Origin of the sequence: Butyricicoccus sp. OF27-2pH9A, assembly GCF_027693185.1 — a bacterium.
GTDB lineage: Bacteria > Bacillota > Clostridia > Oscillospirales > Butyricicoccaceae > Agathobaculum > Agathobaculum butyriciproducens.
Window position 1 is genome coordinate 287239 of record NZ_JAQEXK010000001.1, and the last position, 115343, is coordinate 402581.

Below are 115343 nucleotides of genomic sequence, written 5' to 3' on the forward strand. Positions count from 1 at the left end.
CCGCCATGCGGTCGGCCATGTCGTAGATGTACTCGGTCACTTCGATGTTTGGGTGTTCATCAAAGTCGGCGCCTTGCTCCTTCGCCATTCTGGGCAGCCACTCACAGGCCGCCGCACCGGTTGCGTGAACATGGTGATAGGGCACGCCGTTTTTACATTCGAGCGCCAGCTCACCGGCCATGTGCTCGTTCATGTACTTTGCACCCATCGAGCCCCAGAAGGAGACGACCAGTTGGTCATCATCGGTCAGACCGAACTTCTCGCGTGCCTTTGCGCGGTCCGCCGCCAGAATCTCACCGCGCACCGGCGCACCGGTCAGAATGATCTTATCTCCGCCGCCGAGCAGCTCCTTTGCCTGTTCAAAGCAGACGAGCACGCGGTCCGCGTCCTTTGCGAGCATCTGCGTTACCTTGCCGGGCAGCGCATTGACCTCGAGCAGCACAGTCGGAATGCCGAGCTGCTGTGCCGCGCGCACCACCGCGAACGACGCATAGCCGCCGCAGCCGATCACACAGTCCGGCTTGGCCTGCTTCAGCAGCTTTTTCGCCTTGCTGACTGCCGAGACAGCCAGCTTTGCCGCCTTCAGATTGTGCAGAATGCCCTTCGGGCTCATCGAGCGCGACATGCCGATGATCTCGATGGTGTCCAGCGGGTATCCCTCACGCGGGACCAGCTTATTTTCAATGCCGCGTGCCGAACCGGCAAAACGCACCGTCGTCTGCGGCTGCTTTTTTTCAAAATAGCGTGCAATGGCAAGACCCGGTGTAACGTGACCGCCCGTGCCGCCTCCCGTGATGTACAGTTTCAAAACTGAGTTCCCCTCTCCTGTTTGTTACTTTTCAAATGCAAGGTAGGATCACATGGTCCGGCAAAGCCTGTTTACCGGATCATGTGGTACTGCCTGACAGCAATATCACAGTCATCGAGGCTGTTTGTATGCTGCAAACAGCCTCGATTTGCATAAGGCAACACCGCACAATTAAAGCAGCGGCTTCTTGCACAGGCTCCGGTCGCGCTGCCGCGGCGCTTTGCGAAAATTATGCGGTATTGCCATAACTTAATCCTGATTTCTTCCGTCAATCCGCATATACCGCGATATATTGAGCAGGATGCCCATCTCGCCGAGCTGCAGCAGCAACGCGGTGCCGCCATAGCTGAAAAACGGCAGAGCCGCGCCGGTTACCGGCATGATGCCGGTGACAACGAACAGGTTCATCAGCGTCTGGATCGCCAGCTTGGCGGTGATGCCGGTCGCCAGAAGACTGCCGAATTTATCCGGTGCATAGCGCGCCACACGGAATCCGCGGTAAATAAGGTACGCGAACAGCAGAATGACCAGCAGAGCGCCGATCAGACCCATCTCCTCGCACCAGGTGGCGAAGATGAAGTCATTATGCGGCTCCGGCAGGTACAGCTGCTTCTGCAGGCCGTTGCCGAGTCCGCGACCGAGCAGGCCGCCCGAGCCGATGGCAATCTGGCTCATCGAGCCTTGCAGACCTTTGTTCGCCATATCCGAAAACGGATTGAGCCAGACTTCAAAACGGTCTCGTACATGCTTAAACGCAACATAGAATGCCGCAACTACGCCTGCACCCAGTCCCAGAATCGGCGCAAAGTACCACAGGCGCATGCCGCCTGCCAGCAGGATGATAATGCCGATGCCGCAGATGATGATCATCGCCGAGGTATGTGGCTCCAGGTACAGCAGACCGATGTACAGCGCCAGCAGCAGACCGTACGGCTGCACCATGGTCTTGACGCTGCGCACGCTCTTCGGGTCATGCGCTACCCAGTAGGAAAAGCAGATGATGACGGTCAGCTTTGCGATCTCAGACGGCTGAAAGCCGAACAGCCAGCGTTGTGCATTATTAACCGTTGTACCGATGCCCGGTATCACAACCAGAACCAGCAGCGCGACCGATATCCACATGATGATGTTGTGAATGCCCGCGTACATGCGGTACGGAATCTTGGAAAGAACGATCATCGCCGCAAGACCGATCGCGGCGAAAATGCCCTGACGCATGATAAAGTATGTCGCGCTGCCCTTGTAGAACATCGCGTTGGTATAGCTTGCCGAGAACAGCGCGATCAGACCGGTGATCAGCAGCAGCAGCACCGAGAAGAACACACCGGTATCCCAGATATGCGCCTTCATGCTGCGCATGCGTCTGCGCTTCGGCTTTGCGGTGCCGGTATGGTAACGCTCCTTCGGCACCGGCTCCCGCGAAGGACGCGCCGGTTTGCCGCTCGGCGCATTCCGCGGCATGGGACGGCGCGATGCCGGCCGGTACTGCGGATTCGTCTTTCCAGTTGTCGAAGCCATAGGGTTACCTCCGAATTACGAATTAAAACAGCGGTGCGAGTGCCACATGGTAGGCCAGCAGGCACAGCACAACCGTGATGCCGGTGAATACCAGCACGATTTTCTTCTCGCACCAGCCGCACATTTCAAAGTGGTGGTGGATCGGCGCCATCTTGAACAGACGCTTGCCGTGGGTCGCCTTGAAGTAGGTGACCTGCAGGATAACAGACAGCGTTTCGATGATGTAGATCAGGCCGACCAGCAGCAGGATGAGCGGCATTTCACACGCAAATGCCAGACCGGCAACCGCACCGCCGAGGAACAGCGAGCCGGTATCGCCCATGAACACCTTGGCCGGATTGAAGTTATAGCGCAGGAAGCCCAGCAGCGCACCCGCGAGTGCCGCCGAGAAGATCACAACGCCCATGTCTCCGCGACGGAAGCCGACGAACACGAAGAAGATGGCAACCGGAAGTGTAACGCTTGCCGCCAGACCGTCGATGCCGTCGGTCAGATTGACGGCGTTGTCCGCGCCGACGATAACGAAGGCCGCGAACACGATGTACAGCGGCCACGGCCAGCTGAACGAAATGCCCGTGAACGGAATCCACAGCTGCGGCAGACCGCTCGACCCCAGGAACAGCACGAGCACAAACACGCCGGCAACCAGAATCTGGAGCACCAGCTTCTGCTTCGGGGTCAGACCCGCATTTTCCTTTTTCTTGATCTTAGCGTAGTCATCGACCAGACCGACCGCACCGTAGGCCACGGCAAGGCCGAGCACCGCAAGCGACGAGACCGAAATCTCACCCATCACGATATTGCCGATAATGACTGCCGCCGCAATACCGATAATGAACATAAAGCCGCCCATTGTCGGGATATTCTGTTTGTTCATGTGCCATTTCGGTCCGATTTCGAGAATCTTCTGACCGAATTTCATTTTTCGCAGATAATTGATGACCGCCGGACCGATAGCCAGCGTAATCACCAGTGCGATCGCGAAAACAAGCACAGCCTGTTTCATGCTTCAACTTCCTCCCCTAAAAACATTGCAAGTGCGCGTTCCATGCGCATGCCGCGGCTGCCCTTGAACAGCAGCGCGTCTCCTTTTTTCGCGTCCTCGCGCAGTGCCGCGACAAGCGCGGTCTGGTCGTCGAACGCATACGCATGCTCCATGCCCTTCTCCCTGGCACCGGCTACCATGGCCGCTGCATCCGGACCGTAGGCGTACAGGGCGTCCGCGTACTGCGCCGCCGCACGACCGGCACGGCGATGACCTTCCTCGGCGTAATCGCCAAGCTCGAGCATCGAGCCGAGAACCGCAAACCGGCGGCCGTCCCCGGCCATGCCGCCAAGCACGGACAGCGTAGCCTCCATCGCATCCGGACTTGCGTTGTAGCAGTCCGCGTAGATTTGGTAGCCATCCTGCTCATAGATGTTCTGGCGCATGCCGCTCGCCTGATAGCTGACAAGTCCCTGCGCGATCAGCTCGGGTGTTTCACCGAGCAGCAGACCGACGGCTGCCGCCGCCAGTGCATTGAGCACGTTATGCTTGCCCGGAATACTCAGCTTCGCGGTGAATTTCTCTCCGACCGGCAGGTGCGCCGCGGCAAGACCGTTATTTACTATATCAAATGTACCGTCGCTGTGCAAGTCCGCAGTAAGGTCGCAGGCGGAATTTTCGATGCCATAAGTTACCACCCTGCAGCCGAGGCTCTCGCGTTTGTCCCACAGAAGCGGCTCATCGCCGCAGAGAACAGCCGTGCCGCCCTCCTGCAGACCCTCGAGAATCTCCAGCTTGGCCTTGCAGATGCCCTCACGCGAGCCGAGGAACTCGATATGCGAGGTGCCGATATTGGTGATAACCGCCAGATTCGGTCTGGCAGCCGCCGTCATGCGGGAAAGCTCACCGAAATGGTTCATGCCCATCTCGGCTACCAGCACTTCAGTATCCCTGGTCATACGCATGAGCGTCAGCGGCAGACCGATCTCATTGTTCAGGTTGCCTTCTGTCTTCTGTGCGCGGAAGCCCTGCGAGAGAACGGCATACAGCAGCTCCTTGGTGGTGGTCTTGCCGACCGAGCCGGTCACGCCGACGACCTTGCCGCCGCACATCATGCGGTAGCCGCCCGCGAGGTCAAGCAGCGCCTGCGAGGTGTTCTCAACGTACAGCGCCGGCACCGGATACTCCTCATTCTCGCGGTGGCTCATCACGGCGGCCGCGCCGTTCTCGATCGCCTTGCCGATGAAATCGTGCGCGTCAAACCGCTCGCCCTTGATCGGCAGGAACAGCGCCTCCGGCGGAATCTGCCGCGAATCGGTCGTGACCGCCGTCAGAGCCGCCTCGCCTCTCGCTTCGCCCTTTGTCCATTCCGCCGCCTGCGCTAATGTAAATCGTTCCATGCCGTTTCCCCCAGTTTTCTTCCCATTTTACTTCTTTGTCCATTCAGGCGTATGGGCGCACAGTGTGCGCCCGTCTGCCGCTCTTACTTATTGAAAAAATCCGCTACGATCTCGCGTTCATCCATGTGGTGCTTCACATGGTTTACTTCCTGATAGGTCTCATGTCCCTTGCCCATCAGCACGATGATATCGTCCTTCTGTGCGTGTGCAAGTGCCCAGTGGATCGCCTCCGGACGATCGACAATGACCTGCATCGGCGTATCCGAATCCTTCATGCCCTCGAGAATATCATCGATGATGGCCTTCGGCTCCTCGGTGCGCGGATTATCGCTCGTTACAACGCAGAAATCCGCGAGATCCGCTGCAATTTTACCCATCTTCGGGCGCTTGGTGCGGTCGCGGTCGCCGCCGCAGCCGAACAGAGCAACGACACGGCCCTTTGCAAAGCCGCGAACGGCCTTGAGCACGTTCTCCACGCCGTCCGGCGAGTGTGCGTAGTCGATGAGCACGGTGTAATCCGTATCGGTCGGCACGACCTCAACACGGCCCTTGACGCCGGTTGCAGTTGCCATGGACTTCGCCGTATCCGCAAGCGGCATGCCGAGCTGCAGCACGATACCGAGCGCGGTCAGTGCATTCTCGACCGAGAAATGACCCGGAATCGGCAGCTTGACGTCTGCCTTTTCGCCCTGATACTGTGCGGTGAACTCCACGCCGTCCGCGTGCAGCTGCAGGTCGGTCGCTTCGAGATCGGCCTCCGGCTTGCCGCAGGAGAACGTCATGCACGGGCACTTTGCGTCCGCGAGCATCTTCTCCGCCGCAGCATCATCCAGATTGATAACGCCCTTCTTGCTGATGGAAAACAGCAGCGCCTTTGCCTTGCGGTACTCCTCCATGGTCTTGTGGAAATCGAGGTGATCCTGCGTCAGATTGGTGAACGCGCCTACCGCAAACGGAATGCCGTGCACGCGGTCAAGCACCAGGGAGTGCGAGGAAACCTCCATGATCACATGCGTGCAGCCTGCGTCTCTCATGCGGGCAAACAGCGCGTGCAGCTCGTAGGATTCCGGCGTGGTGCGCTCGGTCTCGATCACTTCATCACCGATGAGGTTCTGGTTGGTGCCGATCAGACCCACCTTGTGGCCTGTGTCCTCAAGCATGTGCTTGACGAGGTAGGTCGTGGTGGTCTTGCCGTTGGTGCCGGTCACACCGAGCATGACCATGCTCTCTGCCGGATGACCGAAGCGGTTTGCCGCAATCTCAGCCAGCGCGATACGGGAATTCTCCACAACGACTGCGGGGACGCCCTCCGGCGCCTCCTCGCAGACAACGGCTGCCGCGCCCTGCTCCATCGCCTTGGCGATGTACTTGTGGCCGTCGGTCGCGTAGCCGCGGATGGCTACAAACAGGTCGCCCGGCTGTACCGCGCGGGAGTCGTAACGCACTTCCTTGATCTCGATATCCTGTGCGGCAGTGCTGTTTTTCACTTCTACATCCTTCAAAAGTTCCTGTAATTTCATAATTTCCTCCTATCGGTCGTTGACCGTCGTTGTATCGGAAAATTCTACCGTGACAACCGCACCGAGGCTTACCTTGGTACCGGCCTCCGGACTCTGCTTGGTCGCGGTAGTATCGCCTGTGATCTGCGCGGACGAAACACCCTTCTGCTTGAGGTACAGACCGTACTCCTCCAGCGTATCGCGGCACTCATCCGGCAACATGCCGGACAGATCGGGCACTTCAACGGCCTCAGTCGGCTTTTCCTCGCCCATGTAGACGATAACCTTGCCGCTGGCCGCAATGCGCATGCCTGCACTCGGCACCTGATCGGTGACGGTATCGCCGTCGCCCTTGATGATGCAGTCAAAGCCTGCGTCGGACAGCGTGGAAATCGCATCGTCGCGCGTCTTGCCGGATACACTCGGCACGGTCAGCTCGCGGCGGTCGCTCTCGCTGTCGTCATAGACCGGCGTAATGCCGATATACGGCAGCACATCCTCCATGATGCGGCCGACGACCGGCGCGGCGATCGCGCCGCCGCCATGCGTTGCGGATTCCGGCAGGTCGTTGATGGCGACCAGAACCGCGATCTGCGGGTCGTCCATCGGCGCTACGCCGATGAAGGAGGCCGTGTAGCGGTCCTCGGTATCGAGCACCTTGCCGTCACTGTCGTATTCAGGCAGAATCTCGGAGGTCGCAGTCTTGCCGCCGACGCGGTAGCCGGGCACATACGCGTTCTTGCCGGTGCCGTTTGCGACAACCTGCTCCATCGCCTCGCGCATGTAAGCGGAGGTATCCTCGGAAATGACCTGTCGGACCACCTCGGTCTCGTTCGTAGACTTGACCGAGCCGTCTCCGCTCAGCACTTCCTTGACGACGTACGGCTTTTTCAGCTTGCCATCGTCCACGATCGCGCAGACCATGTTCAGCATCTGAATCGGCGTTACCGTGAAGCGCTGACCGAACGATGCGGTTGCCAGTGCGACTTCGTTCCAGTCACTGGCAACATCCAGTTTATGGAACTGACCCTTGCCCTCACCCGGCAGGTCGATGCCGGTCGGCTCGGTCAGGCCGAACGCCTTGTAAAAGTTATAAAACCGATCCATGCCGACGCTCTGGGCAATCTGCATCATCGCTACGTTGCAGGAATTCATCAAGGCTTCGGTCAGCGTCTGCATGCCGTGGCCGCTTGTGTTTGCACACTTGATCTCCCAGTTCTCCACCTGCAGGGAGCCGCCGCAGTAGTAGGTGTCCTCGGCATGGGTCGCACCCAGATCATACGCGGTGGAGACCGTCATCAGCTTGAAGGTGGAGCCCGGCTCGTAGTTATCCGCGATAACCGGATTGCGCCACGTTTTCATCAGGATATTGACGCGGGCGCTGCCCAGCTCATCCACCAGATCAGAATTGTCATGAATCGCCTCCGGCAGATTGTCCAGACCGCCCTTCTCATACCAGGCATCCGGAATTTCGACCTTTACGTTCTCTTCCTTGAGGATTTTCGCAACATTTTCCTTGAGTTCGTTGATATACTTGTCGCTCGTCAGCTTGTAGGCATCGTTCGGATCAAAGTCCGGCAGGTTCGCCATGGCGAGCACCTCACCGGTCTTGACGTCCATGACGATGCCGGAAACGCCGTCTCGCGCCTCCGGATTGTCGGCAAGTGCGGTCTCGAGGTGCTTTTCCAGATAGTTCTGGATATCGCTGTCGATGGTCAGCACAAGAGAGTTGCCGTCGGTCGCCGGAATATACTGCTGGGTTTCCGGCATAATGTCCTTGTTCTGCTGGTTCTGCACGCGCACCAGACGGCCCGCCGTGCCAGAAAGCTCGTCGTTATACTCGGATTCCAGGCCGTACGCGCCGTTGTTGTCGCTGCCGACGTATCCCAGAACCGCAGACAGGAAGGCGCCGTGCTGATAGTACCGCTTGGTATCCGGCTCAGAGTAGACGCCGGTGCAGTCTGCCGCTTCGAGCTTCTCATCCAGTTCCTTGGATACGTCCTTATCGACCTTCTGCGCGATAATTTCGTACTGCGAGTTCGTCTTCCGGAGCTTCTCCATCACGGTATCGTAATCCACATCCAGCGTTTCGGACAGGATGGTCGCAAGCGTCTGCTGCTGACTTTCCGCCGTGATGCCCTTCTTGACCTTGCTCTCGTCCACAACGGCCTTCGGATCGACCGTAATGCGCTCTACGGCGGCGGATTCAGCCAGAACCTGCATGTTCGCGTCGTAGATCTTGCCGCGGTTGGGCGTGATGAACGTGTCGCGCGTCTGCAGCGCTGTCGCCTGCTGCACATAGAAATCGTGATTGAATACCTGCATATACAGCAGCCGCACGCCTACCAGCCCGAAACCGATCAGTGCAAACAGCACGGTCAGTCCGCGGATACGCGTGCGCATTTGATGGTTGGGTCCCTTAACTGCCATTTAGTCAGCCTCCATATTGTTCCTGAAAAAGCGTAAGGAGTCAGAAGTTATCCACCTCTCACTCCCCTGTACGCATTGTATTCAACTGCTTATCGGATATATTCCACAAGTGCGGAAAAGCGCGCTGCCAGTGCGCTCCACAGACCGTGCAGCGTCATGCTGTCGTCTGCAACGGTGACAAGATCCGGATTGGTCAGCTCCACATATTCGATCTGCGAATTGTCCATCTTGACCATTCCGAGCGTGTCCGTGGCGTACTGCTCTACCTCATCCATGTTCATGCTGTTCATCTGCTTGGTCGTCAGAGAAACATTCTCCGACTGCAGCTCGCTGAGCAGGTCGCTCTGCTCACTCGCTTCCGCGGTAAGCTGGGTCAGCTGCATCTGGCAGAACAGGATAAACGCCGCCGTGATCGCCACCAGAAAAATGCACGGATACACGCCCTGCATCACAGCAGGCTTGCGGCGGTGCTTCTTTTTCTTGACCGGCGCTGCCGCTACCTGCAGATGGCGTTTCGGCTGTACCTCACGCTGCGCAGGAACCTGATCTTCATATTTTCTTGCCGCGTTGTTCCTGCCAGAAGCCATCTTGCGCTTTCCTTTCTTTTGAATTTGCTTTTTCGGTTTAGATTTTTTCACAAACCCGGAGCTTCGCGCTTCGGGCGCGCGGATTCTCCTCAATTTCCCTTTCATCCGGCAGGATCGGCTTGCGCGGCGTCAGCCGAACCTTCGGCTTTTTGCCGCAGATGCATACCGGAAAGTCCTTCGGACAGGTGCAGCCCTGTGCCGCCTGCTGAAAAGCCGCCTTGACGATGCGGTCCTCCAGGCTGTGGAATGTGATGACCGCCAGTCTGCCACCCGGATTGAGACAGTCGATGGCTTTTTCCATTGCTTCCCGCACCGCGCCCAGCTCATCGTTTACCGCAATGCGGATCGCCTGAAAGCTGCGCTTCGCCGGATGCTGCTTTTCCCGCAGCGCTTTCGCGGGCATGGCGCCCTTGATCACACGGACAAGCTCCAACGTGGTCTCAATCGGCTTGTCTGCGCGTTCGCGCTCGATCGCCGCTGCGATCAGCGGTGCGTAGCGCTCCTCGCCGTACTCAAACAGAATGCGGCGGATCTCCTCGCGGCTCCAGCCGTTTACCACATCATACGCGGTCAGCTTCTGCTGCCGATCCATGCGCATATCGAGCGGCGCATCCTGCATATAGGAAAAACCGCGCTCGGCATGGTCCAGCTGCGGAGAGGAAACGCCGAGGTCGAACAGAATGCCGTCCGCACCTGCAAGTCCCTGCCCTTCGAGCACCTTGTCGATATCGCGGAAGTCGCTCTTGACCGGTGTGACACGCTGCCACACATCCTTGAGGCGGTCCTTCGCGTTTTCGAGTGCTTCGTCATCTCTGTCAATGCAAATCAAACGACCGGTATCATGCAAACGCTCCGCAATGCGGAGCGAGTGACCGGCGCCGCCGGTCGTGGCGTCCACATAAACGCCGTCCGGCTTAATCTGCAGAGCCTCAAGGCAAGGCTCAAGCAAAATGGATACATGATGAAATTCCATAGTTCCCTGCCCTTTTGTTAAAAATCAATATCTTCTACGTCCGCGGCAACAACTTCCGCGTCGATCTCGTCATTGTAAGCGCGCCACTTGTCGCTGTTCCAGATTTCCGCGTGGTCGAGCTGACCGATCACGGTAACATCCTTCTGCAGCTCCGCAAAGGTACGCAGATTTGCGGGAATGAGGATGCGGCCCTGTGCGTCGAGCTGTGCATCGAACGCATTGGCGAAGTAGTAGCGCTTGACGCGTCTTGCCTTTTCGCCGTTGCCGAGCGTGCGGATCTTGTCCTCCAGACGCTTCCATTCCGCTTCCGGATAGACGGACAGACAGCCATCGAGGCCCTTGGTGACCGTGAAGTGCTCGCCGAGCTCCTCGCGCAGCTTGGCCGGCATTGCCAGACGACCCTTAGCGTCTATGGAATGCTTGTATTCGCCCTTCACTCATTCACACCTGCCCTTCCGCTTTGGTGGAATTTGTGACACTTTACCCCACAACTCTCCACCTTGATTTTATTATAGCGGTACGGAGAATAGATTGCAAGATATTTTTTGCATTATTGCACGAAAAATTCGGGCGTTTTTCTTGCAAATTTTATAGTTTTCGCAATTTTTACGAACAGTTGTTCGATTGTGTTCGTATGCGGTGTTTTCCTGCATTTTACTGCGAAGTGGAGAGTTATCCCAAAGCTTATCCACAGAGTGTGTATTTTTGTGCAATCTCAGCCGGACATTTTTCAGGTTGGTGGCACAAAGTGGGTGTGAGGTTCTCTTTTTCGGTGCCGGTGGTGAGGAGTGGGTGATGGCGTGGTGCAGACAAAGTGACGGTCGTTGTCAAATAGAATTCGCAGGTGCCGTCCGCAACAACGCGTAAGCGAATTGTGCGGCACTGTCATGCCGCACCCAACGTAGAGTTGCCGATATGTGTAGCAGTACGCTGTCTGTGAACTGCAAATTTTTCACGAAAGGCACGCAACGGTAACCCAACTGCCGTTCCTCTATTTCGCAGCGGTCGCCGCTCTCTGGTTTGCGCCAGACTCTCTTAGGAAAGGGGTGATTCACAAGAGGGTGGAAACCTTGGTGTCTACCCTCTTGTGCGCCCGCCGCGCAGGCAAGAACCGTTCGCCTATCCGGCGAAAAACTCCCGCCCGTTAGGGCGAACCCACTCACACAGTTCGTATGCCCGGTCAGCCGGTGCCGAGAAGGGCTGCGCAGAATTCCCGTTGTGCCGGTACCGCAAAGAACACGAAAAAGCAGCCACCCGAAGGTGACTGCCTGCATTTCGGTTTTACTTTGCGATGCTCTTGAAGCGCTGGCGTGCCTTGCGGACCTCCTCCAGACCGAGAGCCACTGCCTCCTCGGTACGCTTGAGGGTATCCTCGCAGTACTCATTTGCCACGCGGCGCAGCTCACGAGCCTGAATCTCGGCGTTGCCCTGTACTTCCTTGGCCTTGCGGCGTGCCGCTACGACGATCTCGGTCTCGGAGACCATCTGACGTGCATCCTCCTCAGCCTGACGGCGGATCGCCTCAGCCTCGCGCTTGCCGGATGCCAGCATCTCACTGCGCTTTGCAACAATTTCCTGTGCCTGCTGCAGATCGTTCGGCAGAGCCTCACGCAGCTCGTCCAGCATATCCAGCATGTGGTCACGCTCTACGATGCACTTCTCGCCTGCCAGCGGAATGCCCTTTGCGTCCTGCACCATATCATACATGCGGTTAATGAGTTCCTCTAAAGTTGCCATTTTACTCTCCCTTTCTAATTCGGCGCACAATGTCCTGCATAATCCCCTCGGGAACAAAATCGGCGACACCGCCGCCGTGTACCGCAATATCCTTCACGATCGAGGAAGAGAGGTACATATATTCCGCACTTGTCATCAAAAACACGGTATCCAGCTCAGGATTGAGCTTGCGGTTGGCAAGTGCCATTTGGAATTCGTATTCAAAATCCGAAACCGCACGCAGACCCTTTACGATGACGCATGCGTTTTTCTGCTTGGCGTAGTCTGCCAGCAGGCCGCCGAAGGATTCCACCTCGACGTTCGGCAGGTCAGCCGTTGTCCGCTTTAAGAATCCCACACGTTCCTCGGCGGAAAAAGCGGGTTTTTTGTTCTGGTTGTGCATTACCGCAACGATCAGCCGGTCAAACATGACCGACGCACGGCGGATGATATCCAGATGTCCCAGTGTAACAGGGTCAAAGCTGCCCGGATAAATCGCAATTTTCATTTATTTCATTCCGTTTCGCCACTCTGCCGCTGCAGAATGGTAATCATGGTAGCGCCGTAGCGGCGTTCCCGCACGACTGCGAAGCCGTGGGAGAATCTGTCCTCTACTGCACTTTCGCATATTATTATACCATTTACAGAGAGAATGTCAAACGTTTCTATCTGTTTCAGCGCATTTTCTAAGATCACGCCGCCGTACGGAGGATCCAGAAAGATCACGTCGTACCGTTCCCTGCCTGCTTTGGAAACAAATTCCGCTGCCTCCGTGCGGTGGAGCGCCGCCTTATCCTTCACACGCGCACTTTCGACGTTTTTGCTCACGATGCCGTAAGCTGCCTTGTTGTGCTCGACAAAATCGCAGTGAGCAGCGCCGCGCGAAAGCGCCTCAATGCCAAGCTGACCGGTGCCCGCAAACAGGTCGAGCACCTCGGCACCGCGCACATGATCCTGTATCAGATTGAATACGTTTTCTTTTACCCGATCGGTGGTCGGGCGGGTGTTCATGCCGGGCACGGGCTGCAATCTACAGCCCCGCGCAGTTCCGGATACAACTCTCATGGTAGCCTCCTGCTGAAATCTAACTGTTTGAAAATTAAGAATTAGTAGTTAGTAATTAGTAATTACCATATGATTTTATCTCTGCCGGGCGCACACTGTGTGCCCCTGCGATAAAGCCATAGGCTCAATACTGCCCGGCAGGGGTGAGCAGTGCTCGCTCACCACCAAGTCAAACCGTAACGCTAATAATTACTAATTACTCATTATGAAAAAATTCGTATACGCTCTGCGCGGCATTCCTCGGCAGAATTCTCGCCAGCTCCTGCTCGGACGCCTGCTTGATATTCTCAATGCTGCCGAAGTGCTTGAGCAGGTCGGTTCTGCGCTTATCGCCCACGCCGGGGATTTTATCCAGTGTGGAGCCGCGCACCTTTTTGCCGCCCAGCTTGCGGTTATACTCGATGGCGAACCGGTGGACCTCCTCCTGCATGCGGCCGATGAGCGCAAACAGCGCCGGAGTCGCCGAGATGCCGAACTCACGGCCGTCCGGCGCAACGAGGGCACGGGTACGGTGGCGGTCGTCCTTGACCATGCCGAAGCACGGAACCGACAGCCCGAACGAGTCGAGCACCTCCTTGCAGACGTGCACATGACCCAGACCGCCGTCGATCATGAACGCGTTCGGCAGCGGCGCAAACTTCTCGTCGCCGTCCACATAGCGCTGCACGCGGCGCGTGAGCATTTCGCGCATGGAGGCGTAGTCGTCCTGTCCGTTGGCGGCACACGCAATCTTAAACTTGCGGTAATCGCTCTTTTTCGGCTGACCCTCGACAAACACGATCATCGAGCCGACCGTATCCTGTCCGGCGAAGTTGGAAATGTCGTAGGCTTCCAGCCGAAGCGGCAATGCCGCCATTCCGGTGACATTCTGCAGCAGTTCAAGCGATTTATGCCGTCTCTCAGACTGCTTCTCTCTGCGTTCGATCTCCTCAAAGGCGTTTTTCTCCGCGAGGCGGGTCAGCACCCGGCGTTCGCCGCGCTGCGGCACGGCCAGCTCAACCTTGCGCTCTGCGATGGATGAAAGGTACTCGCCCACGGCGTCCTGCTCCTCGATTTCATGCGAGAGCAAAACGGTTTTCGCCACTGCATTGCGCTGCGCGTAATACTGCTTGATGAACGAGGAAAGCACCTCGGCAGGGTCGCTCTCGGTGACGTGGAAGAACGTGTATTCCTTATCCTGCAGCGTGCCGACGCTGTAATGCAGCACGCAGACGCACGCGCGGGTCTGTCCCTGCACAAAGGCGATAACGTCCAGCTCTGCGAACGCACCGGCAACCACATGCTGCTTGGTGCCCAGCTTCTGGATGGCACGCAGGCGGTCACGCAGGACGGCGGCACGCTCAAACTGCAGTTCCTCGGCGGCTTCGTTCATCTTCTCGGTGAGTTCACGCTCGAGCTTTTTTGCGTCGCCCTCGAACAGCGAGATCGCCTGTTCGATCAGCGCGTGATACTCCTCCGGACTGACCTTGCCGGTGCACGGCGCGCAGCAGCGGCCGAGGTGCAGATTCAGGCACGGACGGTCCTTGCCGATGTCCCGCGGAAAGGAACGCGCACAGCTTTTGAGGTGCAGTGCTTCACCGATCGTATCAATCGCTCGTCTTGCCGCACCGCGGCCCATGTACGGACCGAAGTACCGCGCTCCGTCATGTGCAGGCTTGGAGACAATTTTGAAATCCGGGTAGGGCAGCGTGGTGTCCAGCCGCACATAGGGATAGCCTTTGTCGTCCTTGAGCAGAATGTTATACTTGGGCTTGTACTTCTTTATCATCGAGTTCTCGAGCACGAGCGCTTCAAACTCGCTGTCCGTGACGATGATATCGAAGTCGTCGATATGGCTGACCAGCTGGCGCGTCTTGGCGTTCAGCCGTTCGGGCGGCTGGAAGTAGTTGGACACGCGGTTCTTCAGCAGCTTGGCCTTGCCGACGTAAATCACCTTGCCGGTCTTATCCTTGTGCATGTAAACGCCAGGCTGCATGGGCAGCTTGCGCACGCGCTCCTTCAGCTGTTCTCTTGTCATGCGAACTGCCCTCCTTCCCTCAATCGTCATTTGCAAAAATAAAAGCGCCGATCAAAACAACCGGCGCTTTTCCCTCAGGACGCGATAACTTAGTCAGTAAAATTGGATGTGATAAGCTCAACCAGTGCGGAAACAGCCTCTTCCTCATCCGGGCCATCAGCGATCAGGTTGATGGTAGTGCCCTTGGTGATACCCAGGGACAGAATGCCGAGCAGGCTCTTTGCGTTTACGCGGCGCTCTTCCTTCTCTACCAGGATGGTAGACTTGAACTCATTTGCCTTCTGAATGAAAAAAGTTGCCGGGCGGGCATATAAGCCTACCTGATTGGTAACCTGTACCTCTTTTGAATACATATCTGCATCGCTCCTATTTCTTCAAATCCGTTGTATATAGTCTATCGCTTTTTTGCATTTTCGTCAAGGACTATTTCCAGATGTGCCCTTTGCTTTTTAAATGAATTTTTCAAAAAACGTACTGATTTATAGGGCATTATGCCCTATTCGCCGGTTTCCGATTCCTAAAACAGGTATTTTTAGGGCAATACCACATAATTCATTAAAAGAAATCTATGCGTAAACTGTGCAGGATTGCCTCAGCGCAATTCGACGATCGTTACGCCCTGCTCTCCTTCGCCGTAAACACCGCTGCGGACGCTCTTGACGCGCTTGTTTTTCCGCAGATGCTGCTGCACAGCCGTGCGGAGCACGCCGGTTCCCTTGCCGTGGATGACCGTGACAGACGGCAGTCCGGCCATGATGGCGCGCGACAGGAAGTTGTCCACCTCAAAGAGAGCCTCCTCGGCGCTCATACCGCGCACATCGACTTCGCTTTCCGCCGAGCGGATGTTAAGTTCGCGTCTCGGCGCATCTCTTCTCGGCTGCGGCTTGGGCTTAGGCGCGTTCTTCTTCTCCTCCACGAGGCGCAGCTCGTTCTCCTTGACCGTCATCTTCATCGGACCGGCCTGCACCTGCACGCTGCCGTCCCTATCCGCCGGAGCGAGCACGGTCGCAATGACGCCGCCGACGTTGAGCAGGCGCACACGGTCGCCCTTCTGCACCGAACGAACCTCGTCAGCCTCGACAACGCGCTTCTGAATACCGCGGCGCTGTTCGTTCTCGGTCTGGGTGATGACACCGCGCAGCGCCGCCTTGGCTGCCGCAAGGTTCTGGTCGGCGTTCTTCTTCTGTGCCTTCTTTTTGAGCGTTTCCAGCTCGTCAAACACGGTTTCCGCCGTCATGCGGGCATTTTTGAGGATGTTGTCTGCCTGTCCGCGGGCGCTCTCCATCATCTTGTCCACACGATCCTCGGCGGCATCGCGCTCGGCACGCATCTTGTCGCGCTCGGACTGCGCGGCAGAGCGCATGCGCTGCGCTTCTTCCTTCATCTGCTCGACACGGCGGCGTTCGCGCTCAAGCTCCGCCAGAACGTCCTCAAAACGGGCGTCCTCAGTGGAGACCTGCTCCTTCGCCCGCTCGATGATGGTCGGCTGCAGACCCAGACGAGCCGCAATCGCGAACGCATTCGACTTGCCCGGAATACCGGTCAGCAAACGGTAGGTCGGCTGCAGGGATTTGACGTCAAACTCGCAGGAGGCGTTCTCTACACCGTCCGTGGTCAGCGCAAAGGTTTTCAGCTCGGCGTAGTGCGTGGTCGCGGCAACGCACGCGCCCATCTGGCGGGCATAGCCGATGACGGCAACCGCCAGTGCCGCGCCCTCGACCGGGTCGGTACCGGCACCCAATTCGTCGAACAGCACGAGGTCGCCCTGCCCGCAGCAGTCCATGATGGACACGATGGTCTTCATGTGCGCAGAGAACGTGGACAGGCTCTGCTCGATGCTCTGCTCGTCACCGATATCGGCGTAAACATGCTCAAACAGGCCGATTTCCGACTGTTCGTTCGCCGGGATATGCAGGCCGCTTGCCGCCATGAGCGACAGCAGGCCGAGCGTTTTGAGCGAAACCGTCTTGCCGCCGGTGTTCGGGCCGGTGACGACGAGCGTGTCGTAATCATAGCCGATGGCGATGTCAATCGGCACCGCCTTGTCCTTATCCAGCAGCGGATGACGCGCACGGAGCAGCTTGCAGCGGCTGCCGTCCTCGACCAGTACGGGCGCACAGGCGTTCATGTCGAACGACAGCTTGGCACGCGCAAAGATAAAGTCCAGCGTGGTCAGCGCATCGTAGTCCTGCTCGATGGCGCCCTTGTACATGGACACGCGCGACGACAGTTCCGCGAGAATGCGCTCGATCTCGTTTTCCTCGCGGCCCTCGAGCACCTTAATCTGGTTGTTGATTTCCACGACCTGCTGCGGCTCGACGAACACGGTTGCACCAGTGGACGAGGTATCGTGCACCAGACCGGGCACATCGCCGCGGTGCTCCACCTTGACCGGCACAACGAAGCGACCGTTTCTCTGGGTGATGATATTCTCCTGCAGGTACTTGGAGCGCTCGCCCGAGATCATGCGGTTGAGCGTTTCGCGCACCTTGCCGGACACGCGGCGCAGTTCTCGGCGGATGCTCAGCAGCTCGGGAGACGCGCCGTCTGCGATCTCCTCCTCGGAGATGATGGCGGTCGTGATAGATTCCTCCAGATCACGGTTGCCGGAGAGCAGACCGAAAATCGGCGTGAGCGTGGTCTTGGTTTCGTGCTCGGCATCGTACAGCAGAGCACGGCGCGCGGTCTGCAGCAGACTTGCCACCGCCAGCAGCTCGCGCGGGTTGAGCGTGCCGCCGCGATCCGCGCGGGACAGGATCGCGCCTACCTCTCGGATGCCGCCAAAGGCAGGACTGCCCTGACGAACCATCAGGTCCTTCGCGTCCGTGGTCTGCTGCAGCCACAGCTCGGCCTGCTCGTGGTCGTCCAGCGGACGAAGTGCACGGCATTTCTCCTTTGCCGCCTGGGATGCCGCCTGTCCGGCCAGTTTTTCCAGTATTTCGTAGTATTCCAGTGTTTTAAGGGATTTTTCGCCTAATTTGTTCATTTCAAACTCCCGTAAAATCTTCTTGTTATTTATTTGCTTTCGCAGGGTGCGCCGAGGTCGTCGCACCCTGCGATATAGCTGTGCATTATCTTATAACTGCGTTTACCCCATCCAAACCAGCACCGCCATGACCGCCAGCGACACGATGACAAGCACCATATTGCCGCGCCAGATGCGCAGCAGTGCTGCACCGGTCTCGCCGCTTTCCTCGGCAACGTACTGCCACTGCTTGCTTCGCATCCAGGTTCTTCCGAACACGATAAAGCCGAACTCGGCGGCAATGCGCTGATAGTCCTCATTCGGCAGATTGGCCCTGCAGTCGTTCAGGAAGCACCGTCCCAGCCACAGCATATATCCGATGGCGCACAGTACACCAAGCGGCAGCACGAGCATCTTTGCGCTCGGTATGAGCCAGAACAAGGCGATCACACAGACGTCTGTAAGAATCAGGTTTTTGGTTACCTTCCACATAGAAACTGCTTTGCGATCCATACCGCTGCTCCTTTCTCGGGATAGGTTTGCATATCTGATGATAGATCGTGCAGGCTCATCACTTCTACACTCTTTTACACAGTTATTTTATCGGCACCTGTAGCGATTGATAAAACTGCAGACTTTCGAACCCGCGTCCGAGGTGGTACTTGACATATTCCTCCGCCATATTGCAGAACTGCTCTCTGGCGGGTCCGTTGAGCGCGAACGCATAGACCTTGTTCGGCTCGGCTGTCAGCACATGAAGCATCGCCCGCAGGGTACTGTCCACAAGCTGTGCATAACCGCCGACTCTCCCCGCGCACTTTGCGTCCGCGGCTGTGCCCGCCCGAACGGAAAAGCACACCGGCGGGTTCTCTATCACCTCGCCGCACACGCCGCACGAGGTTAAATCCGGTGCGTAGCCGCTCTCGGCCATAATGCGCCACTCGAACGCCGCCTTGACAAGCTCCGGGTCGCGTTTGCCGCCCTCGAGTGCGTATAGCGCGTACAGCAGCAGACGGCACAAGGCCGGATTGTCAAAATCCGGCACAGTCAGAGCGGTTGTCAGCTCGTTTAAGTAGCACGACAGCGCGTACTTCTCAATATCGCCTGCCAGCGCGAAGAATGAGTGCACAAGGTCGGCGTCTCTTAACGTGTACCTGCCGCCTCTGTCCGACAGAATGAACTCCGAGTAGCACAGCTGCCGTGCCGCCGGATTCTGCTTTTTGCCGCGCCGCGCGTTCTTGCACAGGATTTCAATCCTGCGGCCGTCCTCGGTCAATGCGGTCAGATAGCGGTCAAAGTCACCGAAATCCACCTCGCGCAGACCGAGTGCCCGCAGCTTGACCTCGGCCATTTACTGATCCTCGTAGCCGAAGTTGCGCATCTGGTACTGGTTGTTGCGCCAGCCCTCCTTGACCTTGACCCACAGCTCAAGGAATACCTTGGCATCCAGCATGCGCTCGATGTCCGCGCGCGCCTGCTGGCCGATTTCTTTCAGCATCGCGCCGCGCTTGCCGATGATAATGCCCTTGTGGCTGGCCTTCTCGCAGTAGATCACCGCGTTAATCTCCACCAGACCGTCCTCGCGCTCGTTCCAGCGCTCAATGCCGACGGCTACACCGTGCGGAACCTCGCGGTCAAGCAGGCGCAGCATCTTCTCGCGGATAATTTCAGCGACAAGCTGACGCTCCGGCTGATCGGATACCATGTCCTCCGGGAACAGCTGCGGGCCCTCGATGGCATACTTGTCGATTTCGGTGAGCAGCTCCTCTACGCCCTCGCCGGTGCGTGCCGAGATAGGCACAACCGCGTCGAACTCATGTGCTGCCGCGTAGGTCGCAATGACGGCCAGCAGTTCTTCCTTCTTGACGGTGTCGATCTTATTGATGACGAGGATCGCCGGCATGTGATGCTGCTTGATCTGTGCGATCAGGGTTTCCTCGGCGGGACCGATGTTCGGGATCGGCTCTACCACCAGAACGGCAACGTCCACCTCGGAAACCGTGTCCGTCACCACCTTGCACATGTAGTCGCCCAGACGCGAGCGCGGCTTGTGCAGACCCGGCGTGTCCAGCAGAACATACTGCGTTTCACCGCGGCTGAGTACGCCCATGATGCGCGTGCGCGTCGTCTGCGGCTTGCTGGATACGATGGCCACCTTCTGACCGACCAGCTTGTTTGTCAGCGTGGATTTGCCCACGTTCGGCCGTCCTACAACGGATACGACCGCAGTTTTGGTAATCTTGCTCATTATTTATCTCCAGTACAGTAATTGAGAATTGAGAATGGAAAATTGAAAATGTCGCAATCCTTGCGCGAGTTCCGTCCGCGCTGCGACGAGCTATTCTTGCGCGAGTTCCGTCCGCGCTGCGACGAGCTATTCTTGCGCGAGTTCCGTCCGCGCTGCGACGAGCTATCCTTGTGCGAATTCTCCATTATTATTGAATTCTTCCAAAGTGGAACACGAACCAGACAGCAATCGGCACGGTGACCACAACCGCCATGCCGAGCCACAGCCTATACCACAAGAATTTGATGGCTGCCGCAAGCACGCCGTTTCCGATAAAGATACACGCGCCGACCGCGACGCACGCTGCCGCGCACACAAACACGCCTGCCGCCGCGATATCCTTCGCGTTGCGTACCATGCCGTCATACCCGCTCGCCTGCTTGTCGCACAGGCGCTCGATGGCGGTATTCAACAGCTCCGCGCCCATAGTAAGGCCGAAGCAGATACACAGGATGGCCGCTTCGGTCATGCTCACACCGCCGAACACGCCGAACAGGATGACGTAGAACGCCGCCGTCATGTGCACGCGGAAGTTGCGCTCGTCATGGATACACAGCCGCAGGCCGCGGAAAGCGTGCAAAAAGCTCTCGCTCAGTTTTCGGATATTCTTTTTCATGGCTCAGTCCCGCGTCAGTCCGAGGAACGCAAGGTTGTCCTCTTCCTTGCTGCGCATCAGGCGGGTGTCCTCGTCATTGCGCTCGTGGTCGTAGCCGAGCAGGTGCAGCACGGAATGCGTGGTCAGGTAGCCGCACTCTCTTGCAGGCGAGTGCCCGAACTGCTCCGCCTGCTCGCAGGCGCGCGTGTAGCACAGGATCATATCACCGAGCATGACACAGCCGGAGTCCGGTTCGGCCTCCAGCTCCTCCTGCGGCTCGCCGTTGAGGAACTCGTACATCGGGAACGAAAGAACGTCGGTCACGGCGTCCTTATTTCGGTATTCGGCGTTCATTTCGCGGATGGCGTCGGCATCGACAACGGTAACGTCGATTTCGGCGTCAAAGTCCACCTGCTCACTCTTCAGCACACGCTCCGCGCAGGTGCGGATCAGCTCACGCACGCTGTTTTCGTCTGCTACCTCGGTCTCAAAGCCAATATTGATCTGATGATTCATCATTTTCCCTCCTTGCGGCGGGTCGGAAGGCGCTTTCCTGCCGGTTTTGCGGCAGGCTTGCCCTTGCCCTTTTTGTTTTCGTACTCTGCATACGCCTTGACGATGCGCTGCACCAGCTCATGGCGCACAACGTCCTTTTCGGTCAGGAAGCACTGGGCGATGCCCTCTACGCCGTCCAGCACGCGCAGCGCCTCGCGCAGACCGGACTGCTTGCCGTCCGGCAGGTCGATCTGGGTAATATCGCCCGTAATGACTGCCTTGGAGCCGAAGCCCAGTCGGGTGAGGAACATTTTCATCTGCTCGGGCGTGGTGTTCTGCGCCTCATCGAGAATGATGAAGCTGTCGTCGAGCGTGCGTCCGCGCATATACGCGAGCGGGGCAACCTCGATGGAGCCGCGCTCCTGATACTTGGTGAAGTTTTCCGCACCGAGCATGTCAAACAGACCGTCGTACAGCGGGCGCAGATACGGGTCTACCTTGCTCTGCAGGTCGCCGGGCAGAAAGCCCAGCTTCTCGCCCGCCTCGACCGCCGGACGGGTCAGGATGATGCGGGAGACCTGCTTGTCCCGAAAGGCCGCAACCGCCGCCGCAACCGCAAGATAGGTCTTGCCGGTACCGGCAGGGCCAACGCCCATGACGATGGTGTTCTTGCGGATGGCCTCCATGTATTTCTTCTGGCCGAGCGTTTTCGCCTTGACCGGCTTGCCCTTTGCTGTGATGCACAGCACATCGCGGCTCATCGTGTGGACCTCGCTCTCGCGGCCGTCCTTCGCCAGACCGATGACGTACTGCACGGTCTGTGTGCCGATGGATTCTCCTCGGCCTGCCATCGCCAGCAGCGCCGTAATCGCGCGTGCAGCGATGGACACGCCTTCGTCCTCGCCGGTGATTTTCAGCTCGGCTCCGCGGCTGATGACCGAGACGTTCAGTTCCCGCTCGATCTGCTTGATGTTTTCGTCAAATGCACCGAATACTGCCATCAGCAGTTCGGTTTGTTCGATTTGCATTACCTGTTCTATGGTTACACCCTCTTATGTTTAATTAGTAATTAGGAATTATTGTTTGATATAGCTCTGCTCTAAGTCGCAGCCCCGGCGGTCATCATATCCGCACTCCTTACAGAAGAAGTGTAGGTAAGTGTGGGTAAGTGTGGGTGGTATGCTAAAATTATTTGTATATACCTACACTTCCCTACGCTTCCCCACACTTATTTAACCGGTATATCTTTACCGTAGGGCGGGGCGCACCCCAGTGCGGCTTCTCTTGCCCTTACCCCGCCGTGTAACAACTAACACCACGTTTACAACAACGGTTATAATGCGCCCACGCAACGTAAAATCACATATTTTTCCGATTATGAATCCAGAAACCCACCGCAAAACACAGCCACACCACCGAAACCGCCAGCGGCAGAAGCATTGCGGCAAATGCGGAAGCCATGAAATTCGTCACGCCGAAAAACGGCACGAGGAACACACTAAACGGCAGCAGCACCGAATTTGCCGGAAGGATATCCACCGTCATAAGCAAACCGGCTGCCGCACCAATCGCAATCAGCGCCGATGCAATCGTCAGCAGACACATTGCGGTATTGTGTTTCCGCCATGCGCACACCAGTAGCGATATCAGCACGATAAACACCGCGCTGACGCAGAATTTGCCTGCACTCGCGGAACCGCCGTGAAGCCAGTCCGAGCCGTTTACGGCAAATGCTGCTGCGGTGCTCAGTCCTGCGAGAATCGTCGCGGGTTTACGGTTCATAGGCGTCTCCTTTTCTGTCTCTACGGCACCTGCTCCATCTCCGCATTTTCCTCCGGAACGGTACTGTCATCCACGGCCTCGGTGCCGATCTGCTCCTCGGCGTGGACGGTGAGGTACAGCACTGCCGCGCCGTTCTGCTCGGTGAGCGTTTCGCTGTGGCTCGTCACCATGCCGTCGATATCCGCGGCGGTCTCGCCCAGTGCGCGCGAGAGCATATCCACCCGCACGTCCTCGGCGGTGCGCGTCGTCGGCTCCCGCTCGTAGAATGTATACGTTTGTGTGACCAGCGCCACCGGCAGCACCACGCTGTCCGACAGCCAAAAATGTCTGGTCGTTATTATTTTATCACAAGTACCCCCTGCAATTCCACTGCCAATATAGAAATTTAACCGTTTATTTCCCATCACCAGTGCATATTGATGACGAATTTTACCCGTATACCGCTTTCTCTGCTCGGTGAGCGGCCGCGCTGCCCGAACCGTATGCGTGGTGTACGCCTGTACGGTGCCGTGCGCATGCGCTGTGCGGTACTTTCCGCCTTCGCGTGTCGGCTCCACCAGACCGCTGATGAGCGTATCACCGGTCTGCACGGCATCTCCTGCCTGCACCATTGGCTGTCCCTCGAGCGCACGCACCTGCGTTACCACACCGTCCCGCGTGGCCACCACCTTGGTGACCGCGTGCTCGTCCAGTACCTCCGGCGGGTCGGTACTGCCGTAGGCGACCACGGTCAGGCTGTTGCCCCGCAGATTGAGCGAAAAAAACGTGATATTCGGCTGCAGCTGCATCATCTTCCACCGTATCTGACGGGTGTTCAGCTTCTTGATGGGCATGCCGATATGCACCCCCATTTCGCTCAGCTGCTGCATGACAGCCATCTCATCTATCGCCGGTGCGATCTCGGTCTGTATCGCCCATACATGCGTGCCGAGCAGCCAGCACAGCGCCGCGGCGAATACGGCTCCGCCCCAGAGCGCCGTACGCGGACGCAGACGCGCCGCAAGGAACGGCAGACCGCGTTTCCGGAGAATATGCACGCGGCATCCCGTGCGTCCCATGTGCCGCCTGAGCGTTCGGAAATCCCGGATGGACAGGGTTGCGTGCAGCTCATTCCATGCCGTGCGGTCCATCTGCCGCAGCGTGATACCCTGCGCCGCGCACAGGTTGAGAAACCGCGTCAGGCTTGCGCCTGTCACGCGCACGCGCACCTGCCCGCAAGCCAGCAGCCACAGCCGCCCGATCATTCGCGCTCCTCCTTCCTCACTCGGTCGTAATGTATTCCACCGACGAGATCACGCCGATCACCGCCAGTTCGTCCATGGAAAGCGCCGTCAGCTCCAGGTCTGCACCCAGAATGCGTACCTCGCACCCGCGGCATCTGACGCGCAGGATGCTGTCGTCGTATTCCTGTATGCCGCAGTGGTTCTCCACGATCACCCGGCTGTCTCCGAGGATTTCCACGCGCGGGCGGTTTGGGTGGAGGTCCTCCATGAGTTCGGCGTATAAGTTATCTTTCAGCATATCGCGCCACCTTCATATCGCATTTTACCTTCTCCGTAGGGCAGGTATAACGGTATATGTTATGTATCAGCGTACTGAAACTTTCCTGCTTCTCATACACTGTTCCGAGGTGACGCTATGAAGCTGTTCTTATCGCTGGCTCTTTTTGCCGCGTTTTTGCTTTGCCCGACTGCCTGCGCGGATGGTGTCCGCGAGGGGCTTTCTTTAGCCGCAGCGCAGGCTTTACCGGCTTTATTTCCGTTTTTCGTTGTCAGCGGACTGCTTGTCCGCTGTGATACCGCGCGGCTGTCGCCGCTGCTGGCGAAGCCGCTTGCCCGCTTATACGGCCTGCCGCCCGAGGCTGCGCCTGCTCTGGTGCTCGGACTCATCGGCGGGTATCCGGTCGGCGCCGCGACCGCGTGTGCGCTGCTCTCCGAGGGTGTGCTATCCCGCGAAGCGGCAGAGCGCGTGAACCGCTTCTGCAACTGCGCCAGTCCTGGCTTCTGCATCGGACTGGTAGGGCTCGGCGTGTTCGGCTCTGCGCAGGCAGGCGCGATGCTGTACGGGATACATATCGTTTCGGCACTGATCGTCGGATTGTTTTTCGCGCGTACCCCGTTATCTGCCTTGTCGCAGCGTATCCATAACCGGAACCGCACCTCATTCCCCTCGATTTTCTGCGCGTCCGTACAGCAGGCAGCATCCACGGCGCTGACGGTAACAGCATTTCTGACCATGTTTTCCATCCTGCTGCGGCTGCTTTCGCCGGTTTTTGCACTTTTTCCATACGGAAACGTACTGGACGGCATGATCGAGCTGACTAACGGCTTAGACGAGCTGGCCGTGCTGCCGCTGCCGCGCAGAGCGCGGCTGACGCTTGCGTCCTTCCTGCTGGGATTTGGCGGACTGGCTGTGCAGTTTCAGGTGCGCGCCCTCGCGGAAGCACACGATTTGCCGGTTCACGGCCTGTTTGCCGCAAAGCTGCTGCACGGTACGCTCGCAGCTGTGCTGACGGCTTTCCTGTTTTCCCTCTCGCCTGCCGTGCTGACGGTTTCCTCACCGGAGCTGACACCGATATCGGTACGGTTCCGGTATACGCTTGCTGTGCTGTTCGTTTCTGCTTTGTATCCAATTTGGGGGTGGAAAAAGCGCAGGAAATGATATATAATATTTTATATACGTCCTGTATTGACCGACACCACTCGACAGGACACTTTTACCACTGATTTTAACCGATTGGAGTGACCCTACGCATGAGGCTCAAAAAGCTGCTGCGAAAAAATATAGAACCGCGCTGTACCTACTGCGCGCACGGCTCTCCGCTGGCGGACGGCGAACGCATTGCCTGCCGCAAACGCGGTGTGGTAAACGGCACCGATCACTGCCGTTCCTTCCGCTACGATCCGCTGCGGCGCACCCCGCCCAAGCCGGCGGTTCTGCGCGGGCACTTCACCGATGCCGATTTTTCTTTAGGAGATACCGATGAAGAGCAATAATTTCAAAAACCGTCTTACCGCACTGGCGCTGTGCTTTACGCTGCTGCTCGGTGCGGCGCCGATCACCCGCGCCTATGCCGTAAATGACGAGAGCGATACCTCATCGAGCCAGTCGGATTCCGACAGCTCGGACACCTCGTCCACCGATTCGGGCAGCAAGGATTCCAAGGACACCAAGGACATGACCGCCGACAATGACAAGGATGTTATCGCAGCGGCAAGCGAAGCGCCGGCCGTAACGGCTACCGCCGCCCTGCTCATCAGCCCGGATTCCGACATGGTGCTGTATGAGAAAAATGCGGACAAAAAGCGTTATCCGGCGTCCACGACCAAAATTATGACCGCGCTGCTGACGCTTGAGAATGTCAAGGATCTGAACGAGACCGTCACGGCCGAACAGGGCGACTTCACCAAGGTTACAGCAGACAGCTCGAACGCAGACATCAAGGTCGGTGAGACCGTGCGCGTCATCGACCTGCTGTATGCGCTTATGCTGCCCTCCGCAAACGAGGCGGCGTACATGCTCGCGCGCCATGTCGGCGGCACGAGCGAGCACTTTGTGGACATGATGAACACCCGCGCTGAGGAGCTTGGCTGCACCGGAACGCATTTCTGCAACCCATGCGGCCTGCACGAAGAAGATCACTACACCACCGCCCGTGATCTGTACCTCATTGCCCGCGAGGCCATGAAGAACGACACGTTCACCAACATTATCGACACCGTGCAGTACCGCATGCCCAAGACCAACATGCACGAGGAACGCATCATCTTCACCACCAACCAGCTCATCTTCAGCTCGTTCAACCCGTGGTCATACCCGTACAACAAGGGCATCAAAACCGGACACACCTCGCAGGCGGGCAACTGCTTTGTCGGCTACGCGGAGTACGGCGATGCCAAGCTGTATTCGGTCGTGCTCGGCAGTGCCGCCTCGTCCAAGGAGTACCCGACGGTAGCGGCCAGCTTCACGGATACCAAATCGCTGTATCAGTGGGGCTTCACCCATTTTAAGACCAAGACCGTTGCGAAAAAGGGTGACACGCTCGCCCATGTCAAGGTAGACCTGTCCACGCAGACCGATCAGCTGGTGCTGACCGCAAAAAACGATCTGGTGGCGCTGCTCCCTGCCGATGTAGAGACCGATTCGCTGGAAGCGACACCCAATCTGCCGGAAGCCGTTGACGCGCCCATCAAGGCCGGTGATGTGGTCGGCAGCATGACATACAGCTACAACGGCACGTCCTACGGCACGGTCGAACTGGTCGCGCTCAGCGATGTGGAAATGAGCCGCGTACTCTATTACTCGGACAAGCTGAGCCATTTCTTCCAGAGCACCGTGTTCAAAATCGTGCTGATCGCAGCCGCAATCTTCATCGTGCTGTACATTCTGTTCAACATCACATTCGGCGGAATCCGGCGCCGCCGTCGCCGCAAGGCGATGCGCAAGCGCTACGATAACGATGATTATCCGCGCAGACACCGCCGATAAACAATCGCATACCGGCGGTTCAGCGAACTGCAAATACAGAGGCGGACCCATGTGTCCGCCTTTCATCTTACCCCCCCCAAAAAATCATACGTCAAAAGGAGCCTTTTCCCATGCAAATCATCGCAGACCTGCATACCCACACCAATGTAACTGATCATGCATTCAGCACGCTCACCGAAATGGTGCAGGCGGCCGAGGACCGCGGTCTTGCGGCTATCGCCATCACCAACCACGGCCCCACCAATCCGGACGGCCCGCACGAGTGGCATTTCTCCAACCTGGACCTTATCCCGCGCAAGATTGGCAAGGTAACGGTCATTCGCGGCATTGAATTCGACATCACCGCTCCGGCAGGCGGCATCAACGTCATTTCCAACAAGAGTCTCAAGCCCGTTGAGTTTGCGCTCGCATCCTTCCACGAATGCATGTTCCCGCCGGTGGACAGCAGCGTGCACACGGCGGCGCTCGAGGCCATCCTGTACAACCCGTATGTCAACGCGTTCGGCCACCTCGGCAACTCCAACTTCCCGTTCGACCACGAGTATATCATCAGCCGCTGCAACGACCACGGCAAGATTGTCGAGATCAACAACGCGTCTCTGTCCATCCGTAAGGGCAGCCATGACAACTGCATGGACATCGCCCGCCTGTGCATGAAATATGAGGTGCCTATCTCGGTGGACAGCGACAGCCATATCTGCTACCGCGTCGGTCATGTGGAGGGCGCACTGGAAATGCTCGAGGAAATTGGTTTCCCGGAGGAGCTGATCATCAACAGCAGTGTGGAGCGGCTGAACAACTATTTCAAGGGCCGCGGCCTGCATCTGTTCGACGAGGAGGATTTGCTGTGAGAATCGGTATTGATCTGGGCGGCACGACCGTCAAGGCGGCGCTCTGCACCGAGGACGGCACGCTGCTGTGCAAGGACAGCCTTCCGACCCGGACCGGCAACGCAGCCGGCCTGAAAGCAGATATGAAAACGCTGGCGCTCTCGCTGTGCAGGGCGCACAGCTGTGCGGTAGAGGACGTAACGGCGATCGGCATCGGCGTGCCCGGCTCGTTTGACAAGAAAACCTGCACCCTGCGGTTCGGCACCAATCTGGGTCTGAATAACGTCAGCTTTGCGGATGCGTTTTTGCCTGAGTTCGGCTGTCCGGTGCATCTGGATAACGACGCAAACTGCGCCGTGCTCGGCGAAGCGACTGCCGGTGCGGCCAAGGGCACGCGCAACATGCTGATGGTAACGCTCGGCACCGGCGTTGGCGGCGGCATTATCATTAACGGCCAGCTGTATACCGGCTGCAACGGCATTGCCGGTGAGATTGGGCACATGGTTATCCGAAAGGACGGCGAGCCGTGCAACTGCGGACGGCGCGGCTGTCTGGAGGCGTACTGCTCGGCGGCTTCGCTCGTGCGGTTTGCCGAGCGTGCGCTCGAGGACGGACGAAAGAGCGTGCTTGCCGTACACAAGGGGCAGCTGAACGCCAAGCAGATCTGCGACGCGGTGGACGCAGGAGATGCGCTCGCGCAGGAGCTGTTTGACGAATACTGCGGCAATCTGGCGAACGGTCTGGCGAGCTTTGTCAACCTGTTTCAGCCGGAGCGCATCGTGCTCGGCGGCGGACTGGCGGGCTACGGCGAAAAGCTGCTCGAGCCGCTGCGGCGGCTCACCTTCCCGCAGACCTTCCGCGGTGAGGACCGAAATACCGAGATCGTCTGTGCGTCGCTCGGCAATGACGCAGGTCTGGTGGGCGCAGCGATGCTTGTAGAGTAATCGCTTGCGAAGCGAACGAATCTTGCCTGCCCGGCAGGGGCACAAGAGGGTAGACACCAAGGTTTCCACCCTCTTGTGAATCACCCCTTTCCCTTTGGGATAGTCTGGCGAAAATCGGAGAGCGGCGACCGCTTCGAAAAGAAGAACGGCAGAGGATTTTTCTATTCGCAAGGACGGACCTATTGAGGTCCGTCCTTTTCTTTTACCTATTCGCAGTTCAGTTACCTTACTGCTACACATATGAGTTACTCTACGCAGGCGCGGCATGACAGTGCCGCGCAACTCGTTGGTCTGGTGACTACGGACGGCACCTGCGAATTTACCGATTGGTACCATCTACCCCGTAGAGGAGCACAGTGTGCTCCCACGCAATGGTAAACCGTCACGTCAATTTTCCATTCTCCATGATTCAACCGCATAGAAAAAGGGCTGACCCGACGGGTCAGCCCTTTTCTCTGTCCTGCTGTTTTGTCTGCCGTTACTTGATGATATTTTCGCACCAGCGCTGCATGATCGCTGCGATCTCGGCACGGGTGGCGGTGCCGGTCGGTGCCAGACGGCCGCCATTCTTACCGTTCAGCACGCCTGCGCCGACTGCCCACTGCAGAGCCGGAATCGCGTACTCACTGGCCTGCTGAACATCCACATAGCTGAGAATATTGGTATTCTCACCCACGCTTACGTCGATACCCTTGCTCTGGGCGTAGCGATACAGGATCGCTGCCGCCTGCTCGCGGGTGACGGCGGCATTCGGTCGGAAGGTACCGTCTGCATAGCCGGTTACGACCTTATTGGACGCTGCCCAGCCGACTGCCTCGGCATACCATGCGTCAGCCTGCACATCCGAGAAGTTCGCTGCTGTGCCCTTCGGCTTGCCTTCCAGGTTATACAGGATCTGCACGAGCATACCGCGCGTCAGGTTGGCATTCGGTGCAAATGCACGGCTCGATACGCCGTTCATCATTTTATGCGCGAGCACATAATCAACGGACAGATGATACCACTTTGCAGTATCTACATCCGTAAACGGTGCGGACGGACAATCCCTGCCGCCATCGCACGGCTGGTCTGCGGTGGTCTTGAAGCCCACGCTGACCTTAGCCGACGGCATCTTAAAGGTGTATTTGCCGCTGCCGAGGTCGGTCAGCGCAACGGACTTGCCGTTTGCGTCCGTGACAGTCAGCGTACCTTCTTCGGACGCAGTCAGCGTTACAGTGTCACCTGCGGCCGCCTTGGTCTTATCCGCCTTGACGATATTCGCCAGTGCGGACGGGATCACAACATCGTAGGTGGTCGGGGCAACGGCTCCGCCGCCGCCACCACCGCCGCCGCCCGTCGTCGGCGCGGTATACTTCGTCCAGCTTACGCCGAATGGAGACAGTCTGGTTACATGGAACCGCAGGCCATCGATCTCCTTAGTATGGTCAACCTTCTCGATCGTGCCCTCGGAGCCGGTCTTGGTCAGCATATGGACGATCTGGAAGGTATCCTTGCTGTCCGTACCGTTCGGATACGGCAGAACAACGTCTACACCGTCCGCCGGGAAGTTGTTTTCGTTTACCGGAATCCACTTGCCGCTGTCATAGTATTTAAGCGCGATGTCGTAGAACGCCACGCCATCCTTCCTGCCGGTCAGTTCCGCTGTCAGCTTTGCCTGAATCTTTTCGACCGTATCCAGTTCCGGAATATTTTTGAATTTCTCCGGAACGGTCAGACTGCCGATGATTACCTGATGCGCTTCTACGCTCATATCCGGCACTGCCGTTACGTTCTTGATCGTGACGGTGTAACTGCCGTTTGCGTTCTTCCTGGCTTCCACTGCGTCACAGCCGTGCAGCGTTGCATGTTCGACAAGTTTGCCGTTGATGCAGTCGTAGCCGTTGATGACCAGCTTGCTGATTACCGTGTAGTCGCTTGCCAGACCGACTGTGAATGTCAGATCGCCGTTCTTGCGGATTTCGCTCGTCGGCTGCGTATCATTCGGCACGCGCTTCACATCGGAGACCTTCCAGCCGATGCCGCCGGTCGGGATAGCGAAGCCTGCGTAGTCCACAAACTTGACGGCTACATCGGTCTTGCCGGTCAGGCTCGGGATCACCAGCTCGTTAGAGATGTTATTCTGATCTACACCGTTTACCGTCCACTGTGCGACCATCTGCTTGTTTCGTCCGTTTTCTACGGCAGGCGTTGCCGTGAATACGACCCTGCTGCCGCGGGTAACACTTGCCGGACTGTTCTTCTGCGGCGTAATGGCCTTGCCGTTTGCCGCTGCAGCAACCGTTGTACCGATATCTGCACCCTGAACATCCAAGGTTACATCGTAGTTGATCGCGCCGTCAAATACGGCCTTGACTGTGGTATTTCTGCGAATTTCCGTCAGTGCCAGCGTATTGCCGGAGGCAGCCTGTGCAGTACCACCGTTAACCGACCATTCCTTGAGATAGTAGCTATTGCTGCTCGGCACTGCCGTAACGGTCGTGCTGCCGCCGCGCTTGACGCTTGCCGGTTCTGCCGACGCCGTGCCGCTGCCCTCACTCGTTACCGTAATGGTGTATGTCGGGCGCTCAATCAGCGTTGCGGAAACCTCAGTCTTTGCGGTTACATTCTTGACCGTATAAGTGAGCGGTGCATCTGCCGTATCGGTCATCTCAGCGACTGTCGAGCCGTTCACCTGCCATGCCTGCACCATATCGTCTGTATTCTCCGGCGTTACGGTGAAGGTTACGTCCGAACCGGAGGAAACATAGCCGTCCGTGATCGTCTTGCCGTTTGCAGTGATGGCGATATTGCCGTTTCTGCCGTTCGGCACGGCGCTGACCGGAACCATTGCCTTGAAGGTGACTGCAACCGTGCTGTTTTCGGTTACGTTCAAGGTGTAGGTGCTGCTGCTGTTGGCAACCGAATGACCGTTTACCGTCCACTCGTCAATCTCGTAACCCTCATCGGGTTCTGCAGTGAAGGCAACCTTAGTGCCGCCGTTGACCTGTGTGTCGCTCTCAACGGAAGCCGTCAGTTTGCCGTTTGCCGGCTGGCTGTACGTTACTTTGTACTCGCCTGCGCTGAACTGTGCTTCAACATGATATGCCGTTACGTTCGGCTTCGTGAGACAGCCGTTCTCAACCGTCCAAGTCAGCGTATTGCCGCTGCCCTGTACAGCCTCGCCGTTTACCGTCCAGCCGGTCACGGTCTGACCTGCCGGTGGATTTGCGGTAAAGGTGAGCTGCTCGCCGCCGCGTGCGGTTGTGCGGTTCTGTCCGTTTACGGTGACGTTATCGCCTGTGGTGATGTCATACTCAACCTGCCGGAACTTCGGTGCAATGTAAATCGAGTTTACACTGGTCTTATTCGGATAGGTATAAGTTTTGCCTGTGCTCGCGCTGTCATCACGCACATTATTGACGTACCAGCCTTCGATTTCGTAACCAGGCTTTACCTCTGCCGTGAACTTGATCGGCACACCTGCCGCAATATTCGCGCCGGTAGCCGCATCACCGAGGATAGACGTTTCATTCGCCTCTGCCGCGCTGATATAGCCGCCTTCGCTGTTCTCGTCCGTCGGACCGAAGGTGATGCCGGTCACCAGCTTGACAAAGCGGACCTGAACCGTCGTTTCATCCTGCAGATTGTACAGCGTCTTGCTCGTTGCGGTATCCGCCGTGGTCGTACCGTTGATGGTCCAGTCCTGTACGCGGTAGCCTACGTTCGGCACCGCCGTGATCGTGATATTCGAGTCGCGGTAGAAGCTGTGGTGCGTGCCTGCTTCGAGGTTCTTCCGCTCGTATGCGAGCATACCCTTGCGAGTGATTTCTGCGGAAACCGTGCCGCCGTATCCCTCGTCACCGAGCGAATCAACGGACAGGGTGAAGTCGTACTGCGGGATCTCGGCTGCCGTAACAACGACGGTCTGATCTGCAGTAATTGGACCGGTCAGCTTGTAAAGCTGCTTCTCCTCCGGCTTCTGCTCAATCCCGCTCGTGATTGCATTGCCGTTCACCGTCCATGCGGTCAGTTCGTAGCCGAAATGCGGCGCCGCGAGGAATTCCAGCATCGGCGTGTGCATGAATACAAAGCTGCCGCTGTTCAGTGAACCGTTCTGCGCGGTAATATCCGCATATGTGCCGGAGAACACGATAACCGGTTCCTTGCCGAACACAGCCGTCACTGCGGTATCCGCCGTGATATTCTTTACGGTCTCCGTGCGAGTACCCGACTGATAGGTATTCTGAGAATCATAATCAAACGTCTTGCCGCCAACGGTAAGGCGCTTAACGTAGCAGCCTTCCTCCGGCTTCGCCGTGATGGTAATCGCGCTGTCATAATCGACGTGCGTGTTGGTACTGTCCTTTGTGATGGATACCTCGTTCACGCGCGTGCCCTTGACTGTAACCGCGCCGTTCTCAGCAGCAGCCACCGTCACCTGCGGCTTCTCCGCGATATGCGCGATAACCTCAGTGGGCGTTTCCAGACTTGCGATGGAGGCCTTTGCCGAATCCTTTGCATCCGCTTCCGCACCAGTCCATTTAGAAACGTAGTAATTCTCGTTTACCGCAGCAGCAAACTCAATCGTCGAATAATTGCCGACCGTACTGCCGCTGGTAATCGCATTGCCGTTTTGGATCTTTGCGGTAACGGAAGCGATGCCTGCGTCTGCGTTTATCGGGTCACCCTTTGCATCCACTGCCTTGAAGGTCAGCGTTACCTCCTGCGCCGCATTGATCACAGCCGTAACCGTATGCGCTGCAGTGATATTGCGCAGTGTAAACTGCTTCTGCGTACCCGAATTTGCGGCTTCCTTACCATCCACCTTCCACGTCTTGACCGTGTAGTTGCTTCCCAGATTTTCCAGTGCAAACGTTACTGCCGCACCGTCCGGAACCGCATTCAGATCTGCCGCTGTGCCGTCTGCCAGCTTCGCCGAGGTCTGCACGGACGGCAAAAAAGTGTTGCCGGTTTCCGACTCGATGTTGAAGGTGAGCTTATGCTTGCCTGCGCTGCTGAATTCTACCTTTACATTGCGATCCTTCTGCACATTTTCCAGTGTCAGCGTGGACTCACGGTACAAATCGGTCGTACCCGGCCAGCAATACGGCTTGTCGTCCACCATCCAGCGTGCTACCGACATACCGGTGATCGGCGCAGCCGTGAACGTCACATTTGCGCCTTCCGCAATCTTCTGTCCGGTCGTGACTGCACCGCCGTCCTTTAGTGCTGCGGTCAGCTCACCGCCTTGGCCGCTGCTGAAGATAATCGTGTGCGAATCACTGCTGAAGGCTACTTCTACGTCCAGCTTTTCCGTCAGCGCCGCTACCGTCAGTCGTTCGCCGACCTTTTTGCCGTTCGACAGAATATCCGTCACCTTGTACTTTGTATTACCGGTAATGGACTGACCGTTGACCTTCCATTCCTTTACAAGGAAACCGTCGTTGCTCTTGGCATCAAACATCAGCTTGGTGTTCTTAGCGATGTTCTTACCGCTTTCAAACTTCTGGTCGAGGTCGCCGCTTTTGTAGCTTGCACTGAGTGAGCCGCCTTCACCGGCGTGATAGGTTACGCTCAGGGTATCTTGCTTGACAACCAGCATGCGCTTGGTCAGATTCAGCTCGTACTTCTCGAGCAGCGACTTCACAGCCGGGTCCTCACCGTTGACCGCAATCGTTACCTCAAAGCGGCCGCTGACGTTCTTTCGATTGCCCTTGTCATCATACAGCGCACATGCGGCTGTAATTGCCGACGGCAGGGTGTCACCCGACTCCAGAGCATCCGACTTAACCTCAAATGCGCTCTTGCTGTCCGGTGCCTCGGTCGAAGTGTGAGTGTCGTTATCCTTATCCCAGGTAACATACAGCTCCAGCGGCTTGCGCTTTACTGTAATGGTCGTGGACGCCAGCTTGGTGCGCTTGGAAGTATCACTATCATCCTGATATGCCGTAATGATATAGGTTCCCGCCTTCTCCGGTCGGAAAGTGCTGCCGGTGATAGCCGTTTCCGGACTCTCACTCTGACCGGACTGACGCCATGTGTAGGTGATATTTCCCTGAACCTCTGTTTTGCTGCCTGCGGTAACATTGTTTCCGTTTTTCGTTACAGTCTGCTGCTGCACGGTCAGATCAATCGGCGTACCGTATACGCTCGTAATCTTGTTTTCGTTGCCAACAGTGCTTTTAAGCGTGTAAACGGTCTCCGTTGTGCTGGTATCGTCGTCCTTTACGCTCTGCACGCCTGCCAGATAATATACCGTCTCACTTGTCAAGCCGCCGGTTGCGGTGGTTGTGATGGCATACAGACCGGCTGTCGGTGCGGTCCACGTTTTGCTGTCTGTGCCATTGCTGTTTGTTCTGCCGACAATCGTGCTGACCGTGCCGTCCGACGTGTTCGTAATCGTCAGCGTGTACTCCACATTACCGAGTGCTGAGCCGTTCTTTTCCGCCGTTTTCGTTGTCAGGGTCAGTGCCGTACCGGAACCCGGCGTAGAGGTCGTAACATTATTGTAAAACGTAGTTTCCTCTGTTACCAGTGTGAACGAAGGATTCGTATATTCGCCCAGCTTCGTCTGCTGTGTGCAGGTCAGCTCGATCAGTTCATAGCTGTTATTTGCCTTCGTCAGAAGCTGATAATACTTGACGGTATAGGTGTCCTCTGCGGCACTACTGTTTTCATCCTTGGTCGTCTTATCCATCGTGCTGAGGATATAGCTCTCCGTCACGGTATCCATACCGTGAATCAGGTACTGCTCGCCGTTCCGGTACTTGCTTTCGTCGTATTCCGCGGCTGTCGGTACATACGTTGTACTGTCCAGCGTAAACGCTTTTGCTTTTGCGTTTTCGTTTTCGTTTTTGTCTATCACCACGGTTTCCGGCGTAATTGTGCTCGGCACTGCTGCGTCTGCATCACCTTTCTTCCACTGATAGGTGGTATTCATGGTGAGTTTCTCACCTGCGGTATACGTCTCGCCATTCTTTGTTACGGCGTAGTATACGGTCGATACCAAACCGTCATCTTCCTTCTTTTCACCGATGCCGACATATTTTTCCGCTTGACCGTTTACCTTGTAAACATTCAGCGTCAAGTTGCCGACTTTCACGGTGCACGGAACGGTTGTCTGTACGGATTCTGTCGTGGTTTTAACCGTGTTGAAATTGCTCTGACCGATATACGGGGTATCCTGAGTGCCGCTGCCCTTCAAGGTATCGGGTACCGTACCGGATACCGTCAAATCGGCGGTTGCCTGCGGTGTACCAACCGTCAGCGTTGCCGCATCACTGTAGAACGAAATCGGCGTTCTTGCACCGTCATAACATGTTACCACGCAGCGGTACATCGCACCGTTCAGGTCACTCGTTACCGACTTTACAGTATAGCTGTCCCTAGTTGCCCCTGCAATATTGCCCCACTTTTTGCCCGGCAGACGCTGCTGCCACTGATATCTCGTGCTGCTGTACTCAGCAGGTACAGAAGCCAGTACCTCGAAGGTTGCCGAGCCGTTCATCTGAACGGTTGCGTTATGCGGTCCGTTGATGTTCGGACGGCTCTTATCATTTGCCAGAGTTGTACCGGCAATAATCTCGCTTTCAACCGATTCTTCCTGACTGGTGTAATATCCCGAGGTAATCGCATACTGATACTTCGTATTAGGTGCAAGATCCTTCAGCGTGTACTCATACTGACCACTCGAAGATTCAGCCGCATCCACAGTATCGATCAATACGAACGGTTCTTCCTTATTATCTTCAAGATAGCGGTAAATCTTGTAATACTCTGCCGGACGGTCGCCGGATTCCCACGACAGCACCATGCTGTTGGTGGTCTGCTCACTCAGCGACAGATCCTGCGCCGGAGACGGCGGTGCCGTCACATTGCTGACAACATAGCCCAGTACCGGTACTTCATCGCCGTTGAACGGTACCGTCCATGTGCCGAAGCTCCAGTCAAAGTTATAGCGCGAATCACCGCCGCCGGTAACAGCGCCCAGCTTGGTAATCGTCTCAGTGTTTACCTTTTCGGTTCCGGCGCTTGCTCCCCAGTGATAGCCGCCGCCAGCCTTGAAGCCGCCAACTACACCATACATCTGCACCGAACCCTCATAGGAGTACTCAAAGTTTACGCCGCTGCTGGTTGCAGCCGTAAAACTCTGCAGCTGTGTACCCGAATCTTTGTAATGACCAACTTTACCGGATTGCTCCGAATGTTTACCGCTCGGCAGACTGGAACGATACGTATTCGGCTGACCAGACGTGCCCAGATGCAGGTTGCTGCCAATCTGCTGCATACCCTCGTACGCCGAAGCAGCCTTATTATAAGTATCTACCGAAACCATGTTCATCGAAGGATTACCCGGAACCGCCAGCGTCATAGAACTGGTCAGCTTCGGCGAATTGCCCTTCTTTGTGTCATCCGGATACTTCACCTGATACTCGTAATATGTCATCGGTGTTGCATACATGAGCACCATATTGTCGTTCGTATCATTAGAATACTCGACCGTTATTTCCTTGCTTGTAGATTTTGTTGCACCAACAGTAAAAGTATGACTGGTATTAAATTCAACACCGCCGCCGGTCTCAATCAGCGGTGCAACATATTCAAAGCCCGCCATGATATCAAAACCAAACGAACCGGATGCCGTTACTGCTACAGTATTATCCTTACTGTATCCGATTCCGGTCTGCGAGTTTCCGATATCGCCGTCATTCACCTCCGCAAAATGCGGCGACGCCTCCAGAATCGCCATTACCTTCGGGTCGGTATAGCCGGTGCTGACGCTTTGGATCTTCGCGAGCATGGCATCGTTGTTCACATCTGCCGTTGTAAGCGCCAGATTGCAGTTGCTCTTGTCATAGTATGTCCAGTCATCCTCCCAGCGCGTGAACGTGCTGCCAGTCGAGCCTTTGTAAAGCTGACCAATCTTCAAAAACTGCTTGTCGAAGGTCTCCTGCTTGCGGTACTCAACGTAGTATACCTGTTCCATGCCCTGCTTGTTGCCGTCAAAATTGCCGACGGCATAGTCCAGAATACCGCTGTTGTTAATGAGTCGGCCGCCCAGCCAGCGGTCATGGCCCTTATCCGAGCCTTCCAGGATAGACAGCTGACTGCCGTTCGCCGTGCCGACTTTATACATACTGCCGGAAATGAACAGATATTCCTGGGTGTTCACGCCGTCCGCTGCAACAGCCGCTACTGCGATCGGATTCTGCACATCGTCACCCTTGGTGCCGGTATTGGTAAAGCCGTTGGTGACAACTTCGGTTGCCTTGAATTTCGGTGTCCACGAATTATCCTTCGTGCTGTACTGATAGCTGTATGCCAGCAGCTTGCTCTTATTAAAGTCGCAGTCCCGATAATTATCATTCTGATCGTAGTAGCCTACCGCAACAACTTCCGGCGGCATACTGCCGATCGGCTTATCGCTGACATAACCGATGGTTACGCCTGCAAAACGGGCACGGCCTTTTGCATCGCCATTGCTGTTCAGCAGTGTTTGCTTCGTCATCTGCGACCATTTATTGCTGTTGTTATAGTCGTAGACCGTCAGATAAGACTTTTCAAAGTTGGTATATGTTTTACCATCCAGCTCGTATTCGCTCTTTTTCAGATCGTTGACGTTGACCGTCATTGCCAGCTCGTCGATACCGTCCATATCCACGTCGCCGACTTCCATATCAACGCTCAGATGCGCACGCAGCTCGTTATCGCCGTTGCCGTCGTGGTACAGCATGGCCTTCAGCGCGTCTCGGCCGCCGTCGATGACGTCACCGAGGTTAATTACGCGACCCTTGTCAGTCAGTGTGTCGCCGCTGAACGTATACTCCTTAATGCTGTCTACAGTAGCCGTATCCTCGTTGTTGCCCGGCGTGTAGACCATCAGGGTGTCCTTGCCGTCGCCGTCAAAGTCGCCCGCGGTCAGACACAGCATAGCGCGGGTCTGGTAGAATTTCAGTTTCTTGATGTATTCACTGTCGTTTCCATCACCAATCTGGACAACGTCCGATACTCTGCGGTCCTTGTTCGTCACATACAGGCGAAGCCGTGCCGAACTTTTATCAAATACCAGATTCGCAATGTACTCGTCCTTGCCTGTGCCGTTCGGATCAAACGCCACAGTCGCAATACGCTCGGCATTGCCGACATCGGTCGAGTTGCTCCACCGGAATGTGGACATCTGTCCACCCTTGCCGTTGACTGCACCCTCGTATGTCGTCTGGAACTCATCCGAGTCCACACCGGCTACAACCAGCTCGTGGTTCTGGAACAGCGGAACCCATCCCAGCGTGCCGTATGGGTTATTACGAAGTGTGGCTTTGTCTGTTATGCCCGTTTTTTCTTCCGTGGGCAGACCAAAGCCGTCTTTTGCTGCTGCAGTATCCGCTGCCGCCGCCTGCGACAGCACGATCTGCGGCAGCAGACCTGCCAGCATACTGCATATCAGCAGCAAACTGCAAATTCGTTTTTTCATTTTTCTTCCTCCTTGCCTTATGAAATAAACGGTTTCCACGGCTTTCCCCTTGCTTTACTGCGGAGCACCGTCCGAGGATACAGGTATTTCACCCTACTTTCAGTATAAAGGCAAAAAGACAGCGGACGGCGAAGGTATCAAATTTGTTACCTTCGCCGTCCGCTGTTCAATTATTGCTCCTCGAGCCGATAGCCACTGCTGCGGTACGAATTGACCGTGACCCTCGCATCCTCTCCGCCGAGCTTCTGCTTAAGCCGCGAGATCGTCATGCGCACGGCATGCGGGTCGTCTCCCATCGGCTGCTGCCAGACCGCCTCGTACAGCTCCTGCGCGCTGACGCTGCGGTTCGGGTGCCGCGCCAGATACAGCAGCGCCGCAAACTCCTTCTGCGTCAGATTCAGGTCGGTCTCTCCGATGTACGCGCGTCCGCTCAGCAGATTCATCCGCAGCGGGCCAAGCCGTACTGCGCGTTCCTTCGGGTGCGCCGCACGCAGACGCGCTTCCACGCGGGCCATGAACACCTCCAGATCATACGGCTTTGTCAGATAATCGTCTCCGCCTGCGGTCAGTCCCTTGACGATATCCTCGTTTTCGCCCATAGCGGTCAGGAACAGGATCGGCACGTCATATTCCTGCTTGATCTCGCGGCACAGCGCCACGCCGTCGCCGTCCGGCAGAAGAATATCCAGCACGATCAAGTCCACCGCGTGAAAGCACAGCAGCTCCCGGCACTTGTGCGCGGTTTCTGCCTGCAGGGTGCGGTAACCGCGCATGTGCAATGCCGCGTCGTTGATCGCCATGATGTGCGGATTGTCCTCGACCAGCAAAATCAGTTTATCTTCCACAATCGTTCTCTCCTTGTGTTTTGAGCGGCTTTTTCGGCAGTTCGAGCCGGAACACCGTGCCGTCTGCATCGGTATGCTCCACCTCGAGCGAGCCGTGGTGAATCTTCATCGCGTCCGCGCAGATCGTCAGACCGATACCGCTGCCGCCATCGCCGCTGCAGCCCTTCTCAAAAATATGCGGCAGCAGGTCGGGCGCAATGCCGCTGCCGGTGTCGCTCACGCGCAGGCACACCCGCTCGCCCTCGTCCGTAATGCGGTAGGCGATCACGCCGTTCTCTGTGTGGCGATTGGCATTGACCGTCAGGTTGATGAGCACCTGCAGCAGCATTTCCGGATTGCCCCAGAGCACAATACCGTCTCCGCTGTCGCTTTCCAACCGGTTGTGCTTTTTTTCCAGCATGGGACGGCATACATCCGCCGCACCGGACAGCAGCTGCGCCGCGTCAATGACGCCCATCTCAATATCGGGTGAACCGCCGTTGGCGAGATCGATCAGCCGCGATACGAGCGCAGAAAGCCGCTGCGCTTCGGACGAAATGGTCTGCATGTGTTCATGCGCGCTCGCGCCGACCGCTCCGGTGCCAAGCTGCCAGTCGGTCAGCTGCGCGTAGCCGCTCATAACCGTGAGCGGCGTTTTCAGTTCGTGCGCCATCTGGTGCAGAAATTCGCTTTTCAGCCGGTTGAGCTGGGTCAGCACCTCGCGCTGACGGCGGCTCTCGGACAGCTCCTGTTCCCGGCGGTTGATCTTCAGGCTGATGGCTCCCGCAATCAGGAACACGAACACCAGCAGATACGGCGGCGCTGCTCCGTGGCGCGTGATGGTCGTCACGATGCGGCCAAATACCGCCTCGTACACGTTCGAGCCGAACAGCAGCAGATAGCCGAGCAGAACAAGCACATCGTCCCATTCAAACCGCCGGATACGCCAGAACCGCCGAATCAGCTGTACAACCAGATACAGGAAAAACGGTATCGAGAGATAGTACCCGATTTTACTCAGCGGTGCGATATCCTGCGTCGGCAGGATAAAATGCGCCGCCGCCAGCACAGCATACAGCGCCGTATAGCACCGCACAACGATTGGCTTCGCCAGTTTTTCGTACAGGCTTTGCAGCAAAAGCAGCAGAAAACACGGCTGCAGCGTAATCATCAGCACCAGAAACCGATATGCGACTGCCCAGTTGTAGTTTGCAGGCAGCAGATGCAGCACATAGAAATTCTGGTCGCGCAGACCGAGCAGCACACAGATGACCGCGAGGAAAACATACTTGCTCTCGCCCTGAAAGACCGCAAACAGCAGAAAATACATGCCGAACAGGCACAGCGAACCGCCAAGCACCAGTGAATACAGATTCCGGCTTCGGCGCATGCGGTCGATGTTCTCCGCGGTGGACAGGTGCATCTGCGTCAGACCGCCGCCTTCGCGGTGCACGAAATTCGCGTACTGGCAGACCACCTCGACCGTGCCATCCTCGCCGGTGTAAATCGGTATGAGCATATAGTCGATGCGCGGCTCAGACTCCGCCGCAGACGCCCCCACCTTACCGATTTCGAGCACTTCACTGCCGTTTACCAGCACACGCGTGCTGTAATCGAATGAGTAGCCGCCGAGTGTCAGGTATTGTTTCGGCTGCGCGTGTATTTTCAGCCGGTATGAGCCGTATGGAATGGATTCATTGCGTTCTCCCGGTTGGGCAGTGTTCAGCTCTGCGCCGCTGCCGAGTACCTCAGGATAGAACGCCCATTCACCGTCTATCTCATATACCGCCGACGAAAAGTCCGCTGATGTTGCATCCAGTACGCCGTTCTGCGCTTCCATTGCGCTGAAATCGCCCGATCGGTTGGAAAACAGCAGCATCAGCAGCACAAAAACCAGCAGGATAGCCGCCGTTATCGATATATAGCGCATTCGTTTGTTCTTCATGGGCAGCTCCCCCTTCAAATCTCATTATAGGAGAAATCTTCAGTTTCTGCAAGATAGGAGTTAGGAGTGAGGAAGCAGGCGTTTTTTAGAGAGGAGAGAGGGTAGAGAATATCAGATAAAGCGTATTCATACAGGTATATTCGCAGATGCCATCCATAACAACACGCAATCGAGTTGTGCAACACTGTTAGCCCCCTTGAAACCTTCTCTTGCCCTTCGGGCAATTCACCTTGTGCCGCGCCTGCGGAGATGAAACCGCCTGTGTAACAGCAAAGTATCTGGCACTGCGTAGAGGTAAAGAAATGGGAGCACACTGTGCTCCCCTACGATAGAAAAAATCCTCTGCCGTTCCCCTTTTTCGCAGCGGTCGCCGCTCTCTGATTTTCGCCATGCCCTCTTGTGCCCCTGCCGGGTAAGCAAGTTTCGTTCGCTTCGCAAGCGTCAAACACCCATTCCTAACCGGTTAAGCAAAGAAAAACCGGCCGCTCACGCAGCCGGTTTCAATTTCACAAAATGCAGGGAATGTTATTCCTTGTTCAGCGCCTCCAGACGAGCCTTATTCGCTGCGATAACCTTTTCCTGTACCGGAACCGGTGCCTCATCGTAGCGCTCGAACTGGGAAACAAACGAGCCTCTGCCCTGCGTCATGGAGCGCAGCTTGATCGCGTAATCGCCAAGCTCTGCCATCGGGCACTCGGCTACGATTTCCTGCTTGCCGCCGTCGAGCGGATTCATGCCCATGATGCGGCCGCGGCGCTTGTTCAGATCGCCGATAACATCGCCCATGTAGGAATCCGGGATAACGACCTTGAGCGAGCATACCGGCTCGAGCAGTACCGGATTTGCCTCCGGGATACCGGCCTTGTATGCCAGACGTGCTGCCATCTTGAAGGACAGCTCGTTGGAGTCTACATCGTGGTAGGAGCCATCGAGCAGGGTTGCACGCAGGCCAACCATCGGGTAGCCGGCCAGAACGCCATGCTCCATCGCCTCGCGGATGCCCTTGTCAACTGCCGGATGGAAGTTCTTCGGCACGGAACCGCCGAAAATCTTCTCCTGGAACAGATAATCACCCTCGGCATACGGTGCAAATTCCATCTTAACGTGGCCGTACTGACCATGACCGCCGGACTGCTTCTTATGCTTGCCTTCTACCGTAACAGCCTTGCGGATCTTCTCGCGGTACGGAACGATCGGATCGGTCAGCGTAACCTCTACGCCAAACTTATCCTTCAGCTTGGAGCACAGAACGTCCAGATGAATATCGCCGGCACCGGAGATCAGATGCTGCTTAGTTTCCGGGTTAAACTCGGTATCGAAGGACGGATCCTCGTCACGCAGACGAGCAAGGCCGGTGGAGATCTTCTCCTCAACGCCCTTTACCTTAGGCGCGATTGCCTGCGTGTAGCACGGCGGCGCAATCTCGATCGACTCAAGCTCAACCTTGCGAACGCTCATCGAAAGCGTATCGCCGGTCTTGGTGGTAACCAGCTTGGAAACGGCACCGATGTCACCGCAGCCAATCACCGGAACCTCGGTTGTCTTTTTGCCGCATACGGTGAAGATGTGACCCATCTTCTCGTTTGCATCGGCACGCTTGTTGACCAGCGTCATATCCTGCTTAACCTCGCCGGACATAACCTTAAAGTAGGAGAAGCGGCCGTACTGGTCAGCGACCGTCTTAAATACAAATGCACAGGCAGAGCCGTTCGGGGTGCAGTTGATCTCGATCAGCTCGCCCTTTTCGTCCTCGCAGATCTCAACCGGCTTTTCGTCGGGAGACGGCATGTAGTCCGCAATGCCCTTAAGCAGTGCGTAGGAGCCGATACCGGTTGCAGCAGTGCCGCAGAATACCGGCGCGAGAACCAGATCCTTCACACCCTGACGGATGCCGGCGATCAGTTCTTCATCCGAGAACTCCTCACCTGCGAAGTAACGCTCCATCAGGTCCTCAGACAGCTCGGCGATGTTCTCGCACAGTGCTGCACGGTGCTGGTCGACACGGTCCTTCATATTGTCCGGGATCGGGATCTCGACACGCTTGTTGCCTTCCATGCGGTACGCCTTGCGGATAACGCAGTCCACAATACCAACGGTATCGCGGTTGCCTTCAAAAATCGGGACAACGATCGGCGCTACCGATACGCCGAACTGCTTCTGCAGCTTGTGCAGAGAGTTATAGTAATCCGAGTTTTCCTCGTCGATCTTGGAGATGTAGAACATACGCGGCATTGCGTGCTCCTCACAGTGAGCCCAAGCCTTTTCGGTGCCGACGCCCGGACCGGACTTGCCGGTTGCGACGATCAGCGCGGACTCCGCAACGCGCAGTGCGCACTGCACTTCACTTTCAAAATCAAAGAAACCCGGGGTATCGAGCAGATTGATCTTGCAGCCGTTCCACTCTACCGGCGCTACAGCCGTGGAAATGGAAAACCTGCGCTTGATCTCTTCGGGATCAAAGTCACAAACCGTGTTGCCGTCCGCGATCTTGCCAACGCGGTCGGTTACACCGGCGATATTGAGCAGGCTCTCGACCAGCGAGGTCTTGCCGTCGCCGCCGTGACCCATCAGACATACATTACGGATCTTGTTAACCGGATAATTCGCCATAGTTTATATTACACTCCCCTGCCCTAACCTGTTATCGTGCCCTGCCGGCACGTTATACTCCTGGGCGCTTTGTTTCGCGGGAGCGATCCTCTCTTTGTGGGATCGTTTCCCTTCTTCGTTATTATACACCACATAAGCCAGGTATGCAAGCTGTTTTTTGTGCAATTTTCATGTAGCATTTTTCACAACTCCGTCGAATAACAGCGGCGGCCACTTAGTGTACGTTTCGCACACATTCTGATAAAAAATCCGAATTTTCCTTTGTTTTTTGCATTTCCGAAAGATTTTCAGCGAAATCACTTGCTTTTGTTTATTTCTTACAAATAAAATGATATAATTTTAGTGCTACTTCACAAAGGAAGAAAAAAACACCCTTCGCACAATCTGACAAAGGGAAGCCTGTGACGGCATTTTGCACAGCTGGCCGTTCCGCCGATCTCAGGCAATATTCTGCCGCAGTTTTACAACACGATAGACGCATCTCCGGCGGTCAAGCATTTTTGCGGTATCTCGAATATCGCAGTAACTGAGAATGGAGAATTAACATAATGGTTTCATTCTCCATCCTCAATTCTCCGTTTTCCATAAAAAAGCCGCTTACCTGTCGGTAAGCGGCTTTGGGCTTCTTTAGTTCAGAAAATCCTTCAGCTTCTTGGAGCGCGACGGATGACGCAGCTTACGCAGCGCCTTTGCCTCGATCTGGCGGATACGCTCACGCGTTACGTTGAACTCCTTGCCGACTTCCTCAAGGGTGCGGGTATGACCGTCCTCGATGCCGAAGCGCAGGCGCAGAACCTTTTCCTCACGCGGCGTCAGAGTTTTGAGCACCTCGACGAGCTGCTCCTTGAGCAGCATAAAGGAGGCCGCCTCTGCCGGTTCCGGCGCGTCGTCGTCCGGGATGAAGTCGCCGAGGTGAGAATCCTCCTCCTCGCCGATCGGCGTCTCGAGCGATACCGGCTCCTGCGCGATCTTCAGGATGTCGCGCACACGGTCAACCGGCATGTTCATCTCCTTAGCGATCTCCTCCGGACTGGGATCGTGGCCCAGCTCCTGCAGCAGCTGACGGGATACGCGGATGACCTTGTTGATGGTTTCAACCATGTGTACCGGAATACGGATCGTACGCGCCTGATCCGCAATCGCACGGGTGATCGCCTGACGGATCCACCACGTTGCGTAGGTAGAGAACTTAAAGCCCTTGGTGCTGTCGAACTTCTCAACCGCCTTGATCAGACCGAGGTTGCCCTCCTGGATCAGATCAAGGAACAGCATGCCGCGGCCGACATAGCGCTTTGCAATGGAGACAACCAGTCGCAGGTTCGCCTCAGCCAGACGCTTCTTGGCACGGTCACCGAGCTTGATATCCTTCTCAAGCTGTGCGCGCTCCTCCGCCGGAATGGCATCGCCTTCGTTTGCGATGCGCTCTGCGGCCTCGTTGCCCTTCTGCATGCGCTCTGCGAGCGTTACCTCCTCCTCAGGAGACAGCAGATCGACCTTGCCGATCTCCTTCAGATACATACGGACCGGATCGTCAATGGCGAACGTTTCAGCCATGGCAGAGGTATCGACCAGTTCTTCCTCCGGAACCTCTTCCACTTCCTCCGGCTCAAAGGAGTCGTCATCGTCACCGATGACCTTCTCCAGCACACCGTTCGTCTCGACCTCGATGCCCATGGTCTCGAGCGTCTCGTACACCTTGTCGATGTCCTCGCTCGACAGCTCCAAATGGCTCAGTGCATCCGAGATCTCCTTGAGGGTCAGTCGGCCGTTCTTCTTGCCAAGCGCGAGCAGGTCGCGCAGGATCTGCTGCTGTGCTGCCTGCTGCTCCTGTGCGTTTGCGGCTGCATTTGCGTTTGCTTTCGTCATATCGTTTGTCCTCCCGCGTTTTGTTTTTTGATGCGTCCGAATGTAAGCAGCGGGTCCTCTCCCGCCTGCGTAATGGTTCCATCCTTGACGCGCTGCATTCGTATGGTGTTTATGTATTCCTGCAGTTCCCCTCGATGCTCTCCGGCCGGAATGCTGGGTTCGAGTATCGCGGACAGCAGGCTCATTTCGTTAGGCTCCAGCCATCCCTCAAAGGACAGCACATCGACCATCTGGTTGTTTCGGTTCAACTCGAGCACGCGCTCGTATATCTTACGCAGCACCGGTGCAGAAAACCACGCCGACTGCAAGTCTTTTTCGGCAACGGCAATCAATTTCTGGTCTGAGAACAGAAGTCTAAGCACGTTCTCCTCAGCCTTTGCGGATTTCATGTCGGTATACGCCAGCGACCTGTCCTTCGGCTGCGCCAGTCCGACCGGAGAGCGTATCTCACGCCGTTCGGCAGCCTTTCGCCGCTTGCGCTGGATGCCGAGTTCGCGCCGAACCTCAACGTTCATGGCTTCGGCGGTCACGCCTGCCATCTTGGCGGCACGTCCGGCGTAGACCTCACGTTCGATGGTGCTCTCGATGCCGGCGAGCATCCGCGCTGCATCTCTGAGGAACAGCACGCGTGCTTCATCGTCCTCAAGGTCGTACTTCGCGGCAATCTGCTCAATGCGGAACGCGTTGTGATCCTCACTGCGTTCAATCAGATTGCGGAACGCATCCGCGCCGCGTGCCTTGATGAATTCATCCGGGTCCTTGGCCCCCGGAATACGCAGCACCTTGACCTGCAGATCGCATTTTTTCAGGATGTCGATCGCGCGCTGTGCCGCCGCCTGACCGGCTCCGTCCGCGTCATACGAGATGACAATGCGGTCGGTATGACGCGCGATAATGCGCGCCTGCTCCTCGGTCAGCGAGGTGCCAAGCGATGCAACCGCAGAATCAAATCCCGCCTGATGCAGCGCGATGACATCCATATAGCCCTCGGCTAAGATAAAATAATCGTTCTTCGTGCTTTTTGACAGGTTGAGCGCAAACAGATTGCGGCTCTTGTGGAAGATCGGCGTTTCCGGCGAGTTCAGGTACTTCGGCTTGGAATCATCCAGCACACGGCCGCCGAATGCGATCACATGGCCGCGCACGTCGATGATCGGGAACATGACACGGTTGCGGAACCGGTCGTAAATATGTCCCTTTTCGCTGCGGCTGACCAGACCGGCGTCCATGAGTTCCTCGCGCGTGTATCCTTTGGCCGTCATCGCGTCGATGAGCGCGTGGAAGGAATCCGGTGCATAACCCAGTCCGAAACGGTTCATCGTCCTTCGGGACAGACCTCGGTTGATAAAATACTGCTGTGCGGTTCGGTTTTCCGGCCGCCAGAGTGTGTCATAATAATAGCGTCCGGCGTCCCTGCAGAGCGCGTACAGACGCTCTCTGTGGCGCGCCGCTTTGCGCTCGGCTTCACCCTGTTCGGGTATCTGCATGCCCGCCCGCTCGGCGAGATAGCGTACCGCGTCCGGGAAGGTCAGACCTTCCGCCTTCATAATAAAGGTGATGACACCGCCGCCTGCGCCGCAGCCGAAGCAGTGAAAGATCTGCTTGTCCGGAGAGACCGAAAACGAACCGGTTTTCTCGTTGTGGAAGGGGCACAGACCGAAATAGTTCGCGCCGCTCTTTTTCAGCTGCACATATTGCGAAACGATCTCTACAATGTCGTTCCGCGCGGACAGCTCGTCCAGAAATATACGGTCAAACGGCATTTCGTGCCCCTCCTTCCCTATTTATCGAACGAAAACGAATATATGATACCCATTTTCGTTAATCCTCAATCTTATTCCAGCTTTTCGGAATAAACAAATTCTTATAAACCGCTATCGAGTAGCGGTCGGTCATGCCTGCAACATAGTCGCACGCAATCCGCTCGAGCGCCTCCCCTCGGGCCTGCAGCACGAAGTAATCGTCCGGCAGCTCGTCAGGATGCTCGATAAAATATTCGTACAAACTGCGCAGCATGGATTTTGCGCGTTTTTCCTCACGCTGTGCGGCCGTGCCGTGGTACACATGATCGAACATGAACTGCCGCAGCTCCATCATGTCCTCGTGCATCTGCTCGTCCATGCCGATCTCCAGATACCGCTGACCGTACTCGATCATCGCCGTCACCAGTGTATCAATACGCTTGCCGTGCGTCCCACCCAGGCGTTTTCTCAAATGCTGCGGAATATCGCTCTCGCGGATAATGCCCGCGCGTACCGCATCGTCAATATCGTGGTTGATATAGGCAATGCGATCGGCAAAGTGGATAATGCGGCCTTCCGGCGTACTCGCCTTGCGCCTGCCGGTATGGCAGACAATGCCGTTGCGCACCTCACGCGTGAGATTCAAATCCTCGAGCACATCCACCACGCGCAGACTCTGCTCGTTGTGCCGAAAACCGAACGGACAAACCTCATCGAGTGCCGCCTCTCCGGCGTGACCGAACGGCGTGTGCCCGAGATCATGTCCGAGCGCAATCGCTTCGGTCAAATCCTCGTTGAGTCCGAGCGCCCGCGCGATGGTCCGCGCAATCTGCGCAACCTCGAGCGTATGCGTCAGCCGAGCACGGTAGTGGTCGCCCTCCGGCGAGATAAATACCTGCGTCTTGTTGCCCAGCCGCCGGAACGCCTTCGAGTGGATAATGCGGTCGCGGTCGCGCTGAAAGCAGGTGCGGTACGGACACGGTTCCATCGGGCGCAGCCTGCCTGCGGAGCTGTCCGCAAAGGTCGCCCACGGCTCAAGCACCGCGTGCTCGCGCTGTTCGTTCTGCTCTCGAATGGTCATATGTACCGCCTCCTCAGCCTCGGAGAATCCGTCACATAATAGTTATACGAAACGAAATCTGAAAATCCTCTTTTTTTCACAAAAATTTTTTCAGAATTTTGTGAGCCTTGCAAGCCGATATTTACTTGACACGCCGACCCATGAATCGGGTCTCCATGACCTCGGCGTAGACCTGCCCTGCCGTGGCTTCGGCGAGCGCCTGATTGAGCTTGTCCTCATGACCGGCGGGCAGCGTCACGGTCAGCGTTACATCCGCGCCGTAGTCGGTCTCCTCGACCGCACAGTCGTGGTCCGGCAGCAGGTGCAGAATAATCTCGTACAGATTGTACGGGCACGCGATGAGCGCCACCGTATACAGGCTCATTCTCTGCACACCGGCCGCCGCGACAGCCACCTGCGCGCCCTGCGTGTACGCGCGGACCAGTCCGCCCGTGCCGAGCAGAATACCGCCGAAATAGCGCGTGACAACGCAAACGCAGTCGGTCAGGTTCTCGTGGCGCAGCACCTCGAGGATTGGCATGCCTGCCGTGCCCTGCGGTTCTCCGTCATCCGAGTAGCGCATCACATTGCCTTCACGGAGAATGTAGGCGTAGCAGTTGTGTGTCGCGTCCCAGTAGGTCTCGCGCATTTCCTTTATCTTCGCTACCGCCTCCTCGGCGGTTTCAACATGCCACAGCCGTCCGGTGAACTTGGAGCGTTTTTCTTCAAATTTGTCCTCGCCGTAGCTGGCGAAAGGCACAAAGTAATCTTTTTCCATCAGCAAATCCTTAAATAATTAGGAATTAGTAATTACTCATTACCCATAATGTATGTCGAAACTCTGCCGTAGGTCTTATCATCCACAACCGCCTCAACAATCGTGCCTTCTGCGGCATAGTCGGTCGAGTCGATCTGCGCTTCACGGTGCAGCATATCGAGCACGGCGCCGTCGCTGTACGGAATGCACAGCTTTACCTTATGCTTGCCCTTGCCGAGCGCCTTTTCGATGGCAGTCAGCAGGTCGTCAATGCCCTCTCCACTCTTTGCGGAAATCTTCACACCCTCATCCGGTCGAATGAACGGAATGACGTCCGGGTCGCACTTATCCGCCTTGTTATACACCATCACGCGCGGAATATCCTGTGCGCCGAGCTGTGCCACAACCTTATCCACAGTCTGTGCATGAATCTGCCAGTTTTCATCCGAAACGTCCACAACGTGCAGCAGCAGATCGGCATACGCCAGTTCCTCGAGCGTTGCCTTGAACGCCGATACGAGATGATGCGGCAGCTTGCGAATAAAGCCTACGGTATCGGACAGGAGGATTTCCTGCGTATCCGAAATGCGTTTTTTACGCGTAGTCGGGTCGAGTGTATCGAACAGACGGTCGTTCGCCTCGATGCCCGCGCCGGTCAGCGTATTCAGCAGCGTGGACTTGCCCGCGTTCGTGTAGCCGACAATGGCAACCAGTGGCAGCTCGGCCTTTTTGCGCTGGCGGCGCTGCACAGAACGCACCTGCCGCACCTGCTCCAGATCACGGCGCAGCTTGTCGATGCGGCTGCGGATGTGACGGCGGTCGCTCTCCAGCTTGCTCTCACCGGGTCCGCGCGTGCCGATGCCGCCGCCGAGACGGCTCATCGCCTTGCCCATGCCCGCCAGACGCGGCAGAATGTACTGGTACTGCGCCAGCTCGACCTGCAGCTTGCCCTCGCCGGTGCGCGCACGCTGCGCGAAAATATCGAGGATGAGCGCCGAGCGGTCGAGTACCGTGCGGCCGGTCAGTTCCTCCAGATTGCTCATCTGCGACGGCGACAGCTCATTGTCGAACAGGATCAGACTTGCGTCGTTCATCTCGGCAAGCTGCTTGACCTCTTCCGCCTTGCCCTCACCGATAAACGTGCGGGCATCCGGTGCCGGACGGCGCTGCAGCGTCATCGCAACGGCCTCCGCACCGGCAGTCTCCGCCAGCGCGCGCAGCTCGTCCATCGTGCGCTCGTCCGCATCCTGATCGGTGTTGAAGCTCGGACACGACAGACCGACCAGAACCGCCCGTTCGATCTGCTTTTCTTCTGTTTGATTGGTAAACGGCATGGAAAATTCCTCCTTGCTGTTAAATTGTCCTCTATATTTATTACACCCAAACGCAAAACCGTACAAGACTTGATTTTCCGTCCGATTTGCGGTAATATGAAGGTAGACAAAGTGAATATTTTTCCGTCACGACCAGTCGTGGCGGATTTTTGTTATATAGAAAATGCCCTATCGTTGTAAGTCGGCGCACCCTGCGGTAACATTCGTTATCAAATAAAACTCGCAGGCGCCGTCCATAGCCACCAGACCAACGAGTTGCGCGGCACAGATATGCCGCGCCTGCGCAGAGTAAACCGTCTGTGTAGCAGTATGGTATCCGAGAACTGCGAATCGGTCGAGTAATGGACGCGCAATGCGCGCCCCTACAGACGGGTAACCCGACTGCCGTTCCCCTATTTCGGAGCGGTCGCCGGTCTCTGGTCTGCGCCAAGCTAAGAAACAAAGGGAAACGGGAGTTAAGAGGGTAGAAACCGCAGGTGTCTACCCTCTTGCCCACCGCCGTGGGTACGGCGACTCTCCTGCCGTCCGCAGACGGCAACTCTCCGCTGAGGTTCAGCGAAAAACTTTCCGCCCGGACAGGATGAACCGCCTGTACCGCAAACACCCTTCCGCAATCTGAAAACGGATAACGAAAAAGCCACCGAAAACACGTTTCGATGGCTTTTCACATTACTTGTCCAGATTGAAACGCTTCTTGAAGCGATCAACACGTCCGCCGGTGTCTACCAGCTTCTGCTTACCCGTGAAGAAGGGGTGGCACTTGGAGCAAACGTCAACGACGATGTTCTCCTTGGTGGAGCCGGTCTCAATGACATTGCCGCAGGCACAGCGGATCGTGGTCTGCTTGTAGTCGGGATGGATGCCCTGTTTCATGTTGTTTCACCTCTTTCCACGGATATGTTTACATATCTCCAACAGTCGTAAAATTATCTTACCACATGTTTTCCGAAAATGCAAGCATTATTTTTCATAAATCAGATTTTCTTCTTTCCAGCCCTCGAGCACGGGAATCATGGAAGCGGCAAGATGCTTTGCGCCTGCCAGATCGTGCAGCAGATAATTACCGCACTCAATGCGGCTCGCACCCGGAATCTCGCCCTCGTAAGCGGCGATAAACGCCATGCTCTCCTGCACGAGCGCAATCGCGTCCGACGGCTTCATATCGCGCACAAGGAAGTAGAAGCCGGTCTGACAGCCCATCGGACCGCAGTAGATGATCTGATCGGCAAACTTCGAGTTGCGCGCATACGTTGCAAACAGGTGTTCAAACGTGTGACCCGCCGCAGGCTGGATGTAAGTACCCGCATTCGGGTACACCATTCTGATATCATAGGTGGTGATGTCGCCGTCGATACGCGAGGTATACATACCCGGCTTCAGTTTATCATGGTTTACTTCAAAGCTGGCAATTCGTTTCATGCCTTTGCCTCCTTTTCTATATCAAGGAACCGCAGTTCCGAGCGGTATTCGCGCCAGAGCAGAATATACGAGATAAAGAATGCTGCGATTTCTGCAATCGGGAATGCATACCATACCGCATTCAGGCCAAACTGCTGACCCAGCAGCCATGCCGCCGGAAGGATAACGACCAGCTGACGGCAGACAGACACGATCAGGCTGTTCATGCCGCGTGCGGTTGCCTGAAACATTGTGGAATTAATGATACCGAACGCTGCACCGAGGAAGGACAGGCTGATGGTCTTGAGCGCCGGAACGCCGACCTCAATCATCTCCTGTGCTGCCGCTGCATCAGACTTGTCCACAAACAGCATAAGCATCTGCTCGGGCAGCAGCTGGAACAGCACCAGACCAAGCGCCATAATGACGACAGCCGCCGTCAGCGTGATCTTGTATGCCCCCATCAGACGCTTGCGGTTGCGTGCGCCGTAGTTGTAGCCCATAACCGGCAGCGCACCCTGATTGAGTCCGAATACCGGCATAAAGACGAAGGTCTGCAGCTTGAAATACACACCGAGTACGTTGACCGCCGTCTGCGAGAAGGCAATCAAAATGCCGTTCATGCCCGCCGTCATAACGGAAACGACACTCTGCATGACAATACCCGGCAGGCCGACACGGTAAATGTCCTTGATCGTCTGTCCGCGCCACTTGAACTCGCGCATGTTGACATTCAGCACCTTCTGTTGACGGAACACACCCCAAAGACCGAGCGCCATACCGAATATCTGGCCGATAACGGTCGCGAGCGCCGCACCGCGGATGCCCATCTCCGGGAACGGACCGATACCGAAGATCATCAGCGGGTCAAGGATGATGTTGATGATCGCACCGGTCAGACCCTGACACATCGGGATGATCATGTTGCCGCCGGACTGCTGGATCTTCTCGCACATCATCGAGATCATAACAAAAATACTCATGCCGACCGCAAGGTGCGAATACTGGATAGCGTAAGCCGAAACCGCCTCGCTCGCACCGAATGCGCCGACGAATACACCCGAAAATCCCCAGCCGAGGATGAAGAATGCGATGCCGCCAACAACCGCCAGCGCAACACCGTGCTCTGCCGCCGAGTCCGCGTGCTTCTGGCGCTTTTCACCCAGACGGCGCGCAATGAGTGAGTTTACGCCCACGCCTGTGCCGACACCGATCGCCACGACCAGCATCTGCAGCGGATATACGAGCGAAACCGCCGCCAGCGCATCCTGCGAATACTTGGCCACGAAGATACTGTCCACGATATTGTACAGCGCGTTGATGATCATGGAGATCATCGCCGGCAGTGCCATCGAAAAGATCAGCGGACCCATTTGGGCGGTTCCCATTTTATTCTGTTGTTCCAAAAATTTCAGCCTCCCAACGTAAAAGGAAGCCGCGTTAGGATTTCTAACGCAGCTCCATACTCTCTTTCCTATATATAATAGGATATGATGCGTTATATTGCAAGTGTTTTTTACAGTTTATCCGCAAGTTCGGCAAAGGAATGCTCGACGAACACATCGCTCACCTGCCGGAGCGTGTCTTCGCCCTCCGCGTAGGCGGGCTCTGCCATACCGCAGAGCGCAAAACCGGCTTTTTTCGCCGTTACGCCCGCATACGGCGCATCCTCAAACACCATGCACTCGCCTGCTGTCAGACTGAGACGCTTTGCGGCTTCGAGATAGATGTCCGGCTCGTACTTGGGCACGCCTACGTCCTCGATGGTGAGCATGAACTCGAAATATTTCATCATGTCGCGGTCGATGAGCGCCTTCTCCGCGTGGCGGCGTGCCGTCAGCGTAGCGATGGCCATTTTGATGCCGCGTGCGCGCAGACCTTCGAGAAAATCGATCACGCCGTCCTTCGGCCGGGCAATCGTCTCGTAGCGCGAGGTAATCATCTCGTCCATGCCGTCGAGCATCTGCTGCTGGGTCAGCGGCAGGTTCGGATAGCGTTTCAGAAAATACTCCGCGACCTGCGGCTGGGAAAAGCCCTCGCATACCGCGTAGTCCGCGTCTGTGATGTGAACGTCGAACTGCGCAAGGTAGCGCTGTGTCAGTCGTTTCCAGACCGGCATGGAGTCCAAAAGCGTGCCGTCCATGTCGAAAATTGCACCTTTGAAATTCTGCATTGGTTTTGTTCCTTTCGAGAACGTATATCGTAGGGCGTGACGACCTCGGCACGCCGCTTTTTCAGCAACTGCACATGATTTACACGGCGCGCCGAGTCGTCGCGCCCTACGGATGGTTGGTTATTTGGTTTTTCGGTCGATATATCTCGGCTGGAGCTTGGAATAGATGATCTTCTGCTCACTGTACAGGCCGTAGTAGCCGGAGAGCATGTACGCGATGGCGATGACCAGTGCAAACAGCGCAAGGCTCTGACCGCCGAACAGCTCATACGCCAGCAGGATGGATGTAAGCGGCGAATTTGTCACGCCGCAGAACACGGCCGTCATACCGAGACCGGCCGCAAAGGACGGCGCCAGACCGAAAAATCCGCCGTAGGCGGCGCCGAAGGTCGCGCCGATGAACAGCACGGGCACGATCTCACCGCCTTTATAGCCGACACCGATGGTAATCGCCGTCAGCACCAGCTTGAGGAAAAACGCCTCGTATGCCGCGTGACCGGCAATCGCGTGTTCAATGACCTGCATGCCTGCACCGTTGTAGTCGCGCGTGCCGAGCAGCAGGCTGATGAGCACCACGACCGCGCCGCCAACCGCAATGCAGGCGTACTGGTTCGGCAGAAAATGCTTGAACAGATGACCGATTTTATGGAAGATGACGCACACGAGCGCACTCAGTCCGGCGCAGACCATGCCGAACGCCACCAGCTTTACAATGAGCAGCACATCCGTATTTTCCGGCACACCGGAGAGCGTAAACGCGGTCGTGCCGCCGCCAAGCTGCAGCGCTACCTGATGCGCGATCACGCTCGCGAGGATGGACGGAAACAGCGCCGCGTAGTACATCACGCCCACGCTGATAACCTCCATTGCGAACACGCTCGCCGCAAGCGGTGTGCCGAACAGTGCCGAAAAGCACGCCGCCATACCGCACATGGTAATGGTGCGGGAATCCTTGTCGTCCAGGTGCATCAGATGTCCGATATTGCCCGAAATCGCACCGCCGAGCTGCAACGCCGCACCTTCTCGTCCGGCAGAGCCGCCGCACAGGTGGGTCAGCACCGAGGTGATAAAGATGCTCGGAGCAAGCCGCAGCCGCACCGGATGATCCTGCCGCACCGAGGTCAGGATGAAGTTGGTGCCGCGTTCAAGCGGCATATCCATTTTACTGTACCAGAGCGCGATAAACAGACCGACCAGCGGCAGAAAATACAGCGTCCAGCTGTATTCCTGACGGGTTTCGGTCGCCCATTCGAGGGCGTGCTCAAACGCCGCGCCGACTGCGCCCACCACCACGCCGATAATGACTGCAAACAGGCACCACCGCGCAAACGCGCTGATATTGCGCCGCACGCGGTACCACGAACCGTACAGCCGCCGCAGCAGACGGCGTCCCGGCTTATTATTCTGAGGCATAGCGCCCCTCCCCCTTCATGCAATCTCATTTCCGATAAGAATTGCCCCGCAGAGATAACCTGTGGGGCAATTTGTGAGTAAACTATGCTTATTTGCTCGTAGATGCGGTTTCCTTGAGCACAACATCGTGTGCGCCGCCCTCGACGATCGAGGTTGCGGATACCAGCGTGATCTTTGCCTTCTTCTGGAACTCCGGAATGGACAGAGAGCCGCAGTTGCACATGGTGGAACGGACCTTGCTCAGGGTCAGACCGAGGTTGTCCTTCAGCGAGCCTGCGTACGGAACGTAGGAGTCAACGCCTTCCTCGAAGGACAGCTTCTTGTCGCCGCCCATGTCGTAGCGCTGCCAGTTGCGGGCACGAGCAGAGCCCTCGCCCCAGTATTCCTTCATGTAGCTGCCATTGATGTTGACCTTGTTCGTCGGGGACTCGTCAAAACGAGAGAAGTAGCGGCCGAGCATGAGGAAGTCAGCGCCCATAGCCAGCGCCAGCGTGCAGTGATAATCGTGAACGATACCGCCGTCCGAGCAGATCGGAATGTAGATGCCGGTCTCCTCGAAATACTCGTCACGAGCGGCTGCAACCTCGATCAGAGCGGTAGCCTGACCGCGGCCGATGCCCTTCTGCTCACGAGTGATGCAGATGGAGCCGCCGCCGATGCCGACCTTGATGAAGTCCGCGCCGGCCTCAGCAAGGAAGCGGAAACCCTCGCGGTCAACAACGTTGCCCGCGCCGACCTTTACACTGTCGCCGTACTTTGCGCGTACCCAGGACAGAGTGCGGCTCTGCCACTCGGAGAAACCCTCGGAGGAGTCGATGCAGAGAACATCTGCGCCGGCCTCAACCAGTGCCGGAACACGCTCTGCGTAGTCGCGGGTGTTGATGCCTGCGCCGACCACATAACGCTTGTGCTCATCGAGCAGCTCAAGAGAGTTTGCCTTGTGGCTGTCGTAGTCCTTGCGGAATACCATATAAACCAGATGCTGCTTGTCGTCTACCAGCGGCAGAGAATTCAGCTTGTTGTCCCAGATGATGTCATTTGCAATCTTGAGGCTGGTATCTGCCGGAGCGGTGATCAGCTTGTCAAACGGCGTCATGAACTCCTCAACCTTAACGCTGCGCTCCATGCGGGAAACACGGTAGTCGCGGCTGGTGACAATACCGAGCAGCTTGCCGTTCGCGGTGCCGTCATCGGTAACAGCCATGGTGGAGTGACCGGTGCGCTCCTTCAGCTTGAGGACTTCCTCAAGGGTGGTGTCCGGCTTTACGTTGGAGTCGGATACGATGAAGCCTGCCTTGTAGCTCTTTACGCGGGAAACCATGGCAGCCTCACTCTCGATCGACTGCGAACCGAAGATAAAGGAGATGCCGCCCTCCTGCGCCAGTGCGATCGCCATACGATCATCCGATACCGCCTGCATGATTGCGGAAACCATCGGAATGTTGGCATACAGCGCGGATTCCTCGCCCTTTTTATACTTAACGATTGGTGTGCGCAGGCTTACGTTCGCCGGCATGCACTCCGCAGAGGAATACCCCGGTACCAGCAGATATTCGTTAAAGGTATGCGAAGGTTCACTGAAATAATACGCCATTTCGTCGTTCTCCTTTTCTCCAAATAGGTCGTTTTTGATAGTTAAGTTTATTATATCCTTTTTGCCCTGTAAAGTAAAGCGGGCATATGACGGTTTTTCACGATTTTTGCCGCATGCGTGTTATGCAATCCGTGCAAACGGCTGTCGCGAAACCAGCCTCTGACAGATAGAAAAATCCGCAGACGTTCCCGTCTGCGGATTTTTCATTTGGAAATGAGGAATGAATGATGGTGGCATATTGAGGTTCTGCGGAGCCGTCCGGTATTTTTCCGGTGCCCCTTTGCTTTTGTTGTACTCAATTTACCATCGTGCGGCCGCAATGTCAATGCGTGCAAATGAATCTTAACACACTCTTAACTGCTGTGCGGTCGAATGCCGTCAGGTCTCGTCGAGCGACACCCATTCGGTATCGCCGGTGTGGAAAAAGTACAGCACACACGCGCGGACCGGTCTGCCGTAAATCTCATGCACGGCACGCGCGTAGGCGGCCAGCTGCGGACGGTACTGCTCGGCTCTCTCGTCCGCACCGCCCTTCTTGATGCGGTCGGTCTTGAAATCAAGGATAACAAAGCCGTCCCTGGTTTCGATCAGGCAGTCGATAACACCCTGCAGGAGCACGTTTTCCTCGGGTGCGTCCGCCGCAACCGGAAAATACGCTTGCGCCGGAACAAGCACGGAGAACTTGAACTCACGCCGCACCTTGTTTTCCGCCATAAAGGTTTTGTACAGGTCGGAGGCGAAAAACCGTTCGATCTTGCGTTTATCCACAGCATGCGCCTGTTCTGTGGACAAAATCTTCTTTTCCGCCAGACGATTCAGCTCGTTTTCCACGCCGTTTGACGCACAGGCGGCGTCAAAGTCGCAGAACTGCATGAACAGGTGGTGCGCTGTGCCGATCTCGGCAGGCGTCAGCTTTTTTTCTCCCTGCTCGAACAGCGGTGCGCGCAGCTGCACTTCTTTCCGCGGCGGCGGTGTCTGCTCGGCGGCCTCGTCTGCTCGGTAGCCGCGGCCTACACCGGTGGCGGTCAGCTTGCTCGGCAGCTCCGCGAGGTAGGCATGCGGGTAGTCGAGGTGCGTCTGCACGGTGCAGTCGCCGGTCTCCCTGTCCTCGAAACGCAGGATTTCAGTTTCCTGCGGCTGCAGGTCGCTCGGATAATACACCTTGAGCATAAACGCATCATTGTCCGTGCCGTGCTCGGGCACCTCCGGCGCATACTCCTCGCGGAAGGCACGAGCACACGGATGCCGCAGCAGCGGTGTCAGAATCCACGCAAGCGGCGTGCGCGCCGCGCCCATGGCGTACTGCGGCAGGTCATCGAGCGATGCCAGCAGCGACCATTTTTTCAGCGAATTCCGCAGACTGCCGGTGGCTGCCGTCAGAATCAGTTTTTCCTTTGCACGCGTCATCGCTACATATAATACGCGCAGCTCTTCGGAAATCATTTCGCGGCGCATCTGCACCGAGACTGCAATGCGCTCGGCTGTGTCGTACTGCACACCGCGGTCACGGTCGCGGCACTTACTGCCGAAGCCGAGGTTCTGGTGCACGAGCACCGGCTCCTTGAGGTCGCTGTCGTTGAACTGCTTGGCGCAGTCCGCCACGATAACGACCGGAAATTCCAGTCCTTTGGACTTGTGGATGGACAGAATGCGAACCGCACCGCCGGTGGCCTCGGCACCGACCGTCTGGAAATCCTCGCCCTGCTCGAGCATGCCGCGCAGCAGGCGCACAAAGTCAAACAGGCCGCGGAAGCCCTGTCCCTCAAACGAGCGCGCCCGCTCGAAGAACGTCAGCAGGTTGCTCTGGCGCTGTGCGCCGTTCGGCAGAGCGCCGTACAGGCCGAGCGCGCCGGTCTGGTCGTAAATCTCCCACAGCAGGCGGTACACCGGCTGATCGCACGCAAAGGTGCGCAGAAAGTCCAGCCGCTGCAGGAAGGTTTCCACCTTGGGAAAATCCGTTCTCGCCTGCAGCAGCGCGTCATAATAGCTGATCTTGCGGTCCACAAGGCGAATATCCGCCAGTTCCTGCTCGGTGAATCCGAACAGCGGCGAACGCATCACGCCGATAAGGTCAACATCCTGCCGCGGGTTGTCAATGACGCTGAGCAGCGACACCATCGTGCCGACTTCGGCAGTCTCCAGCAGGCCGCCGCGCTGCTCGGCGCTGGCTGTTACGCCGATTCGCTCCAGCTCCGCAATGTAGGTCGGCGCCTTGCTTCTGGGCGAGCGCAGCAGGATTACGATGTCGCCCGGCGTGACCGGACGCAGCTTTCCGGTCTGCTTATCCATCACCGGAAAGCCTTCGTCGAGCAGCGCACGAATCCGCTTCGCGGCAAGCCGTGCTTCGAGTTCGGTCTTATCCGGCGCATCATCGTCCTCGCCGAGTCCGTCCGCATCCACGAGCAGGACTTCGGTCTTGTACCGCTCGTTTCCGGCCTCCGGATAGTAGTCCGCACCGAGGTGCAGCGCCTCCTTGTCCGTGTACACGAGATCGCCCACGGTCTCGCCCATGACGGCGGCAAACAGATAGTTGCACGCATCCAGCACGGCCGCTCGTGAACGGAAATTCTGCCCGAGCACGACACGGCGCGGCTGCCCGTCAGCGGCGTCCGCCACCTCACCGAAGCTGCGGTATTTCTCAAGGAAAATGGACGGGTCAGCCAGTCGAAAGCCGTAAATGCTCTGCTTGACGTCACCGACCATGAACAGGTTGGTCTCGTTTCTGGAGAGTGCACGGAAGATGGCATCCTGCACGGCGTTGGTGTCCTGATACTCGTCCACCGCAATTTCGGTGAACTGCTCGGACATGGTTTTCGCCAGTGCGGACGGCTTGCCGTCTGTATACAGCAGACGCACGGCAAAGTGCTCCAAATCGTTGAAATCCGCAGCATTTCTTGCACGTTTCGCTGCCGTAAAGGCATCGTCGAAGGCGTTTACCATGTCAATGAGCGCGAACAGCGCGGGGGCTGTCAGGCCGCGGTCGTACTCCGCTTCCTCTGCGGTGACGGTCAGCCATTTCTCCCGAATGTTATTGGCAACGCCCTTCCACTCCTCGCGCATGGCCTTGATCTGCTCGAGGAACGCCTTGTCCTCAAATTTCCTCGCGGCCTTCAGTCGGTCAAACGAGATCGACCGGGCAGCCTTCACGCAGTCGTCCCAGTTGCCGTTATACAGCGCATCGAGCAGACGCTCGGCCTGATTTAAGTCGCTCGTCAGCGCGGGCAGATAGTTGTCCGCCAGCTCATCAATGCCGGTCAATTCATCCACAGCCATGTGCAGAAATGCCGCACCGTGCTGTGCCGCCGACTTCGCCTGCTCGCGCAGAACACGGCCGTGCGGCGTGTCCATGCCGCGCGTGTACAATCCGGCGCGCACATCCTCGAGGAACGCCCGCGGATCAGGATGCGCCTGAATCTTCTCGTAGGTGCCGAGAATGACCTCGCCCAGCTTTTGGTCGTCGCGCCCCGCCGTCAGCAGATCACAGAGCGCAAAAAACTTCTCATCCGCCTGCTCGTAGGCCGTGTCAAGCACTTCTTCGAGCACCTCGGCGCGAAGCAGCTTGCCCTCGTTTTCGTCCATCAGGCGAAAGTCGGGTGCGATACCGAGCACCGCCGCCTGCTCGCGCGCGAGCGACAGACACAGCGCGTGCACGGTCGTGATTTTCGCGCGGTGCACGAGGAACAGCTGCCGCCGCAGACGGGTATCCCGCGGGTTTGCGGCTACGGCCGCACCGAGGGCCGCACCGATTCGCTCACGCATTTCGGCTGCCGCCGCGTTGGTAAACGTAACCAGCAGCAGGCGGTCGATATCGACCGGATCATTCTCGTCCGTCAGCCGACGAAGTACGCGCTCGGTCAGTACGGCGGTCTTGCCCGAGCCGGCTGCCGCCGAAACCAGCAGTGCGCCGCCGCGGTCGTCAATCGCGGTCTGCTGATCAGGTGTCCACTTCGGCATTGTCGTTCCCTCCTAACTGCTCCCAGAATTCCTTGTCCTTGATGTTTTTCAGCCAGCGCACCTTGTCTCCGGCGGTCTCATCGAACCGGCAGGCTGCCCGGAAATCGCACCATTCGCAGTAGCTGCGGTCGGTCTTGCGCGGGTCGGCTTCAATGCTGCCGTTTCGCAGAGCCTGTCCCATTTCGAGCAGCTTTTTCTGCGTATAGCGTGCCAGTCTGCCGAATTTCGCCAGATCAGCTACCGCAGACTTGGCGGCAAGCGTCGGCTCGTCCTCGCCCTTCCTTGTCTTGATAGAGACCGGAATAAACCGTCCGTCACCTTCCAGACCGTGCTCCATCGCCTCGAGCAGCGACATATCGTCGCTCAGCAGACCCGAACGCCGCAGCGCCTTGTCGCGCAGGATGCGCAGCCCGTCCTCGTCCGTGTCGCGCGCCGCATCCGGCAGCTCATCGCGTACCGGAACATACAGCACGCCTGCCGGTACGATTTCGTTCAGCTCGGCGGTCAGGCGGGCACGATAGCGGTCCAGACCCTCCTGCTGCAGCGTGTATAGATAGATGATAAGCTGCATGTTGAGTCCGTACCAGATGTCGGACAGCGAAAATGACTTTTTGCCGCTTTTGTAGTCCATAACGCGCAGATAGAGACGACCGTTTTTGATGTAGCCGTCCACGCGGTCCACCTTGCCGGAGAGTGAAACCGACACATCGCCGTCCTCGCACTGCACGGGCGGCAGGTCGCCGCTGCGCGAGAAGTCCAGCTCATAGTCAATCGGCGCAAAGTCGGATACGCGCAGTTCTTCGATCACGTTGTCGAGGATCTGCTCCACGGCGCGCACCAGTCGGCGGAACAGGTATTGGAAGCGCGCGGTTTTATTCTCCAGGCCGCCAAGCTCCTCCGCGACATACTGCCGTACCGCTTCACGGCAGGCTTTCCGCACGGTCGGCTGATCGGCATGGGCGGCGCCGCCCTCGCACTTTCCAAGGGTATCCAGCGCATGCTCGAGCACATAGTGGATGAACGTGCCGGTCGAGAGCGCATCAAACTTCGCCACGCGGCGCGGCTTGGCCTTCAAACCATACTGTATAAAGAATGCAAACCGGCAGGAATAGAACGTATCCACACGCGAAGCGGTCAGATTGAGGCTTTTTCCGTACAATCCGTCAATCGTGTGCGGACTGCTCAGCGGTCCTCTGCCGCGCCGCTGCGCCTGCGCGTTTTTGACTCGCTCATCATCCTTATAGTAGTCATAGGCAGCCCGCACGGCGGCTGTCCGGTCGCCCGAAAGATACGCACACGCAAGTTCGACCGCCGGTCGTTCCGCCTGCAGGCGGTCGCGCACGGTCTCCGTCCGGTGGGTGGAAAACGGCACATCCGGCAGCAGCTCCCGCACTGTGTTCACGAAGTAGGACGGCCGCGTTTCACCGCCGCCTGCGTCGATAGTGTGATACGTCAGCAGCAGCTCGTCTGTCGGGCACGCGAGTGCCCGATAGAGCGTTTCCTGCTCCATCAGCAGGCGTTCCTCGCCGTAGGCTTTGAGTTCCACGCCGAGCGCATCCATTTTGTCGCGGTCCATGTCACTCAGCAGCGAAGTCGAGGACGGGGTTTTCGGTATCAGGCCGTCGTTAACGCCCAGCAGGATGACATATTTCGCATTTTCCGTACACGCACGCTCGATGTTGCCGCAGGTCACGCGGTCGAGCGAAACCGGAATCGTACCCACATCATACTCGCCGAGCACCAGCCGGAACAGCTGCGCGAAACGGTCGAGCGTCAGCGGCATATCCCCGCACACCCACGCGAACTGCTCCATCGCAGAAACCAGGATTTCCCACAGCTGGCGGTACTCGTCGGCCAGCTGCAGACGGCCCGCCTGCTCGTGTCCAGCGGCGCGGTCGGTCATTCGCTGCGGCGCGTCTACCGCGAGAAGGAATGCATAGAGCGCACGCACGCAGTCACCTGCAGGCTGCTCACCTGCAAGTGCCTCGCGCAGTGCGGAGAACGGCGCGATTGCCCGTTTGCGGAGTGTGTTCAGTTCGGCAAGCTGCGTCTTCGCGTTCTCGTCGATGGGCAGACCATAGCCGTCCGGATGCTCGGTCCACTCGCGTTCCCATGCTCCGCCGCGGATGTTCCAGGTGAGCACATAATTCTCTAATTTGTCAATTTCGTCCCAATCCAAGCCCGCAAGTCCGGTCTTGAGACAGGAGAACAGATCTTCATATCGGAAGTGATTTCGCACCGCTTCCAGTGCATTCGTAACCAGCGCCATCGGCGGACGAGACAGCAGATCCGGCTTTTCCGCGAGGAACACCGGAATGTCGTACCGCGCCATCGCCATTGCGAGAAACGCGCTGTACGGCTCGATATCGCGTGCCGCAACCACAAAATCGCGGCAGCGCGCGCCTTCGTCCCGCACCTTGCGCCGAATGTAAGCCGCTGCGTGCTCACACTCGTCAAACGGTGAAGCCGCCTCGTACAAACGAACGCCGTCCGCACTCTCCTGTGGGGTGCGCACCGGCAGCAGGCTTTCGCGCTCGAGCGCAGCCAGTCCCGCCGGTCGGGCCACCTTGCTTTCGCCCAGTTCGATGCGCTCGACCGTCTGGTTATGATGCTTTGCCATTCGGGTTAATTTCTGCACTGTTTTACAGCCGGTAAGGAAAATCTCCGGGTAATCCGTATCGCAGGTTACCGCCGCAGAGAGCGGCACACCCGCTGCCAGCATGGCATCAACCACTGCACTTTCCTGCACGGTAAAGCCGAGAAATCCATCCAGATAGACCGCTGCGCCGTCCAGCGTGTGACTTTCTGCCAGACGGTCGCGCAGATGTGTCAGACGGTCTCTCGGGTCGGGCAGGGACTCCTCGCACAAACGCTCATAAGCTGTTAAAATCTGTGCAAGATCGGACAATTTTTCTGCAAGTACCGCGTCCTCACTCTCCTCGGCAGCCGCAAACAGCGTCTCCGGCGCGATGGCGCACGTTTTACATTCATCGATGAGCCGCAGCGCCTCCTGCAGCAGCTCCGGCTTGTCTGCCAAACCCTTCCACGCACTCAGCCCGCCCTGCACACGGCGTGCCGCCTCCTGCAAGGTCAAAAGCTGACCTGCCGGCGTCAGCATCTGCTGTGCCAGTCCGCCGACTTCAGAGAACACACGGTCAGCCAATCGTGAGAACGTCAGCACCTCGGCCGTGCGTGCGCCGTGGTTGTGCGTGGCTGCGGCAAGCCGCCGCTCCATCAGGTGCGAGTTCAGCTCGGGCACGAGCAGAATCTGCCGTCCCTCTCCCTTTTCACTCAGCGCCGCGATCTCCCGCAGGATGGCCGTTGTCTTGCCGCTCCCCGCTCGTCCGGTCCAGATCCGCATGGCACACTCTCCTTTCATTTCATAGCTATTTGATTATAGCACAACCGGAGCAAATTGAAAATTGGTAATGGAAAACGGAAAATTATCAATAACAACCGTATGGTCATTTTATATTTTTTGTGCGTTATCAGCGTATTTTCCAGTCTTTTTCGAACTTTTACGGCGTTTTGTTTGCATTCACATATTCTGTAAAATTATTTTTTCAAAAAACTCTTGCATTTTTCCCCGCTTGGGACTATACTTTCCTCAGGCGGAACAATAAAGGCTCTGCCCCGCAAAACCAAATATTTGATTCTTCAGGGCAGGGTGCAATTCCCTACCGGCGGTACAGCCCGCGAGCGGATGCCATTCGGCGGAAGCATGATTCGGTGAAATTCCGAGGCCGACAGTATAGTCTGGATAAAAGAAGAATGCGCGGAAAGATTTTCCGTTGTTTGCTGTTCTGAAATGCCGATTCGGTGTTTCAGACTTTTTATTTTCACAATGCTTTTTTCAGCGTCCCGAAGATTCTGTCTTTGGGACGTTTTTTTTGGCTGTCGCCAAACTATCGTGAAATTTTCTACAGAATTATTATATCAGGTGATTCTATGCAGGAGCAAAAACAGGAATATATGCGTCAGGCGTTGGCGCTGGCCCAGCGCGGAGCCGGTCACGTCAATCCGAATCCGATGGTCGGCTGCGTCATCGTCAAGGACGGAAAAATCATCGGTGAAGGCTGGCACGAGCACATCGGTGGCCTGCATGCCGAGCGCAACGCGTTCGCGCACTGCACCGAGGACTGCACAGGCGCAGACCTGTACGTCACGCTCGAGCCGTGCTGCCACTGGGGACGCACGCCGCCGTGCACAGACGCAGTCATCGAGCACAAGATCGGCCGCGTGTTCGTCGGCTGCCTCGACCCGAACCCGCTGGTAGCCGGCAAAGGCGCACAGATCCTGCGCGACGCAGGCATTGAAGTCGAGACCGGCGTGTGCGAGGACGAATGCCGCCGCGTGAATGAAGTTTTCTTTCACTACATCACGCACAAGACGCCGTTTGTGACGCTCAAGTACGCGATGACGCTGGACGGCAAAATTGCCGCACACACCGGCGACAGCCGCTGGGTTACCGGCGAGACCGCCCGCCGTCATGTGCACGAAACGCGCAACCGGCTGCCCGCCATCATGGTCGGCATCGGCACCGTGCTTGAGGACGATCCGCTGCTCACCTGCCGCATTGACGGCGGGCGCGATCCGATCCGCATAATCTGCGACAGCCGTGCACGCACGCCGATCGACAGCAGAATCGTACAGACGGCGAACAAAATCCCGACCTATATCGCGGCCGTCGGTCGAAATGAGCGCACTGCTGAACTGGAACGGCACGGTGTACACATTCTCGAATGCAAAACGAAAGACGAGCGTGTAGACCTTGCCGACCTGATGCGCCAGCTCGGCGCACTCGGCATCGACGGCATATTGCTTGAAGGCGGCTCGGCACTTGCGTTCTCCGCGCTGCAGGCCGGTGTGGTGCACCGCGTGCAGGCGTACATCGCCCCGAAAATCATCGGCGGTGCAGACGCAAAAAGTCCGGTCGGAGGTCTGGGATTTGACAAGATGGTGCAGGCGCTTCCGCTGAAGGACGTGACCTGCACGCCGATGGGCGAAGATTTCCTGCTTGAAGGGAGATTGTAATGTTTACTGGACTTATCGAAGAAATCGGTACGGTGCGGCGCATCGAGCGCGGCGCAAGGGGCGCTCGGCTGACGATTGCGGCGGATACCGTGCTCGAAAATACCAAAATCGGTGACAGCATTGCCACGAACGGCGTATGCCTGACCGTGGTCGCGCTGACGGACGACAGCTTCAGCGCCGACGTGATGGCGGAGAGCCTGCGGCGTTCCGCGCTCGGCAGTCTGCAGAGCGGCTCGCCGGTCAATCTGGAGCGCGCGATGCCTGCCGACGGACGGTTCGGCGGTCATATCGTATCCGGCCACATCGACGGCACCGGCTCGGTTCTCTCGCAGCGGCGCGAGGACAACGCCGTGTGGGTGACGATCAAAACACCGGCTCCCCTGCTCCGGTACATCGTCGAAAAAGGCTCGATCGCCATTGATGGCGTCAGCCTTACCGTGGCGGCTGTGACGGACACCGACTTTTCGGTCTCCATCATCCCGCACACCGGCGCACAGACCATTCTGCTCGGCAAAAAGCCGGGCGAGCCGGTCAACCTCGAATGCGATGTGATCGGCAAATACGTTGAAAAAATGCTGACACCACACAAATCCAGCGGTATTACGATGGATTTTCTTGCACAACACGGATTTTAACGGAGGTTTTCTTTTATGGAATATCAGTTCAATACAGTTGAAGAAGCGCTCGAAGAGCTTCGCGCCGGACACCTCATCCTCACCATCGACGACCCGGACCGCGAGAACGAAGGCGACCTCATCTGCGCGGCACAGTTTGCCACGACCGAGAACGTCAACTTCATGGCGACCCATGCCAAGGGCCTGATCTGCACGCCGATGAGTGAGCAGGTTGCACTCCGTCTCGGTCTCGAGCAGATGGTAAAGGTCAACACCGACAACCACCACACCGCATTCACGGTTTCCATCGACCATGTGGACACCACGACCGGCATTTCCGCTGAGGAACGCGGCTTTACCTGCCGCAAATGCGCGGATATCCACACCAAGCCGGAGGAACTCCGCCGTCCGGGACACGTTTTCCCGCTTGTTGCACGCCGCGGCGGTGTGCTGACCCGCAACGGCCACACCGAGGCGACTGTCGATCTGTGCCGTCTGGCCGGACTCGAGCAGTGCGGTCTGTGCTGTGAGATCATGCGCGATGACGGCACGATGATGCGCACGCCCGAGCTGATGGAGAAGGCCAAGGAATGGGGTCTCAAGATCATCACCATCAAGGACCTGCAGGACTACTGCCGCCGTCATGATAAGCACGTTGTCCGTGAAGCCTGTGCGAAAATGCCCACCCGTTTCGGTGAGTTCCGCATCTACGGCTACGTCAACGACCTGACCGGCGAGCACCATGTTGCGCTCGTCAAGGGCGAGATCGGCGATGGCAAGAACCTGCTCTGCCGCGTACACTCCGAGTGTCTGACCGGCGATGTGTTCGGTTCCCGCCGGTGCGACTGCGGTCAGCAGCTTGCGGCAGCCATGCAGCAGATCGACAAGGAGGGCCGCGGCGTGCTGCTCTATATGCGCCAGGAAGGCCGCGGCATCGGTCTGATCAACAAGCTGAAGGCGTATGAGCTGCAGGAAAAGGGCTTCGATACCGTCGAGGCAAACGTAAAGCTCGGCTTTGCGCCCGACCTGCGTGAATACTGGATCGGCGCTCAGATTCTGCAGGACCTCGGCGCAAAGGAGCTGCGCCTGCTGACCAATAATCCGGAGAAGATTTACGGTCTGGACGGCTTCGGCGTAGAGATCGCCGAGCGCGTGCCGATTGAGATTGCACCGCAGAAGGACGACGCATTCTACCTCAGAACCAAGAAGATTAAGATGGGACACCTCTTTAGTGAAACATTGTAATCAATCTATCCCGCAGGGCGGGATGACCTCACCTCGCCCTGCAATATATCTGTTCACCATATTGAAAGGAAGATTTTAAGATGAAGGTACTCGAAGGCAAGTTAGTAGCAACCAAGGGCAAGTTTGCAATCGTTGGTGCACGTTTCAACGAATTTATCGTTTCCAAGCTGATCTCCGGCGCGGAGGACACGCTGGTACGTCACGGTGTGGACACAGATGACATCACGCTCGTATGGGTTCCGGGTGCATTTGAGATTCCGCTGGCGGCGCAGAAGCTGGCGCAGAGCGGCAAGTATGATGCAGTTATATGCCTCGGCGCGGTTATCCGCGGCTCGACCAGCCACTACGACCTCGTGTGCAACGAGGCTGCCAAGGGCATTGCACAGGTCAACCTGCAGACCGGTGTGCCGGTGACCTTCGGCGTGGTTACCACCGAGAACATCGAGCAGGCCATCGAGCGCGCAGGCACCAAGGCCGGCAACAAGGGCGCCGATGCAGCGATTGCCGCTCTCGAGCTGGCAAACCTGCTGCCGCAGCTCTAAAATTGTGCAGAAAAATGCTCTCTGATGATTCAGAGAGCATTTTTATTTACCATCCTCAATTCTCCATTTTCCTCCTGCAGACGAAAAACCACCCGAGAAAATCCCGGGTGGTTTTCTTTATTCTACCGAGCTTTCTCCGCCCATGAGCGCGGTCAGCTTCTCAATCCGCTCCAACGGGAACGGTGGGAACGCCACCGGCTTCATGGCGATGGACATCAGCTTCATCGGGTTATCATCCGCCGCTGCGCGGTTAGAGTGCAGTACACCGCGCCTGCGGGCACGACCGGACGGCCGCACACCCTGCAGGTGAAGCTGTCGTCGCAGGCATGCGTTTTGTAATAACCCTTTTGATATTGCTTGCGTTTATTCTCCCGATTCATGGGAATTCCTCCTGAAAAGTCGATATTTTCGTCCTTTGGGGAGGTGGTTTACGGATTCCTGTACAGCCGACCTCCCGGTCAGCGCACAAGCTCCAGTTTACCGAATTTGTTCAAAAAGCAATGTTCCTTTAATTATTTATCCTTGAGTGCGTCCTTTACCTTATCCCAGAAGCTCTTGCGCTTTACCTGATTCTCGTCTGTGGACGTTTCCTCGAACTCGCGCAGCAGCTTTTTCTGCTTTTCGGACAGGTTCTTCGGCACCTCGATGTTTACCCGGACATACTGGTCGCCGCGACCGCGGCCGTTGACATTCTGAATGCCCTTGCCGCGCATGCGGAACGTCGTGCCGGTCTGCGTGCCTTCCGGAATCTTGTACTCGATGCGGCCGTCGATGGTCGGCACCTGCAGCGTATCGCCGAGTGCGGCCTGTGCGAACGAAATCGGAATATCGACATGTACATCCGAGCCGTTGCGGGTAAAGATCGGATGCGGACGGATGGCAACCGTTACGAACAGATCGCCTGCGGGACCGCCGTTCACGCCTGCATTGCCCTGACCGCGCTGCTGGATGGACTGACCATCGTCGATACCTGCCGGAATGTTGACCTTGAACTTGCGGGTCTTGCGGACACGGCCCTGACCGCCGCACTTCGGACACGGCTTCTTGATGATCTTGCCGGTGCCGCGGCAGTTCGGGCAGGCACCCTGCGTCTGGAACATGCCGAGCGGCGTGCGCTGGGTCTGCGTAACAACGCCGGTGCCGCGGCAGTTCGGACAGGTCTCCGCCGTGGTGCCCTTTGCGGCACCTGTGCCGCCGCAGTCATCACAGGATTCGATGCGCTCGACCGTGATCTCCTTCTCACAGCCGAATGCGGCTTCCTCGAAGGACAGGATCACCGTCTGACGGATGGATTCGCCGCGCTGCGGTGCATTGCGGCGCGAAGACCGTCCGCCGCCAAAGCCGCCGCCGAAGAACGAACCGAACAGGTCGCCCAGATCGCCCATGTCAAAGCCGCCGCCGTAGCCGCCCGCACCGGCGCCGCCGCCGTAGCTCGGGTCAACGCCGGCAAAGCCGAACTGGTCGTACTTGGCGCGCTTCTCCTTGTCAGAAAGCACCTCATACGCCTCATTCACTTCCTTGAACTTATCCGCAGCCTCCGGATTATCCTTGTTGAGGTCCGGGTGGTACTTGCGCGCCAGCTTGCGGTATGCCTTTTTCAGCTCATCATCACTTGCGCCCTTCTGTACGCCGAGCACTTCATAATAATCTCTTTTATCAGCCATAAAAAATCATCCTATACACAGGGATAGGCGCACCAAAGTGCGCCTCTCCATTAGAGTGGAGTGTGGAGAGTGAAGAGTGAGGAGTTTTTCTCTCCACTCTTCACTCTTCTATCTTCACTCTTGCTTATTACTTATTGTCGTCGTCCTTAACCTCGGTGAAGTCAGCGTCTACAAAGTCGCCCTGCTGACCGCCCTGTGCGCCTGCACCCTGAGCGCCGCCCATGTTCGGGTCGCCCTGCGGTGCCTGCTGCTGATAGATCTTGCCGGCCAGATCGGAGAACTTCTTGGACAGGCCCTCGGTTGCAGCCTTGATCATATCGGTATCGGTGCCCTTGAGCGCTTCCTTAACCTTTTCGATCTCAGCCTGAACGCCTGCCTTCTCATCTGCGGACAGCTTGTCGCCCAGATCGGTCAGTGCCTTCTCGGACTGGAATACCAGCTGCTCAGCGTTGTTGCGAACCTCAACTGCTTCCTTGTTCTTCTTATCCTGCTCAGCGTACTGCTCAGCCTCGTGCATTGCCTTGTCGATCTCGTCCTGAGACAGATTGGTGGATGCAGTGATAGTGATCTTCTGCTCCTTGCCGGTGCCGAGGTCCTTAGCGGATACGTTTACGATGCCGTTTGCGTCGATATCGAAGGTAACCTCGATCTGAGGAATGCCGCGCGGTGCCGGAGCGATGCCGTCGAGGGTGAAACGGCCGAGGGTCTTGTTACCTGCAGCCATCTCGCGCTCGCCCTGCAGAACGTGAATCTCAACGGACGGCTGGTTGTCAGCTGCGGTGGAGAAGATCTGGCTCTTCTTGGTCGGGATGGTGGTGTTGCGGTCGATCAGCTTGGTGCATACGCCGCCGAGGGTCTCAATACCGAGGGACAGCGGAGTTACGTCGAGCAGCAGCACGTCCTTGACCTCGCCGCCGAGAACGCCGCCCTGAATGGATGCGCCGATTGCTACGCACTCGTCCGGGTTGATGCCCTTGAAGCCTTCCTTGCCGGTGATACCCTTAACAGCCTCCTGTACAGCCGGGATACGGGTGGAACCGCCAACCAGCAGGACCTTGGACAGATCGGAAGCGGACAGACCAGCGTCGCTCATAGCCTGACGAACCGGACCCATGGTGCGCTCAACGAGGTCTGCGGTCAGCTCATTGAACTTTGCACGGGTCAGGGTCAGCTCGAGGTGCTTCGGACCGGTAGCGTCAGCCGTGATGTACGGCTGGTTGATGGAGGTCTGGCTCATGCCGGACAGCTCGATCTTCGCCTTCTCAGCAGCTTCCTTCAGGCGCTGCATAGCCATACGGTCGTTCGACAGGTCAATGCCGTTGGACTTCTTGAACTCGTCAACCATCCAGTCGATGATGCGCTGGTCGAAGTCATCACCGCCGAGGTGGGTATCACCTGCGGTGGACAGAACCTCCAGAACGCCCTCGCCGATGTCCAGAACGGATACATCGAACGTACCGCCGCCGAGGTCGTATACCATGATCTTCTGCTCGGATTCCTTATCTACGCCGTAAGCCAGTGCAGCAGCGGTCGGCTCGTTGATGATACGCAGAACTTCCAGACCTGCGATCTTGCCAGCATCCTTGGTAGCCTGACGCTGCGAGTCGGAGAAGTAAGCCGGAACGGTGATAACCGCCTGATTTACCGGCTGGCCGAGGTATGCTTCTGCGTCAGCCTTCAGCTTCTGCAGGATCATAGCGGAAATCTCCTGCGGGGAGTACGGCTTGCCGTCGATGTTTACGCGGTAGTCGGTGCCCATGTGGCGCTTGATGGAAATAATGGTGCGGTCTGCGTTGGTTACAGCCTGGCGCTTAGCGACCTGACCGATCATACGCTCGCCGTCCTTAGAAAATGCAACAACAGACGGAGTGGTGCGCGCACCCTCAGCGTTAGGGATGACTACGGCTTCGCCGCCCTCCATAACAGATACACAAGAGTTCGTCGTACCAAGGTCAATACCAATGATCTTACCCATAATAAATACACTCCTTAAATGATAGGATTTTGTTTACTTTAATTAGTAGTTAGTAATCAGTTTGCAACCTTCACCATCGCATGGCGAATAACCTTATCGCCAATCTGGAAGCCCTGCTGGAAGGTTTCTGCGATGACATTCTCACCGAGTTTTTCATCCTCAACGTGCATAACCGCGTTGTGGAAGTTCGGATCGAATGCGGTGCCTGCAGCAGCGTCAATGACGGTGACGTTAATGCCCTTGAGGCTTTCGGTCAGCTGCGTCATGGTCAGCTCGACACCCTTTTTATATTCGGTGTCGGCGGTCTCTGCCTTGAGCGCCCGCTCGAGGTTATCGTAGGTCGGCAGCAGTGCGGTTACGGCGCGGCTGACGGCATCGGTGTACGCCTGCTCGCGCTCACGCTGGCTGCGCTTGCGGAAATTATCGTATTCCGCCGCCATGCGGAGATAACGATCGTTCAGGTCGTTATACTTGGCTTCCCAGTCCGTCGCGGGCTTTGCTTCAGCCTTGGCGGTCTCCTCTGTAGGAGCCTCGGTCTTTACCTGCTCCTGCTCTTCCGCCTCCGGCTTTGTCTTTTTGCTCATGTCGTTTTGTGCCTCCGTTTACAGGAAATCAGTGATTTCCGTCTTTTTCATCTAAAAATGTCTCGGCGATCAGTTTGTTCAGCCCTTTTGCGAAGCGGCTGAGCTGTGCGGACAGCTTGGCGTAATCCATGCGGGTCGGGCCCACGATGCCGATCGCGCCCTGACCGATCTTGCCGATATCGTATTTTGCGTAGATCGCCGAGGTTTCACTCAGCGGGTTTTCGCCGTTTTCCGGTCCGATGAAGAACTGGATGCCGTCGATCTTGCGGGTGGCCGGCAGCAGGTGCTTGCGGTCGTCCTCCATGTAATCGAGCAGCGTCTGCGCCTTTTTCGTATCGCGGTACTCCGGAAAACGCAGCAGCTTGCTGGCACCGTCGAGGTAAACCTTCTGGTCGCTCAGCTCGGTGATCAGCTCTGCGATGTACTCGGCTACCGGAGCGAGCAGCGCGGTCAATCCCGCGGCGCGGCGCACAATGTCGAATCGCTCGGCGGTGATGCTCGAGAGCGGCAGTCCGGTCAGCGTCTGGTTGAGCACATAGGTGAGCAGCTCGGCCTCATCCTTGGAGACCTCAGCCACCGTGCGGACCATTTTGTTCTTGACCGTGCCCGAATCCGTAACTACTACGATTACGAAATTCATCTTATCGACTGCGATGATCTCAAACTGCCGGATGGCGATCTGCGTCATGGCCGGTGTGATAGCAACCGACGCGTAATTCGTCAGACTGGTGAGCAGCTTGCCGGCCTCCTGAATGAGGTGGTCAAGCTCCCGTACCTTGGTAAGCACGCTGTTCTGCAGTGCGTTTCCGTCCTCCGCATTGTCGGCCGGACGCTCCATCAGTTCATCCACATACAGTCGATAGCCCTGCGGTGAGGGGATTCGTCCCGCAGAGGTGTGCGGCTTTTCGAGATAGCCCATGTCCTCCAGCTCACTCATCTCATTGCGGATGGTGGCGGACGAGAACGGCAGCTCGTGTCCCTCGGTCAATGCCTTGGAGCCGACCGGCTCAGCCGTGCGGATGTAATCGCCGATAATGGCTTTGAGTATTTGCTTTTTACGTTCCGAAAGCTCCACCGAAGCAGACTCCTTTCTTTCGGTTGTTAGCACTCCATCTCCCTGAGTGCTAAACTTAATTTACCACCACATACGGGCAAAGTCAAGTGCTGTTTGTGAACAATTTATGAAATGATCATCGGAATTTTATCACACCCGCCTGCCGAGTGCTGAAATGCCAGTTTTCACCGTATAAAAAACGCTCTGATTTGGTCGTTTTTCCTTGCGTTCGCGTCCACGCAGTGATAGAATTAGTATGAGAGAGAGACAGGCAATCGTTCGATTGCCGTAGAGAGAAAATCCGCTCTATAAAAAGGAGAAAAAACATGAAGGAAATCAAAGTTGGCATCGTCGGTTTGGGCCGTCTCGGTTCGGTACACGCGCAGAATCTCGCGTTCAAGATTCCCGGCTGCAAGCTGGTCGCTGCCTGCTCGCTCGAGCAGAAGGAGCTGGACTGGGCGAAGGACTACCTCAAGGTAGAGTACACCACCACGGACTACAAGAAAATGGTTGACGAGGCAGACATCGAAGCTGTCGTTATCGTCTCCTCCTCTCCGGAGCACTGCTGGATGATCGAGTACGCGCTCGACGCAGGCAAGCACGTTTTCACCGACAAGCCGCTCGGCTGCTCGCTTGAGGAGTGCAAGCGCGCTGAGGCTGCTGTTGAACGTCACCCGGACAAGATCTTCTTCCTTGGCTTTATGCGCCGCTACGATCCGTCCTATGCGGATGCAAAGGCACAGATCAACGCAGGCCGCATCGGCAAGCCGTATCTGGTAAAGGCTACCGGCCTTGACCCGGAAGCTCTGGTCGAGAGCTGCATCAAGTTCTCCAAGACCTCGGGCGGCATCTTCATCGACGCGGCTTCGCACGACATTGACCTGATGCGCTGGTTCCTCGGCGGTGAGGTTACCGAGGTTTACGCCGCAGGCACCAACTTTAAGCACCCCGAGTTTGCCGAGAACGGTGACACCGAGACCGGCATGGCAATGCTCAAGTTTGACAATGGCACGGTCGCTTTCCTGCACGTTGGCCGTACTGCGCCGCACGGTTACCACACCGAGACCGAAATCGTCGGCACCGAAGCGCATATCCGCGTAGCCGGTGTACCGTGGAAGGACCGTGTAATGGTTTACGATCAGTACGGTGCCCGTCAGGAGATCGTCGAGAACTTCCCGCAGCGTTTCGCAGAGGCGTACCTGCTCGAAATGGTGGACTTCATCGACTGCATCCAGAAGGACCGCAAGCCCGAGCTGACCGTTTACGACGGCACCAAGGCAACCCTCGTTACCTACGCGATTACGGATTCGTTCCACTCCGGTAAGCCGGTTCAGGTACAGTATTAATATATTGTAAAATCGCACAAAAGCAGAGCCGAAAGGCTCTGCTTTTTCTTGCATATTTTCATCTTCTCTGCTATTATAATGGCAAGGAGGTAGAGATTATGAACAACAACATTCCCATTGCCCGCTGGCTTTCCATGTTCTGGCTGTGCAGCGCCGTTTCACTGGTGCTTGGACAACTCGGCGGCTCCGTCACTTTGAACGGTACAAACGGTGCAGTGCTCACCGTTACCGGCATTCTCGGTATATTCTGCACCCTCGTGCAGTTTTATCCGTTTTACCGGTTCAGCCGCGTGTCCGAGCGCCTGCAGCGTGCGTTCACAGCCACTGTGCTCAGCGTGGCGGCAACCGTTGTCGGCCTGCTGGCCATGACGCTCGTTCCGAGCGACACGCCGCCGTATACACCCAGCACGTTTTATCTGCTGTTCAGCCTGATCGCACTTGCCGGTGTGATCGCATCCTATGTCTCGCAGTTCTGGCTGTACACCGGACTGGACGATGTCTGTACAGAGCGCGGCTACGACTTTCCGCCCAAGCGTATTCGCTGGTGCTTTTATCTTTCCCTTATCAACATTTTGCTGCGCATGCTGCCAACTTCCATTCCGATTTTTCTCTCGCAGATTGCCAGCCTTGTGCTGCTTGCCCTGTTTATCCGTGCCGCATATCAAGCGGAAAAGCTGACCGTATAACCCAATATAAAAGAAAAAGGACCGTCCAAACGGTCCTTTTTCTTTTATATGAGAGATTATTTGTAGAGAGCAGGTTTATCCATCATCTCGATCGGCAGGAACTGATTCGTGCCGCGGGAACGGTTGAGCGTGTCTGCTGCGACGCAGGCAGCATAGCCGTCCCATGCGGACGGGCCATCCGGCTCACCCTTCTCCGCAAGGGTCTTGACCCAATGGGTCAGCTCAATGTCATAGGCTTCAATAAAGCGGTCCTTCCAGTCGGTCAGGATCGGGAACGAACGGGTTGCGTTCGAGCGCTTGACAACCGCATACGGATCAGGCAGGTTGACTGTGCCCTTCTCGCAGACGACCTGACACTGGATGTCGTAACCGTAAGCGTCCGCAACCTGAACCTCTACGTCAATGCGAGCACCGGACTGGGTTTCCAGCAGCACGATCTGCGGGTTGTCGTAACCCTTGGTAGAGCACGCGGACTGGCGCACCTTGAGCACCTGACCGCTCTTATACTCATCGCCGAGCAGCCAGCGGCATATGTCCAGCTCATGGATTGCAACGTTGGAAACGCCCATCTCGGTCTGGAAGCCGTCCGGCTGAGACACGTTGCGGTGGCACGCGTGAATCATCAGCGGCGCACCCAGCTCACCGGAGTCAATGATGCGCTTCATCTCGGCGTAGCCGCGGTCATAGTGGCGCATAAAGCCGACCTGTACCAAACGCTTGCCGTGTGCGGTCTCGGCCGCGATGATTTTCTCGCAGTCGGCGGCACTCTGTGCCAGCGGCTTCTCGCAGAACACCTGCTTGCCCGCTTTAAGAGCCTCGAGCACATAGCCTGCGTGGCTCGGGTCGGACGAGGTGATAACGACCGCCTGCACCTCCGGTGCTGCGATCAGCTCCTCGCCGGTCTTGTATGCCTTCATGCCTTCATACTGCGCTGCAATCTTAATCGCAGCTTCTTCAAAATAGTCTGCACAGGCAACAACCTGACAGCCCGGAACAATGTCCGTCAGGCGTCGAATGTGATCGCGGCCAATTGCGCCGCAGCCAATAACACCAATATTCAGCATGCTGATCCTCTCCTTTTAACAGCAAGAATAATCACTTAAAATCTCGTTAATACTCGCGGATTCCCGCGTTTTTTCACACTTTTTTCTTCATTACATACATTGTACCGCAATCCCGCCGTCACGGTCAACCATCCTACCAAAACATTGGTAGCCTGCCTAAAAAAGCACCGCAAATTTATGGCAAAATGAAGGCTCAAAAGCAGATGACAGTGCATTTTTGATTGTGCACTGTGCGTAGTTATACTTGACGTCAGCGCTGCTCTCCCCTATACTTTGAAGTAGAAAAGGAGAATGTGTCAATGGCAGTTACCATACAAAAAATCGCAGAGCTGTCCGGTGTGTCGCGCGGCACGGTGGACCGTGTGCTGCACGGACGCCCCAACGTCAATCCAATGATACGCGAAAAAGTTGTCCGTGCCGCAGAAAAACTCGGCTATCAGCCTCCAGTGCCGCTGAAATCGGCAGATTGCAGGCAAGCGGCTATTCTCATTCCGCAATGGACGGACGGGCACTTCAACCGGCAGATCGTCAGCGGCATTCGCAAGGCGCTGCGCTATATCGCCGATCCGGCGTTTATACTGACCGAGCAGCCGCTGCGCACCATGACCATGCAGGAGCTGCTCCGCGCGATGGACGAACAGATTCGTTCCGGCGTGGACGGACTCATCATCCGTGCCGAGAATACGCCGGAGGTCCGCGCCGCCATCGAGCAGGCAGTGCAGAACGGCGTGACCGTCATCACCTATGATGCCGATGTGCCGCACAGCGGCCGTCTGTGCCACGCCGGACAGGATCTTGTCCGCGCAGGCGCTATCGCCGCCGGTGTCATGGCGCGGCTCATCCGGCCGCCCGAGCACGTTCTCATTGTCACCGGCAACCTGCGTATGGAGGCCCACAAAGGCCGCGTGGACGGCTTTTGCCGCCGTCTGCTCGAGCTGGGTTTCTCCGAAGATGCCTACCGCGTGATCGAAACCAACGAAATGCCTGAACTCACCGGTGAACTCGTCGCGCAGGCGCTTCAGGCCGACAGCCGCCTGCACGCCGTCTATATGGCCTGCCAGCCGCTCTCCGGCTGCATCGCGGGCATCCGAAAAGCGCGGCGCACCACCCGTCCGCATATCGTCTGCAACGACCTCACGCCCACCGCGAAGCGGTATCTGCGCGAGGGAACGGTGGATTTCGTGATCGGTCAGTCATTCTCGCAGGAGTCGTTCCACGCGGTGTTGGCGATGTATCAAATGCTGCTGCGCGGCGTGAAGCCGAAGCGTGAGCTGTATTATACCGATCTGCGGTTGATCACGCAGGAAATGCTGTAGAGGGAGATTTCATTATCATGGTGCAAATCGGATAAACGGCGGGTGAGGGCACCTCGCCCTATGAATATACAATAAAGATGATACCAATGAGGATAAAATTCGCAGCGGAGATGAAACCGTATGTGCAGCAGTAATTTATCTGATACTGCGAATATGCCGTAGGGGAGCACACTGTGCTCCCCTACGGCATAAAAAATTCTCTGCCGTTCCCTATCCCCGCCCGGAAAGGGCGCAGCACTCTCTGCAAACTTCGTGCCGAATAAATCAATCCAAATTCACGCAAAAAAAGAGCCGCTTTACAGCGACTCTTTTTTGTTTGATATGCGCGGACTGATTACTTAGCAGCCAAACGGCGAGCCTTAGCAGCCATGCGCTCACGAGTAACGTCGAGCAGTACGGCGCCGATGATAACCAGGCCGAGTACGAGGTTCTGTACTGCCGAAGAAACGGACAGCAGGGAGAAGCCGTTACGCAGAACAGCGATGATCAGCGCGCCGAGCATGGTACCAACCATGGTGCCCTTGCCGCCCATGAAGGATGCGCCGCCGATGATGCAGGCTGCGATTGCGTCGGTATCGTACGGCTGAATAGCGTTAACGCCGTTGCAGATACCGGAACGACCGATGGATACGATACCAGCCAGAGCTGCCATGAAACCGGACAGGGTGTAGCAGAAGGTCAGCACGTTAGCGGAGTTGATACCGGACAGACGAGCTGCTTCCGGGTTGCCGCCTACACAGTAGATGGAACGGCCCAGAGCGGTCTTGGTGAGCAGGATGTGCATGATGATGTAGATAACGATTACTACGATGAAGGATACCGGGAAGCCGCCAAAGGTCTTGGAGCCCAGCCACATAACTGCATCGTTACCGGAGAAGGATACCATCTGAGAGTTGGTGATGATCAGCGCACCGCCCCACAGTACGTTCTTCATACCGAGGGTAGATACGAACGGATGCGGCAGGTGCAGACGGGTAAGAAGCATACCGTTGATCCAACCGATCAAGGTGCCGCCAACGATGGCAACAACCAGCAGCAGAACCGGGTTGTTCATGCCCTTGTTAACCAGCATACCGGCAAGGCAGGCAGCGAACGTTGCGTTCGCACCTACGGACAGGTCGATGCCGGCGGTGATCAGGCAGAGCAGCATACCGGTGGATACCAGTGCATTGAACGAGGTCTGCTTGAGAACAGACATCATGTTGGAATACTTAAAGAAGTTCGGCGAAGCGATCGCCAGAACTACACAAAGGATTACCAGTGCGCCAAAAGTACCAGCATAAGACATCAAACTGCTGGATTTCTTCGATTTAGTCATCTAATTTACCTCCCCAAGCTGCCTTCATAAGGTCTTCCTGATTGAAATGTTCGCTGTCACGGTCTACTTCGGCCATTACTTCGCCGCCGCGCATTACGATTACGCGATCGGACATGCCGAGGATCTCAGGCATTTCCGAAGATACCATGATAACGCACTTGCCCTGCTTGACAAGGCTGTTCATTACATTGTACACCTCGACCTTTGCGCCGACGTCGATACCACGGGTCGGTTCGTCAAAGATAAAGATCTCTGCATCCGTGTTGACCCACTTGCCGATTACGACCTTCTGCTGGTTACCACCGGACAGCTGGCCTACGATCTCGTCGATCGACGGGGTCTTGATGCGCAGCGACGCAATGTTCTGCTCGCCTGCCTCGAGAATCTTCTTTTCGTTGAGGAACAAGCCCGAAGAGAAGCCCTTCATGTTAGCAAGAATCAGGTTGGTGCGAATGGTCTGAGCCAGTACCAGACCCTGTCCCTTACGGTCCTCGGTGAGGAACGCGATGCCATGCTTGATAGCCTGACGCGGAGACTTAATCGATACTTCCTTGCCCTTGATCTTGATCTTGCCGCTGTCGATCGGATCTGCGCCGAAAATCGCGCGCATAATCTCGGTACGGCCAGCGCCGACCAGACCTGCAAAGCCCAGAATCTGTCCGCCGTATGCCTTGAAGGATACATTGTTCAGGACGCCTGCCTCAACAACGCTGTCAACCTCAAGCATCGGCTCCTTGGACTTGGTGCCGAATTCCTTCGGGAACTGGTTGTCCAGCGAACGACCTACCATTGCGGTGATCAGGGAGTCATTATCCCACTGATCGATCGGCTTGGTTGCGATGAACTCACCGTCACGGATAACCTCAACGCGGTCGCACAGCTCGAACAGCTCCTCCAGCTTATGGGATACAAAGACGATGCCGATGCCGCGTGCCTTCAGTTCACGGCACGTCTTCATCAGCTGCTCAACCTCTTTCTCGCCCAGAGAGGAGGTCGGCTCGTCCATAATAATCATTTTTGCGTTGATCAGAACCGCCTTTGCGATCTCGATCATCTGCTGTACGCCCATACCAAAGTTACCTGCCGGCTTGGTCGGATCTACGTCCTGACCGAGCGAAGCCATAACTTCCTTTGCCTTTTTGTGCATGGTCGGGTAATCCAGCAGAGTACCCTTTTTAATCCACTTGTTGATGAAAATGTTGTCAGTAATGCTCAGCAGCTTCTCAATATTAAGCTCCTGATATACGCACGCGATGCCAGCCGCTGCCGAATCGTTCGGGTCCTTAAAATGCTGCTCGACGCCGTCTACGAAAATCTGACCCTCATCTGCCTGATGTACACCAGTCAGCACCTTGATCAGCGTAGATTTACCTGCGCCGTTCTCACCGATCAGGCCGAGGATCTCGCCCGGCTTGACGGAAAGCTGCATGTTTTTCAGAGCCACTACGCCCGGAAAACGCTTGGTCGCGTTTTTCAGTTCTACTACGTATTCACTCATTTGCATATCACCTTTTCTTCTCCGAGATGAAGTGCGGGACAAAGTAAACTGTTCTCGGTTCAGTTTCCTAAGGAAAAGCCTGCCTAGTGCAAGCTCTTTACCATTTCTTGTCCGCGGGAGCATGTTTGAAAAGAGAACCCCTGCAGAGATTAAAATCGAGCAGGGGTTTCTTCTCGTTCACTTAAATGCTGGAACTAATGGAAAACCACAAGCGTGTGGGATGGATTGCTTAGCCGATGTAGCCCTTCAGGGTATCCAGACGCTCCTGAGCGTTATCCTTGTTGACAACGGAGCAACCGGAGTCGATGAACTTCTCCAGCTTCTCACCGTTAACAGCCTTTACAGCAGCCTCAACTGCCTTGTAGCCCATGTCGTATGCTTCCTGAGCAACGGACATGGTCTCCTCGCCAGACAGGATAGCGTTGCAAGCGGACTGGATGCCGTCGAAACCAACGAAGATGGTCTTCTCGTAAGCAGCGTTGCCCTTTGCAGCACGAGCAGCAGCCATAGCCATATCGTCGTTGTTGCAGACGATGATAGCGACGCCTTTCGGATGGTTCTGCATGATTGCTTCCATCGAGGTAGCAGCCTTATCAGCAACAGCGTCAGCGTACTGGATCTCGTCCTTCAGGAACTCGCCACCAGCCTCGGTAACGCCCTTCTCATAACCGGTCAGACGAGCGGTAGCAGTGCCGTCGCCCTGTACACCGGAAATTGCGATTGCCTGAACCTTATCCCAGCCAGCAGCCTTAGCAGCCTCAACAGCAGCCTTGCCGCCCATTGCAGCAGCATCCTCGTTGCCGGTGCCTACGAAGGACAGAACCTCAGGTGCGTCGATGTTGGTATCAACAGCAACGATCGGTGCGGTCTGGCCAGCGATCAGGGTCTTAACGAGGTCAGCCTGCAGCGGAGCGATAACGAATGCATCGTATGCGCCGGAGTTCAGGTCGGTCTCGATCATATTCTGCTGCTCGTCGTAAGCGGTCTCGGAGGTAGCGCCCTTAACCTCAACCTTTACGTCCGGGTTGTCCTTGGAGTAAGCCTCAGCGCCAGCCTTAACGTAGCTCCAGTACTCGGAAGCAGTCGTCTTCAGGATAACGTCAACAGAGCAGCCGGAACCGCTCTGCGCCTTATCGCCGCCGGTCTTGTCGTCCGTAGACGGGGTGGAAGAACCGCCGCCGCAAGCTGCAAGGCTTGCAACCATAGCACCGGTCATCAGCATAGCAAGTAATCTCTTCTTCATGATAAAACCTCTCTCCTTTTTCGTGCGGAGCGGGCGGGTTTCTCTGCCCTGCCGTTCCGCCTGTCGGTCCCCGCCTTGTGCGGGACTTAGGAACGCTCCAACGTTCTGGTAATATTTTAATGCAATCTTACTGGTTTGACAAGCCTTTCTTGTCATTTTTGTTGGAAGTGGTTAGTTCGACACCATCTTCCTTGTGCAGATTAACAGCTTTCCGCTTTGCCGTTCGAAAAACCCGTTATGTGCATTGTGCATTTTTGCAGTTTTTACGGCAATTTTCCCATAAATTCACGGTAAAATGCAGGCGGATTTGGGCATATTTTGGATAGATGTCTTGCACGAAAAGGTTACAATGTGGTAAAATTACAGTACACCGAATAAAAAGTCACCGCACCATACAAGAGAGAAGGAATGTGAAAATGAAGCTTGCTATCAAAACCTGCACGCTGGATATGCCCTATGAGCAGATGCTCGACTTCTGCGTGGAGCAGAAAATTGCCGCTATTGAAATCGGCACCGGCAACTGGTCGGGTGCGCCGCACTGTGACCTCGACCTTCTGGTAAGCGACAAGACCGCCCGCGAAAAATGGTATGACGCCATGCGTAAAAAGGGGCTGGAGCTGTGCGCGCTCAACTGCTCGGGCAACCCGCTCGCGTATGAAAAGGACATGGATGTAACCAAGAAAACCTTCGAGCTGGCGCATCAGCTCGGAGTAAAGAAGATCGTTATGATGAGCGGTCTGCCGGTCGGCTGCGAGGGCGATAAAACGCCGGTGTGGATCACGACCTCGTGGCCGCCCGAGACGCAGGACATTCTGGATTACCAGTGGAATCAGGTTGCGATTCCCGCATGGAAAAACCTTGTTAAGCTGGCGGAGGATTGCGGAATCGAGCGAATTGCGCTCGAAAACCACGGTATGCAGCTGGTTTACAACCCGGAAACGCTGCTCCGTCTGCGTGAGGCTGTCGGTCCGATGATCGGCATGAACCTCGATCCGTCCCACCTGTTCTGGATGGGTGGCGATCCGATCGAAGCGGCCCGCGTGCTCGGTGAGCACGGCGCGATTTACCATATTCACGGCAAGGATTCGCGGCCGGAGCGCCGCTACTGGCAGCCGAACGGCATGCTGGATACCAAGCCGATCGACGCATTTGCCCGCCGCTCGTGGAACTATGTTGCCGTCGGCGCGGGACACGATGCCAAGTGGTGGAAGGAGTTTTTCTCGGTTGTCCGCATGTCGGGCTACAACGAGGAGATTTCCCTTGAAATGGAAGATTTGACACTCTCCATGCTCGACGGCCATCTCGCCAGTCTGCAGGTGCTGCGCGAAGCGCTCAATATTAATTAAATCTTATATCTATAATAACAGGTGCTGTAATTTACGCTTACAGCACCTGCTTTCTTTATTATATTAAGTCTTAGCGTTCCTTAAGAGAAATATAAGGCTCCGTAGGCTGCACGCAGCGGTACGCCGGACGGATGATCTTATCCGTGTTGATCAGCTCTTCCAAGCGGTGGGCGCTCCAGCCGACGATACGCGCCATCGCGAACACCGGCGTGTACAATTCCGGCGGCAAACCCAGCATGGAATACACAAAACCTGAGTAAAAATCAACATTTGCGGACACACCCTTATAGATGTGGCGTTCCTGCGCGATAACCCGAGGCGCCACCTCCTCGACCATGGTGTACAGCGCGAAATCCGCATCTCTGCCCTTCTCGTGCGCCAGCTGACCGACGAAGGATTTGAATACCTGCGCACGCGGGTCCGAGATCGAGTACACAGCGTGGCCCATGCCGTAGATGAGTCCCTTCTGGTCAAATGCCTCACGGCGCAGCAGCTTGACAAGATAGTCCGCGACTGCCTGCTCATCCGTGGTGTCCGACACGTTTTTCTTCATATCCTCGAACATCTGCACGACCTTGTAGTTCGCTCCGCCGTGCTTCGGGCCTTTCAGTGAACCGAGCGCCGCAGAAATAGCCGAATAGGTATCCGTGCCGGAGGACGTGACAACGTGTGTTGTGAACGACGAGTTGTTGCCGCCGCCGTGCTCCATGTGCAGCACAAGCGCCAGATCGAGCACGCTGGCCTCGAGCGGCGTGTACTGCATATCCGGGCGCAGCATGCGCAGGAAGTTGGACGCAGTAGACAGACTGTCCGACGGGTAGTGAATGTACATACTGCCGCCGCACTCGTAGTGATTGTATGCGTGATAGGAATACACAGCCAGCATCGGAAAGACCGAAATCAGCATCAGGCACTGCCGCAGCACGTTCGGCAGGCTGATATCATCCGCGTTGCTGTCGTAGGATGCCAGCGTGAGCACACTGCGCGACAGGCTGTTCATCATATCATGCGTCGGCGCCTTCATGATAACATCGCGCGTGAAATTGGTCGGCAGCGTGCGTCCCTGTGCCAGCAGAGCCTTGAAATCGCCCAGGCTCTTGGCATCCGGCAGCTCACCGAACAGCAGCAGATAGGCAACCTCCTCATACCCCTTGCGGCCGTCGCGGATAAAGCCCTGCACCAGATCCTGAATGCGAATGCCGCGGTAGTACAGCTCACCCTCACAGGGCACGATTTCGCCGCCTTTCTCCTTGCGGGAGATAATGTCCGAAATGTTGGTCAGACCGGCCAGTACGCCCTGTCCATTGATGTCGCGCAGACCGCGCTTGACATCGTACTTGCGGTACAGCGCCGGATCAATGCGGCTGTTCGAGCGGCAGAGCGCCGCCAGCGCTTCCACGCGCGGCGTGACCTGTAAAATATCGTGTTCCGGTGTCATGATGATTCCTCCCTTTTACTGCATTGTGTGATATATTTATTGTATCAGAATCCACTCGCGTTTACATGACATTTTTTGCACAGTTCCGTTAACAATTCGTGAATTTTTTCGCACATTCCAGCAGTTACACAGGATATGCCCACCAATTTGATAAATTTATGCACAAAAAGGCACAATGAGTTTCTCATTGTGCCTCAGCTTGTCTAAAAAGCAATATTCGATTTTTATGCTTCGTGCGGCAGCACGCATTCAATCGAATTTGCTTTGCAAATTCATAAATTCCGGGAGCATGTATCTCGGAATTTATACAAGGGAAGAAAAAATGTGTCCGTAGGACGCGGTTTTTCTTCGAGATTCGCTCGAAAGCGTGGTTTCGAGCGAGAGGCTGTTCGGAAAACGAAGTTTTTCGACAGCCTCAGGCACAATGAGTTTCTCATTGTGCCTTTTGGGACTCTGCAATTTTTGTTTAGCGGATAACCATACGGATCAGCGGATAAAGTTCATCATCGTGCGCGGATGGCTTTCCGGCGGCTCGATTCCGGCCTTGTCGATCACCTTGAGCATCCATGCGATATTGCGGCCCAGCTTTTCGATGACTTCAACGCCCTCGATATCCTGCACAGCCTCGCCCTTGTCTGCGCCGTGTACGGCGTTCCAGTAGTCCGAGGTGACAAGCACCATCTCCATGGTGTTGATCGTGCCGAGCAGCTGCTGGTAGGTCTCCATGCCGCCCGAACGGCGCAGCGTACACAGCGCCGCACCGACCTTGTGCTTCAGCTGATTATCGCCGCAGCCTGCCGCCAGAATCAGACGGTCGAGCACACACTTCATACCGCCCGCAATGCCGCCGTGGTACACCGGAGACGCGAGCACAATGCCGTCCGCCTCAATGCACTTGGCGATGATTTCATTTACACCGTCGTCGTCCTGCACGCAGCGCAGCGTGCCGTTGTCCAGGCAGTGATAGCACGCCATGCACGGATGCACCTTCGCCCCCGGCTGACATACCTCAAACTCGATGCCCTCCTGCTCGAGCACCTTGCCGAGCACCTCGAGCATCTGCGCACAGTTGCCGCCCTTGCGCGGCGAGCCGTTGATTGCTACAACTTTCATATCCTTTTCCTCCGTGTTTTCTCTATTTTCAGTGCGCGTCCGCACCGTTTTAAGGCAATACCACATAATTGAACAAGAGCGATTTACGAGTAAATTTTGTGTTCTGAATAGGCGTGGTTTTGCGGTAATGCTTTGTGCATTACCGTGAAGTCACAACGACGTCAGAGCGCAAAATTTCCGTAAAGCGCCGCAGCTTTAATTGTGTGGTGTTGCCGCATTTACAAATGCTTCTGATTTTCCAATCGATACAGGCGCATGACCACCAGCGTATGATTCAGCTGCGGACCCATCAGCAGGATCATGCTGACGATATACAGCCACAGCATCAGTACGATAATCGCCGCCAGAGAGCCGTACAGCACGGAATACCGCGCCATATTGTCCACATAGAACGAAAATCCAAGCGAGACCAGAATCCATGCTACCAGTGAAAACAGTGCACCCGGCCACACCTCGCGGAACCTAAGGTGCAGATTGGGCACAACCTTGTTGAACAGCATGAGAAACACGAAAATAAACGCGATCATCACCCAGAAGCTGGCATCATGCAGTCCGTCCATCACAGCCGGCGGCACCGGCAGATATTTCGGTACAACGCGGATGATGGTTCGTCCGGCGACGACAAGCACAAAGCTGCACACAACCGAAACAAGAAAGCCCGCCGTAATACCGAACGAAATGAGCACGTCCTTGACCATGCCGCGCGAGATTTCAACGTGGTAAATATCGTTGACCGTGCGCATCATTGAGCGCACCGCACGGGACAGGAAATACAGCGTCAGACCCAGACCGACGATCATCGGACTGAACGACGGCGTGCTGGTCAACTGCTGAATATAGCCGCCTATGAGCTGTTGCAGGCTTTTCGGCAGCATTTCCAGCACCGGCTGCATCCCCTCGATTGACAGGTCAAGCTGTGCGAGCATGGAGTTGACAAACATCAGCAGCGGGAACATGGAAAACAGCAGAAAATACGAAAGCTCTGCCGCAGACTGCGGAATGCCGTCATCAAAAAAGCGGTAAACCATGCGCTTGATCAGATATAGCCATCGGTTTTGACCGTTCATTGCGTCCCTCCCCTGTGTCGGTAGATTTTGCTGTACTTATCATATCAGCTTTTTATCAAATTTACAACTTGCGTTTTGGCTTCATCTATTGTATACTGATAAAAATAGAACATTTGTTCTGATTGGAGGGTGTGTCATGGCGGATCTGCGTCCGGTGACCTGCTGTTTTTCCGGCTACCGAATTGAAAAAATGCCGTTTCGGAACGAGGACTGTCCCGCTGCGCTCGAGTTGTTTACCGCACTCGATGCTGCGGTCGCGGAGGCCGCCGCTGACGGCTGTACACGTTTTCTCTCCGGCATGTCCACCGGCTTTGACCTGTGGGCCGCTGAGGCCGTCCTGCGCGCGCGTGTGGCGCTCCCGGTGCAGCTGTTGTGCGCCGTACCGTTCGACGGACAGGCCGATCGGTTTCCGCTCGAGTGGAAACGCCGGTTCAACCGCTGTCTGCTCGCCGCAGATAAGGTGTATGCGCTCTCGCGGAGCTATCACGCCGGGTGCTTTGCCGCACGCAACCGGTTCATGGTGGATGCATCGTCAAGGCTCATCTGTTACTATGATGGACGGTCGGGCGGTACCGCACAGACCGTGCATATGGCTGAGCAGAGCGGACTGAAAATTGTAAATCTCGCGGACGGACAGATGTCGCTGCTGTGAAAAGGACTGACCGATGGGTCAGTCCTTTTTGTTTTCTGTCAGCGATTACATAATTAAAAATAGCGAATTGAGGACGGAAAATTAGCGTGACGGTATGCCGTAATGCCATGCACGTTAAACCATCTGCAGACGCACAAAACATTATACCGTTACGTTAATTCTCAATTCTCCATTTCCAATTCTCAATTATTACAGATTTCATCCAGCTGATTGAGAATCTCACTGCCGTTTTTCAAATCATGTACCCAGCCGTTGCCGTTGTACACAAAATTCAGTTCACCAATGTCAAGGAAGGTCGGCGTATCGTTATACACCGCAATGATTTCGTAACTGACCTTATCCATCGAGAAGCTATGCTGCGAACGCGGAACACGTTTGGCCTGCACCTGTGTCAGCGCTTCGCGCAGAGCCGTTTGATTGACCTGCTCGGTCAGTTCGGTCATATCCGCGCCATTGACGCGCCAGATACGCACGTTCCAGAAGCCGTCCATATCCGGCATAGGTGCATACGGAATAAGCCAAATCACCGCTCCGACGCAAACCAGCACGCCCGCCAATACAAATGCGATTCGTTTTTTCATGCCGATCCCTCCCTTTTATTGTTCATCAAGCAGCGCGAGGAGTTTCTCGCCGCCGGACAGCTTATGTACCCACGGTGACATACTTTCTGTGACCTCATACGCATAGCTCGGTTCACCGAGGCTAAAACATACGGTTTTACCGCCGTATACCACCTGAATCTGATAGCAGTCTTCGCTGATGCCACGATGATAACTCGGCAGACGGCGCGCTCTGATTTGCGGCAGCAGTTCGCATACGGCGTTCGTATCGACCTGCCCGGTGATGTCCTCAGCCGTATCTCCCGCATGAACATGGAGTACCAGCACGTCCACAATCTCTGCTGTATCCGGCATTGGCGTGTACGGTACAAGCCAAACCGCTGCTCCCACACAAATCAGCACACTTATCAATGCAAATACTATCCTTCGTTTCATCGCTATCCCTCCCCTTTGTTGTAATAGCTGTCCGCCAGCAACGTGAGCAATTCCTCACCGCCGGACACCTTGTGCATCCACAGCGTAGGACGCAATATACCGTCATACACATAATCCGGTCCACCCGGTTCGCCGAGATTGATACACATAGTTTTATCCCAGTATTTCACCTCAACGACAAAACTGCCTTCCTGTATCCCCTCAAGCCGCAGACTCGGTATACGGCGTGCCCGAATATGCGTAAGCAGTTCGCGTACGGTATCTGTATCAACCCGCTCGGTGAAATCATCAGCGTATTCTCCCCTGTCAAGCTGATACACCCGCATTTCCGTGATATTCACCGTATCCGGTATCGGCGAATACGGCACAAGCCAATATGCCCATCCAAAAATCAGAATACCTGCAATAACAGCTATAATCTTCCGTTTCATACGCTTTCCCTCCCCACTGAAAAAGCAAAATCCGCCGACATGATTGAATTTTCACGTCGGCGGATCCCTTACTTATGCAATTATGTGTGTGCTGAAATTACTTCAGGCCAGCGGTGATGATCGCCATCTGGTAAACCTCGTCAGCGTTGCAGCCGCGGGACAGATCGTTGATCGGCGCATTCAGACCCTGCAGAATCGGGCCGTAAGCAGCGTAGCCGCCCAGACGCTGAGCGATCTTGTAGCCGATATTGCCGGCCTCGATAGACGGGAAGATAAAGGTGTTGGCCTGACCAGCGACCGGAGAGCCCTTGCACTTGGTAGCAGCAACGACCGGAGATACAGCAGCATCAAACTGCAGCTCGCCGTCGATCGCCAGCTCCGGGTTCATCTCCTTAGCGTACTCGGTAGCCTCGCGGGACAGAGCAACCGTGCCGCCCTTGCCGGAGCCCTTGGTGGAGAAGGACAGAACAGCAACCTTCGGGTCGATGCCGAAAGCCTTAGCGGTGTTTGCGGTCTCGATTGCAACCTCAGCCAGCTTCTGGCTGCCCTTCAGGGTTACGTTGCCTTCCTTGTCGACAGAATCCGGATAGTCGATGTTGATCGCGCAGTCGCCCATAGCCAGCTTCTCCTCTACGCCGTCCTTCTCGCGGACCAGAATAAAGCAGGAGCTTACGAGGTGTGCGCCCGGCTTGGTCTTGATCAGCTGCAGAGCCGGACGAACGGTGTCAGCGGTGGAGTAGGTAGCGCCGCCGAGCAGAGCGTCAGCCTTGCCCATCTTAACGAGCATGGTGCCGAAGTAGTTGCCCTTGGACAGTGCAGCGCGGCAGTCTTCCTCGCTCATCTTGCCCTTGCGGAGCTCTACCATCTTAGCTACCATAGCGTCCATCTCCGGGTAGGTAGCCGGATCGATGATCTCCATGCCCTCGATATCGAAGCCGCCCTTTGCAGCAGCAGCCTTTACCTCGTCAACATTGCCGACCAGGATGGAATCCATCAGGCCGTCCTTCTTCAGGCGTGCAGCCGCTTCGAGGATACGAGCGTCCGGGCCTTCGGTGAATACGATCTTGCGCTTGTCAGCCTTGAGTGCTGCAATCAGATTTTCAAACATATTGCATTCTCCTTCGTTTTCAGTCGTCTGTGTGCAGTATGACACCGCAAACAGGCATTCTCTTGAATTTATTATACACCCGTTCCCCCTATTCCCACAAGAGGGAATTTCTGATGGACGCAAAACGCTTTCTCGGTTCCATATCACAAGGCGAACGTGAAATTTGTCGAACCTCCGGCCCATGCAAAATATTTCGTCGGTATATTTGAACGGAACCGCGGGGAAAATCCAGATAGTATCCTCATAGTGACGACCAACAGGAGGGAATTTTATGCAGACAAAAGTTGAGATCTGCGGTGTGAATACATCGGGACTGCCGGTGCTCTCCGCAAAAAAGACGGACGAGCTTTTGAAAAAATCCGCTGCCGGAGACAAGCAGGCACGCGATGAGCTGATTCGCGGCAATCTGCGGCTGGTGCTCAGCGTTGTTCAGCGGTTTCAGGGGCGCGGCGAATCGCCGGACGACCTGTTTCAGGTCGGGTGCATCGGCCTGATGAAAGCCATCGACAATTTTAATACCGAACTCGGCGTGCGCTTCTCCACCTACGCCGTACCGATGATCATCGGCGAAATCCGCCGCTACCTGCGCGACAACAGTGCCATGCGGGTCTCGCGCAGCCTGCGCGACACGGCGTACCGCGCTCTGCAGGCCAAGGAGGCGTTCATCCGCGAGCACCAGCGCGAGCCGGACATCGTGGAACTGGCCAAGCTGATGGACGTGCCGAAAGAGGAGGTCGTGTTCGCGCTCGACGCCATACTCGACCCGGTATCGCTGTTCGAGCCGGTGTTCCACGACGGCACGGACACGGTCTGCGTGATGGACCAGGTCGGTGACACCAAAAACACGGACGACAACTGGCTGGCCGGTATTGCTCTGCGGGATGCCATGCGCAGCCTGAACGACCGCGAGCGCCGTATCATCCGGCTGCGGTTCTTCGAGGGACGCACCCAGATGGAGGTGGCACGCGAAATACACCTTTCGCCAAACAAAAGGAAGGAAGGTTCCGGTCCTTTTCTTACTATATAATAGGAGCGGCAGAAAACACGAGGATAGCATATCAAAATGGTATGAGGATTTCCCTTTTACCTATACTGCATACGCTGAATGCACTCAATCGATTGTGCCAGCTGACGGAATCGCTCTGAGAAGAATTTTTTGTATGCCGTACAGTAAATATTCTGCCCAATCACGCCGTTCGGCAGGATATCTCGGTCACGGCGGCAGCCGTTGCGGCATAAACCGAACCACTGACAGGTCTTGCACTCCTCCGGTACGGCAAGCGACTGCCGAACGAATCTTTTTGCAGTCTCGCTGTTCTGCATATCAGCCAGACCAGTTTCTCCGATGTTTCCCAGCCGCCATTCATCCAACACATAAAAATCACAAGGATACACACCGCCGTCGCCCTCCACAACGAACTGCACCGAGCAGCAGCCTGCCATATTACAGGCTTCCGGCCGCTCCCCCAGAAGGATGGACAGCCAGTTGTCCAGATGGCGGATGCTGATATACTCGCCGTGCCGAAGGTCGTCGAACCACAGGTCGAACAGCCGTACAAGGAAATCACCGTAACCGTCTGCGGTCAGCGTATAGCATGGCTCACCATCTGCCCGATCAAACGGATCGATGCACGGAATAAACTGCAGCCATCTGAAATTCTGTTTACGGTAAAACCGGTACAACTTTTCGACCGAACGTGCATTCTGTCCGGTTACGACACACAGAATATTAAACGCAACATTGTGTTTTTTCAGCAGCCGCACAGATTTCATAACTCGATTGAACGTATCCTTTCCCTGTACATCTGTGCGATTGCGGTTATGCAGCTCTGGCGGTCCGTCCAACGACACCCCCACCAGAAAATGATTTTCCGCAAAAAACGCGGCCCATTCCTCATCAATCGTGTATCCGTTGGTCTGTATGGCATTACGAATTTCCACACCCGGTTTGGCATACTGCTTTTGCAGTACCACCACCTGACGGTAAAAGTCCAGGCCTGCAAGCGTTGGCTCACCGCCTTGGAATGCAAAGGAGCAGATATGCTCGGCATATTCCATGCCCGCCTGTATCACCTTTTCGATTGATTCGATTGAAAGCATTCCCTCGAACTCCTGCTCCCGGTGTGCCGCAACGTCCTTGTAAAAGCAATACTGGCACGCCATGTTGCATGCAGACGATGCAGGCTTGATCAGAATATTGATCGGCGGCATAATCACCCCTCCTCAGCTTTTATTTTAACAGAAAACGATAAATATTGCACGCGCTGAGCACCATCACCAGCAGCATGGAGCCTTCAAACAGCAGGGTTGCCTGCCGGTCGCTCAGACGTTTGTTGATGCGTCCTCCGGCTTCACTGCCCAGTACGCCGCACAGCACCATACCGCACAGCAGAATAATAGATAATGTCGGAATACTGCCTGTCACCGCCGTGGTAATGATGCCGACGCTCTGGCTGATCAGAATGATGTACAGGCTGTTCTGTGCCGCCACCTTGGTCGGCATAGAGAAAAAGAAGAACAACACCGCCATATTAAACGGTCCGCCGCCAATACCGAGAAAGGTGCCCAGCATGCCCAATCCCAGTCCAATCAACACGCAGACCGCCGGATTACGCACTTGAAGCATGGTTAATCGGTCCTTGCGGATGGTATAGAGCAGCGTGGCAAACGTCGCGGTACACAACAGCGCCGCCTGTATACCGCCTGCGGTATCCGCATTTGCAAACAGACCGGCCACAGCAGAAAACAGCTGTTTTCCTGCCATACCGCCAACAGCCGCACCGATTGCCAACGGTGTTGAAATCGACAGATCAATCTGCGACTCGTGCTGCACCATCGATTTGCCAACCGACCAGCACGTCATGCCAAGAACCGTACACCCAGACAGAAAATTGATTTCTGTCACCTGCATAATACCGAGCGCATCCAGTGCAGGCTTGATGATCACGCCTCCGCCCATACCGCATATTTTACCGATGATACAAGCGCCGAACGCTACCAGAAAACAAATAATCTGCACCTGATCACACCCTTAGTCCTTCGCCGTCTGACGATTTTCCGCACAGGCAGTTGTCCACGTTTTCTGCGCCGGCGGATAATGATCCACCATGTACGACAGCCTACGGCGCGCCTGTTCGATCTGCTCTCGATAAGTTTCATCTGCAATGCGGTTTTCACGCTCCTGCGGATCGCGTTTCAGGTCGTAGAATTCCTCGTACGGCATCTCATCCAGCTTATAGCCGAGATATTTGATGTACTTGCTGTTCTCCGTGATGATGGTCTGCCACGCATTGCTTCGGCAGCCGTCTGCGCCGCGCCAATATGGTGTTGAAGTGATGGAAACGCCGTCGATACGCTCCTCGGTAAAGTCGCTTTCGCTAAAGCAAAAATCACGGATGCGCTCTTGTTCCCCGCGCAGCACCGGCAGCAGTGAACGGCTCGGAATAATGTTGTTATACGCCGGCCAGCTTCTGCTGAGCACCCGCTGTGTATCCAATCCTGCATAATCGAGTACAGTTGCTGCAATGTCGGAAATTTCAACCGGTGCGGTGTTTTCACCAACAGGTTCTGCACCCGGCAGACGCATTGCCAACGGAATACCAACCGACTGCTTCCACGGCACACCCTTCTGAATCATGAAGTGATCGCCCAGCATATCACCATGATCCGAGGTAAATACGATCAGCGTATCGTCCAGCATACCGCGCTCACGCAGCACATCCAGTGTTTCACCTATCTGATCGTCGATCAACCGAATCATCGCCTTTGCCGAACGGCGCTGACGATACAGGCTCTCCTTGTCCTCATCCGAAATAATCTGTCCTTCCGGCAGGATAAAATCGTCTTCCCGCTCGAGCGGAAACATATCCAGATACCGCTGCGGTGCGTCATACGGCTTGTGCGGTCCGCAGAAGGACACCATCATGTAGAACGGCAGCCCCGCCGGATGCGCGCGAAGCTGCTCGCGTGCCACACGGCCGGTAACCACATCAATGTAATCCTCCTCATCGAACGGCCACGGCAGCGCCTTATCATAGTTGTGATTCGCTACATCGCCGTTTTTGCCGCCGCTCTGCGAGAAAAAGTCTCGTACCTGCTCGAGCATGCCCTTCTTCGCCAGATAATCACCGTAGAAACAGTAGTTGGAAACCACCTGCTGCTTGCCTGCGGTCTCCCAGATGAAATCATAACCGTAAGACTTCTCGTCCTGTTCTCCTGCCACCGGATCCATGCCGCAGCCTCTCGGCGTAGACCACGGATAGGTCTGATTATAATGGAACTTGCCGATGCCGTAGGTCTTGTAGCCTGCACCCTGCAGAGCCTGCATAAATGTCGGTATCTGTGGGAACAGATCACCTGCCATGGTCAGCGTACCAATCTGGCGCGGATATCGTCCCGTGATAAGCGAGGTACGCGCCGGAGAACAGATAGGATTGGTTGTATTGCAGCAAGTAAAATGGGCATGCTGTGCAATCCAGTCGATATTCGGCGTGGAAACACAGCTGTCCGCGGCATAACCCACATAATCTGTGCGCTGCTGATCAGTCATAAACAACAGAATATTACGCGGCATATTTTACACTCCTTTACGGAAATATCCCCTCATACTGTTTTCCCCTTGATACCAAAACGATATCAAGGGGAAAGAAGAGAGATTGAGTGAATCGGTTTTTATTATGACATTACCACCATTTGATCAAGTCGGTGACCTTGTTGCGAAGCTCGACAAATTCCGGAGAAACGACATCACGCGGAAGCGGCAGCGGATTGTCCAGCACGGTTTTCACCGAGGTTGGCTTGTTGGTCAGCACCATAATCTTCTGGCTGAGGTATACAGCTTCCTCAATGTTGTGAGTGATAAACAGTACGGTCGTACCCGTCTTTTTCCACAGCTTGATCAGCTCGTCCTCCAGCTTGAAGCGCAGGTCTATATCCAACTGACCATACGGCTCATCCATCAGAAGCAGCTCCGGTTTGGTTGCAAATGCACGCGCGATAGCAACGCGCTGCAGCATACTGATGGAAAGCTGACTGGGATAGTAATTGCGGAATTTTGTCAAACCGACAATATCCAGCATTTCCTCTACATTGGCATCCGCCTCTGCCTTGGGCGTTTTCTTGATTTCCAGACCGAAGCGGATATTCTGCTCCACAGTCAGCCACGGGAAGGAGGAATACTCCTGAAAAATATAGGATATATTCTGCTTTTTCGGATTGACCGGAATGCCGTTTACCAGAATGTCGCCTGCCGTCGGCTCATACAGGCGGGTCAGACTGTTCAGAAAAGTAGTTTTGCCGCAGCCGGTCGGACCAACGATGCACAGGAACTCGCCTTCCTCTACTTCAAAGTTCAAATTATCCAGCACCAGAAGGTCACCGAACCTTTTGGTCAGGTTCTGCACTTTTACCTTAGGCTCTTTGTTTGCCATTGTCCGGCACCTCCTTTACAGCGTATGATCTACTACCGAATCGATCTCGCGGCGCAGCCGCAGAAATTCCGGATCGGTGTAATTACGGGGACGCGGCAGGTTGATCTCATACTCTGCCTTAACACCGGTTGGGCAGTTGCGCAGCACCAGAATGCGGTCTGCGAGGTACACTGCCTCCTCGATGTTGTTGGTTACAAAAATAACGGTGCGCTTTTCCGCCTGCCAGATGCGGGTCAGCTCATCCTGCATCAGATAGCGTGTCTGTGCATCCAGATGTCCGAACGGCTCATCGAGCAGCATCACGAGCGGCTCATTGCAGTATGCACGGGCAATGCCGACACGCTGCTGCATGCCGCCTGACAGCTTGACCGGGAACGAATTTTCAAATCCCTGCAGACCGACCAGATCAATGTAATGCTGTGCCCTCTGGCGGCGTTCTTCCTTCTTGATACCGCGTACCTTAGGACCGTATTCCACGTTTCCCATAACGGTAAGCCACGGAAACAATGCCGTATTCTGAAAGACCATGCCGCGATCCGGACCGGGCCCGGTGATATCCTTGCCCATGCAGAGAACGTGCCCCGACGAGGGCATCTCAAAGCCTGCAATCAGGTTCAGGATGGTACTCTTACCGCACTGTCCGGGGCCGAACAGCACAAGGAACTCATTTTCGCGCACCTTAATATTCAAATCTCCAACGACCTGATAGCGGCCTTCCTCCGGTTTGTCGAAAAACTTATCCACACCACGGAACTCGATCAACGGCTCGCCAGCAGCCGTTACTTTCCTCTCACTGTCCATGCGCATAGCTTGGATTCAACTCCTCTCATGATGGTAGTGATGAGCAGACCGGTCAGGGCAATCGCCAGAATGCCTACCATGATCTGCGTCATATTGCCTACGTCCTGACCGCTTACGATCAGCCAGCCGACGCCTTCGGACGAGCGAATCATCTCTGCCGCTACAATGGTGGCCCATGCAGAGCCGAGTGCTACCTGCAGACCGGAGAAAATGTACGGAACCGTCGTTGGCAGTACAATAGAAGTGAACAGCTGGTTATCTTTCGCACCCAGCATACGCGCCGCACGAACCAGTGTTTCATCGACCGAGTGCACGCCGTTGTAGGTAGTCAGTGCAATGGTAAAGAAGCATGCCAGAAAAATCAAGAAATACTTGGAACCTTCACCGAAGCCGAACCATACGATAGAAAGCGGAATCCATGCAATCGGCGGAATCGGGCGGAACATCTGAATGTACGGCATCAGAATAGAATCAGCAATCTTATACCAGCCCATCACGACACCGACCAGCACACCGAGCACGCCGCCGAACGCATACGGAATCAGCATGCGGCGCAGACTAATGAGGATGTGCATAATCATAGAATGCGTACCGATCGGTACAACAAATGCCTTGCAAAAGCCTGCAATAACCGTCACCGGATCGGGCATAACCTTGCCGAGTGAGGTAAACTTAGTCGCTGCGTACCAGATACACAGAAAAATGAAAATACCGAGCACGCCATAGGCGATACGCTTGTTGCGTTCTTTCATCCACGTCTACCTCCCTTGATGAGTTTTCTGCCGATAAACTGAATAATCGAGGACAGCACCGCACCGGTAATCGCAATGACGATCATACCGACGATGATGATATCCAGGCGAAAAATACCGCGTGCCTGCTGAATCATAAAGCCGAGACCCTTAGTGGAAGCCAGCAGTTCTGCTGCAACCAGCGTGGTCCATGCGGAGCCGAGAGCAACGTCCAGACCGGTGAAGATCATCGGCAGTGCAGACGGAATCGCTACTTTGGTCAGCAGCTCCCAGTTGCTTGCACCGAAGGTCTGACCGACCCACAGGTGCACGGTTTTTGTCTGCTTAATACCGGAATAACTGTTGATAACCATAGCGACCATCGCGGAAATAAAGATAACCAGCGCTTTGGACAGAAAACCGATGCCGACCAGTGTTACCATAACCGAAGTCCATGCAATGCCGGGAATGGTACGAACCAGATCGAATACCGGACGAACCAGCATATCCACCCTGTCGTTCCACGCCATGAAGATACCGAGCGGGATGCCGATGATCGCACCAATTAAATAGCCGCCGAGTGCAACCTGAAGGCTGGCACCAAGATGCTGCAGCAGCGTTGCGCCGTCCGGCTTGGTCTCAAACCATTTTTTCACAAACGTAGAGGCAACCTTTACCGGAGAAGGCAGTGCATTCGATCGGAAAATACCCAGTCCGTCCGTTACCAGCCACCATACAAAAATGCCTGCGCAGATCGACGCAATACTGATGAACAGGTACTTATTGATCTGCAGTTTTTTCTTTTCTTGCATATGCTCCTCTCCTTTAACCGCCTTATTTTTACCTTATTCTGTAATTTTCGCCCATTTCAGGGTACAGAAAAGGAAGCCCATGGAGCATGGGCTCCCTTTTCTGCCAGTATGTTATTTCAGGGTTGCTGCCTTTACGGTGATGCCGAGTGCATCCTGCAGCGGATTGACATTGATTGCTTCCTCAATATTGGCAACCTGATCCTCCTCAATCGTGCCGATGGAGGCGAAGAAATTGCCTACCTGCAACAGACCGGAACCGAGATAATAATCCGAAGCCTCATAATCGGACGGAACAACGAACGGACGAATTTCGGTCTCGGTCTTAACGTCGTTTTCGTCAGCCGGCTTGCCGTTCTCCGAATAGAACTTGAGTGCAAACTCGTTGCGCAGATCCGGATCAGCCTGCAGTTCTTCAGCTGCCTTGCACATGCCCTGCAGGAACAGCACCACATCATCGTAACGGTCTGCCAAAATGTCCTTGCGGGCCAGGAAACCGTTCTTGAACTCGGTGTCCGTTGCTTCCATGCAGTCTGCAACCTCTACCATGTTGTTCGATTCCATCATGTTGCAGTAGTCAACGTCGGTGGCAACAAATACGTCGCCTTCACCGGTCAGAATCGCCTGTGCAGCTGCTGCGCGATCCATGTTCAGATATTCGTAATCCGAACCCGCAGTCAGGCCAAACTGTGCAAAGTACGAGTTTGCAATCCACTGCTCCATCGTGGAGGTAGGACCGAGAACGGTCAGGCCCTTCAGTGTATCTGCACTGCCGTACATATCCGGCTTGCCGGAAATCTCGCCCTTGTGATTGAGCACCGGACTGTCCTTACGGACATAAACCTTTGCAGTGATCGAGCCGCTGTCCGACTCTGCGATCCAGTCGCACAGGCCGGAAGCCGTCGAGTAAACCGATGCCAGACCATTGGAAGCCACATCAAGCTGTTCTGCTGCCAGGCCCTCATTCTCCGGAGAGCCGTTCGGGAACATAATCAGGTTAACATCCAACCCCAGATCATCGAAATAACCCTTCTCCTCTGCATAAACTGTGGGAATAGAAATGATGTTGGACTGAACACCAACATTCAGGGTTTTGCCGGAAGCGGTAAACGTGCCGTCACCCGAGCCGCCGGGAGCGGAACCCGAGCCGCCGCCGGAGGAGGAACCGCCGCCGCACGCGGTCAGACCGGTCATTACAGTTGCTGCCAGAAGCATTGCGATCGCTCTTTTGTATCCGTGTTTCATTTTTTCAACCTCCCTTGATTTGAGTATAGTTTACCGTAAACCCTGCACAAAGTCTTTTTAATATTTGACTCGGTTTTTCACATTTATGACATTATCCGCTCTGCTTGTTCTTGCGCACATCATTCGGCTTGCAGCCGAACACCTTGTGGAAAACCGTCGAGAAGTAGCTCATGTTCGTGATACCGACACGAAGAGCCACTTCTGAAATGCGCAGACTGCTGTTTTCCAGCAAGCAGCGCGCCTGCTTCATGCGCACGCTCATCAAATACTCCGAAAAGTTAACGCCGACCTCCTTCTTGAACTGCCGCGACAGGTAATCCCGGTTGAGGAATACCACATCCGCAACCGTATTAAGTGAAAGATCCTCCGCATAATGCGCATTGATGTGATCGAGTGCCTTTCGTATTGCAGCAGAATATCCTACGCCGTGCTTGCGCTGCAGTACGGCAATGCCTTCGCGAACTGCTTCACACAACGCCGCAAATGTGCAGCAGGAGGCAACTGCATCCGCTGTATGCTGCAGCTCCGGCTCCAGCTTGACAGCCAGACCGGAAAACAGCTGCTGCACGGTTTCGCGTAAAAAGCTGCTGCGTACTTTATCTTTCTCTGCGCACTGCAGCAGACGCTCCAAATCGGCACAGCCGCCCTGAATATCTCCATCGGTCAGCTTAATCGTTGCACGCATGATACAGGTTTCCACTTCACTGACATGAATCTCATGCGGCAATTTCTGTGCTGACACCTGATAAAACCGCGCATCAAAGTCCCGCACGGCCTCTGCAAATGACTTTGGCAGATTGGTAAAATGATGATGTACGCCGCTGCATCCGATTCCGCCGTGCAGCCTCTCTGCACATTGATAGAAATATGTCGCCGCATCCTGCTCCTCCGCAAAGGCATTCCGCCTAATGTTGACCAGCAGGTACACCTCCTGCTCACTGTACGCATAAAACAGCGGATTTTCAAAATGCTCCTGCATGTTTTTCTGCATAATCTCCGCATTTTGACCTTGATTGAGAAAAAACACCGTCAGAAATGCGCGCTCGTTCAAATAAATGCTGTTTTCCTGCAGATCAACGGCACTGACCGGCGTCATGTCCTCGCTCTGCTCCACCATATTGCGCAGAAAGCGGCTGCGCCCGATCTGCTGTACCGCACTCTCAGAGATGCGCTGCTGCCGGCTGCTCTGCAGCTTATCCAGAACCGCACGAATCTTATCCGCACTGACCTCGGTTTTTAGAATATAATCCTTAGCACCGTTCTGCATGGCCGCACGAGCATATTCAAAATCATCGTGGCAGGTCAGCATGACGACCGCCGTGCCCGGATACTGCCGCCGAAGCTCCTGCAGCAGTTCAATACCATCCATTTTGGGCATGGTGATATCTGCAAATACCACATCGGCAGGGTTTGCCTTCATCTCCTGCAGCACCTTTGCACCTGAAGTCACCGCTGCGGTGATTTCATTTTCGCCGCCTGCATCGCGCACACACTGCACGATATACTGCTTGACCAGCGGTTCGTCGTCAACTACTATGATCTTCATTTACCTTGCCTCCCTGTTCCCGCTTCGGGATAGAACGGTAGTGATCCATCGTAATCGTTACTGTGGTGTATTTGCCGAATTCACTACGAACCGTCACATCCGACCGACCGCCATAGATAATCTGCAGACGCTTGCGCACATTGCGCAGACCGATGCCATGATGTAACCGCCCAGAGCGGTAATTTCCTGACTGTACCTGTTCTAACCGCTTCGGAGCAATACCTTCACCGTTGTCCGTTACCTCAATATACAGTGCATTACCGCGCAGACCTGCCCTCAAGCGAATTTCACAACCTTCCTCCATCTCAGCAAAGCCGTGAAAAAAGGCATTACCGATGATCGGCTGCACGATCATGCGCGGCACATAAATGCCGTACATCTTCTCCGGCACCTCGCAGATGAGAACCGTGTCCTTTTCCGTGCGGCAGTTCATGATAGACATATAGCTGCGCATCAAATGCAGCTCCTCCTCCAGCGGCACGAACTGTATCTCCGGCGTTGCCGGAATATGCAGCAGCTCGACCAGTTCATTCATCATTCGGTAGGCGCGTTCCGGCTGGTGCATGGCGATCAGGCTCTTGACCGACAGCAGCGTGTTGTTAAGGAAATGCGGATTGATCTGCGCCTGTAGAAAATCGTACTCCGTGCGCTGTTTTTCCTGCTCTCGGATACGGATATCATCAATCAATTCTTCAATTCGATGTATCATGCCGTTGAAGGTGGTACTGAGCACATAGGTTTCTTCGTATTCGTCCTTGACCGGCAGTTCACTCAGCTTTTCAACCGACATATCTCCGATCTCATCCGTAAAGTCGGACAGCACCTGCGTAATGCGTCTGCCGCGCCAGTACGCAATGCTTGCTGCAACAATACAGCCGAGCAATACAATCGTCAGACAATTTCGCACGGTTTTCAGTCCGTCCCTCAGCAGCTCGTCCATATTCTGTTCTTCGACAAACGTCCAACCGCTGGACGCATCATGGTAATTGACAATCAGTATCTTCTGTTTGGAGCGCTGGATAATCTTATAGGTATTTCTGCCGTATTCCTCCTGAAATGTCTTCATATCGAATGCCCAGTTGCCAACGCGGTTGGGATTGGTGTGTGAAATAATGATGCCGTTCCGGTCGAGAATGTACACCTTCACACCGTCGCTGACCAGCTTTTGAAACGTGCGGAACAGTGCCTCATACCGCGAGGTAAGTACAATCATTCCGACAACCTTGCCATCCTGAGCATATACGGTCTTGCCGTACGCCAGACCATAAGTAGAAATATCATCCACATCCCAGAAGCGCAGATTCCAGCTGGTATCGGTCTCACCACTGTAATGCTTGATGTACCAGTAGGTGTTTTTCAGGCTTTTCAGATTGTTTTCATCCGGGTCAGTCGAAAACATGCGGCGGTCGTTCATCAGAATATCGATCGTCATATCCATGCCGATCCGTTTGAACTGACGGTCGGTCTGCTCCAGCAGCATTTGGATGGCACTGCTGCTCTTTTCACTTTTCGGTGCCGTCAGATCATCGTAAAAATCCTCATACAGTGCATCCATCGCCTTCACCATGTTGGTGCGGTTGACCGAGTTGCTGTCGCTGATCTGCTGCAGTACATCTACGCGGGCCTTGCCTTTTTCGCCTACTACAAGCTGAAAGGTAAAATATCCGATCGCGCAGACCGCAATTGCTACCGAAATCAGCACGCACAGCAGACTGGTCGCTATCATGCTCTGCGACATTTTGCGGCGTTTGCTTCCGCAAAGCAGCATACGCCATACCCCATTTCTCTTTTCTCTCTGCAATGTGCTCGCTCCTCTGCCATATTCCTGTGCTGTCAAATTCCGTCGATTGCACCGCTTCTTTTATGATACAGGAAATATGGCAAAAATGCACACCCTTATCCTTCCAGCAAGAATGTGCATTTCGACCAGTTTTATCAGATACCCAAACGTTCGTACTGCTCCGGCAGTGCGTCGTGTGCCGCCATGCAGCGTTTCATCTGCTCGATGCAGTGCCGCTCCAGCGCTTCATCGTGCAGCGGATGCTCCTGTGCATAATCCGATTCGATATCGAACAGCAGTGTTTCCTCGTTATACGGCGAACGACCGACAAACTGCTGCGAATCATTGCCCCAGTGAATAATATCCGCCGGGAAACGGTATACCGGATAGTCCGTCCAAGGCAGGAAGCGACCCATCTCAATCCGCTTGTAATCCTCGGTGTTTACAGCATCGTTGCCGCCGTAGAACTGACGCAGAACGGTCGGCATAGCTGTGTAAACGTACAGCGGCTGGTTTTTCTCGTCCTTTGCGGCACGGAAATAGGTGTATTTGCCGTCCGTCCATGCCATCTGCTTGCCGAAATAGCCGAAGATCGCACCGTCACGAACCTTGTCGGTCTCACCGCGCAGCAGCGGCAGCAGGCTCTTACCGTGGATTGGATACTGCAGCACCTCCTGCGAAATCTCGTAATACTCCATCACGGTCGGCAGAACATCAATGTTCTGTGTTACTGCACTGCATCGTCCCGGCTGTACACCGGGTGCCGAAATCATCAGCGGGATGTGGAAAACCTCATTGTACGGTGCCATGTAGTTTTTCGCCATGTAGCCGTGCTCGCCGAGATGATAGCCGTGGTCCGTGGTAAACACCAGCATGGTGTCCTCCCACATGTTGTACTTGTCCATCACATCGAGAATTTCACCGAGGTGACGGTCAGTCATGGTCATGACAGCCTTGCAGCGTCTACGCAGATGCTCGGTCTCCGCCTCATTAAACTCGTTGGGCGCATAGGACGGATGCGTGAAGTCCGGTCCGTCATAGTCGCCTTCCTTCTCGTACAAATCGAGATAATACTTCGGGCAGTCATACGGCTCATGCGGGTCAAACGCCTCTACCCACAGAAAATAGTTATCCGCGTCATGATTGTCCTCCAGCCATTCCGCTGCATGCCACATGGTCTTTACGCTCGGATAATCATACTCTGTGTGAAAGTGCGAACGGTTTTCACATTCAGCTTCGGTCCACGAGCCTTTAAACCACTTCGGTGGTGTATCCGGACGAATACCGTCCTTACACGGACGCGTCCACACCGGATCACATTCCTGACCTCGGTTGACCTCCCATGCGGTAAACCCCTTGACATAATTTTCACCGCCGCAGATGATATAGTGCGCATGATCGGCAAACATCTGCGTATGCACATTCTTTTCACCTGAAAGAATGCTCTGCAGGCTCTGATCAAACGGCTCCATTGCTCCCCACGGTTTTTCAAGAAAGTTCAGCCGTCCGGTCATGATGTCGCGGCGTGCGGGCATGCACGGCGCAGAGCCGCACCAGTGGCTGTCAAACACGACAGATCGCCGCGCCAGCCGGTCAATATTTGGTGTGATGGCCGCGTCCTCGCCCGCCCCATACGCGGACAGCATGCGTCGATTGAGTGTATCGCACAGAATGAAGATGGTTTTCATGTTGTTCCTCCCTGTTATTCTTACGGATGTTGCAAGCCGATTCTCGCATATTGCTCTGCCGGTGCATCGTTTTCCTGCATCAAACGACGCATTAAATCGATCATGTGCTGCTCCTGTATCAGATCCTTTATCGGGTGTTCTTGCTTAGGATCGGTCTGCAGATCGAACAGTGCATCTCGGTTTTCCTCCGGCGCAGTGGACATGCATGGATAAAAATCCTTTGGCATAGCAATTTTCAGCGTTCTGCACCCTTTGGTAAAGGAAAACGGCTCTTGCAGCGTCAGTTTCTGCAGTTCTTCCGGTGCATACATGGCTCGCTGATGCAGCGGCAGCAGCGTATAATCATAGAGCGCTGTGCCCGGTCGATCGGCCCGCATATATACCCATCGACCATCTGTCACGCAGACATGCGCGCCGAACATGCCAAACAGCGCAGCATCACGAACTGGTATATCCTGCTGCAGAACGGTTTGCAGGTCGTGACCCTGCATATCCGGTGGAATAGGTACGCCAAAGTACGACAGCAGCGTCGGCGCAAGGTCGATAGTCTGCACCAGAGCTTTCCGGCGTTCTCCTGCTGCTCCGGTTCGCGGATCCCAAATGAACAGCGGTGTGTGCGACAGCTCCTCGTAAAACAGTGGACGATTTTTCGCCCACCATCCATGCTCTCCCAGCAAAAAGCCGTGGTCGGTCGCTACGATGAGCATGGTGTCCTGCCACATCTGATGTACATCCATGTAATCGAGCAGTTTTCCCAGATATACATCACACATGGTCAGCAGTGCACCGTACTGATTGCGGCAGTGCACCTGTGCAGCCAGAGGTTCCGTCACATGGTCATAAGGCGGCCAATCAAACCGCGTCCCATTATAGTCATCCGAATAGCGCTTCTGATACTCTTCCGGCACAAAAAACGGCTCATGCGGATCAAAGGGTTCGATATGCAGCAGCCAGTTATCCGCATCACGGTTTTCATTCAGGAATTCATACGCCAGACCGAACACCTTCTCCAGCGGCTGCTTTCCCAGTCCGCGGATATAGGCACGGTTAACTTCATCCTGTTTATTTGCCTGCCCCAAATGCGGCGGCAGTTCCACTGCACCGACATTAGCCTTCCACGGATCACCTTCCTGTCCTCGCACGCACTCCCATGAGTTGTAGCGCGTGTGATAGGTAGCACCGCCATCCTCCCAGTAGTGCTGATGATCCGAGATCAGATGCGTGTATACGCCGCTTTTCTTGAGCAGCTCCGGCATTGAGTCATCAAACGGCTCGATTGGTCCCCAGCTTCGGTGCAGAAAATTATACCGTCCGGTGTGCAGCTCCCGCCGAGCAGGCATGCATGGCAGTGAGCCGGCATAACAGCGGTCAAACATGACCGAATGCTTTGCCAGACGGCTGAAATTCGGCGTTTGCGTCCAGCCGCAGCCATACGGCTCCAGACAGTGCCGATTCAGTGAATCAAAAAGCAGTAAAATTACTCTCACCGATGCACTCTCCTTTCGTCCGAATACGACTTTCCCAGTGTATTGTTCTGTACGACTTCATTATAGCGACCAGAGACAAAATCCGTCTTTTGATTATTTGAGGGATTTTTTCACTTTTTTGTGTTTCGATGAGTAAACAGATAAACGACTCTGTAAACACAAAAAGACAGCTTTCGCTGTCTTTTTGTGCAGTCTGTCGATAAAGTCTTTTCGTGCGGCAGCACGCATAAAATAGAATTTGCACAGCAAATTCATAATTCCCGGGGGCGTGTACCTCGGGAATTATACAAGGGACGAAAAATTGTGCCCGTAGGGCGCGGCTTTTCGTCAAGATTCGATTGAAATCGTGGTTTCAATCGAGAGGCTGTCGAAAAACGGAGTTTTTCGACAGCCTCAAGACAGCTTTCGCTGTCTTTTTGTTATTTCAGCATATCCCGCTTGATTTTCCCAATCCGCATATAATACCATACCAAATTGAGCGCTGCCGCACACACCCATGCTGCGCCTTCCGCAAAGAATACGCCGCTCTGCCCGATGAAGGTCGGCAGCACGAGCGCCGCCCCCATGCGCATGAGCATTTCCGCAAAGCCGGAGAGTGTCGGCACAGTCATCTCGCCCAACCCCTGCAGTGAGGAGCGGTATGCCTGCAGCACGAACAGTGCAAACAAAAATGCCATCAGTACCATGAGATACTGATAGGCCACCGCCAGCGCATCTGCCGCGCCCGCCTCCTCGGTCGAAAGAAACAGTCCCAGCAGCGGTTTGCCCGCAAGAAGCATAGCCGTCACGATGGCGGCTGTAAATCCGGCGGATAGGGCCAACACCGCCCGAATGCCTGCATCAATGCGTGCCGCGTTTCGTGCACCGCGGTTCTGCCCCATGTAGGCTGTCATGGCATAGCCAAATGCCACCGATGCACTTTCGAGTATGCCGTACAGCTTATTTGCCGCCGTGTAGCCCGCCACAAACACCACGCCAAAGCCGTTCAGCACGGACTGCAGCACCATGCCGCCCAGTGTGATCATGCTCATCTGCAGGCCGGTCGGAATGCCAAGGCGGCACAGGTGCAGCAGAATGGCAGGGTCGGTTTTCCAGTCAGCCTTTGTCAGCTGCACGAACGGCAGCCGCCGCAGCGACCGCAGACACATCAGAAACGCAATCAGCTGCGCCAGTACGGTTGCGAACGAGGCTCCGAAAATGCCCCACCCAAACCCCATCACGAACAGCAGGTCGAGTGCAATATTGGCAAAGCTTGCCGCGATGATCGCGAGCAGCGGCGTTTTACTGTCGCCCAGACAGCGCAGCACGGCCGCCGCCATATTGTATGCAATAATGATGAGTGAGCCGCCGAACTGCACATATAAGTACGTCTGTGCTCCGTCGAACACCGCAGGATCGGTGTGCAGCAGTGTGAGCAGCGGCCTTACCAGCAACAGGCTGATGATCGTCACCGCAATGCCGAACCAGCACGACAGCTTAACGATCATAGCCAGTACACGACGCAGCCGGTCGTATGCGCCCGCACCGAACTCCTGTGCCGCGAGAATCGCAAAGCCCTGCGTAAAGCCCTGCAGTCCCCATAAAACCAGCCAGTTGATCCAGTCCGCCGCACCGATGGACGCCAATGCCTGCATACCGACACCGCGTCCGATAATAATCGTATCTACAATGGTATATAGCTGCTGAAACACGCTGCCCAACATCAGCGGCAGCGAAAACAGCAGAATCAGCCGTATCGGACGGCCATGTGTCATATCGGTAACACGAGCCATACCGCACCTCCCTTGCGAAAAAATCATAAAACCCAAAGCGCAGAAGGAGACAGAACTGCACTTCGGGTTTCAAAACGACGGTACCGCAGAATGCTGTTGATTTACCGCACGGTGAGATAAAACGCAGTACCGCCGCTGCTATGGTCATCAATCAGAGGAAATCGCCGCACAGGCTGAGGGCCGCCTCATCCGCGATAACGATCGCGTCGTTGTGCAGCTGCAGAATCGAACCGGGCACCTTGGGCGTTACCGGACCGAAACAGGATTCACGGATAGCCCACGCCTTGTCCTCGCCGCTGGCAACGACCAGCACCTTTTTTGCGGTCATGATGGTGTGAATGCCCATCGAGTAGGCACGGCGCGGCACCTCATCCTCGCTGGCGAAAAAGCGCTTGTTTGCCTCGATGGTGGACTCGGTCAGCTCCACGCAGTGCGTGCCCTTAGCAAAGCAGTCGTCCGGCTCGTTGAAGCCGATATGGCCGTTGCGGCCGATGCCGAGCAGCTGAATATCCACATCGCCCACACTGCGAAGCACCGCATCATAGCGGGCGCACTCCTTTTTCTCGTCCGGCTCCATGCCGTTCGGCAGATTGATACGCGACGGGTCAATGTTCACATGATCAAAAAAGTGGTCGTGCATGAAATAATGATAGCTCTGATCGTTTTCCGGCTTCATGCCGTAGTATTCATCCAAATTGACTGTAGTCACATCCGCAAAATCCAGATCGTCCTTTTCGTACCACTTGACCAGCTGCTCATATGTGCCAATCGGCGACGAGCCGGTGGCAAGGCCGAGCACGGAATCCGGCTTGAGGATGACCTGCGCGGAAATGATATTTGCCGCCTTGCGGCTCATATCCTTGTAATCCTTTGCACGAATGATTCTCATAACAAAAAAGCCTCCAAACGCTTATAAATCCTTATACTTTTCACGCAGTGCGAGCAGCTCGCTCTCCTGCACATGCTCGGTCAGGCAGCCCACACCGGTGACACTCTTGCCGCCTGTGATGTTGCCGAACCGCACACAATCCGCGAACGGATAGCCATGGTACAGACCGTACATCAGTCCTGCAAGGAACGCATCGCCCGCACCGGTGGAATCCTTACAGGTGAATTCCGGAATATTACGCAGCAGACGCGGCGTGCCATCCTCGAGGATGAGACAGCCGTCCTTATCCAGCTTGACCAGCGGATGCTCAAAATACTCTGCCAGTACGCGGAGCGCCTCCTCCGGCGTGTCCCTGCCGGTGATCTTGCGTGCTTCCTTGGTATTCGGCGTGTAGTAATCCGCCAGGCGCAGATAATCACCGTATTTCTCAAAGCTCAGCTCATCATCCCAGCCCATGTCGAAAATCAGAATGGCCCCTTCCTCGTGCAGCTTGCGATATACCGGCAAAAAGCCCTCCTGCATCTGCACCAGCTTAGCGCCCTTAGACATGGTATATACCCGCTCGAGCAGCTCGTCCGTGATGGCGGTCGGCTTGCAGTAGGTCGCAAACGTACGGTCGCCGGGCGTGAGCATGGCACTGGTGACATTCACCGGAATACCGGTCTCACCCTCCGCCGCCAGATTGTACGGAGAAACGCCGTTCTGCTCAAACTGCGCGCGGGCAAAGCCGGAAAACAGATCGCTGCCGAGATAGGTCGCCAGACGGGTCGGAATGCCCAGCCGGGCGGCGTTTACTGCCGTACCCGGTGCACCGCCGCCGAGCAGCACGCGGAAATCCTGCGAAAAGATCTCCTCGCCCTCCTGCGGCACGCGCGGCATGCCGACATACATCAAATCCACATTGGTCACACCGACCGAAGCGAGAAACGACATGTGTCAGTCCCTCCAGTCCCCGATGTACGGCGCGTTGAGCTTGATATACTCGTCGGTCAGCTTGCTTGCCAGCGAGTACGAGCCGACCAGCGGGTGCATGGTCAGACACTCGGTGATATCCTTTCTGGAGCGGTTGACGATACCGCGTGCCGCCAGACGCTCGTAATATTTTACGCGGCGGATCATTTCCAGATTGCTCTCCGGAATATTGGTGATATGGTGCGGCTTGCAGCCCTCACGGGAGATATCGCAGGTGACCTCAATAATATCGGTCGGCTCGAGACCCTCGATGGCATTGCCGTTCGGTGCGCACAGAATCATCGTGCCCATGCCGCCGGAGGCTGCAATCTCGATGAACTTGAGCGCAACGCCTGCGTAGCCGCCCGCGTCCTTGGAATACACATCAAACGTCCACGGCTTGTCGCGGTGAACACCGGTCTCGTTGGCCATATAGTTGTTCTCGCGGATGCCGTACCACTTCTCAAAGCACTTGAGACCCGCCTCAAAGTCGTTCTCGATGTCGATCTTGGACAGCTCCTCGGTCATGTGGCGGTTGATGTCGCAGATCATCTCACCGCGCGTCTGCTTGGCGTTCAGAATATTGGCAACCGCCTTTTCACGGTAGTAGAAGTAGTACAGATATTCATTCAGCACACAGCCGCGGTCCTCGAGCAGACGCTTCTCGAAAAAGCGCATATCGGTCTTGGCGTAAGCCTCGTCATTGGCGATCAGCTCGGGCATAATCTCCTTTCCGTCCACCTTGATGCTCTGGAAGTAGGACAGATGGTTCAAACCGTAGCACTCGCCGTAAATGCGGGACGCATCCACGCCGTACAGGTCGGCAAACTGGTGCAGCATGCCGCTCGGTGCGTCGCAGATACCGTAGGTGAAATCATATCCCATATCACGCAGCGCCTGTGAAACCACGCCCGCCGGATTGGTAAAGTTGAACACCTTGACGCCCGGCTTTGCCAGCTTCTTGATCAGCTCGCAGTACTCAGCCAGCGCCGGAATCGAGCGCATGGCGAACGAAACGCCGGCCGCACCTGTGGTCTCCTGACCGAGGATACCCAAATCAAGCGCCAGCCGTTCATCGCGCACGCGGGTCGCATCGCCGCCGACACGGATGGTCGTGATGACGTAATCCGCATCGGTTACCGCCTCCTCCGCACTGGAGGTCAGTGTGAACTTCATGGTCGGGCACAGCATGCGCGCAACGTGCGCCGCCAGACCGCCGTAGATGCGGAGCTTTTCCGGATCGTTATCCATAAATACCAGCTCGTCGATATGCAGCTCCTCCGCACGCTGCGCAATGCTCTTTGCGAGGAACATGGAGCGTACACCGCCGCCGCCGATTACCGTTAATTTCATAAAAAGATACCTCCTGTTATCGAATCAGATACCGTTTGCAGCTGGACCAGCCGATCATGCCCGAGGCAAATCCGGACAGACCGCACGGGAACAGCAGCACATACGGCAGAGAAAGCGGGAAAAACAGCACTGCCGGAATCAGCAGCAGCGCATTTACGCCCAGCCCCAGCACAGTCATGCCGGGACGGAGCAGACACAGCAGCCACGCATTTTTCGCCGCTGCCGCAAACGGGATGTCCACCGCCGCCTGTACTGCCCAGAAATTCTGGAAAAACGCAGCCGTGACGCAGAGCAGCAGCATGCCCAGCAGCGCCGGGAAAAATCCGTCCGCCGTTACCAGCATCACGCCCATCCACAGCAGCGCAAGCTCGGCCAGTCCGCACAGAAGATTGCGCACCGTATCCTGCCGCAGCGCCGCACGGAAATCGGTCCACACGTCGTTCGGCACATCACGCGCCATATTGACCGTGCAGCGCGCCATAGCGGCTCGAGCCGCGCCAAAGGTCACAACCGGCAGACAGCACAGCAGAAACAGCACGTTCAGCTTGACGATCTGCCAAAACTCCCGTACAAGGGTCTCTCCGACCCATGCGGCGCCAGTCTTTTCCGGTGCATCCTTGGCAATGCCCGGACCTTCCTTCAAATAGGATGGACGAAACACAGATTTTCCTCCTGTCAGAACGCGATCGCGCGTTCGGTCTGCTTATCGAACAAATGGATGCGGCTCATATCCACAGCCGCGGTGATGGTGTCGCCCGCATGAATCGGCTCACCGGACGGCGTACGCACGGTAACGGACGTACCGTCACAGGTGCAGTGCGCGTAAATCTCCGCGCCCATCAGCTCAGCAATATCCACATGCATGGTGAGCGTATGCGCCGCATTCTGCGTAAACTTTTCACCCGAGGTGTGCAGATTCTCCGGACGGATGCCGAACACGACCGTCTTTCCAACGTACTCACTCAGCGCATCGCTGCCCGCAAAGTGCAGGCTCTGGTCCGCGAAGGTCAGCTTGTAGCCGTCCGCATCGCGTCCCAGTTCGGCGTCCATGAAGTTCATCTGCGGCGAACCAATGAAGCCCGCAACGAACAGATTGCACGGATGGTCATACAGCGTCTGCGGTGTGTCCGCCTGCTGAATCTCGCCGCCCTTCATAACAACAATACGGTCGCCCATGGTCATGGCCTCGGTCTGGTCATGCGTGACGTAAACAAAGGTCGTATCCAGCTTCTGATGCAGCTTGATGATCTCGGTGCGCATCTGGGTGCGCAGCTTGGCATCCAGATTGGACAGCGGCTCATCGAGCAGGAATACCGCCGGGTCGCGCACCATCGCACGTCCGAGCGCGACACGCTGCCGCTGGCCGCCGGAAAGCTGCTTGGGCTTGCGGTTGAGCAGATGCTCGATGTCCAGCACCTTAGCCGCCTCGTGCACCTTGCGGTCGATTTCGTCCTTGGGCGTTTTGCGCAGCTTGAGTGCGAACGCCATGTTCTTGTAAACCGTCATATGCGGATAGAGCGCGTAGTTCTGGAAAACCATCGCGATATCACGGTCCTTCGGCGCTACATCGTTCACCTTGCGGTCGCCGATGTACATTTCGCCGTCCGAAATCTCCTCCAGACCCGCAATCATGCGCAGTGTAGTGGATTTGCCGCAGCCGGACGGTCCGACCAGTACGACGAACTCCTTATCCTTGATCTGCAGGTTCAGGTCGGAGATAACCTCGATATCACCGGGGTACACCTTCTTGATGTGATTCAAACTAATGCTTGCCATGTAATTTCACCTCGTTTATTCTTTGACCGAACCCGCGGTCAGGCTGGAAACGACCTGCTCCTGGAAGATCGCAAACACGATGATCGAAGGAATGACCGCAATGGTAACTGCGGCAAACAGCGCCGTGTAGTTAAAGCTGAACTGGCTGGTAAAGTAGCTGAGCGACAGCGGCAGCGTGCGGGCACTCTCGCTGCTGGTCAGAATCAGGGAGAACGTAAATTCGTTCCATGTATTGAGGAAGCACAGCACAGCTGCGCTCGTAAGACCGCCCTTGGCGCACGGCATCATGATCTGGAAGAACGTGCGCAGGAAGCCCGCACCGTCGATGTAGGCGGCCTCCTCAATGGCCTTGGGGATAGACTGGAAGGCGCCGCGCAGGATGAGCAGGCTCATCGGCATATTCAGTGCGGTGTTGACCAGAATCAGACCCGCCTTGGTATCATACAGACCCAGATTGTTGACCACGCTGTACACCGGCTGCAGCAGTGCCGTCATCGGAATGACGAGCGACAGGCTGAGCAGCATGTACAGCAGCTTATCGCACGGAAAGCGGAACCGCGCAAACGCGTAGCCTGCCATAGCGAAGACGAGCACATTGAGTACCGTCGCGCAGCAGGTGACGATCACGCTGTTGCCGAAGAACTTGAAGATCGGCGCCATATCCAGTGCGGATTTATAGCCGTCAAACCCGAAGTGCGTCGGCAGCGAAATGCCGTTCGACAGGATCTCCGCATTCGTCTTGAACGAGGACAGGATGACCCAGATGATCGGGAACAGCGCAACGACCACGCACAGCGCCATAAACAGATATTTGAGCACAAAGCACAGGCGTTCTCTGCCGGTCATTGCACCGAAGCTGGTTTTCATTTGTCGAACGCCTCCTTAGTAGTCTTCTTCGTTGACGCGCATCGCCTTGTTGATGAGCGTCATGCAAACGACACCCGCGATGACGATGCAAACGCCGATCGCATTCGAGTAGCCGTAGTTGTTTTCGTTCTTGTACACGCTGTACAGCATGAGCGGCAGGTTCATGGTAGTTGAGCCGGGGCCGCCCTTGGTGGTGATGTAGATCAGGTCGAACATCTGCAGCATATAGGTTGCCGCCATGACCATGGTCGTGCCGATGATCTTGCGCAGCAGCGGCAGCACAACGAACATATCTGTCTGGAACGAGGTCGCACCGTCCACACGAGCCGCTTCAAGCACCGAATCGTCAATGGTCAGCGCCTCGGCGAGTACGAGCGTCGTG

General features: G+C 56.0%; 92 protein-coding genes and 1 riboswitch (2 of these 93 only partly in view). Of the genes, 15 read left to right on the plus strand and 77 right to left on the minus strand.

The features are described 5' to 3' along the window. The 24 genes from murG to PG722_RS01490 all read right to left on the minus strand — a co-directional run. Positions 1-808: the 5' portion of an undecaprenyldiphospho-muramoylpentapeptide beta-N-acetylglucosaminyltransferase gene (murG, locus tag PG722_RS01375; RefSeq protein ID WP_270579428.1), read on the minus strand. The gene continues 332 nt to the left of window position 1, outside the view; the window shows 808 of its 1140 coding nt (coding positions 1-808); its start codon is at positions 806-808; its stop codon lies off the left edge, out of view. 249 nt (positions 809-1057) lie between these two features. Then, the gene (locus PG722_RS01380) at positions 1058-2326 is read right to left on the minus strand and encodes an FtsW/RodA/SpoVE family cell cycle protein (RefSeq protein WP_270579429.1); all 1269 of its coding nucleotides are present in this window, start codon (positions 2324-2326) and stop codon (positions 1058-1060) included. Between the two features lie 22 nt (positions 2327-2348). Beyond that, complete coding sequence (gene mraY / locus PG722_RS01385; protein WP_270579430.1) at positions 2349-3332, minus strand: phospho-N-acetylmuramoyl-pentapeptide-transferase; 984 nt, start codon at positions 3330-3332, stop codon at positions 2349-2351. Beyond that, complete coding sequence (locus tag PG722_RS01390; RefSeq protein WP_270579431.1) at positions 3329-4711, minus strand: UDP-N-acetylmuramoyl-tripeptide--D-alanyl-D-alanine ligase; 1383 nt, start codon at positions 4709-4711, stop codon at positions 3329-3331. Before PG722_RS01390 ends, mraY begins: the two co-directional genes overlap by 4 nt. A gap of 83 nt (positions 4712-4794) precedes the next feature. Beyond that, entirely contained in the window at positions 4795-6231 is a 1437-nt protein-coding gene (locus PG722_RS01395; protein WP_270579432.1) for a UDP-N-acetylmuramoyl-L-alanyl-D-glutamate--2,6-diaminopimelate ligase, read from the minus strand. A gap of 9 nt (positions 6232-6240) precedes the next feature. Continuing rightward, complete coding sequence (locus PG722_RS01400; protein ID WP_270579433.1) at positions 6241-8640, minus strand: penicillin-binding transpeptidase domain-containing protein; 2400 nt, start codon at positions 8638-8640, stop codon at positions 6241-6243. An 89-nt stretch (positions 8641-8729) separates the two neighbouring features. Continuing rightward, positions 8730-9227 carry a cell division protein FtsL gene (locus tag PG722_RS01405; protein ID WP_118360326.1) on the minus strand — a complete coding sequence of 166 codons (498 nt, stop codon included), beginning with the start codon at positions 9225-9227 and terminating at the stop codon, positions 8730-8732. A 37-nt stretch (positions 9228-9264) separates the two neighbouring features. Beyond that, positions 9265-10200 carry a 16S rRNA (cytosine(1402)-N(4))-methyltransferase RsmH gene (rsmH, locus tag PG722_RS01410; RefSeq protein ID WP_110436331.1) on the minus strand — a complete coding sequence of 312 codons (936 nt, stop codon included), beginning with the start codon at positions 10198-10200 and terminating at the stop codon, positions 9265-9267. A gap of 17 nt (positions 10201-10217) precedes the next feature. After that, complete coding sequence (gene mraZ, locus PG722_RS01415; RefSeq protein WP_227600590.1) at positions 10218-10637, minus strand: division/cell wall cluster transcriptional repressor MraZ; 420 nt, start codon at positions 10635-10637, stop codon at positions 10218-10220. Positions 10638-11481: 844 nt separating this feature from the next. Further along, positions 11482-11937 carry a hypothetical protein gene (locus PG722_RS01420; RefSeq protein ID WP_110436330.1) on the minus strand — a complete coding sequence of 152 codons (456 nt, stop codon included), beginning with the start codon at positions 11935-11937 and terminating at the stop codon, positions 11482-11484. A 1-nt stretch (position 11938) separates the two neighbouring features. Then, positions 11939-12424 (minus strand): pantetheine-phosphate adenylyltransferase, encoded by a 486-nt coding sequence (coaD, locus tag PG722_RS01425; RefSeq protein WP_118760304.1) that lies wholly within the window; start codon positions 12422-12424, stop codon positions 11939-11941. A gap of 5 nt (positions 12425-12429) precedes the next feature. Further along, entirely contained in the window at positions 12430-12981 is a 552-nt protein-coding gene (gene rsmD, locus PG722_RS01430) for a 16S rRNA (guanine(966)-N(2))-methyltransferase RsmD (protein ID WP_442867812.1), read from the minus strand. 196 nt (positions 12982-13177) lie between these two features. Next, entirely contained in the window at positions 13178-14998 is a 1821-nt protein-coding gene (uvrC, locus tag PG722_RS01435) for an excinuclease ABC subunit UvrC (RefSeq protein WP_110436327.1), read from the minus strand. Between the two features lie 89 nt (positions 14999-15087). Then, a complete protein-coding gene (locus PG722_RS01440; RefSeq protein WP_107632189.1) occupies positions 15088-15351 on the minus strand; it encodes an HPr family phosphocarrier protein in 264 nt (87 codons plus the stop codon). Between the two features lie 239 nt (positions 15352-15590). Further along, positions 15591-17984, minus strand: a complete 2394-nt coding sequence (locus tag PG722_RS01445) for an endonuclease MutS2 (RefSeq protein WP_270579434.1) — start codon at positions 17982-17984, stop codon at positions 15591-15593. 102 nt (positions 17985-18086) lie between these two features. Further along, positions 18087-18476 carry a hypothetical protein gene (locus PG722_RS01450; RefSeq protein WP_270579436.1) on the minus strand — a complete coding sequence of 130 codons (390 nt, stop codon included), beginning with the start codon at positions 18474-18476 and terminating at the stop codon, positions 18087-18089. 82 nt (positions 18477-18558) lie between these two features. Further along, positions 18559-19314, minus strand: a complete 756-nt coding sequence (gene recO, locus PG722_RS01455) for a DNA repair protein RecO (RefSeq protein WP_270579437.1) — start codon at positions 19312-19314, stop codon at positions 18559-18561. Next, complete coding sequence (gene era, locus PG722_RS01460; RefSeq protein ID WP_270579438.1) at positions 19315-20211, minus strand: GTPase Era; 897 nt, start codon at positions 20209-20211, stop codon at positions 19315-19317. Between the two features lie 187 nt (positions 20212-20398). Further along, entirely contained in the window at positions 20399-20866 is a 468-nt protein-coding gene (locus PG722_RS01465) for a diacylglycerol kinase family protein (protein ID WP_118285623.1), read from the minus strand. A 3-nt stretch (positions 20867-20869) separates the two neighbouring features. Continuing rightward, positions 20870-21361, minus strand: coding sequence for an rRNA maturation RNase YbeY (ybeY, locus tag PG722_RS01470; protein ID WP_118760296.1), 492 nt, complete (start codon positions 21359-21361; stop codon positions 20870-20872). Then, entirely contained in the window at positions 21361-22368 is a 1008-nt protein-coding gene (locus PG722_RS01475) for a PhoH family protein (protein ID WP_270579439.1), read from the minus strand. Before PG722_RS01475 ends, ybeY begins: the two co-directional genes overlap by 1 nt. 331 nt (positions 22369-22699) lie before the next feature. Continuing rightward, a complete protein-coding gene (locus tag PG722_RS01480; RefSeq protein ID WP_270579440.1) occupies positions 22700-23122 on the minus strand; it encodes a hypothetical protein in 423 nt (140 codons plus the stop codon). A 20-nt stretch (positions 23123-23142) separates the two neighbouring features. Beyond that, a complete protein-coding gene (locus tag PG722_RS01485; RefSeq protein ID WP_118728992.1) occupies positions 23143-24366 on the minus strand; it encodes a sporulation protein YqfD in 1224 nt (407 codons plus the stop codon). A 16-nt stretch (positions 24367-24382) separates the two neighbouring features. After that, positions 24383-24643 carry a YabP/YqfC family sporulation protein gene (locus tag PG722_RS01490; RefSeq protein WP_116705406.1) on the minus strand — a complete coding sequence of 87 codons (261 nt, stop codon included), beginning with the start codon at positions 24641-24643 and terminating at the stop codon, positions 24383-24385. Positions 24644-24760: 117 nt separating this feature from the next. Between PG722_RS01490 and PG722_RS01495 the strand changes: the two genes are divergently transcribed. The 5 genes from PG722_RS01495 (at position 24761) to PG722_RS01515 (ending at position 29384) form a co-directional block, all read left to right on the plus strand. Continuing rightward, a complete protein-coding gene (locus PG722_RS01495; RefSeq protein WP_118728993.1) occupies positions 24761-25783 on the plus strand; it encodes a sporulation protein in 1023 nt (340 codons plus the stop codon). A gap of 92 nt (positions 25784-25875) precedes the next feature. Next, positions 25876-26118, plus strand: coding sequence for a hypothetical protein (locus PG722_RS01500; RefSeq protein ID WP_110436314.1), 243 nt, complete (start codon positions 25876-25878; stop codon positions 26116-26118). Further along, the gene (locus PG722_RS01505) at positions 26105-27610 is read left to right on the plus strand and encodes a D-alanyl-D-alanine carboxypeptidase family protein (protein WP_270579441.1); all 1506 of its coding nucleotides are present in this window, start codon (positions 26105-26107) and stop codon (positions 27608-27610) included. Before PG722_RS01500 ends, PG722_RS01505 begins: the two co-directional genes overlap by 14 nt. 110 nt (positions 27611-27720) lie before the next feature. Beyond that, a complete protein-coding gene (locus PG722_RS01510; RefSeq protein ID WP_110436312.1) occupies positions 27721-28461 on the plus strand; it encodes a phosphatase in 741 nt (246 codons plus the stop codon). Then, entirely contained in the window at positions 28458-29384 is a 927-nt protein-coding gene (locus PG722_RS01515) for an ROK family protein (protein ID WP_270579442.1), read from the plus strand. The genes PG722_RS01510 and PG722_RS01515 overlap by 4 nt, the downstream gene beginning before the upstream one ends. A 478-nt stretch (positions 29385-29862) precedes the next feature. Here the strand turns inward: PG722_RS01515 and PG722_RS01520 are convergent, their stop codons facing one another. The 17 genes from PG722_RS01520 to PG722_RS01600 form a co-directional block, all read right to left on the minus strand. Next, positions 29863-39834 carry an InlB B-repeat-containing protein gene (locus PG722_RS01520; RefSeq protein ID WP_270579444.1) on the minus strand — a complete coding sequence of 3324 codons (9972 nt, stop codon included), beginning with the start codon at positions 39832-39834 and terminating at the stop codon, positions 29863-29865. Positions 39835-40004: 170 nt separating this feature from the next. After that, positions 40005-40679 (minus strand): response regulator transcription factor, encoded by a 675-nt coding sequence (locus tag PG722_RS01525; RefSeq protein WP_188885425.1) that lies wholly within the window; start codon positions 40677-40679, stop codon positions 40005-40007. Next, a complete protein-coding gene (locus PG722_RS01530) occupies positions 40669-42603 on the minus strand; it encodes a sensor histidine kinase (RefSeq protein WP_270579447.1) in 1935 nt (644 codons plus the stop codon). The genes PG722_RS01525 and PG722_RS01530 overlap by 11 nt, the downstream gene beginning before the upstream one ends. 525 nt (positions 42604-43128) lie before the next feature. Continuing rightward, positions 43129-45213, minus strand: coding sequence for an elongation factor G (locus tag PG722_RS01535; protein WP_270579448.1), 2085 nt, complete (start codon positions 45211-45213; stop codon positions 43129-43131). A gap of 627 nt (positions 45214-45840) precedes the next feature. Continuing rightward, positions 45841-47079, minus strand: coding sequence for an RNA polymerase sigma factor RpoD (gene rpoD, locus PG722_RS01540; RefSeq protein ID WP_110436306.1), 1239 nt, complete (start codon positions 47077-47079; stop codon positions 45841-45843). Continuing rightward, positions 47076-48842 carry a DNA primase gene (dnaG, locus tag PG722_RS01545; protein ID WP_118564257.1) on the minus strand — a complete coding sequence of 589 codons (1767 nt, stop codon included), beginning with the start codon at positions 48840-48842 and terminating at the stop codon, positions 47076-47078. The genes rpoD and dnaG overlap by 4 nt, the downstream gene beginning before the upstream one ends. 58 nt (positions 48843-48900) lie before the next feature. After that, on the minus strand, positions 48901-49902 hold the full coding sequence (locus PG722_RS01550; protein ID WP_118285636.1) for a deoxyguanosinetriphosphate triphosphohydrolase: 1002 nt from the start codon (positions 49900-49902) through the stop codon (positions 48901-48903). A 121-nt stretch (positions 49903-50023) separates the two neighbouring features. Beyond that, entirely contained in the window at positions 50024-50659 is a 636-nt protein-coding gene (locus tag PG722_RS01555) for a YigZ family protein (RefSeq protein ID WP_118360305.1), read from the minus strand. Positions 50660-50691: 32 nt separating this feature from the next. Continuing rightward, a complete protein-coding gene (hflX, locus tag PG722_RS01560; RefSeq protein ID WP_118285638.1) occupies positions 50692-51972 on the minus strand; it encodes a GTPase HflX in 1281 nt (426 codons plus the stop codon). 669 nt (positions 51973-52641) lie between these two features. After that, the gene (gene rpmE, locus PG722_RS01565) at positions 52642-52845 is read right to left on the minus strand and encodes a 50S ribosomal protein L31 (protein ID WP_016147979.1); all 204 of its coding nucleotides are present in this window, start codon (positions 52843-52845) and stop codon (positions 52642-52644) included. A gap of 87 nt (positions 52846-52932) precedes the next feature. Beyond that, positions 52933-53391 (minus strand): S-ribosylhomocysteine lyase, encoded by a 459-nt coding sequence (locus PG722_RS01570; RefSeq protein ID WP_270579450.1) that lies wholly within the window; start codon positions 53389-53391, stop codon positions 52933-52935. Beyond that, positions 53388-54776: an MATE family efflux transporter gene (locus tag PG722_RS01575; RefSeq protein WP_270579451.1), complete on the minus strand. Its 1389-nt coding sequence runs from the start codon at positions 54774-54776 to the stop codon at positions 53388-53390. The genes PG722_RS01570 and PG722_RS01575 overlap by 4 nt, the downstream gene beginning before the upstream one ends. A gap of 110 nt (positions 54777-54886) precedes the next feature. Continuing rightward, positions 54887-55543, minus strand: coding sequence for an HAD family hydrolase (locus tag PG722_RS01580; RefSeq protein WP_117750913.1), 657 nt, complete (start codon positions 55541-55543; stop codon positions 54887-54889). Positions 55544-55663: 120 nt separating this feature from the next. Beyond that, positions 55664-56956: a chloride channel protein gene (locus PG722_RS01585; RefSeq protein ID WP_117750912.1), complete on the minus strand. Its 1293-nt coding sequence runs from the start codon at positions 56954-56956 to the stop codon at positions 55664-55666. Between the two features lie 88 nt (positions 56957-57044). Next, on the minus strand, positions 57045-58550 hold the full coding sequence (locus PG722_RS01590) for an IMP dehydrogenase (protein WP_117491317.1): 1506 nt from the start codon (positions 58548-58550) through the stop codon (positions 57045-57047). Positions 58551-58928: 378 nt separating this feature from the next. Continuing rightward, positions 58929-62504, minus strand: a complete 3576-nt coding sequence (addA, locus tag PG722_RS01595; RefSeq protein WP_270579452.1) for a helicase-exonuclease AddAB subunit AddA — start codon at positions 62502-62504, stop codon at positions 58929-58931. After that, positions 62485-65865: a PD-(D/E)XK nuclease family protein gene (locus PG722_RS01600; RefSeq protein WP_270579453.1), complete on the minus strand. Its 3381-nt coding sequence runs from the start codon at positions 65863-65865 to the stop codon at positions 62485-62487. The genes addA and PG722_RS01600 overlap by 20 nt, the downstream gene beginning before the upstream one ends. 288 nt (positions 65866-66153) lie before the next feature. Next, positions 66154-66280, plus strand: a riboswitch (FMN riboswitch). 172 nt (positions 66281-66452) lie between these two features. On the opposite strand from PG722_RS01600, the gene ribD reads away from it, so the two are divergent. The 4 genes from ribD to ribH all read left to right on the plus strand — a co-directional run bounded on the left by ribD (position 66453) and on the right by ribH (position 69939). Further along, on the plus strand, positions 66453-67538 hold the full coding sequence (gene ribD, locus PG722_RS01605) for a bifunctional diaminohydroxyphosphoribosylaminopyrimidine deaminase/5-amino-6-(5-phosphoribosylamino)uracil reductase RibD (RefSeq protein WP_270579454.1): 1086 nt from the start codon (positions 66453-66455) through the stop codon (positions 67536-67538). After that, the gene (locus PG722_RS01610; protein ID WP_270579455.1) at positions 67538-68173 is read left to right on the plus strand and encodes a riboflavin synthase; all 636 of its coding nucleotides are present in this window, start codon (positions 67538-67540) and stop codon (positions 68171-68173) included. The genes ribD and PG722_RS01610 overlap by 1 nt, the downstream gene beginning before the upstream one ends. A 15-nt stretch (positions 68174-68188) precedes the next feature. After that, positions 68189-69397: a bifunctional 3,4-dihydroxy-2-butanone-4-phosphate synthase/GTP cyclohydrolase II gene (locus PG722_RS01615; RefSeq protein WP_119189951.1), complete on the plus strand. Its 1209-nt coding sequence runs from the start codon at positions 68189-68191 to the stop codon at positions 69395-69397. Between the two features lie 80 nt (positions 69398-69477). Then, on the plus strand, positions 69478-69939 hold the full coding sequence (gene ribH / locus PG722_RS01620; protein WP_117750905.1) for a 6,7-dimethyl-8-ribityllumazine synthase: 462 nt from the start codon (positions 69478-69480) through the stop codon (positions 69937-69939). A 221-nt stretch (positions 69940-70160) separates the two neighbouring features. Here ribH and PG722_RS14135 read toward each other — a convergent pair whose 3' ends face one another. From PG722_RS14135 to hrcA, 5 genes are all read right to left on the minus strand, one after another. Further along, a complete protein-coding gene (locus PG722_RS14135) occupies positions 70161-70319 on the minus strand; it encodes a hypothetical protein (RefSeq protein ID WP_442867813.1) in 159 nt (52 codons plus the stop codon). Between the two features lie 132 nt (positions 70320-70451). Then, positions 70452-71603 carry a molecular chaperone DnaJ gene (dnaJ, locus tag PG722_RS01630; protein ID WP_118286298.1) on the minus strand — a complete coding sequence of 384 codons (1152 nt, stop codon included), beginning with the start codon at positions 71601-71603 and terminating at the stop codon, positions 70452-70454. Between the two features lie 127 nt (positions 71604-71730). Then, complete coding sequence (dnaK, locus tag PG722_RS01635) at positions 71731-73578, minus strand: molecular chaperone DnaK (protein ID WP_118286297.1); 1848 nt, start codon at positions 73576-73578, stop codon at positions 71731-71733. A 56-nt stretch (positions 73579-73634) separates the two neighbouring features. Beyond that, the gene (gene grpE / locus PG722_RS01640) at positions 73635-74162 is read right to left on the minus strand and encodes a nucleotide exchange factor GrpE (protein WP_270579456.1); all 528 of its coding nucleotides are present in this window, start codon (positions 74160-74162) and stop codon (positions 73635-73637) included. A 28-nt stretch (positions 74163-74190) separates the two neighbouring features. Then, entirely contained in the window at positions 74191-75237 is a 1047-nt protein-coding gene (hrcA, locus tag PG722_RS01645) for a heat-inducible transcriptional repressor HrcA (RefSeq protein WP_158557228.1), read from the minus strand. Between the two features lie 305 nt (positions 75238-75542). Between hrcA and PG722_RS01650 the strand changes: the two genes are divergently transcribed. Together PG722_RS01650 and PG722_RS01655 are read left to right on the plus strand one after the other, a co-directional pair. Further along, positions 75543-76562, plus strand: coding sequence for a Gfo/Idh/MocA family protein (locus tag PG722_RS01650; RefSeq protein ID WP_110436285.1), 1020 nt, complete (start codon positions 75543-75545; stop codon positions 76560-76562). A gap of 98 nt (positions 76563-76660) precedes the next feature. Further along, positions 76661-77248: a hypothetical protein gene (locus tag PG722_RS01655; RefSeq protein WP_270579457.1), complete on the plus strand. Its 588-nt coding sequence runs from the start codon at positions 76661-76663 to the stop codon at positions 77246-77248. Between the two features lie 56 nt (positions 77249-77304). Here PG722_RS01655 and PG722_RS01660 read toward each other — a convergent pair whose 3' ends face one another. Beyond that, the gene (locus PG722_RS01660; protein ID WP_270579458.1) at positions 77305-78312 is read right to left on the minus strand and encodes a Gfo/Idh/MocA family protein; all 1008 of its coding nucleotides are present in this window, start codon (positions 78310-78312) and stop codon (positions 77305-77307) included. Positions 78313-78611: 299 nt separating this feature from the next. Between PG722_RS01660 and PG722_RS01665 the strand changes: the two genes are divergently transcribed. After that, entirely contained in the window at positions 78612-79628 is a 1017-nt protein-coding gene (locus PG722_RS01665) for a LacI family DNA-binding transcriptional regulator (RefSeq protein ID WP_270579459.1), read from the plus strand. Between the two features lie 334 nt (positions 79629-79962). Here PG722_RS01665 and PG722_RS01670 read toward each other — a convergent pair whose 3' ends face one another. From PG722_RS01670 to PG722_RS01680, 3 genes are all read right to left on the minus strand, one after another. After that, the gene (locus tag PG722_RS01670; RefSeq protein ID WP_118479114.1) at positions 79963-80946 is read right to left on the minus strand and encodes an ABC transporter permease; all 984 of its coding nucleotides are present in this window, start codon (positions 80944-80946) and stop codon (positions 79963-79965) included. Further along, entirely contained in the window at positions 80939-82444 is a 1506-nt protein-coding gene (locus PG722_RS01675; protein ID WP_118360288.1) for a sugar ABC transporter ATP-binding protein, read from the minus strand. The genes PG722_RS01670 and PG722_RS01675 overlap by 8 nt, the downstream gene beginning before the upstream one ends. 229 nt (positions 82445-82673) lie before the next feature. After that, the gene (locus PG722_RS01680) at positions 82674-83687 is read right to left on the minus strand and encodes a sugar ABC transporter substrate-binding protein (RefSeq protein WP_118360287.1); all 1014 of its coding nucleotides are present in this window, start codon (positions 83685-83687) and stop codon (positions 82674-82676) included. A 416-nt stretch (positions 83688-84103) separates the two neighbouring features. Here PG722_RS01680 and PG722_RS01685 point away from each other — a divergent pair, with 416 nt between their 5' ends. Then, positions 84104-85033, plus strand: coding sequence for a sugar phosphate isomerase/epimerase family protein (locus tag PG722_RS01685; RefSeq protein ID WP_118360286.1), 930 nt, complete (start codon positions 84104-84106; stop codon positions 85031-85033). Between the two features lie 70 nt (positions 85034-85103). On the opposite strand, the gene PG722_RS01690 is transcribed toward PG722_RS01685, so the two are convergent. The 3 genes from PG722_RS01690 to PG722_RS01700 form a co-directional block, all read right to left on the minus strand. After that, positions 85104-86471 (minus strand): citrate/2-methylcitrate synthase, encoded by a 1368-nt coding sequence (locus PG722_RS01690; RefSeq protein ID WP_270579461.1) that lies wholly within the window; start codon positions 86469-86471, stop codon positions 85104-85106. 486 nt (positions 86472-86957) lie between these two features. After that, a complete protein-coding gene (locus tag PG722_RS01695) occupies positions 86958-87584 on the minus strand; it encodes a flavodoxin family protein (protein ID WP_270579462.1) in 627 nt (208 codons plus the stop codon). Positions 87585-87802: 218 nt separating this feature from the next. Then, entirely contained in the window at positions 87803-88651 is an 849-nt protein-coding gene (locus PG722_RS01700; RefSeq protein WP_119214560.1) for a YihY/virulence factor BrkB family protein, read from the minus strand. A 136-nt stretch (positions 88652-88787) separates the two neighbouring features. On the opposite strand from PG722_RS01700, the gene PG722_RS01705 reads away from it, so the two are divergent. Further along, a complete protein-coding gene (locus tag PG722_RS01705) occupies positions 88788-89303 on the plus strand; it encodes an SLOG family protein (protein WP_270576831.1) in 516 nt (171 codons plus the stop codon). A 182-nt stretch (positions 89304-89485) separates the two neighbouring features. On the opposite strand, the gene PG722_RS01710 is transcribed toward PG722_RS01705, so the two are convergent. The 4 genes from PG722_RS01710 to pta form a co-directional block, all read right to left on the minus strand. Then, entirely contained in the window at positions 89486-89884 is a 399-nt protein-coding gene (locus tag PG722_RS01710; RefSeq protein WP_270576830.1) for a hypothetical protein, read from the minus strand. Positions 89885-89899: 15 nt separating this feature from the next. Further along, positions 89900-90298, minus strand: coding sequence for a hypothetical protein (locus PG722_RS01715; RefSeq protein ID WP_158578092.1), 399 nt, complete (start codon positions 90296-90298; stop codon positions 89900-89902). Positions 90299-90300: 2 nt separating this feature from the next. Beyond that, positions 90301-90729: a hypothetical protein gene (locus PG722_RS01720; protein ID WP_117751195.1), complete on the minus strand. Its 429-nt coding sequence runs from the start codon at positions 90727-90729 to the stop codon at positions 90301-90303. Positions 90730-90826: 97 nt separating this feature from the next. After that, positions 90827-91837, minus strand: coding sequence for a phosphate acetyltransferase (pta, locus tag PG722_RS01725; protein WP_110436271.1), 1011 nt, complete (start codon positions 91835-91837; stop codon positions 90827-90829). Positions 91838-92108: 271 nt separating this feature from the next. Here pta and sigG point away from each other — a divergent pair, with 271 nt between their 5' ends. Beyond that, complete coding sequence (gene sigG, locus PG722_RS01730; RefSeq protein WP_270579463.1) at positions 92109-92864, plus strand: RNA polymerase sporulation sigma factor SigG; 756 nt, start codon at positions 92109-92111, stop codon at positions 92862-92864. Positions 92865-92920: 56 nt separating this feature from the next. Here the strand turns inward: sigG and PG722_RS01735 are convergent, their stop codons facing one another. The 20 genes from PG722_RS01735 to PG722_RS01830 form a co-directional block, all read right to left on the minus strand. Then, positions 92921-94048: an anaerobic sulfatase maturase gene (locus PG722_RS01735; protein WP_270579464.1), complete on the minus strand. Its 1128-nt coding sequence runs from the start codon at positions 94046-94048 to the stop codon at positions 92921-92923. A 19-nt stretch (positions 94049-94067) separates the two neighbouring features. Then, a complete protein-coding gene (locus PG722_RS01740; protein WP_270579465.1) occupies positions 94068-94856 on the minus strand; it encodes a sulfite exporter TauE/SafE family protein in 789 nt (262 codons plus the stop codon). A gap of 12 nt (positions 94857-94868) precedes the next feature. Then, a complete protein-coding gene (locus tag PG722_RS01745) occupies positions 94869-96410 on the minus strand; it encodes a sulfatase family protein (protein ID WP_270579466.1) in 1542 nt (513 codons plus the stop codon). A 109-nt stretch (positions 96411-96519) separates the two neighbouring features. Continuing rightward, entirely contained in the window at positions 96520-97266 is a 747-nt protein-coding gene (locus PG722_RS01750; protein ID WP_118479092.1) for an ABC transporter ATP-binding protein, read from the minus strand. Between the two features lie 15 nt (positions 97267-97281). After that, on the minus strand, positions 97282-98073 hold the full coding sequence (locus PG722_RS01755; RefSeq protein ID WP_382728777.1) for an ABC transporter ATP-binding protein: 792 nt from the start codon (positions 98071-98073) through the stop codon (positions 97282-97284). Further along, on the minus strand, positions 98046-98819 hold the full coding sequence (locus PG722_RS01760) for an ABC transporter permease (protein ID WP_117489592.1): 774 nt from the start codon (positions 98817-98819) through the stop codon (positions 98046-98048). Before PG722_RS01760 ends, PG722_RS01755 begins: the two co-directional genes overlap by 28 nt. Further along, the gene (locus PG722_RS01765; RefSeq protein WP_118284869.1) at positions 98816-99610 is read right to left on the minus strand and encodes an ABC transporter permease; all 795 of its coding nucleotides are present in this window, start codon (positions 99608-99610) and stop codon (positions 98816-98818) included. The genes PG722_RS01760 and PG722_RS01765 overlap by 4 nt, the downstream gene beginning before the upstream one ends. A gap of 111 nt (positions 99611-99721) precedes the next feature. Then, entirely contained in the window at positions 99722-100852 is a 1131-nt protein-coding gene (locus PG722_RS01770) for an ABC transporter substrate-binding protein (RefSeq protein ID WP_270579467.1), read from the minus strand. A gap of 91 nt (positions 100853-100943) precedes the next feature. Next, positions 100944-102398, minus strand: a complete 1455-nt coding sequence (locus PG722_RS01775; protein WP_270579468.1) for a response regulator transcription factor — start codon at positions 102396-102398, stop codon at positions 100944-100946. Further along, on the minus strand, positions 102379-104166 hold the full coding sequence (locus tag PG722_RS01780) for a sensor histidine kinase (RefSeq protein WP_270579469.1): 1788 nt from the start codon (positions 104164-104166) through the stop codon (positions 102379-102381). Before PG722_RS01780 ends, PG722_RS01775 begins: the two co-directional genes overlap by 20 nt. Before the next feature lie 167 nt (positions 104167-104333). Then, on the minus strand, positions 104334-105866 hold the full coding sequence (locus PG722_RS01785) for a sulfatase (protein ID WP_270579470.1): 1533 nt from the start codon (positions 105864-105866) through the stop codon (positions 104334-104336). A 20-nt stretch (positions 105867-105886) separates the two neighbouring features. Further along, positions 105887-107353, minus strand: a complete 1467-nt coding sequence (locus PG722_RS01790; RefSeq protein ID WP_270579471.1) for a sulfatase — start codon at positions 107351-107353, stop codon at positions 105887-105889. A gap of 419 nt (positions 107354-107772) precedes the next feature. Next, a complete protein-coding gene (locus PG722_RS01795; RefSeq protein WP_270579472.1) occupies positions 107773-109125 on the minus strand; it encodes an MATE family efflux transporter in 1353 nt (450 codons plus the stop codon). Positions 109126-109276: 151 nt separating this feature from the next. After that, positions 109277-110014, minus strand: coding sequence for a glucosamine-6-phosphate deaminase (gene nagB / locus PG722_RS01800; protein WP_118360269.1), 738 nt, complete (start codon positions 110012-110014; stop codon positions 109277-109279). 21 nt (positions 110015-110035) lie between these two features. Beyond that, on the minus strand, positions 110036-110947 hold the full coding sequence (locus PG722_RS01805) for a carbohydrate kinase family protein (protein ID WP_270579473.1): 912 nt from the start codon (positions 110945-110947) through the stop codon (positions 110036-110038). Between the two features lie 3 nt (positions 110948-110950). Beyond that, positions 110951-112318, minus strand: a complete 1368-nt coding sequence (locus PG722_RS01810) for a family 4 glycosyl hydrolase (RefSeq protein ID WP_118761374.1) — start codon at positions 112316-112318, stop codon at positions 110951-110953. Positions 112319-112334: 16 nt separating this feature from the next. Continuing rightward, positions 112335-112979, minus strand: coding sequence for a DUF624 domain-containing protein (locus PG722_RS01815; protein WP_270579474.1), 645 nt, complete (start codon positions 112977-112979; stop codon positions 112335-112337). A 14-nt stretch (positions 112980-112993) separates the two neighbouring features. Next, on the minus strand, positions 112994-114094 hold the full coding sequence (locus PG722_RS01820; protein WP_118360265.1) for an ABC transporter ATP-binding protein: 1101 nt from the start codon (positions 114092-114094) through the stop codon (positions 112994-112996). A gap of 15 nt (positions 114095-114109) precedes the next feature. Continuing rightward, positions 114110-114961: a carbohydrate ABC transporter permease gene (locus tag PG722_RS01825; RefSeq protein WP_110436263.1), complete on the minus strand. Its 852-nt coding sequence runs from the start codon at positions 114959-114961 to the stop codon at positions 114110-114112. A gap of 15 nt (positions 114962-114976) precedes the next feature. Beyond that, positions 114977-115343 carry the final stretch of a carbohydrate ABC transporter permease gene (locus tag PG722_RS01830; protein WP_270579475.1) on the minus strand. 506 nt of this gene lie beyond the right edge of the window, so only the last 367 of its 873 coding nucleotides appear in the window; its start codon lies off the right edge, out of view — the gene reads right to left on this strand; it ends in the stop codon at positions 114977-114979.

Excerpts from the sequence above, each read along its gene's own strand:
- PG722_RS01650 (WP_110436285.1), top strand. The coding sequence starts at position 75,543 with ATGAAGGAAATCAAAGTTGGCATCGTCGGTTTGGGCCGTCTCGGTTCG.
- PG722_RS01505 (WP_270579441.1), top strand. The coding sequence starts at position 26,105 with ATGAAGAGCAATAATTTCAAAAACCGTCTTACCGCACTGGCGCTGTGC.
- PG722_RS01570 (WP_270579450.1), bottom strand. The coding sequence starts at position 53,391 with ATGAAACGAATTGCCAGCTTTGAAGTAAACCATGATAAACTGAAGCCG.
- grpE (WP_270579456.1), bottom strand. The coding sequence starts at position 74,162 with ATGAGCAAAAAGACAAAGCCGGAGGCGGAAGAGCAGGAGCAGGTAAAG.
- PG722_RS01400 (WP_270579433.1), bottom strand. The coding sequence starts at position 8,640 with ATGGCAGTTAAGGGACCCAACCATCAAATGCGCACGCGTATCCGCGGA.
- mraY (WP_270579430.1), bottom strand. The coding sequence starts at position 3,332 with ATGAAACAGGCTGTGCTTGTTTTCGCGATCGCACTGGTGATTACGCTG.
- PG722_RS01750 (WP_118479092.1), bottom strand. The coding sequence starts at position 97,266 with ATGGCAAACAAAGAGCCTAAGGTAAAAGTGCAGAACCTGACCAAAAGG.
- PG722_RS01395 (WP_270579432.1), bottom strand. The coding sequence starts at position 6,231 with ATGAAATTACAGGAACTTTTGAAGGATGTAGAAGTGAAAAACAGCACT.
- PG722_RS14135 (WP_442867813.1), bottom strand. The coding sequence starts at position 70,319 with ATGAATCGGGAGAATAAACGCAAGCAATATCAAAAGGGTTATTACAAA.
- PG722_RS01485 (WP_118728992.1), bottom strand. The coding sequence starts at position 24,366 with ATGATCGGGCGGCTGTGGCTGCTGGCTTGCGGGCAGGTGCGCGTGCGC.
- dnaG (WP_118564257.1), bottom strand. The coding sequence starts at position 48,842 with ATGCCGTTTGACCGTATATTTCTGGACGAGCTGTCCGCGCGGAACGAC.
- PG722_RS01655 (WP_270579457.1), top strand. The coding sequence starts at position 76,661 with ATGAACAACAACATTCCCATTGCCCGCTGGCTTTCCATGTTCTGGCTG.
- uvrC (WP_110436327.1), bottom strand. The coding sequence starts at position 14,998 with ATGACAAGAGAACAGCTGAAGGAGCGCGTGCGCAAGCTGCCCATGCAG.
- addA (WP_270579452.1), bottom strand. The coding sequence starts at position 62,504 with ATGCCGAAGTGGACACCTGATCAGCAGACCGCGATTGACGACCGCGGC.
- PG722_RS01770 (WP_270579467.1), bottom strand. The coding sequence starts at position 100,852 with ATGAAACACGGATACAAAAGAGCGATCGCAATGCTTCTGGCAGCAACT.
- PG722_RS01760 (WP_117489592.1), bottom strand. The coding sequence starts at position 98,819 with ATGAAAGAACGCAACAAGCGTATCGCCTATGGCGTGCTCGGTATTTTC.
- PG722_RS01615 (WP_119189951.1), top strand. The coding sequence starts at position 68,189 with ATGGAATATCAGTTCAATACAGTTGAAGAAGCGCTCGAAGAGCTTCGC.
- PG722_RS01600 (WP_270579453.1), bottom strand. The coding sequence starts at position 65,865 with ATGCGGATCTGGACCGGACGAGCGGGGAGCGGCAAGACAACGGCCATC.
- dnaK (WP_118286297.1), bottom strand. The coding sequence starts at position 73,578 with ATGGGTAAGATCATTGGTATTGACCTTGGTACGACGAACTCTTGTGTA.
- PG722_RS01775 (WP_270579468.1), bottom strand. The coding sequence starts at position 102,398 with ATGAAGATCATAGTAGTTGACGACGAACCGCTGGTCAAGCAGTATATC.
- PG722_RS01735 (WP_270579464.1), bottom strand. The coding sequence starts at position 94,048 with ATGCCGCCGATCAATATTCTGATCAAGCCTGCATCGTCTGCATGCAAC.
- PG722_RS01675 (WP_118360288.1), bottom strand. The coding sequence starts at position 82,444 with ATGAGTGAATACGTAGTAGAACTGAAAAACGCGACCAAGCGTTTTCCG.
- PG722_RS01700 (WP_119214560.1), bottom strand. The coding sequence starts at position 88,651 with ATGAACGGTCAAAACCGATGGCTATATCTGATCAAGCGCATGGTTTAC.
- PG722_RS01660 (WP_270579458.1), bottom strand. The coding sequence starts at position 78,312 with ATGCTGAATATTGGTGTTATTGGCTGCGGCGCAATTGGCCGCGATCAC.
- PG722_RS01405 (WP_118360326.1), bottom strand. The coding sequence starts at position 9,227 with ATGGCTTCTGGCAGGAACAACGCGGCAAGAAAATATGAAGATCAGGTT.
- ybeY (WP_118760296.1), bottom strand. The coding sequence starts at position 21,361 with ATGAATCATCAGATCAATATTGGCTTTGAGACCGAGGTAGCAGACGAA.
- PG722_RS01590 (WP_117491317.1), bottom strand. The coding sequence starts at position 58,550 with ATGGCGTATTATTTCAGTGAACCTTCGCATACCTTTAACGAATATCTG.
- PG722_RS01465 (WP_118285623.1), bottom strand. The coding sequence starts at position 20,866 with ATGAAAAAGAATATCCGAAAACTGAGCGAGAGCTTTTTGCACGCTTTC.
- rpmE (WP_016147979.1), bottom strand. The coding sequence starts at position 52,845 with ATGAAACAGGGCATCCATCCCGACTACAAGCAGACCACGATCCGCTGT.
- PG722_RS01490 (WP_116705406.1), bottom strand. The coding sequence starts at position 24,643 with ATGCTGAAAGATAACTTATACGCCGAACTCATGGAGGACCTCCACCCA.
- PG722_RS01610 (WP_270579455.1), top strand. The coding sequence starts at position 67,538 with ATGTTTACTGGACTTATCGAAGAAATCGGTACGGTGCGGCGCATCGAG.
- era (WP_270579438.1), bottom strand. The coding sequence starts at position 20,211 with ATGAGCAAGATTACCAAAACTGCGGTCGTATCCGTTGTAGGACGGCCG.
- PG722_RS01555 (WP_118360305.1), bottom strand. The coding sequence starts at position 50,659 with ATGGAAAAAGATTACTTTGTGCCTTTCGCCAGCTACGGCGAGGACAAA.
- PG722_RS01445 (WP_270579434.1), bottom strand. The coding sequence starts at position 17,984 with ATGAACAAATTAGGCGAAAAATCCCTTAAAACACTGGAATACTACGAA.
- PG722_RS01805 (WP_270579473.1), bottom strand. The coding sequence starts at position 110,947 with ATGTCGTTTCTCGCTTCGGTCGGTGTGACCAATGTGGATTTGATGTAT.
- PG722_RS01390 (WP_270579431.1), bottom strand. The coding sequence starts at position 4,711 with ATGGAACGATTTACATTAGCGCAGGCGGCGGAATGGACAAAGGGCGAA.
- rpoD (WP_110436306.1), bottom strand. The coding sequence starts at position 47,079 with ATGACGAAAGCAAACGCAAATGCAGCCGCAAACGCACAGGAGCAGCAG.
- PG722_RS01765 (WP_118284869.1), bottom strand. The coding sequence starts at position 99,610 with ATGCAAGAAAAGAAAAAACTGCAGATCAATAAGTACCTGTTCATCAGT.
- PG722_RS01705 (WP_270576831.1), top strand. The coding sequence starts at position 88,788 with ATGGCGGATCTGCGTCCGGTGACCTGCTGTTTTTCCGGCTACCGAATT.
- PG722_RS01440 (WP_107632189.1), bottom strand. The coding sequence starts at position 15,351 with ATGTATTCAAAAGAGGTACAGGTTACCAATCAGGTAGGCTTATATGCC.
- PG722_RS01755 (WP_382728777.1), bottom strand. The coding sequence starts at position 98,073 with ATGCGCATGGACAGTGAGAGGAAAGTAACGGCTGCTGGCGAGCCGTTG.
- sigG (WP_270579463.1), top strand. The coding sequence starts at position 92,109 with ATGCAGACAAAAGTTGAGATCTGCGGTGTGAATACATCGGGACTGCCG.
- hflX (WP_118285638.1), bottom strand. The coding sequence starts at position 51,972 with ATGCCGTTTACCAATCAAACAGAAGAAAAGCAGATCGAACGGGCGGTT.
- PG722_RS01670 (WP_118479114.1), bottom strand. The coding sequence starts at position 80,946 with ATGACTAAATCGAAGAAATCCAGCAGTTTGATGTCTTATGCTGGTACT.
- PG722_RS01810 (WP_118761374.1), bottom strand. The coding sequence starts at position 112,318 with ATGAAATTAACGGTAATCGGCGGCGGCGGTGTACGCTCCATGTTCCTC.
- PG722_RS01685 (WP_118360286.1), top strand. The coding sequence starts at position 84,104 with ATGAAGCTTGCTATCAAAACCTGCACGCTGGATATGCCCTATGAGCAG.
- PG722_RS01480 (WP_270579440.1), bottom strand. The coding sequence starts at position 23,122 with ATGAACCGTAAACCCGCGACGATTCTCGCAGGACTGAGCACCGCAGCA.
- PG722_RS01450 (WP_270579436.1), bottom strand. The coding sequence starts at position 18,476 with ATGGATCGCAAAGCAGTTTCTATGTGGAAGGTAACCAAAAACCTGATT.
- PG722_RS01580 (WP_117750913.1), bottom strand. The coding sequence starts at position 55,543 with ATGCAGAATTTCAAAGGTGCAATTTTCGACATGGACGGCACGCTTTTG.
- coaD (WP_118760304.1), bottom strand. The coding sequence starts at position 12,424 with ATGAAAATTGCGATTTATCCGGGCAGCTTTGACCCTGTTACACTGGGA.
- PG722_RS01720 (WP_117751195.1), bottom strand. The coding sequence starts at position 90,729 with ATGAAACGGAAGATTATAGCTGTTATTGCAGGTATTCTGATTTTTGGA.
- PG722_RS01530 (WP_270579447.1), bottom strand. The coding sequence starts at position 42,603 with ATGAAGAACAAACGAATGCGCTATATATCGATAACGGCGGCTATCCTG.
- PG722_RS01710 (WP_270576830.1), bottom strand. The coding sequence starts at position 89,884 with ATGAAAAAACGAATCGCATTTGTATTGGCGGGCGTGCTGGTTTGCGTC.
- PG722_RS01585 (WP_117750912.1), bottom strand. The coding sequence starts at position 56,956 with ATGCCTCAGAATAATAAGCCGGGACGCCGTCTGCTGCGGCGGCTGTAC.
- ribD (WP_270579454.1), top strand. The coding sequence starts at position 66,453 with ATGCAGGAGCAAAAACAGGAATATATGCGTCAGGCGTTGGCGCTGGCC.
- PG722_RS01535 (WP_270579448.1), bottom strand. The coding sequence starts at position 45,213 with ATGGCGAATTATCCGGTTAACAAGATCCGTAATGTATGTCTGATGGGT.
- rsmH (WP_110436331.1), bottom strand. The coding sequence starts at position 10,200 with ATGGAATTTCATCATGTATCCATTTTGCTTGAGCCTTGCCTTGAGGCT.
- recO (WP_270579437.1), bottom strand. The coding sequence starts at position 19,314 with ATGGCCGAGGTCAAGCTGCGGGCACTCGGTCTGCGCGAGGTGGATTTC.
- PG722_RS01715 (WP_158578092.1), bottom strand. The coding sequence starts at position 90,298 with ATGAAACGAAGGATAGTATTTGCATTGATAAGTGTGCTGATTTGTGTG.
- PG722_RS01380 (WP_270579429.1), bottom strand. The coding sequence starts at position 2,326 with ATGGCTTCGACAACTGGAAAGACGAATCCGCAGTACCGGCCGGCATCG.
- rsmD (WP_442867812.1), bottom strand. The coding sequence starts at position 12,981 with ATGAGAGTTGTATCCGGAACTGCGCGGGGCTGTAGATTGCAGCCCGTG.
- dnaJ (WP_118286298.1), bottom strand. The coding sequence starts at position 71,603 with ATGGCTGATAAAAGAGATTATTATGAAGTGCTCGGCGTACAGAAGGGC.
- PG722_RS01420 (WP_110436330.1), bottom strand. The coding sequence starts at position 11,937 with ATGGCAACTTTAGAGGAACTCATTAACCGCATGTATGATATGGTGCAG.
- PG722_RS01520 (WP_270579444.1), bottom strand. The coding sequence starts at position 39,834 with ATGAAAAAACGAATTTGCAGTTTGCTGCTGATATGCAGTATGCTGGCA.
- PG722_RS01500 (WP_110436314.1), top strand. The coding sequence starts at position 25,876 with ATGAGGCTCAAAAAGCTGCTGCGAAAAAATATAGAACCGCGCTGTACC.
- PG722_RS01550 (WP_118285636.1), bottom strand. The coding sequence starts at position 49,902 with ATGACCATTCGAGAGCAGAACGAACAGCGCGAGCACGCGGTGCTTGAG.
- pta (WP_110436271.1), bottom strand. The coding sequence starts at position 91,837 with ATGTTTGAAAATCTGATTGCAGCACTCAAGGCTGACAAGCGCAAGATC.
- PG722_RS01495 (WP_118728993.1), top strand. The coding sequence starts at position 24,761 with ATGAAGCTGTTCTTATCGCTGGCTCTTTTTGCCGCGTTTTTGCTTTGC.
- PG722_RS01785 (WP_270579470.1), bottom strand. The coding sequence starts at position 105,866 with ATGAAAACCATCTTCATTCTGTGCGATACACTCAATCGACGCATGCTG.
- PG722_RS01780 (WP_270579469.1), bottom strand. The coding sequence starts at position 104,166 with ATGCTGCTTTGCGGAAGCAAACGCCGCAAAATGTCGCAGAGCATGATA.
- PG722_RS01475 (WP_270579439.1), bottom strand. The coding sequence starts at position 22,368 with ATGCAAATCGAACAAACCGAACTGCTGATGGCAGTATTCGGTGCATTT.
- PG722_RS01510 (WP_110436312.1), top strand. The coding sequence starts at position 27,721 with ATGCAAATCATCGCAGACCTGCATACCCACACCAATGTAACTGATCAT.
- PG722_RS01680 (WP_118360287.1), bottom strand. The coding sequence starts at position 83,687 with ATGAAGAAGAGATTACTTGCTATGCTGATGACCGGTGCTATGGTTGCA.
- PG722_RS01820 (WP_118360265.1), bottom strand. The coding sequence starts at position 114,094 with ATGGCAAGCATTAGTTTGAATCACATCAAGAAGGTGTACCCCGGTGAT.
- PG722_RS01695 (WP_270579462.1), bottom strand. The coding sequence starts at position 87,584 with ATGAAAGTTGTAGCAATCAACGGCTCGCCGCGCAAGGGCGGCAACTGT.
- PG722_RS01825 (WP_110436263.1), bottom strand. The coding sequence starts at position 114,961 with ATGAAAACCAGCTTCGGTGCAATGACCGGCAGAGAACGCCTGTGCTTT.
- nagB (WP_118360269.1), bottom strand. The coding sequence starts at position 110,014 with ATGAGAATCATTCGTGCAAAGGATTACAAGGATATGAGCCGCAAGGCG.
- PG722_RS01795 (WP_270579472.1), bottom strand. The coding sequence starts at position 109,125 with ATGGCTCGTGTTACCGATATGACACATGGCCGTCCGATACGGCTGATT.
- PG722_RS01745 (WP_270579466.1), bottom strand. The coding sequence starts at position 96,410 with ATGCCGCGTAATATTCTGTTGTTTATGACTGATCAGCAGCGCACAGAT.
- PG722_RS01690 (WP_270579461.1), bottom strand. The coding sequence starts at position 86,471 with ATGACACCGGAACACGATATTTTACAGGTCACGCCGCGCGTGGAAGCG.
- PG722_RS01665 (WP_270579459.1), top strand. The coding sequence starts at position 78,612 with ATGGCAGTTACCATACAAAAAATCGCAGAGCTGTCCGGTGTGTCGCGC.
- ribH (WP_117750905.1), top strand. The coding sequence starts at position 69,478 with ATGAAGGTACTCGAAGGCAAGTTAGTAGCAACCAAGGGCAAGTTTGCA.